This is a genomic window from Pseudomonas sp. 5P_3.1_Bac2, assembly GCF_025465995.1.
Lineage (GTDB): Bacteria > Pseudomonadota > Gammaproteobacteria > Pseudomonadales > Pseudomonadaceae > Aquipseudomonas.
In genome coordinates this window covers 230,687-346,029 of the sequence record NZ_JANLNY010000028.1, presented here as the reverse complement: position 1 = coordinate 346,029, position 115,343 = coordinate 230,687, and the positions used below count along the sequence as shown (strand labels likewise).

At 58.5% G+C, this 115,343-nt stretch carries 101 protein-coding genes, 2 pseudogenes and 1 riboswitch (2 of these 104 running past the window's edge); of the genes and pseudogenes, 28 read left to right on the top strand and 75 right to left on the bottom strand.

Going from position 1 to position 115,343, the window contains the following annotated elements; all coding sequences use genetic code 11:
- On the bottom strand, window positions 1–123 hold the 5' portion of the coding sequence (locus tag NTD81_RS18725) for a calcium-binding protein (RefSeq protein WP_262184249.1). 1,344 nt of this gene lie to the left of the window's left edge; only the first 123 of its 1,467 coding nucleotides appear in the window; it begins with the start codon at window positions 121–123; its stop codon lies off the left edge, out of view.
- Between the two features lie 77 nt (window positions 124–200).
- Entirely contained in the window at window positions 201–512 is a 312-nt protein-coding gene (locus NTD81_RS18720) for a hypothetical protein (RefSeq protein WP_262184248.1), read from the bottom strand.
- A gap of 709 nt (window positions 513–1,221) precedes the next feature.
- Between NTD81_RS18720 and NTD81_RS18715 the strand changes: the two genes are divergently transcribed.
- Entirely contained in the window at window positions 1,222–1,800 is a 579-nt protein-coding gene (locus NTD81_RS18715) for a TIGR00730 family Rossman fold protein (RefSeq protein WP_262184247.1), read from the top strand.
- Between the two features lie 89 nt (window positions 1,801–1,889).
- Here NTD81_RS18715 and NTD81_RS18710 read toward each other — a convergent pair whose 3' ends face one another.
- Window positions 1,890–2,138: a DUF2790 domain-containing protein gene (locus NTD81_RS18710; RefSeq protein WP_262184246.1), complete on the bottom strand. Its 249-nt coding sequence runs from the start codon at window positions 2,136–2,138 to the stop codon at window positions 1,890–1,892.
- Window positions 2,139–2,875: 737 nt separating this feature from the next.
- Here NTD81_RS18710 and NTD81_RS18705 point away from each other — a divergent pair.
- Window positions 2,876–3,949, top strand: a complete 1,074-nt coding sequence (locus tag NTD81_RS18705) for a 3-deoxy-7-phosphoheptulonate synthase (RefSeq protein ID WP_262184245.1) — start codon at window positions 2,876–2,878, stop codon at window positions 3,947–3,949.
- Between the two features lie 67 nt (window positions 3,950–4,016).
- On the opposite strand, the gene NTD81_RS18700 is transcribed toward NTD81_RS18705, so the two are convergent.
- Together NTD81_RS18700 and NTD81_RS18695 are read right to left on the bottom strand one after the other, a co-directional pair.
- A complete protein-coding gene (locus NTD81_RS18700) occupies window positions 4,017–4,784 on the bottom strand; it encodes a YoaK family protein (protein WP_262184244.1) in 768 nt (255 codons plus the stop codon).
- 940 nt (window positions 4,785–5,724) lie between these two features.
- On the bottom strand, window positions 5,725–6,459 hold the full coding sequence (locus tag NTD81_RS18695; RefSeq protein WP_262184243.1) for an SDR family oxidoreductase: 735 nt from the start codon (window positions 6,457–6,459) through the stop codon (window positions 5,725–5,727).
- A gap of 165 nt (window positions 6,460–6,624) precedes the next feature.
- Between NTD81_RS18695 and NTD81_RS18690 the strand changes: the two genes are divergently transcribed.
- The gene (locus tag NTD81_RS18690) at window positions 6,625–7,548 is read left to right on the top strand and encodes an AraC family transcriptional regulator (protein ID WP_262184241.1); all 924 of its coding nucleotides are present in this window, start codon (window positions 6,625–6,627) and stop codon (window positions 7,546–7,548) included.
- 31 nt (window positions 7,549–7,579) lie between these two features.
- Here NTD81_RS18690 and NTD81_RS18685 read toward each other — a convergent pair whose 3' ends face one another.
- From NTD81_RS18685 to NTD81_RS18670, 4 genes are all read right to left on the bottom strand, one after another.
- A complete protein-coding gene (locus tag NTD81_RS18685) occupies window positions 7,580–8,080 on the bottom strand; it encodes a hypothetical protein (RefSeq protein ID WP_262184240.1) in 501 nt (166 codons plus the stop codon).
- 270 nt (window positions 8,081–8,350) lie between these two features.
- Entirely contained in the window at window positions 8,351–8,965 is a 615-nt protein-coding gene (locus NTD81_RS18680) for a nucleotidyltransferase family protein (RefSeq protein ID WP_262184239.1), read from the bottom strand.
- A 73-nt stretch (window positions 8,966–9,038) separates the two neighbouring features.
- Window positions 9,039–9,626, bottom strand: coding sequence for a glutathione S-transferase family protein (locus tag NTD81_RS18675; protein WP_262184238.1), 588 nt, complete (start codon window positions 9,624–9,626; stop codon window positions 9,039–9,041).
- Complete coding sequence (locus tag NTD81_RS18670; RefSeq protein ID WP_262184237.1) at window positions 9,623–10,051, bottom strand: VOC family protein; 429 nt, start codon at window positions 10,049–10,051, stop codon at window positions 9,623–9,625. The genes NTD81_RS18675 and NTD81_RS18670 overlap by 4 nt, the downstream gene beginning before the upstream one ends.
- 115 nt (window positions 10,052–10,166) lie before the next feature.
- Between NTD81_RS18670 and NTD81_RS18665 the strand changes: the two genes are divergently transcribed.
- The gene (locus NTD81_RS18665; protein WP_262184236.1) at window positions 10,167–11,069 is read left to right on the top strand and encodes a LysR family transcriptional regulator; all 903 of its coding nucleotides are present in this window, start codon (window positions 10,167–10,169) and stop codon (window positions 11,067–11,069) included.
- 437 nt (window positions 11,070–11,506) lie between these two features.
- Here NTD81_RS18665 and atzF read toward each other — a convergent pair whose 3' ends face one another.
- The 7 genes from atzF to NTD81_RS18630 all read right to left on the bottom strand — a co-directional run bounded on the left by atzF (window position 11,507) and on the right by NTD81_RS18630 (window position 21,094).
- On the bottom strand, window positions 11,507–13,306 hold the full coding sequence (gene atzF, locus NTD81_RS18660) for an allophanate hydrolase (RefSeq protein ID WP_262184235.1): 1,800 nt from the start codon (window positions 13,304–13,306) through the stop codon (window positions 11,507–11,509).
- Window positions 13,296–16,922 carry an urea carboxylase gene (gene uca / locus NTD81_RS18655; protein ID WP_262184233.1) on the bottom strand — a complete coding sequence of 1,209 codons (3,627 nt, stop codon included), beginning with the start codon at window positions 16,920–16,922 and terminating at the stop codon, window positions 13,296–13,298. Before uca ends, atzF begins: the two co-directional genes overlap by 11 nt.
- Before the next feature lie 106 nt (window positions 16,923–17,028).
- Window positions 17,029–17,664 (bottom strand): urea amidolyase associated protein UAAP2, encoded by a 636-nt coding sequence (locus NTD81_RS18650; RefSeq protein ID WP_262184232.1) that lies wholly within the window; start codon window positions 17,662–17,664, stop codon window positions 17,029–17,031.
- Between the two features lie 11 nt (window positions 17,665–17,675).
- Window positions 17,676–18,404: an urea amidolyase associated protein UAAP1 gene (locus NTD81_RS18645; protein ID WP_262184231.1), complete on the bottom strand. Its 729-nt coding sequence runs from the start codon at window positions 18,402–18,404 to the stop codon at window positions 17,676–17,678.
- Window positions 18,401–19,207, bottom strand: coding sequence for an ABC transporter ATP-binding protein (locus NTD81_RS18640; protein ID WP_262184230.1), 807 nt, complete (start codon window positions 19,205–19,207; stop codon window positions 18,401–18,403). Before NTD81_RS18640 ends, NTD81_RS18645 begins: the two co-directional genes overlap by 4 nt.
- The gene (locus NTD81_RS18635; protein WP_262184229.1) at window positions 19,204–20,019 is read right to left on the bottom strand and encodes an ABC transporter permease; all 816 of its coding nucleotides are present in this window, start codon (window positions 20,017–20,019) and stop codon (window positions 19,204–19,206) included. The genes NTD81_RS18640 and NTD81_RS18635 overlap by 4 nt, the downstream gene beginning before the upstream one ends.
- A gap of 16 nt (window positions 20,020–20,035) precedes the next feature.
- The gene (locus NTD81_RS18630; protein WP_262184228.1) at window positions 20,036–21,094 is read right to left on the bottom strand and encodes a putative urea ABC transporter substrate-binding protein; all 1,059 of its coding nucleotides are present in this window, start codon (window positions 21,092–21,094) and stop codon (window positions 20,036–20,038) included.
- Between the two features lie 61 nt (window positions 21,095–21,155).
- A riboswitch (guanidine-I (ykkC/yxkD leader) is annotated at window positions 21,156–21,257 on the bottom strand.
- 432 nt (window positions 21,258–21,689) lie between these two features.
- Here NTD81_RS18630 and NTD81_RS18625 point away from each other — a divergent pair.
- The 4 genes and pseudogenes from NTD81_RS18625 to NTD81_RS18615 form a co-directional block, all read left to right on the top strand.
- Window positions 21,690–22,835 (top strand): calcium:proton antiporter, encoded by a 1,146-nt coding sequence (locus NTD81_RS18625; protein WP_262184227.1) that lies wholly within the window; start codon window positions 21,690–21,692, stop codon window positions 22,833–22,835.
- 150 nt (window positions 22,836–22,985) lie between these two features.
- Window positions 22,986–23,204, top strand: coding sequence for a transposase (locus tag NTD81_RS18620; protein WP_262184226.1), 219 nt, complete (start codon window positions 22,986–22,988; stop codon window positions 23,202–23,204).
- A gap of 107 nt (window positions 23,205–23,311) precedes the next feature.
- On the top strand, window positions 23,312–23,479 hold the full coding sequence (locus NTD81_RS21515) for a transposase (protein ID WP_410017182.1): 168 nt from the start codon (window positions 23,312–23,314) through the stop codon (window positions 23,477–23,479).
- 222 nt (window positions 23,480–23,701) lie between these two features.
- Window positions 23,702–23,830: pseudogene (locus NTD81_RS18615) on the top strand (transposase domain-containing protein); the annotation flags it as partial.
- Between the two features lie 123 nt (window positions 23,831–23,953).
- Here the strand turns inward: NTD81_RS18615 and NTD81_RS18610 are convergent.
- The 6 genes and pseudogenes from NTD81_RS18610 to NTD81_RS18585 all read right to left on the bottom strand — a co-directional run bounded on the left by NTD81_RS18610 (window position 23,954) and on the right by NTD81_RS18585 (window position 33,497).
- A complete protein-coding gene (locus tag NTD81_RS18610; RefSeq protein ID WP_262184225.1) occupies window positions 23,954–24,856 on the bottom strand; it encodes a glycosyltransferase family 2 protein in 903 nt (300 codons plus the stop codon).
- Window positions 24,857–24,998: 142 nt separating this feature from the next.
- The gene (locus NTD81_RS18605) at window positions 24,999–25,952 is read right to left on the bottom strand and encodes an NAD-dependent epimerase/dehydratase family protein (RefSeq protein ID WP_262184223.1); all 954 of its coding nucleotides are present in this window, start codon (window positions 25,950–25,952) and stop codon (window positions 24,999–25,001) included.
- A gap of 11 nt (window positions 25,953–25,963) precedes the next feature.
- Window positions 25,964–29,950: a glycosyltransferase gene (locus tag NTD81_RS18600; protein WP_262184222.1), complete on the bottom strand. Its 3,987-nt coding sequence runs from the start codon at window positions 29,948–29,950 to the stop codon at window positions 25,964–25,966.
- A gap of 7 nt (window positions 29,951–29,957) precedes the next feature.
- Entirely contained in the window at window positions 29,958–31,361 is a 1,404-nt protein-coding gene (locus NTD81_RS18595) for an ABC transporter ATP-binding protein (protein ID WP_262184220.1), read from the bottom strand.
- On the bottom strand, window positions 31,351–32,172 hold the full coding sequence (locus tag NTD81_RS18590; protein ID WP_262184219.1) for an ABC transporter permease: 822 nt from the start codon (window positions 32,170–32,172) through the stop codon (window positions 31,351–31,353). The genes NTD81_RS18595 and NTD81_RS18590 overlap by 11 nt, the downstream gene beginning before the upstream one ends.
- 283 nt (window positions 32,173–32,455) lie before the next feature.
- A pseudogene (locus NTD81_RS18585) lies at window positions 32,456–33,497 on the bottom strand (IS3 family transposase).
- A 269-nt stretch (window positions 33,498–33,766) separates the two neighbouring features.
- On the opposite strand from NTD81_RS18585, the gene NTD81_RS18580 reads away from it, so the two are divergent.
- Window positions 33,767–35,089 (top strand): OprD family porin, encoded by a 1,323-nt coding sequence (locus tag NTD81_RS18580; protein WP_262184218.1) that lies wholly within the window; start codon window positions 33,767–33,769, stop codon window positions 35,087–35,089.
- 199 nt (window positions 35,090–35,288) lie between these two features.
- On the opposite strand, the gene NTD81_RS18575 is transcribed toward NTD81_RS18580, so the two are convergent.
- From NTD81_RS18575 to rpmH, 23 genes are all read right to left on the bottom strand, one after another.
- On the bottom strand, window positions 35,289–35,654 hold the full coding sequence (locus NTD81_RS18575) for a hypothetical protein (protein ID WP_262184217.1): 366 nt from the start codon (window positions 35,652–35,654) through the stop codon (window positions 35,289–35,291).
- 259 nt (window positions 35,655–35,913) lie between these two features.
- Complete coding sequence (gene glmS, locus NTD81_RS18570; protein ID WP_262184216.1) at window positions 35,914–37,749, bottom strand: glutamine--fructose-6-phosphate transaminase (isomerizing); 1,836 nt, start codon at window positions 37,747–37,749, stop codon at window positions 35,914–35,916.
- A gap of 10 nt (window positions 37,750–37,759) precedes the next feature.
- A complete protein-coding gene (locus NTD81_RS18565; RefSeq protein ID WP_262184215.1) occupies window positions 37,760–38,527 on the bottom strand; it encodes a DeoR/GlpR family DNA-binding transcription regulator in 768 nt (255 codons plus the stop codon).
- Window positions 38,528–38,658: 131 nt separating this feature from the next.
- A complete protein-coding gene (locus NTD81_RS18560) occupies window positions 38,659–39,270 on the bottom strand; it encodes a LysE family transporter (protein WP_262184214.1) in 612 nt (203 codons plus the stop codon).
- 58 nt (window positions 39,271–39,328) lie between these two features.
- Window positions 39,329–40,696, bottom strand: coding sequence for a bifunctional UDP-N-acetylglucosamine diphosphorylase/glucosamine-1-phosphate N-acetyltransferase GlmU (gene glmU / locus NTD81_RS18555; RefSeq protein WP_262184213.1), 1,368 nt, complete (start codon window positions 40,694–40,696; stop codon window positions 39,329–39,331).
- Window positions 40,697–40,918: 222 nt separating this feature from the next.
- Complete coding sequence (locus NTD81_RS18550) at window positions 40,919–41,344, bottom strand: F0F1 ATP synthase subunit epsilon (RefSeq protein ID WP_262184212.1); 426 nt, start codon at window positions 41,342–41,344, stop codon at window positions 40,919–40,921.
- 83 nt (window positions 41,345–41,427) lie between these two features.
- A complete protein-coding gene (gene atpD / locus NTD81_RS18545) occupies window positions 41,428–42,804 on the bottom strand; it encodes a F0F1 ATP synthase subunit beta (RefSeq protein ID WP_262184211.1) in 1,377 nt (458 codons plus the stop codon).
- Between the two features lie 30 nt (window positions 42,805–42,834).
- The gene (gene atpG / locus NTD81_RS18540; RefSeq protein ID WP_262184210.1) at window positions 42,835–43,695 is read right to left on the bottom strand and encodes a F0F1 ATP synthase subunit gamma; all 861 of its coding nucleotides are present in this window, start codon (window positions 43,693–43,695) and stop codon (window positions 42,835–42,837) included.
- 50 nt (window positions 43,696–43,745) lie between these two features.
- Window positions 43,746–45,290, bottom strand: a complete 1,545-nt coding sequence (gene atpA, locus NTD81_RS18535; protein WP_262184209.1) for a F0F1 ATP synthase subunit alpha — start codon at window positions 45,288–45,290, stop codon at window positions 43,746–43,748.
- Window positions 45,291–45,311: 21 nt separating this feature from the next.
- Window positions 45,312–45,848, bottom strand: a complete 537-nt coding sequence (locus NTD81_RS18530; protein WP_262184208.1) for a F0F1 ATP synthase subunit delta — start codon at window positions 45,846–45,848, stop codon at window positions 45,312–45,314.
- 14 nt (window positions 45,849–45,862) lie between these two features.
- On the bottom strand, window positions 45,863–46,333 hold the full coding sequence (locus NTD81_RS18525; protein WP_262184207.1) for a F0F1 ATP synthase subunit B: 471 nt from the start codon (window positions 46,331–46,333) through the stop codon (window positions 45,863–45,865).
- Between the two features lie 55 nt (window positions 46,334–46,388).
- Window positions 46,389–46,646, bottom strand: coding sequence for a F0F1 ATP synthase subunit C (atpE, locus tag NTD81_RS18520; protein WP_003097235.1), 258 nt, complete (start codon window positions 46,644–46,646; stop codon window positions 46,389–46,391).
- Window positions 46,647–46,763: 117 nt separating this feature from the next.
- The gene (gene atpB / locus NTD81_RS18515) at window positions 46,764–47,633 is read right to left on the bottom strand and encodes a F0F1 ATP synthase subunit A (protein WP_262184206.1); all 870 of its coding nucleotides are present in this window, start codon (window positions 47,631–47,633) and stop codon (window positions 46,764–46,766) included.
- A 16-nt stretch (window positions 47,634–47,649) separates the two neighbouring features.
- The gene (locus NTD81_RS18510) at window positions 47,650–48,057 is read right to left on the bottom strand and encodes a F0F1 ATP synthase subunit I (RefSeq protein ID WP_262184205.1); all 408 of its coding nucleotides are present in this window, start codon (window positions 48,055–48,057) and stop codon (window positions 47,650–47,652) included.
- 157 nt (window positions 48,058–48,214) lie between these two features.
- Window positions 48,215–49,087 (bottom strand): ParB/RepB/Spo0J family partition protein, encoded by an 873-nt coding sequence (locus NTD81_RS18505; RefSeq protein ID WP_262184204.1) that lies wholly within the window; start codon window positions 49,085–49,087, stop codon window positions 48,215–48,217.
- 10 nt (window positions 49,088–49,097) lie between these two features.
- The gene (locus tag NTD81_RS18500; protein WP_262184203.1) at window positions 49,098–49,886 is read right to left on the bottom strand and encodes a ParA family protein; all 789 of its coding nucleotides are present in this window, start codon (window positions 49,884–49,886) and stop codon (window positions 49,098–49,100) included.
- Between the two features lie 12 nt (window positions 49,887–49,898).
- The gene (gene rsmG / locus NTD81_RS18495) at window positions 49,899–50,546 is read right to left on the bottom strand and encodes a 16S rRNA (guanine(527)-N(7))-methyltransferase RsmG (protein WP_262184202.1); all 648 of its coding nucleotides are present in this window, start codon (window positions 50,544–50,546) and stop codon (window positions 49,899–49,901) included.
- Window positions 50,546–52,438, bottom strand: coding sequence for a tRNA uridine-5-carboxymethylaminomethyl(34) synthesis enzyme MnmG (mnmG, locus tag NTD81_RS18490; RefSeq protein ID WP_262184201.1), 1,893 nt, complete (start codon window positions 52,436–52,438; stop codon window positions 50,546–50,548). Before mnmG ends, rsmG begins: the two co-directional genes overlap by 1 nt.
- An 898-nt stretch (window positions 52,439–53,336) precedes the next feature.
- The gene (mnmE, locus tag NTD81_RS18485) at window positions 53,337–54,704 is read right to left on the bottom strand and encodes a tRNA uridine-5-carboxymethylaminomethyl(34) synthesis GTPase MnmE (protein WP_262184373.1); all 1,368 of its coding nucleotides are present in this window, start codon (window positions 54,702–54,704) and stop codon (window positions 53,337–53,339) included.
- A gap of 78 nt (window positions 54,705–54,782) precedes the next feature.
- Window positions 54,783–56,543 carry a membrane protein insertase YidC gene (gene yidC / locus NTD81_RS18480; protein WP_262184200.1) on the bottom strand — a complete coding sequence of 587 codons (1,761 nt, stop codon included), beginning with the start codon at window positions 56,541–56,543 and terminating at the stop codon, window positions 54,783–54,785.
- A 2-nt stretch (window positions 56,544–56,545) separates the two neighbouring features.
- Window positions 56,546–56,791, bottom strand: a complete 246-nt coding sequence (gene yidD / locus NTD81_RS18475) for a membrane protein insertion efficiency factor YidD (RefSeq protein WP_262184199.1) — start codon at window positions 56,789–56,791, stop codon at window positions 56,546–56,548.
- Window positions 56,784–57,185, bottom strand: a complete 402-nt coding sequence (rnpA, locus tag NTD81_RS18470) for a ribonuclease P protein component (RefSeq protein WP_262184198.1) — start codon at window positions 57,183–57,185, stop codon at window positions 56,784–56,786. The genes yidD and rnpA overlap by 8 nt, the downstream gene beginning before the upstream one ends.
- Before the next feature lie 15 nt (window positions 57,186–57,200).
- Window positions 57,201–57,335, bottom strand: a complete 135-nt coding sequence (rpmH, locus tag NTD81_RS18465; RefSeq protein WP_002551315.1) for a 50S ribosomal protein L34 — start codon at window positions 57,333–57,335, stop codon at window positions 57,201–57,203.
- 517 nt (window positions 57,336–57,852) lie between these two features.
- Here rpmH and dnaA point away from each other — a divergent pair.
- The 4 genes from dnaA (at window position 57,853) to gyrB (ending at window position 64,152) form a co-directional block, all read left to right on the top strand.
- Complete coding sequence (gene dnaA, locus NTD81_RS18460) at window positions 57,853–59,307, top strand: chromosomal replication initiator protein DnaA (protein ID WP_262184197.1); 1,455 nt, start codon at window positions 57,853–57,855, stop codon at window positions 59,305–59,307.
- Between the two features lie 31 nt (window positions 59,308–59,338).
- On the top strand, window positions 59,339–60,442 hold the full coding sequence (gene dnaN / locus NTD81_RS18455) for a DNA polymerase III subunit beta (RefSeq protein ID WP_262184196.1): 1,104 nt from the start codon (window positions 59,339–59,341) through the stop codon (window positions 60,440–60,442).
- 184 nt (window positions 60,443–60,626) lie between these two features.
- Window positions 60,627–61,730 (top strand): DNA replication/repair protein RecF, encoded by a 1,104-nt coding sequence (gene recF / locus NTD81_RS18450; RefSeq protein ID WP_262184195.1) that lies wholly within the window; start codon window positions 60,627–60,629, stop codon window positions 61,728–61,730.
- A gap of 4 nt (window positions 61,731–61,734) precedes the next feature.
- Entirely contained in the window at window positions 61,735–64,152 is a 2,418-nt protein-coding gene (gene gyrB / locus NTD81_RS18445; protein ID WP_262184194.1) for a DNA topoisomerase (ATP-hydrolyzing) subunit B, read from the top strand.
- 102 nt (window positions 64,153–64,254) lie between these two features.
- Here gyrB and phoA read toward each other — a convergent pair whose 3' ends face one another.
- The 5 genes from phoA to glyQ form a co-directional block, all read right to left on the bottom strand.
- Window positions 64,255–65,700, bottom strand: coding sequence for an alkaline phosphatase (gene phoA, locus NTD81_RS18440; protein WP_262184193.1), 1,446 nt, complete (start codon window positions 65,698–65,700; stop codon window positions 64,255–64,257).
- Between the two features lie 206 nt (window positions 65,701–65,906).
- Window positions 65,907–66,680 carry a lysophospholipid acyltransferase family protein gene (locus tag NTD81_RS18435; protein WP_262184192.1) on the bottom strand — a complete coding sequence of 258 codons (774 nt, stop codon included), beginning with the start codon at window positions 66,678–66,680 and terminating at the stop codon, window positions 65,907–65,909.
- A gap of 32 nt (window positions 66,681–66,712) precedes the next feature.
- Window positions 66,713–67,246, bottom strand: coding sequence for a D-glycero-beta-D-manno-heptose 1,7-bisphosphate 7-phosphatase (gmhB, locus tag NTD81_RS18430; protein WP_262184191.1), 534 nt, complete (start codon window positions 67,244–67,246; stop codon window positions 66,713–66,715).
- Window positions 67,247–67,340: 94 nt separating this feature from the next.
- Window positions 67,341–69,395, bottom strand: a complete 2,055-nt coding sequence (glyS, locus tag NTD81_RS18425; RefSeq protein ID WP_262184190.1) for a glycine--tRNA ligase subunit beta — start codon at window positions 69,393–69,395, stop codon at window positions 67,341–67,343.
- Complete coding sequence (gene glyQ / locus NTD81_RS18420) at window positions 69,392–70,339, bottom strand: glycine--tRNA ligase subunit alpha (protein WP_262184189.1); 948 nt, start codon at window positions 70,337–70,339, stop codon at window positions 69,392–69,394. The genes glyS and glyQ overlap by 4 nt, the downstream gene beginning before the upstream one ends.
- Before the next feature lie 66 nt (window positions 70,340–70,405).
- Here glyQ and NTD81_RS18415 point away from each other — a divergent pair, with 66 nt between their 5' ends.
- The 3 genes from NTD81_RS18415 (at window position 70,406) to NTD81_RS18405 (ending at window position 72,253) form a co-directional block, all read left to right on the top strand.
- A complete protein-coding gene (locus NTD81_RS18415; RefSeq protein WP_262184187.1) occupies window positions 70,406–70,957 on the top strand; it encodes a DNA-3-methyladenine glycosylase I in 552 nt (183 codons plus the stop codon).
- A 59-nt stretch (window positions 70,958–71,016) separates the two neighbouring features.
- A complete protein-coding gene (locus tag NTD81_RS18410; protein ID WP_262184186.1) occupies window positions 71,017–71,904 on the top strand; it encodes a lysophospholipid acyltransferase in 888 nt (295 codons plus the stop codon).
- Between the two features lie 82 nt (window positions 71,905–71,986).
- A complete protein-coding gene (locus NTD81_RS18405) occupies window positions 71,987–72,253 on the top strand; it encodes a PilZ domain-containing protein (protein ID WP_262184185.1) in 267 nt (88 codons plus the stop codon).
- Here the strand turns inward: NTD81_RS18405 and NTD81_RS18400 are convergent.
- From NTD81_RS18400 to def, 5 genes are read right to left on the bottom strand one after another with little or no spacing between them, the layout of a single operon-like run.
- Window positions 72,250–72,576, bottom strand: coding sequence for a tetratricopeptide repeat protein (locus NTD81_RS18400; protein WP_262184184.1), 327 nt, complete (start codon window positions 72,574–72,576; stop codon window positions 72,250–72,252). The genes NTD81_RS18405 and NTD81_RS18400 overlap by 4 nt on opposite strands.
- Window positions 72,577–72,583: 7 nt before the next feature.
- Window positions 72,584–73,957 (bottom strand): Trk system potassium transporter TrkA, encoded by a 1,374-nt coding sequence (trkA, locus tag NTD81_RS18395; RefSeq protein WP_262184183.1) that lies wholly within the window; start codon window positions 73,955–73,957, stop codon window positions 72,584–72,586.
- Between the two features lie 12 nt (window positions 73,958–73,969).
- Window positions 73,970–75,283: a 16S rRNA (cytosine(967)-C(5))-methyltransferase RsmB gene (gene rsmB, locus NTD81_RS18390; protein ID WP_262184182.1), complete on the bottom strand. Its 1,314-nt coding sequence runs from the start codon at window positions 75,281–75,283 to the stop codon at window positions 73,970–73,972.
- Complete coding sequence (gene fmt / locus NTD81_RS18385; RefSeq protein ID WP_262184181.1) at window positions 75,280–76,236, bottom strand: methionyl-tRNA formyltransferase; 957 nt, start codon at window positions 76,234–76,236, stop codon at window positions 75,280–75,282. Before fmt ends, rsmB begins: the two co-directional genes overlap by 4 nt.
- 58 nt (window positions 76,237–76,294) lie before the next feature.
- The gene (gene def, locus NTD81_RS18380; RefSeq protein WP_262184180.1) at window positions 76,295–76,801 is read right to left on the bottom strand and encodes a peptide deformylase; all 507 of its coding nucleotides are present in this window, start codon (window positions 76,799–76,801) and stop codon (window positions 76,295–76,297) included.
- Between the two features lie 152 nt (window positions 76,802–76,953).
- On the opposite strand from def, the gene NTD81_RS18375 reads away from it, so the two are divergent.
- The 3 genes from NTD81_RS18375 (at window position 76,954) to NTD81_RS18365 (ending at window position 79,768) form a co-directional block, all read left to right on the top strand.
- The gene (locus NTD81_RS18375; RefSeq protein ID WP_262184179.1) at window positions 76,954–77,979 is read left to right on the top strand and encodes a LysM peptidoglycan-binding domain-containing protein; all 1,026 of its coding nucleotides are present in this window, start codon (window positions 76,954–76,956) and stop codon (window positions 77,977–77,979) included.
- A gap of 95 nt (window positions 77,980–78,074) precedes the next feature.
- The gene (gene dprA / locus NTD81_RS18370; protein ID WP_262184177.1) at window positions 78,075–79,169 is read left to right on the top strand and encodes a DNA-processing protein DprA; all 1,095 of its coding nucleotides are present in this window, start codon (window positions 78,075–78,077) and stop codon (window positions 79,167–79,169) included.
- Window positions 79,170–79,210: 41 nt separating this feature from the next.
- On the top strand, window positions 79,211–79,768 hold the full coding sequence (locus NTD81_RS18365) for an L-threonylcarbamoyladenylate synthase (RefSeq protein ID WP_262184176.1): 558 nt from the start codon (window positions 79,211–79,213) through the stop codon (window positions 79,766–79,768).
- Between the two features lie 54 nt (window positions 79,769–79,822).
- Here the strand turns inward: NTD81_RS18365 and NTD81_RS18360 are convergent, their stop codons facing one another.
- Window positions 79,823–80,800, bottom strand: coding sequence for an NADPH:quinone reductase (locus NTD81_RS18360; RefSeq protein ID WP_262184175.1), 978 nt, complete (start codon window positions 80,798–80,800; stop codon window positions 79,823–79,825).
- A 182-nt stretch (window positions 80,801–80,982) separates the two neighbouring features.
- On the opposite strand from NTD81_RS18360, the gene hemF reads away from it, so the two are divergent.
- The 6 genes from hemF (at window position 80,983) to NTD81_RS18330 (ending at window position 86,667) form a co-directional block, all read left to right on the top strand.
- On the top strand, window positions 80,983–81,900 hold the full coding sequence (gene hemF, locus NTD81_RS18355) for an oxygen-dependent coproporphyrinogen oxidase (protein ID WP_262184174.1): 918 nt from the start codon (window positions 80,983–80,985) through the stop codon (window positions 81,898–81,900).
- Between the two features lie 198 nt (window positions 81,901–82,098).
- Window positions 82,099–82,923, top strand: a complete 825-nt coding sequence (gene aroE, locus NTD81_RS18350) for a shikimate dehydrogenase (protein WP_262184172.1) — start codon at window positions 82,099–82,101, stop codon at window positions 82,921–82,923.
- 155 nt (window positions 82,924–83,078) lie between these two features.
- Window positions 83,079–83,837 (top strand): molybdate ABC transporter substrate-binding protein, encoded by a 759-nt coding sequence (modA, locus tag NTD81_RS18345; protein ID WP_262184171.1) that lies wholly within the window; start codon window positions 83,079–83,081, stop codon window positions 83,835–83,837.
- Window positions 83,838–83,932: 95 nt separating this feature from the next.
- The gene (gene modB / locus NTD81_RS18340) at window positions 83,933–84,613 is read left to right on the top strand and encodes a molybdate ABC transporter permease subunit (RefSeq protein ID WP_262184170.1); all 681 of its coding nucleotides are present in this window, start codon (window positions 83,933–83,935) and stop codon (window positions 84,611–84,613) included.
- Complete coding sequence (gene modC / locus NTD81_RS18335) at window positions 84,610–85,749, top strand: molybdenum ABC transporter ATP-binding protein (RefSeq protein WP_262184169.1); 1,140 nt, start codon at window positions 84,610–84,612, stop codon at window positions 85,747–85,749. The genes modB and modC overlap by 4 nt, the downstream gene beginning before the upstream one ends.
- A gap of 171 nt (window positions 85,750–85,920) precedes the next feature.
- Window positions 85,921–86,667 (top strand): hypothetical protein, encoded by a 747-nt coding sequence (locus NTD81_RS18330; RefSeq protein WP_262184168.1) that lies wholly within the window; start codon window positions 85,921–85,923, stop codon window positions 86,665–86,667.
- A 94-nt stretch (window positions 86,668–86,761) separates the two neighbouring features.
- Here NTD81_RS18330 and NTD81_RS18325 read toward each other — a convergent pair whose 3' ends face one another.
- The 4 genes from NTD81_RS18325 to NTD81_RS18310 form a co-directional block, all read right to left on the bottom strand.
- Window positions 86,762–87,163: a protease inhibitor Inh/omp19 family protein gene (locus NTD81_RS18325; RefSeq protein WP_262184166.1), complete on the bottom strand. Its 402-nt coding sequence runs from the start codon at window positions 87,161–87,163 to the stop codon at window positions 86,762–86,764.
- 67 nt (window positions 87,164–87,230) lie between these two features.
- Window positions 87,231–88,640, bottom strand: coding sequence for a serralysin family metalloprotease (locus tag NTD81_RS18320; RefSeq protein ID WP_262184165.1), 1,410 nt, complete (start codon window positions 88,638–88,640; stop codon window positions 87,231–87,233).
- Window positions 88,641–89,401: 761 nt separating this feature from the next.
- Complete coding sequence (locus NTD81_RS18315; protein ID WP_262184164.1) at window positions 89,402–90,808, bottom strand: serralysin family metalloprotease; 1,407 nt, start codon at window positions 90,806–90,808, stop codon at window positions 89,402–89,404.
- 790 nt (window positions 90,809–91,598) lie between these two features.
- Window positions 91,599–92,123 carry a DUF962 domain-containing protein gene (locus NTD81_RS18310; protein ID WP_262184163.1) on the bottom strand — a complete coding sequence of 175 codons (525 nt, stop codon included), beginning with the start codon at window positions 92,121–92,123 and terminating at the stop codon, window positions 91,599–91,601.
- Between the two features lie 89 nt (window positions 92,124–92,212).
- On the opposite strand from NTD81_RS18310, the gene NTD81_RS18305 reads away from it, so the two are divergent.
- Both NTD81_RS18305 and NTD81_RS18300 read left to right on the top strand, forming a co-directional pair.
- A complete protein-coding gene (locus NTD81_RS18305) occupies window positions 92,213–92,896 on the top strand; it encodes a Crp/Fnr family transcriptional regulator (protein WP_262184162.1) in 684 nt (227 codons plus the stop codon).
- A 62-nt stretch (window positions 92,897–92,958) separates the two neighbouring features.
- Window positions 92,959–94,923 (top strand): alkaline phosphatase D family protein, encoded by a 1,965-nt coding sequence (locus tag NTD81_RS18300; RefSeq protein ID WP_262184161.1) that lies wholly within the window; start codon window positions 92,959–92,961, stop codon window positions 94,921–94,923.
- A 7-nt stretch (window positions 94,924–94,930) separates the two neighbouring features.
- On the opposite strand, the gene NTD81_RS18295 is transcribed toward NTD81_RS18300, so the two are convergent.
- From NTD81_RS18295 to NTD81_RS18240, 12 genes are all read right to left on the bottom strand, one after another.
- Window positions 94,931–96,244 carry an NAD(P)/FAD-dependent oxidoreductase gene (locus tag NTD81_RS18295; protein ID WP_262184160.1) on the bottom strand — a complete coding sequence of 438 codons (1,314 nt, stop codon included), beginning with the start codon at window positions 96,242–96,244 and terminating at the stop codon, window positions 94,931–94,933.
- Between the two features lie 499 nt (window positions 96,245–96,743).
- Window positions 96,744–98,312, bottom strand: coding sequence for a methyl-accepting chemotaxis protein (locus NTD81_RS18290; protein ID WP_262184159.1), 1,569 nt, complete (start codon window positions 98,310–98,312; stop codon window positions 96,744–96,746).
- Window positions 98,313–98,644: 332 nt separating this feature from the next.
- Window positions 98,645–100,243 carry a 5-guanidino-2-oxopentanoate decarboxylase gene (locus NTD81_RS18285; protein WP_262184372.1) on the bottom strand — a complete coding sequence of 533 codons (1,599 nt, stop codon included), beginning with the start codon at window positions 100,241–100,243 and terminating at the stop codon, window positions 98,645–98,647.
- 5 nt (window positions 100,244–100,248) lie between these two features.
- On the bottom strand, window positions 100,249–100,821 hold the full coding sequence (locus tag NTD81_RS18280) for an HD domain-containing protein (protein WP_262184158.1): 573 nt from the start codon (window positions 100,819–100,821) through the stop codon (window positions 100,249–100,251).
- Window positions 100,822–100,926: 105 nt separating this feature from the next.
- Window positions 100,927–102,312: a sodium:solute symporter gene (locus NTD81_RS18275; protein WP_262184157.1), complete on the bottom strand. Its 1,386-nt coding sequence runs from the start codon at window positions 102,310–102,312 to the stop codon at window positions 100,927–100,929.
- A gap of 71 nt (window positions 102,313–102,383) precedes the next feature.
- Complete coding sequence (locus NTD81_RS18270; protein ID WP_262184156.1) at window positions 102,384–103,898, bottom strand: purine-cytosine permease family protein; 1,515 nt, start codon at window positions 103,896–103,898, stop codon at window positions 102,384–102,386.
- A 79-nt stretch (window positions 103,899–103,977) separates the two neighbouring features.
- Window positions 103,978–104,937 (bottom strand): agmatinase, encoded by a 960-nt coding sequence (speB, locus tag NTD81_RS18265; protein ID WP_262184155.1) that lies wholly within the window; start codon window positions 104,935–104,937, stop codon window positions 103,978–103,980.
- A gap of 146 nt (window positions 104,938–105,083) precedes the next feature.
- A complete protein-coding gene (locus NTD81_RS18260; RefSeq protein WP_262184154.1) occupies window positions 105,084–105,797 on the bottom strand; it encodes a class II aldolase/adducin family protein in 714 nt (237 codons plus the stop codon).
- Window positions 105,794–107,308 carry an amino acid ABC transporter permease/ATP-binding protein gene (locus NTD81_RS18255; RefSeq protein WP_262184153.1) on the bottom strand — a complete coding sequence of 505 codons (1,515 nt, stop codon included), beginning with the start codon at window positions 107,306–107,308 and terminating at the stop codon, window positions 105,794–105,796. Before NTD81_RS18255 ends, NTD81_RS18260 begins: the two co-directional genes overlap by 4 nt.
- Before the next feature lie 57 nt (window positions 107,309–107,365).
- Window positions 107,366–108,166 carry an ABC transporter substrate-binding protein gene (locus NTD81_RS18250; RefSeq protein WP_262184152.1) on the bottom strand — a complete coding sequence of 267 codons (801 nt, stop codon included), beginning with the start codon at window positions 108,164–108,166 and terminating at the stop codon, window positions 107,366–107,368.
- A 25-nt stretch (window positions 108,167–108,191) separates the two neighbouring features.
- Window positions 108,192–109,229 carry an isopenicillin N synthase family dioxygenase gene (locus NTD81_RS18245; protein ID WP_262184151.1) on the bottom strand — a complete coding sequence of 346 codons (1,038 nt, stop codon included), beginning with the start codon at window positions 109,227–109,229 and terminating at the stop codon, window positions 108,192–108,194.
- Between the two features lie 8 nt (window positions 109,230–109,237).
- On the bottom strand, window positions 109,238–110,080 hold the full coding sequence (locus NTD81_RS18240) for a sugar phosphate isomerase/epimerase family protein (RefSeq protein WP_262184150.1): 843 nt from the start codon (window positions 110,078–110,080) through the stop codon (window positions 109,238–109,240).
- A gap of 246 nt (window positions 110,081–110,326) precedes the next feature.
- Here NTD81_RS18240 and NTD81_RS18235 point away from each other — a divergent pair, with 246 nt between their 5' ends.
- A complete protein-coding gene (locus NTD81_RS18235) occupies window positions 110,327–111,217 on the top strand; it encodes a LysR family transcriptional regulator (protein WP_262184149.1) in 891 nt (296 codons plus the stop codon).
- Between the two features lie 121 nt (window positions 111,218–111,338).
- On the opposite strand, the gene NTD81_RS18230 is transcribed toward NTD81_RS18235, so the two are convergent.
- The 3 genes from NTD81_RS18230 to gabD all read right to left on the bottom strand — a co-directional run.
- Entirely contained in the window at window positions 111,339–112,562 is a 1,224-nt protein-coding gene (locus NTD81_RS18230; protein WP_262184148.1) for an HDOD domain-containing protein, read from the bottom strand.
- Between the two features lie 175 nt (window positions 112,563–112,737).
- Window positions 112,738–114,018 (bottom strand): 4-aminobutyrate--2-oxoglutarate transaminase, encoded by a 1,281-nt coding sequence (gene gabT / locus NTD81_RS18225; RefSeq protein WP_262184147.1) that lies wholly within the window; start codon window positions 114,016–114,018, stop codon window positions 112,738–112,740.
- 227 nt (window positions 114,019–114,245) lie between these two features.
- On the bottom strand, window positions 114,246–115,343 hold the 3' portion of the coding sequence (gene gabD / locus NTD81_RS18220) for an NADP-dependent succinate-semialdehyde dehydrogenase (protein ID WP_262184146.1). The gene runs 351 nt beyond the window's last position; the window shows 1,098 of its 1,449 coding nt (coding positions 352–1,449); its start codon lies beyond the right edge, outside the window; the stop codon is at window positions 114,246–114,248.

The window sequence follows — 115,343 nt, the reverse complement described above, 5'->3', positions numbered from 1 at the left end:
ATGCACGATATCGCGGATGTAACGATAACCATCGGCATATTGCTCGGTCTCGCTCAGGTGGAGCAGATGGGCTTTCTGCTCCTCGGTGAAACTTACCAGCACATTTCCATTACTAAATGCCATTGGCCATCTCCCTATAAGCTCAACTAACCAGCACTGTTACGCTTAAGCGCGTAACAGTGCTATGGAGTTAGTGCAAATTAAGCACTTTTCCACTCTTGCTCGTAGTGGCCAGGATTGACCGCATTGTAAGTACCGCCCAAAGCATCGCCAACACCTTTAGCCACGCCTTGCAGGTCAGCAATAAGTTTATCGCCAGCTTGGTGAACGATCGCATAACCCGGCACAGTGTTGTTTAGCGCTTGGCCCAACGGCGCGACGCTATTAAGTAAGCCATTGCTGATATCAACCGCGCCCTGCAAGGCACTACCCAGCAAACTACCAAACAAGCCGGCACCACTTACGGCGTCGATTTCATCCAGCGTCAGTTCAGCTACCAAGTTATCTTGCATGATCTTTCCCTCTATTAAGCTATGTATGCAGGCTAACTTTTAATTAGCCTGCAGCGTATTAGCCACACTCATTGCAGGCCTATACCACGGGGGTTTGGCCCATTCACACAGACTTTATCGACATCCCTACAAACAGACTGTGCGCGCAAATGATTACGAGAAAATAAAGACACAGGCAAGCGCGCCGAATAAAATTAGTTGCTCTAACTATATAATTAGCACCTTAGTCCGCCCTATGTACTACATAGAGTACAAGAGTGTCAGTCCAAGGCTTTTAAAATCGCTAATCTGTCGTCATTTAACAAGTTTAAATGTACCAAATAAGTGCAGCCAGTTTGTTGGCGCCAGATCATCTCAGTCTTTAATAAGTGCGTACCATTAAATCTATCAAAAGATTAACCATACTCAGTCGATAGCAGCCAATGGCCACCGCTTAGTTGTTAACAAAAAAACACAAAGCAAGCCAGCTCGGAGCTATTGGCCGGCACTCCTTATTTCAAAATAACGCTTATCTCACGCTAAATAATTGAACTAAAGTTCCGCTGCAATACAGGCAAGCCTCTGGGCAAACTCAAGAATCAGAATGATCCGGTATACTGCGCAACTTAATTGCTTATCGCTAATTAGCTCATTGCCCAATCCTTATGTGGTGGAACCTCCACCGCTATTGCGGCTCTGATCTAACTTGGTCTGCTTGGGAGAAAGTGCCGTGCGTCTTTGTGTGTTTTGTGGCTCCAACGCGGGCCGCCAACCGGCCTATGTCGAAACCGCCAGCGCGCTGGGCCAGGCTTTGGCGCAGGCCCATATCGGCGTGGTTTACGGTGGCGCGTCAGTCGGTTTGATGGGCGCGGTGGCCAATGCCGCGCTGGCCGCCGACGGCGAGGTGATTGGCGTAATCCCCCATGCCCTATGGGAAAAAGAAGTCGGCCATAAGGGCCTTAAAGACCTGCGCGTGGTCGACTCCATGCACCAACGCAAAGCCCTGATGGCCGAGCTGGCCGACGGTTTTATCGCCATGCCCGGCGGCGCCGGTACCTTAGAAGAGCTGTTCGAGGTGTGGACCTGGGCGCAATTGGGTCACCATCAAAAGCCCTGCGCGCTGCTCAATATCAACGGCTATTACGATCACCTGATCGAGTTTCTCGACCACGTCGCCGGCGAAGCTTTTATGCAGCCGCAACACCGCGACATGCTGATCGTGGCCGACACCATCGACGACCTGCTGGCTGCCATTGCCAACTATCAAGCGCCCCAGGTAAGCAAGTGGATCGCTCCAGTAAAGGGCTGACCACGCGCTTTACTGCCGGCAAAAAAAACGCCCCTCTCGAGGGGCGTTTCAACTGATCCTGCAAGCGGCAGGACTCGTTGCAACTCGTCTTAGTTGTCAGGGCAACCGTTACCCATGATCAGGTATTCCATGGTGTGCTGCTGACCTTGGTGGTCTAGGTAAGTCATGTGTACCGGCACTACGCCGCAGACATCTGGGACCGGATCGCGATGCAAAACCTTGGCGATGTCGAGGTGAGAGCCGTAATGGTATTGCTCAACTACAGCGTCATCAGCCAGGGCCATTTGGCTGCCCATCAGTACCAGCGAAGAAGCGATTAAGGCGTTAAACAGTTTCATTTCAAAGTGTCCCAACAGTGCAAACGGTTAAGTTCGTCTTCAGTCGGAATGTTGAGGGGCTGAAGGCTCAACGAAACGGGGCGGGTTGTTTGCGAAGACCCGATGATTTCCGCGCTTCGTGGCTTTGTTTGGAAGCTGGGCACAGTTTATCGCCCGACAATTTTTGATAAATCCGTGTTCTGGCAAAGCATCGTTAGGGCAAAAGTAATAATGCCCGCCTCGCCGCAAAGCCCCTGGCTCAAGGCCTGCAGGGCCAGCGCCAACAATCTAGATCAGGCTGCGGGTTGAATCCGCGGCGCGCTTGGATTACCTTCAGGCCCATCCACCGGAGTTAGTTATGTCGCTTGTCCTGTCTATCCCCCGTCTTGCTATGCACAGTGCCTCAGGCGCTGAGCTTGCCCGTGGGCCACAGGCAGCGCTGGCGTATCGCTTTTATGGGTATTGGTTTAGCCGCTGGCGCGCCTGATACCCCACAGGCGCCCTAGCAAAACAGGGTCGCCACCAGACAGTTTCTCGAAACCCCCGGTCGGCCTCCCGACCGGGGGTTTTGTTTTTTACCGCGTAAACCGCGCACCACTTGAGGATCACCACATGAACAGCACTGCCAACTACCGCTCTTATTACCGCTACGACTGGCGATTTAGCGCTGGCAGCCACGCCTGCCGAGCCATACGAACACCCCATCAGCCCAGTTAGTCAGCCGCGCGCAAACCTGCGCCCGGCTAAGGAAATCCAGCATGTCCGTAGCCCTGTCTGTACCTAGCCACACCCCTGCTCTGCATCTGATCAACGCCCCTGCGCGGCGCCAGACCAGCAGCCTGCCCAGCGCCAGCCAACTGCGTGAACAACTGCCCCTGAGTGCCGCCCTGGCCCTGCAAGTGGCACAGCAAAGACGCGCCATCCGCGCCATTCTCGACGGTGAAGATTCCCGTCTGCTGGTCGTCGTCGGCCCCTGCTCCCTGCACGATCCCGTCGCCGTCCTCGAATACGGCCAACGTCTCGCCGCATTAAGCCAACAGGTGAACGATAAGCTGTTGCTGGTGATGCGCGCCTACGTGGAAAAACCGCGCACCACCGTCGGCTGGAAAGGCCTGGTGTACGACCCCGATTTAGATGGCACAGGCAATATGGCCGCCGGGCTGCACGGCTCGCGCCAGCTGATGCTGAATCTGCTTGAGCTGGGCCTGCCATTGGCCAACGAGATTTTGCAGCCATTGGTGGCCAGCTACTTCGACGATCTCCTAGGCTGGGCCGCCATCGGCGCGCGCACCAGTGAGTCGCAAGTACACCGCGAACTGGTCAGCGGCTTAGATCTGCCAGTGGGCTTCAAGAATGGCACCGACGGCAGCCTCGGCATCGCCATCGACGCCATGCGCAGCGCCGCCCACGCCCACCAGCATTTCGGCGTGGATCAGCACGGTCATCCGGCGCTGGTGCAAACCCAGGGCAATCCGGATAGCCATCTGGTGCTGCGCGGCGGTCATGCCGGCCCTAACTACGACTCGGCCAGCGTCGCCCAGGCGCGCGCCGAGCTGGCCAAGCAAGGCATCGAGGCGAAGATCATGGTCGATTGCAGCCACGCCAACAGCGGCAAAAATCCGCTGCGCCAACCGGCCGTGCTGGACAGCGTGATCGAACAACGCTTAGCCGGTGATCACGCCCTGCGTGCGGTGATGATCGAAAGCCACCTGTTCGACGGTGCGCAGAGCCTCGGCGGCGAGCTGCGTTACGGGGTGTCGATCACCGACGCGTGCTTGGGTTGGGAAGGCACCGCACAGATGCTCCTGCAAGCGGCCCGGCGCCTACGCTGATGGCCTTGCCCTGACCCGGCGCCGCCTGAACCGGGTCAGCAGTGCCGATGGGCAGTCAGTGCCTGACCTAGTCGCTCTTATTCAACAGCCGCCGCAGCAATGCCAGGGCCTCGTCGATCACCGGCACGCTGCTCAGTAGCACCAGCACAATGGCCAGTGGCACGGTGGCGATATAGCCCAGGTGGGTAAAGCCGAAGGCACCGGCCACGCCGCCGCAGAAGAAGGCCAGGGCCAGCCATAGCATCAGCCACAGCTTGTCGCGGTCAGCCGTGACCCGGGGCACGTCATCGTTGCGATAGCGGTTCCAGTAGAGCATGCGCCCCAGCTCAATCCCGAAGTCGGTGACGATACCGGTGATATGGGTGGTGCGGATTTCGGCCCGCGATACCTTGGTAATCAAGGCGTTTTGCAGGCCCATCAAAAAGCACAGCCACAGCACCGTCAGCGGTACCAGCAGTCCGGTGATTTGCGCCAGGCTGCCGCCCAGCAAGCCAAAACACAGCAACAGCAGCGCCTCCAATAACAGCGGCCAGGCAAATTCGCTGTGCAGGCCTCGGCGATGGCCGTAGCTGATGATCATCGATGAACAGGCCGCGCCCAACACAAAGGCCAACACCGCCGCGCCGCCCACCCACAGCAAGTGGTACTGAGCCTGCACCAGATGCTCGGCCATGCTCGAAACAATCCCGGTGACGTGGGACGTGTATTGCTGCACCGCGACAAAACCGCCGGCGTTAATCGCTCCGGCGACAAAGCACAGGGCAATGCCCAACTGGCGGTTGGCCGCCGCGCTGCGCTGATGACCAGTAAGGGCACGGGCAAAACGAATGGGCATGACAGACCTTATCTGCAAAAGCGCCAGCCATGGCTCACCGCCGGCGCAACCAAGCAAGGATCAACCACGCAGACGCACAAATACGGGCTGGCTAACGGGGCTCTGTGGGCAACCGCCGTGCTAACACACGCTGACCTTGCCGGCGCATTAACGACAACCGACAAGCCTGATACAGCGCGGGCTGACCTGACTTCAGTGAGGCCGTGGACGCTTTTTATACAGAGCCTAGGTCGTGGGAGAAGCCTGCGCGCGCAGGTCAGAGCGGCACCGCGCCGGACTGTTTATTGCGGCTCAATAAACCCTTGGCAGCGCTGCTGAATCAAACTTGGCCAAACGCCAACTAAGCCCACAACAGCTAGGATTTGCCCCACGCGGCAAGCCGCCACAGCACAAAGCCGGCTCTACCATAGCGGATTTGCGCCGTGCGGACAGAGAGCCAATTGGCTAAATAGCGCAGCGCGCCAGCAAGCGCTGGGGACAACGCTGCGCTGATGCCGTCTCCCAGAAGTCAATTGCTCGACAATCGATCACTAGCAACATGTGTACTACATGCTGAGGTCACAGACTCCGCCAGCCACTCGAATAAGTTAGCAGTGCCTCGTCTGACTGAGCCAGCACCGCTGTAAAGGCTTAGGTAGAGCGTTCCACGTGGAACACTTAACGCGTTTACGGCATTTTGATCGCCAATAGCCCTGAACCTAAGTCTGACGATCGGCTCGACAACACGGGCTCACTTCCCCTGCTCAGCCCGGCCTGTAATGACAATGAGGTTGAACTGACGCTGGGGCGCAACGCCTGCGCTAAAGCGCAGGTGGAGGTGCCGTGGCACTTCTGCGTTTGCCGCCCGCAGCCACTGCACGCTAACGCTTGGGGTTATGCACCGGGACTAGCGCCCCAGTTTGTATTGCCCAGCGGCTTTGCTCAATGGCACCCGGCGCCGTTAAAAGCCGCCGGTAGGGCGCACGACGATTTCGCTGCTGTCGACCTGCTCCGGTTGGTTGATCACATGGGCGATGGCCTGGGCAATCGCCTCAGGCGGCAAGGCGTTTTGCCGAAACTGGCGCATGGCCTCGGCCGCACCGGGATCGCTGATGCTGTCGGCCAACTCCGACTCCACCACCCCCGGATATACGCACGTCACCCGCAGGTAAGGATGCTCCTGGCGCAAGCCATCGGAGATCGCCCGTACGGCGAACTTAGTCGCGCAATACACCGCTGCCGTTGGCACCACGGTCAAACCACCAATCGACGAGATATTGATCACCTGGCCGCTGCCCTGGCGCTGCAAGGTCGGCAACACTGCCGCGATGCCATGCAGCACGCCGCTTACATTCACATCGAGCATGCGCTGCCACTCATCCAGTTTAAGCGCGGCCAGCGGCGACAAGGGCATGATCCCGGCGTTGTTGATCATCACGTCGATGCGACCGTACAGCTGCAACGCTCGCTGGGCAAAGGCCTGCACTTGCTGCGCCTGTGTCACATCCAGCGTGCAGTAATGCACCTCGCCGCCGCTGGCGCGCAGCGACTCGGCCAACGCCTGCAAGCGTTCGGTGCGCCGCGCACCAATTAACAAACGATGGCCCTGGGCACATAACAGGCGCACCGTGGCCGCACCAATGCCACTGCTGGCGCCGGTGAGCAAAATAACTTTGGCGGTGGGTTGTAGGGTCATGGCAGCACTTCCTTAGCAGAACTGAGTAGCGCTTCATGCTAGGCAGATGCGCTGCCCGGGCTAAGTGGTATTGCTCTGCAAAGCTTGCCTAAAACTATTGGCCACGCCCTAACACCCGGGCATCGCTGCTATATTTTTGCCTATTCATCAGCCTGAGCCACGTCCATGGATCACCGCCCTGCTCCCAGCCCGCCGCAACAACGCATGTTGGAGCTGATGCTGCAACTGGCCCCCAATGAAGGCTACAGCGCCACCTTGGTGGAGGGTGTGACGTTGATGCGCGCTAACCAGGCGATGGCCAGCACCCCGGCGCTGTATGAGCCGAGCATCGTGATTGTGCTGCAAGGCAGTAAGCGCGGTGTCCATGGCGGCAAGCTGTACGTCTACGACGCCGAGCATTATCTGGTGCTGTCAGTGCCGCTACCGTTCAGCATCGAAACCCAGGCCAGTGCCGAGCAGCCCATGCTCGGCCTGGCCCTGCGCATCGATCCCAGTCTCACGGCCGAGCTGGCCTTAGATGTCCCTGAGCCGGCCCACAGCGAGCCGCTGCCGCTGTATGCCAGCCCTATCGACAGCGCCTTGCAAGACGCCACGTTGCGCCTGCTGCAAGCCTTAAGCTGCGCCACGGACGCACGGATACTCGGCCCGGCGCTGGTGCGTGAGATCACCTACCGCGTGCTCACGGGCGCACAAGGCGCCAGCCTGCGCGCGGCGCTGCAAACCAACAGCCATTTCGGTCGTATCGCCAAGGTGCTGCGGCTTATCCACAGCCAGTTCCACACGCCCTTGGATGTGCCCACCTTGGCCCGCCAGGCGCACCTCAGCGTGGCGGCCTTCCATGTGCACTTCAAGGCCGTCACGGCCACCTCGCCGTTGCAGTACATCAAAGCCATGCGCCTGCATCAGGCGCGCTTGCTGATGATCCGCCAGGGCTTGAACGCCGCCAGCGCCGCCGCCGAGGTCGGCTATCAAAGCCCGACCCAGTTCAGTCGCGAATTTCGCCGTCTGTTTGGCCGCAGCCCCAGCGCCGAGGCACGTCATCTGCAAAACCTGCTGGCCTTGGCGCCAGCGCCGTTAAGCGCGGCATAGCGCGCTACGGCGCGACAGCTGGGGATAGCGCTTAGCGCTTGGACTGCTTCGCCGCACCACGGGGCAGACGATTGCGCCCCGGCAGCTGCTGCAAACGCGCCAGCCACTCGGCACGGGCGGATTGACGGGGTATTGGCGCCGTGGCGTTATCACTCGGCGCTGCCACCACAGCGGGTGCCTCGCTGGGCACGCTGCTCGGCGCAGGTGCAGGCTTCGCCACGGGGACCGCGGTCGCGACGGCAAGCGCCGGGCCCGGCGCAACGCTCAACGCAGTCGGCGCAGCAAGCGGCGCTTCGTCAGGCGCTTGGCTCGCGGCTCGCGCAGGCTGCTCTGCAGCCGCCTTGGCGGCTTTAGCGGCGGCGCGTAAATCGGCCAGGCTTGGGGTTTTACGCACCGGTGCTGCGGCGAGTTTGGCCACCGCCTGCTGGCAGCGCTTGCAGCTCACCTGCGCCTGATCCTGGGTGCTATTAAGGCTTAATCCCTTGCGCCCGCATGCTGTGTTCTCGGGCGTTGCGCCGTAATGAATAACCAAACTGATCTCTCCTGTTTCTCGGGCGCGGGATTTTACACGCTGAGCCAGCTTGGCCGAACAATTAAGCCGCAAAGCATGGCCAAACAGTCGACACCACGGCTGTGCTTAAGCCGCGCTCGCGGGCTGGCGAACGCTTTGCGCCATGACGCGCATGGCGTCGATGACCGTTAGGTTTAAGCAGCGGCCTGGATCTTGGCCTCTTTAGCAAAAAATGCCGCGAACCAAATCCGTCTGTTTAAAAGGATTTCTGCCAAGCGCCTGATCCTTGGCTTAGTCCTTACTCGCATAAGGATTGACTGGCGCCTCGCCCTGCCCCCGCTCAGCCCGAGCCGCCTCAACACAGCGCAGCTTAGGCCAGGTCGCCGGCCAGTTTTTCGTGCGCAGGCGCTCGGCATAAATCGTCTGTTTATCGTCGGCGAAGCGGGGCGTTGGCCGTACCAGCAACTGAAACAGATCGTCCAGGCCAAACGGTGCGGCGATCTCAAGCTGGTCAGCAGGATTAAGTCTGGCGCCCACAGCGGTGGCGGTTTCGCACCAGTAGCGCATGGCGTCGGTGGTGGAGGCATAGGGTAAGTCCGCGTTACGCAGATGCATGCGCGCCTGGTTTTTTACCGACCAATTATGCCGGTTGTCCGCCCGCCTCAAGGCCTGCTCAAGGCGGGCGTCCGCCTCGGCGCTGGCCTGCGCCGGGTCAAACCAGAGCACGTCGATATCGGCCAAGGGCGTGGGCGCGCTAAAGCCATGCAGGTGATCCCACACGGCATTGCGCACAAAGCCGGCAGCCACCCAGCAGTCGGGCAGGTTGAGGTCGCGCACCTGGCGCAATACCTCCAGGCGCAGCGGCTCAGCCGTGAGGATGGCGCAAAGCTTAGCGTGCAAGGACATGACTAAAGGCTCGCGGTGGCGAAGGCCGCCAGCCTAGCAAAACCCTTAACACGCCGGGGCGCTGGTGATCTGTTCAGGGCTTGGGCAGATAGCCCGGCAAGGTTTCGATGCGGTTTATCCACTGCCCGATATGGCTGTACGGGGTGATATCCACACCACCTTCATGGGCCAGGGCCACGTACGGGTACACCGCGCAATCGGCAATGCTCGGGCGGCCAATGGCGAGCCAGTCGTGGGTTTTAAGATGCTGATCGAGAATCGCCAATACGCGTGCGGATTTGTCCACCGCAGCGGCTTGATCCAGGGCATAGCCAAACTTCTGCACCAACCGTGCGGCACTCAGGCTGTGTTGCACCTCGTTGGCGGCAAACGACAGCCACTGCACGATCTGCGCCTGGCCTTGCACCTGCGCCGGCCACCAAGCCAAGCCGCCGTAGGCACCAGCCAGGTACACCAGAATGGCCTGAGCGTCGTACAGCACTTGCTTACCATCGAGCAGAATCGGCAATTCGCCCCGTGGGTTGAGGTCCAGCAGCGGCGCGCGTTTGTGTTCGCCAGCCAGGAAGTCCACCGGCACGATTTCCAGCTGGATATTGGCCAAGGCGGCAAACAGACGGACTTTGTAGCAGTTACCGGAAGGGTCTAGGTCATACAGCTTCATGGGGCTTCTCCGTGGATAAGTTGGTTAAATTCCAGAACGTTTCCGTCCGGGTCGCGGATAAACAGGGCGATGCGTCTGGGGCCAATGGCGTGCGGCCCTTCGGTAATGGCGATGCCCTGCGCGCCCAGCCACTGCTGCAAGGCTTGCAGGTCATCGACGATAAAGGCCGGATGGGTCATGCCCGGCAGCTTGACCGGGGCGTCGAGTAAGGCATTGTGAGCGTCCGGCTGGCGCGCGCCGTTGAAGATCAGGTTGATCCGCACGCCATCGGCCGTGAGCATCTCGTTGGCCTCGTACAATGGGAAATCGGCACTCTGAACAAAGCCCAAAGCCTGATAAAAAGCCATGGCCCTGGGCTTGTCGCTGACGCGAATGCCGATATGGTCGTAGGCACTAATTCTTGCGGGGTTTACTGGAGTGTTCATCACTGTGCTCTGTGCTGCCTAACAGTGCTTGCAGTGTCAGGTCTCCCGCGCCTTTCACCTATACCGCCAAGCTGACAACAGCTATGCACCCTTCGCACTAATCCGGAAGTTGACAATGGACAGGCTCAAAGCAATCGCCAATTTCGTACGCATCGTCGACAGCGGCAGCCTCAGCGCGGCCGCCACTGTCACCGGGCAGTCGCTGGCCTCGTTGGTGCGCTCCTTGGCGGCGCTGGAAAAACACCTGGGCGTGCGCCTGCTTAACCGCAGCACCCGGAGCATGGCCCTGACCAGTGAGGGCGCCGAATACCTGGCCTGGAGCCGACGCATGCTGGCCGAGTTCGATGAGATGGAGCAGCGCCTGGACGGCCGCGATGGGGTGATGCGCGGCCAGTTACGCATCACCGCGCCGGTGGAGTTCGGCTCGCGTTATGTCGCCCCGCTGGTGAATGCCTTTTTGCAGGCGCACCCGGCGATGCGGATCGAGCTGAACCTGAGCGATCAGGTGGTGCCGCTGCTGGATGAGCGCCTCGATCTGGCTTTGCGCATTGGCCCGCTGCCTGACTCGGGGCTGCTGGCCCGCCCGGTCAGCAGCACGCGCCTGATCACCTGCGCCAGCCCCGAGTACCTGAGCAGCGCGGCGCCCATCGAGCAGCCTCATACCTTGCACGAGCACGCCTGCATCAGCACCAGCGCCCAGGGTCGGCATTGGTATTTTCGCAGTGGCGACAAACAGTGGGCGCAACAGGTCAATCCGCGCCTGCTCTGCTCCTCGGTGCGCGCGGCCAGCCTGGCCTGCGTGCAGGGCCTGGGGATTGCCCGGCTGATGCACTATCAAGTGGCGCAGGAGTTGGCTGACGGGCGCTTGCTGCGAATCTTGAGCGCTTTCGAGCCGGAGGATTTACCGATTCAGCTGGTCTATCCCCACTCGTTGCAGCTGTCGCCACGGGTCAAAGCCTTTGTCGACTGGGCCGGCCCGCAACTGCAGCAGCTGACCCCCGATGCGCGCCTGCTGTAGACCGCCAACAGCTCGCCGTTATCGAGATGGGCCTGAGCCATATAGGCGTGATCTGGCCAAACGATGGGATAGCCGCCGCTAAGGGCTGCCCTGGCGCTGCAGTTATCCACAGGCCTGGCGCATTTCAGCCCTAAGCCAAAGATGGGCAATGGCGAAGAAGCCAGGCCGGTATCTCGGAGATCAAAACTTGGCCCGTTCCCATGACTTTTCGCCTGTGCAGACAAGGGTTGCGAATGACAGCCACAGCATCAGCAAAGTGCTTAGGGTGATGCCGGAAACTCTGTCGAGAGGGCTTAATTCTGGTGTGACACGAAGGCCGGAAGATCCATACCGACCCAGCCATTTTCGCCGTGGTGCTTAGGCATCCCAACGCCGCGGAGCAAGACATCAGTGCGTACTGTCTGTTTAGCCCGCGCGGTAAGCTCACACCCCCCCGGTCAATGCGCTAGATAAGCGCGCCAGCCGCCGAAGTGGCTGATATCTTGCGCACAGGCCAGAGCATGGCTCTCGCAGATAAAACTGGTCAGCCAACTGCCATCGGCCAGCTCCACCTTGCCCAAGCCCAGAGGTGCTGGAATGCCGGTGAGGAACGAGCCCAGTTCGGCGCTGGGCAAGTCCCAGACTTCGACTTCAATCGCCACCCCAGCGTGGGTGACGCGATGTAAACCAGGGCGCTGCGGCGGGCCGCCAGGCAAGGCGTACAGACGATAATTGGGCGCGGTGCTGGTTTGCCGCAGCAAACGGCCGCCGCGATTACGCAATTGCCAGTTCAGCGCCAGGCCATCCAAATGCGCACCGCAAACCACCAACTGCGCCCGGTCATTGCGCGCCAGATTGACCGGCGCCGCTGCGCTGAGCGCCCGCTCACCCACCAACGGCAGAGCATGCAAACGTTGCAGTGCATCGGCCAACCCCAGCAGCCACTGATCGGTAAAGGCCCGCCCGAACAGGGTCACGCCCCAGGGCAGGCCGTTGCTCATGACCGCGCCAGGCACGGCCACGGCGGCGTAGTCGAGCAGGTTCATAAAGTTGGTGTACCAACCCAGCTCAGCGTTGCGCTGGACGGGCTCAGCGGCCAGCTCCGCCAGCGTCACCGGGCGCGGGTAGGCTGGGGTTAGCACGCAGTCCAACTCAGCCATCAGACGGTCACACTGGGCTTTCAGCTCCTGCAACTGGTACTGGGCGCGGAAGGCCTCCACGGCTGTGAGCTTCGGCGCTTTGCGCAGCACGTCGTGAATCACCGGCAACACGGCATCAGGCTGCTGCTCGATCAGATCGCCGGCCACGCTGTAACGCTCGGCCACCCATGGGCCTTCATAGAGCAAGCGCGCCGCTTGCAGAAACGGCGCAAAGTCGATTTCCACCGCCTCCCCCCCCAACTCGCGCAACTGCTCCACAGCCTGAGCAAACAGTGCCGGGCTTTGCGAGCAGCCGAGAAACTCCAACTGCCGAGGTACGCCAAAGCGAAAACCGGGCTGCGGCCGGCCAAAGGCGCTGGCGTCGTTCCACTGCGGGTTGCTGCGGCTATAGGCATCCCGTGGATCGAGTCGCGCCGTCAGACCCAGCAAACAGCTGGCCTCAGCGGCACTGGCGGTAAAGAACGTGGTGCAGTCGAGGGTACGACAGGCCGGCACCACGCCGGCGGTGGACAGCAGCCCCTTGGTCGCCTTCAACCCGACCAGATTATTCAGCGCCGCCGGCACCCGGCCACTGCCGGCGGTGTCGGTGCCGAGGGCAAAGCTGACCACGCCCAGCGCCACGGCCAGAGCAGAGCCGGCACTGGAACCACCGGACGGATAGTCCGGGTGCACACCGTTGCGGCAAGCGCCATAAGGCGAGCGCGTGCCGTTAAGGCCAGTGGCGAACTGATCCAGATTGGTCTTGCCGATGGGCACCGCACCCAGCGCGATTAACTGCTCGACCAGGGTCGCGCTTTGCTTCGGCACATAGGCGAACTCCGGGCAGGCGGCCGTGGTGGCAATGCCCGCCAGATCGATGTTGTCCTTAATCGCAAAGGGCACGCCGTACAGCGGCAAATCTGCGGGGTTGAGCCTGTCCAACGCGGCCAGATAAGGCTCCAGCTCGGCCTCGCTCAGCACATTGATAAACAGGTGATACTGCGGGTTTAGCGCCAGCGCTTGGTCACGCAATTGCCTAATCAGCTGGCGCGGGCGTAACTCGCCGGAGGCGTAGCTCGCCGCTAAGGCCTCCAAACGCAGATCAAATTTAAGTGGCATGTTCACTCTCCTTAATAGCCTTAGCCTCAATCACCACCACACACTGCCCCGCGCGCACCGCCGAGCCAGGCTGCACGCGGACCTCACGGACGATCCCGGCGCAGGGTGCGTCCAGGGCAATTTCCATCTTCATTGACTCAAGAATCACCAGCACTTCGCCGGCGCTGACCTGCTGCCCCACTTGCACCTGAACCTGCCAGAGGTTGCCGGCGATATGACTTTCGATGGCGCGCTGGCCGGCCGTCAGCGGCGCCTCGGCGGTCAGTTCGGCAGGCACTTCTGCGCTGTCGAAATGGGCTTGGCCGCTGGCGATCCAGCGCTGACGCTCAGCATCAAAGGCGGCCCGTTGCTGGCTGCGAAAGGCCTCGATGCCAGCGCTCTCGCGGCTGAGAAAGGCCTGGTACTCAGCCAGATTCAGGCGGCTGTCTTCGATGTGCAGCGGATAACGCCCCAAGGGGAAATCACGGCGGATCTGCAGCAGCTCTTCGGCGCTGACCGGGTAAAAGCGGATCTGGTCGAAAAAGCGCAACAGCCATGGCTTGCCGGCAAAGGCGGCAACCTCGCGGTAGCGGTTCCACATTTGCAGGGTGCGCCCAACAAACTGGTAACCACCCGGCCCTTCCATGCCGTACACGCACAGATAAGCGCCGCCGATGCCCACCGAGTTTTCTGCGGTCCAGGTGCGCGCCGGGTTGTATTTGGTGGTCACCAGGCGGTGGCGCGGATCGAGCGGCGTGGCCACCGGCGCGCCTAAGTAAACATCGCCTAAGCCCATCACCAGATAACTGGCCTCGAACACCGTGCGCTGCACCGCGTCGAGGTCAGTCAGAGCATTGATGCGGCGGATAAACTCCAGGTTGCTCGGGCACCAGGGCGCGTCTTTGCGCACCGTGGTCATGTATTTTTCGATGGCCAACTGGCAGGCCGGATCGTCCCAAGACAACGGCAAATGGACGATGCGCGACGGCACCGTTAAATCCGCTGCGTTGCATACGCCCTCCCACAATTCAGCGATGGCGCCCAACAACGTTTCCAGCGCCAGCACCTGCGGCTGGTAATGCACTTGCAGGGAGCGGATGCCCGGCGTCAGGTCGATCACCCCGGCAAGCGTCTTAGCCTCCAGCGCCTGCATCAGGGCATGGGCGCGAAAGCGCAGGACCAGGTCCAGCTCTGGCGCGCCGATCTCCAGCAGCAGATGGGTATCACCGGATAAACGTGCGAGCAAACGGCAATCGTCCTGGCCAAGCGTCAGCACGATCGGCGAGCTCAGCGCCGCCGGTTGCCAGTCCACAGCCACCGCATTCAGGCTATGCACTTCTGCCAACCGCGCCGCCGCCAAGCGCCGCGCGGTGGAGATATCCACAGGAACAAAGCGCAGCTTGTCGCCGGCCTTAAGCTGCCCCAGCTGCCACAGATCAGCCTCGATCACCGTCACCGGACAGACAAAACCACCGAGGCTGGGCCCGTCCGGGCCGAGGATCACCGGCATATCGCCGGTAAAGTCCACCGCGCCAATGGCGTAGGGATTGTCGTGAATGTTGGACGGATGCAAACCCGCCTCGCCGCCGCTGTCGCGCACCCACTCAGGCTTGGGCCCAATCAAACGCACACCGGTGCGGCTGGAGTTGAAGTGCACTTCCCAGTCGGTGTTGAAGAAGGTGTCGATATAGGCCGGGCTAAAGTATTCCGGCGCGCCATGGGGGCCGTAGATCACCCGCAGTTGCCGCACAGCCGGCAGATCGCTGTGCAACGCGGTTGGCAACGCCGCGCCAGCCACTGGGCTCTCCAGCGCCAGCAGGTGCAGCACATCGCCGGCGCGCAGGGCGCGGCCAGCGTGACCGCCAAACTGGCCGAGGGTGAAGGTGCTCTTGCTGCCCAGATAATCCGGCACCTGCACACCGCCACGGATAGCCAGATAGCTGCGCGCGCCTGCGGCGGCCATAGTGCCCAGCGCCAAGATGCTGCCAGCGGGGACAAACAGCGCGGTATTCAGCGCTTGTTCCACGTTGTTTAACCACAATGGGATAGGCGCACCGGTCACCGCCACCACGGCATCGCAGTTAAAGCGCAGGGCCGGCCCGCTCATGGTGATTTCCAACCCCGCCGCACTTGCCACATTGCCCAGCAAGCGGTTGCCCAAGCGTAAGGCGCGGTCGTCCATCGGCCCGGAGGGTGGCACGCCGACGGCCCAGTAACCGAGCCGGCCCGGTACGTCCTGCACGGTGGTTTGGGTGCCGGCGCTGATCACCTCAAAGGTTGTAACGCGGTACTCCAATGCCTCCAGACAACGGGTCCACGGCTCGCCGCTGGCAAACGGCGTGTCGGCGAGGATCTGGCGTAAATACCCGCGATTGGTTTCCACTCCATACAGCAGGCTGTCTCCAAGCGCCGCGTCCAAGCCCAAACGCGCTTGCTCGCGACTCGGCGCCCAAGCGATCAGCTTGGCGATCATCGGGTCGAAGTACGGCGGGATTTCACAGCCGGCCTCAACCCAGGTGTCGATACGCAGCTTGTGCCCGTCTGCGGCGGGGAACGCCAGCGCCGTCAGCAAGCCGGGACTGGGTTGGAAATCGCGCCCCGGATCTTCGGCATACAGCCGCGCCTGAATCGCATGGCCGCTTGGCTGCAAGCCCGTCGCCAGCTCGCTTAACGGCGCCAGAGTGCCGGCGGCCAGCTCGACCATCCAGCGCACCAAGTCCACGCCCCAGACCTGCTCGGTGACGCCGTGCTCAACCTGCAAGCGGGTGTTGACTTCAAGAAAGTAAAAGCGCTCAGCCTGCGCGTCATAGACAAACTCGACGGTGCCGGCGCTGCGATAATTCACCGCCCGGGCCAGTTTCAGCGCCGCCGCACACAGCGCCTCCGATATGCCGACTGGCAGGTTGGGCGCCGGGGTTTCTTCGAGCACCTTCTGGTTGCGCCGCTGCACCGAGCAGTCGCGCACGCCAAGGGCCAGCACCTCGCCACGACCGTCACCAAACACCTGCACTTCCAGGTGGCGGGCACGCTCGATGTACTTCTCGATAAACACCCCGGCGTCGCTGAAGTTGTTCTGCCCTAAGCGCCGCACCGTGTCGAAGGCTTCGCTCAGCTCCTCGGCCGAACGGCATACGCGCATGCCGATACCGCCACCGCCGGCGGTGCTTTTCAGCATCAGTGGATAACCCAGCTGCTCGCCGGCAGCCAGCGCGGCGGCGAGGTCTTCGAGCAACCCGGTGCCTTCGAGCAGCGGTACGCCTTGCTGTTTGGCCAAGGCGCGGGCGCTGTGCTTGAGGCCGAACACCCGCAGTTGCTCCGGCGTGGGGCCGACAAAGGCAATCCCGGCGGCCTCGCAGGCTTCGGCGAAGGCGGCGTTTTCTGAGAGAAAGCCATAGCCGGGGTGAATCGCCTGAGCGCCGCTTATGCGGGCGGCGGCAAGAATCTTATCCACAGCCAGATAGGTTGACCCGGCGCCGCCGTCCCCCAGGCTGATGGCCTGATCGGCCTGTTGCACATGCAGACTGGCCACATCGGCCTCGGCGTAGACACTCACGCCGCGAATTTTTAGGGCACGCAGGGTGCGCAACACGCGGCAAGCAATCGCGCCACGGTTGGCAATCAGAAGAGTGTCGATCATCTCGGTATTCCCGGGATGCGGGCCGTCCCGCAAGGTGGAAGCACACCGTGGTCGTCCACGGGGCAGCGCTACGCAGCGCCAAATCAAGAGCAGCAACCTGGCCCGGTCAGTCCCACACCAGCACTTGCGCCGGGGTCGGGTTCCAGCCGTTACAGGGGTTGTTCAGTTGCGGGCAGTTGGAGATCAGCACGATCACGTCTTTATGCGCCTTCAGCTCCACGTACTTACCGGCGGCGGAGATGCCGTCTTCAAAGGTCAGGCCGCCTTCAGGGGTGACCGGCACGTTCATGAAGAAGTTGATGTTGGCGCCGATGTCGCGCTTGTTCAGGCGCCCGTCATGCAGGCAGGCGCACAGGAAGTTGTCGCGGCAGCTGTGCATGTAGCGCTTGTCGTGGGCGTAGCGCACCGTGTTGCTCTCCTGGGCGCAGGCGCCGCCTAAGGTGTCGTGGCGGCCACAGGTGTCGGCGACGATGCTCAGCAGCGCCTGGCCGAGGTTGGAATACAGCACGCTGCCGGTGGTGAGATAAGCGTTGTTCTGCCGCCGCAGGGTGCGCTGCGGGTCGTAGCGTTCACGGGGATTGGCCGCGCTGTAGAACAGCGTGTCGATGGCTTGGTTACCTTGCAGATCAAGCAAGCGCAGGGTCTGCCCGGCTTTGACTTCAAACAGGTAAGGCTCGCCGGCCGGGATGGTGTGGCTGAAGCGCGCGCTATCAGCGCTGAGGGCACTGCTGGTCAGGCTCATGGGGCAGCTCCTTAAAGGTAAAAGCGTTCGGTGTTGTGCAAGGCCCGGCCGTTTTCCGGGCGCAGGGCGCGGCTGAGGGCCAAGTCGGCATCTGGCTCAACGCGTACCGCCAGTTGCACCGGACGCGGCGCGTACACGGGATTCGGGTCCATGGGGTGCTGCAAGGCGGTGAGAATCACCAGGCTGTCCATCGCCGCGTACAGCTCAAGGTAATCACCGGGCTTGGAGTTGCCCGCGACAAAGGCAAAGCCGCCTTGCTCGTCCACGGTGACCTTGCTGAACAGGTTGATCACCATCAGCAGGTCCTGCAGGTCGAGGTTCCACTTGCCCATCTCCACCAACAGGTTGTCCGTGCCATTGCGGAAGAAGCCGTTACGCAGCTCCTGATAGCGGCCCTGACCGTATTTCTCGCGCACTTCCTCGGCGTTGAGCACGCCGCCGAAGCTGTCGTGCCAGCCGCAGGTGTCGGCGGTGATCGCCGCCAGCACCCGGCCCATGTCCGAATACAGACAGTGGCCGCTGCTCAGGCGGGCGGTGTGCTGGCCCTTAAGGGTGTCAGGCAGGTTAAGGCGTTCGCTGAGCTGAGTGGCGTTGAGCAGCAGCAGGCTGACGTTGGCCGCGCCTTCGAGATCAGTGATGCGCAGGGTCTGCCCGCGCTTGAGGATAAATGAGGTATGGCCGCCGCCCGGGACGGTTTCTTCATACAACGCAGGAGTGGGCGTCACAGCAGCAGGGGTCATAGGATTAGCTCCGCAGAGGATGGCTGGATGGCTTGGCGAACCGGCACCGGCAGGGCAGCAACTTGTGCCCGGGCCTGTACGCGGTCGTGGTTCAAGGCAATGTCGTAGGTGATGCGGGCGCCGTAGGCTTGGGGCGCCTGCGGGTCGAGGCGAACCTTGTCGAACACCAGCAGACGGGTGCCCAGGTGAAAGCCTTCATAGAGGTCATGGGTGACCATAAATACGGTCAGGCCGCTGTCGCGCCACAGCTCCAGCAGCAGCGCGTGCATGTCCTTGCGGATGCCCGGATCGAGCGCGCCAAACGGCTCATCCAGCAGCAGGACCCGGGGCCGGGAAATCAATGCCTGAGCAATCGCCAGACGCTGTTGCATGCCGCCAGAAAGCTGGCTGGGGTAGCGCTGCAAAAACTGGCCGAGGCCGACCTTATCCAACAGCTGCGCCGCTTCCTCGCGGGCACGGCGTTTGGCCCCGCCCCACAGCCGTCCGCTCAAGGACGAGCGCGGCAGCTCTAGGCCAATGGCGACGTTATCCAGCACGCTCAGGTGCGGGAATACCGAATAGCGCTGGAACACCACACCGCGGCTAGCGTCCGGCTCAGCGGGGAATGGCTGCCCTTGCAGCAACAGCTGGCCTTTGCTCGGCCGCTCCTGCCCCAGCAACAGGCGCAGGAAGGTCGACTTGCCGCAGCCCGAAGCGCCGACCAAGGTGCAGAACTGACCCTCCTCCACCTTGAGATTGAGGCGCTCCAGCACCACCTGCTCGCCATAGCTCTGCCAGACATTGCGGATCTCGATAAAGCTCATGGGCGTGCTCCTTCCGACCAGGGGAATAAGCGCCGATGCAGCAAGCGCAGGCCCCAGTCCATCAGCCAGGCCAGCAAAGTTATCCACAGCACGTACGGCAGGATCACATCCATGGCCATATAGCGGCGCACGAGGAAAATCCGATAACCCAGGCCTTCGGTTGCGGAGATCGCCTCGGCCGAGATCAAAAACAACCAGGCCGAGCCCAGCATCAGGCGCAGCGAGACCAGCAAGCGCGCGAGCAATTGCGGCAAGACCACCCGTAGCACCAGGGTCCAGCTGTTAGCGCCCAAGGTTTGCGCCTTGATCAACAGCTCCGCTGGGATCTCCCTGGCGCGCTGCTCCAGATCCCGTGCCAGGCAGGGCGTGATGCCAATGACGATGAGCATCACCTTGGACAGCTCGGCCAGGCCGAAGACGATAAACAGGATCGGCAGAATGGCCAGCGGCGGCACCATCGACAGCACCGCCAGCAGCGGCGATAACGGCGCACGCAGCAGCGGAAACACCCCCGCGGCAATGCCCAGCACTAGACTCGCCGCAGCGGCGATGGCTAAGCCCAAGCCCAAACGCAGGAGGCTTGCGCCAGTGTCGCGCCACAGCAGGTATTCGCCGCTGCGCGGGTCCTCGGTAAAGCCCAGACGCCCCACCGCCTCGCCCATTTGTGCCAGGCTCGGCAGCAAGCGGTCAGCGGGGTTGTCGGCCAGGCGCAGGGTTGAAGTCGTGCCATACACCAGCACCAGCAGCAGTAACGGCAACAGCGCCAGCAGCACACGGCCGCCCCGCCCGGGATAACGGTTGAGAAAACGCATAGGGGCTCTCCCGGGATTAGAGCTGGCCGCTCACGGCCTGGTGCAGGAAGCTCGCATCGAAACGCAGCTTGGTGTTCTGCGCATCGCCATTAACCGCGCCATCGGCCAACTCCACGCCAACGGCATCGGCACTGCGCGCGCCCTCGCCGAGCAACCCCTTATCGAAGGAGAACTCGGCCACGCGCTGCATGGTCTGCCCCAGCTGCGGGCTGCTGACAAAGGCCAAGGCCTCTGCCGGGGTGTACATCAGCGCGGTGGTTTGCAGTTGCGCTTGGTAGTCGGCCAGACTGGTGCCGGCGGCTTGGGCCATGGCTTCGAGTGCGTTGGCGTCGTGTGCCTGCATCAGCGCCATCACTTCAAACCAGGCACCGGTCAGCGCCTTGCCCAACTCCGGGTTAGCCTTGAGCTTGGCGGTGTTGACCACCAGCAGGTCGATGATTTCGCCTGGCACTTGGCTGGAATCAAACACTCGGCTGGCGCCCGCTGTGGCGGCGATGGTCGCCAGTTGCGGGTTCCACGCCACGGCAGCCTGCACCTCAGGCGCGGCAAAGGCGCCAACGATATCGGCATCGGAAGTGTTCACCACTTTGATGTCGCGCTCACGCAGGCCGACGCTGTCCAGACCACGGGCAAGCAAGTAGTGGGAGACGGAAAACTGCACCAGATGCACGTCCTGGCCTTTGATGTCGGCCAGGCGCTTACCCTCACCCTTGAGCACGATGCCGTCGTTGCCGTTGGAATAGCTTCCGGTGATCAGCGCCGTGCTGTCGATACCACCGGCGGCGGGCACGGTCAGGGCATCCATGTTGGTCATGGTGCAACCATCGAACTGCCCTGCCGTGTACTGGTTGATTGACTCGATGTAGTCGTTGAGCTGGGTGACTTTGATTTCGATGCCGTACTTAGCGGCCCACTTATCCACAATCCCTTGGGTCTGGGCAAAGCCCCACGGCATCCAGCCGGCATAGATGGTCCAGCAGATATCGAAGCGTTTCGGAGCAGCAGCATGGGCCGGGATGGCGACCAGGCTGGCAAGGCAAAGGGCAAGCGTTGCTACTATGCGGCGAGTGCTCATGCGAACCTCCAGTCAGGTTGGATAAAAGCGGGAGCAGCGCGACACCAATGAGGGTGCAGCTGTCTCCCGGGCTTTTATCCCGCCGTGTAACCTCGACTAGAGGTCGCCAGCTCTCGGACCAGTCATCCACCTGCGGTGGACCGGAACCCTAGCCAGCTATTTTTAAGTACGCAGCACGATGACCATGCTGCTCCGCTTGGACAGCGATTCAGCAAACCCCGTGCCAAGCTATTTCTGCAAGAAAACCCCATAAATAACAATATTTTAGGCAATTTCATGGAAGATCGTGCAATAAGCATGAAGGGCCGCGCTGGTGCAATACTGAACAGACAGCACCGAAACAGTGCTGAAAATCGGGCGAAAACAGCCGGGGGTGATAAACTTACCCACCATATGAATGAGCCATTCATGGCAGGCCGGGGACGACCCCAGCCATGCGATCAATTAGAGGGACGACCCTGTAAACGGAATTAACTCAAATGGTCGATCTCTGCAGCATCACGCCATCCCCCACTGCCGCTCTTAACGTCCTACATCCCCGTGCTGTGCCCAGCCTGCTAACTGCAACCAGCCTGACGCAGGGGAGGGTCAGCCAATGAGCCACCCAACAAACCGCCTTATCACCCCGTTTACTTGGCTCAGACTGCTCGGCGCCTGGCTGGTGGTTGCCGTGTTTATGTTTTACGGCAACAGCATCATGGCCAGCCCGCTCAGCGCCAGCACCGCCATCGGGGTGTTTGCCCTGCTGTTTATCACCATCCTCGCCGCGTCTTTTGGTGTGGTGCATGAGGCCGATCATCTCGCCGAACAGCTGGGCGAGCCCTACGGCACGCTGATCCTGACCTTATCCATCGTCGCCATCGAGGTGATCCTGATCGCCGCCGTGCTGCTCGGCCCAGCCGAGACGCCGAGCATTGCCCGCGACTCCATCTTCGCCGTGATGATGATCATCATGAACCTGGTCATGGGCCTGTGTTTGATCGCTGGCGCCCTGCGCCAAGGTGAGCAGGAATACAACGCGCAAGGCACCAGCAGCTACCTGGCGATGATTGCCCTGCTCACCAGCGTGAGCCTGTTACTGCCTAACTTCAGCGCCAGCCCCGGAGAGTTTTCCAGGCCGCAGGCCATCGGTGTAACCCTGTTGACCCTGCTGCTGTACGGCACATTCTTATGGCAGCAGATGACAGGCCAACGCCGCTTGTTCCTGCAACCACCAGCTGGCGCCATGCGCATTGCCGCCGCGGCGAAGAACACAGAGCAGCCCGCCCACCACACGCCCGTGGATTGGCCCAGCTTACTGGTGCGCAGCGCCGTGTTGCTGGCGCTGATCCTGCCCATCGTATTGCTGGCCCATCACCTGGCGCTGGTGACCGACTACGGCATTGCCGCCGCCGGCCTGCCGGCCTCGGTGGGGGGCGTGCTGATCGCCATCATCGTCTTCACCCCGGAGTCGATCACCGCGGTAAAGGCCGCGCGGCACAACGAAATGCAACGGGCGATCAACCTCTGCCTCGGCGCCTTCGTCTCCACCGTCGGCCTTACTGTGCCGGTGGTCTTGATCATCGGCCTACTCACCGGCAAACAGGTACTGCTCGGCATCTCCCACAGCGAAACACTGCTGTTCGCCGTGAGCCTGCTGCTCAGCCTGCTGACCTTTAACGGCCAACGCACCACGGCGCTACAAGGCGCGATGCACCTGTGCCTGTTTGCGGTGTTCGCCCTGCTGCTGTTCTATCCCTAGCTAAAAACACCTTGGGGATAACTCCAGCGGATTATCCCCAAGACCAACCCCGCCTAAGCCGAAAAGTTACTGACGTTTTCCCAAAAAACCATCACAGGTCAAAACTGGAGTAGTGTTCCTTAGCGCGCCCTTACCCAGAGGAGCAAACGCATGAAAACATCACGCTATTCAGAGTTCCACCTCAGTTACGCATTACGTCTGGCAGAAACCGGTACACCCGTTTCCGATGTACACCTAGGACTGGGTATTTCTAAAGCCAGCTTTTACAACTGGCGTAAGAAATATGGCCACCGAGGCGCAAGCGAGGTGTGCAGACTACGCCAGATTGAGGAAGAAAACGCACGTCTCAGCGTGTGGTGGCGGACTTGACGCTGGAAAAACATTGTTGTGGCTCAATGATTCTGGACACCCCGATATGGCGTTAAGCTTCGCCCAGCAATGAGGTATTTACCTAACCAGAAGATCATTCAGTAAAGATCTCAAATCTTGAATCAGCCGGCCTGGTTCTGGATCAAGGCTACTCCATTATCGAAACCTGTAAATCGATGGGCGCAGGCCCAACGGCGTTACTTCGGTGGGTGAAGCAGTTCCACAGTGAGCGTGGCGGCACAACACCCACACGCATTAAGGCCATGACTGCCTAGCAAAAGCACATACAGGACAGTTGCGGCGCTTGGAGCGGGAGAAAGAAATCCTAAAAAGGCTACCGCTCTCTTAATTTCGTACTCCTTCACTTGGCAGCTATAAATGTGTAGTTCATGGAGCGGTTACTTTACGATCAGCTACGAAGGCAAGCTACCGCAGCAGTAACCCCAACCCCGGCTGCACACCTCTTGAACTTGGAGTTTATGGAGCTCTACGGTTGAGACGGCCAAGAGCCTTATGCGTGGCTGCGCCACGCAATTGAACGTCTGCCAAAGGCGGCTTCGGTAGACCATGACGAAGCCTTGCTGCGGTGGAACTGCTCGCTGGTCTCACCGAGACCCGACTTTTGATCGGGTGGTGTTTATGGAGCGCTTAGACAGTTTGGGGGGGGGGGAGTTTATCGCTGAAAGAATTAGCGGCGGTGAGGGTGAAACATACCTGCTATACACAGAGTAGGTGACTATTTACGCACTTCAATGCCATGGGCCAAGGCGATTTCTGAAACCGTGCCATATTCCCCTGCTCATCATAACAACGGAACTGGCCTTATCAGAGTCAATGATGATGTTGGCAAAGAAACGTAGTACTAGGCCTTTCAAAAGACGCCTTTTCCAAACGATAGGTGTCGTGGGCTTAAATAAGATAGCCACTGTATTTCGAAAATAAAAGTATCGGCGTACTGATGTATAGCGAAAGAAAGTCAAGCCACAGATTTTTATCGGTGCAGCATCTGACAATGCATGGCCCATTTTAATTTTTGTACTCCCATAGAGCGTGTGTCCCTCCTTTCGTACTCGGAAGCACCATTCGGTATCTGTAAAGTCCACGAAAAGCGATTCGTCGTATTTTGCTCCCGCCAACCAGGCTGACATCAATACACACATTCCTGAGGTAATCAGTACATCGGCCTGGATTAGTCCAGTGTCATTATCAGACTTGAAGGTAGGTATGATTTTCCCGGCAACTGTCCTATAAAAAGGAAAAAAGGTTTCGGTTCCTGCCCTGATATCGAAGAATGTCGGACTAATCGCTATGCAGTTCATGTCATACTCTAATGCCAAGCGCATTGAAGCAACCAGATCGCTTATCAAAGTTGAGGATGCGTGACTGTCCTGATCGAATGTGACGACATACTCGACATTGTCCACCGCCGCTCGGCTAAAGCCGGCGTTTAAGGCAGCTCCAAGACCTGCGTTTCGCCCCATACAGATGTACTCGATTCGCTCTTTATAAGGAAAACTCGAAAATGTAGTGTAAGTTTCCCCGTTGTCTACAAGTACGAGAACATCAACCTGATTAATAAGAGATGACAGAAGCGTTGTGAGAATGTCTATGTCTGGTCTGTAACCGACCACTATTGCTGCAGTTTTACCCATACGAGGCTCGTGTTAAGAGTAAGAAAGTATGTGCCGGTATATAGCTCCCAGATCATACCATCAGCATAGCATCTAGAGAATTGATGCTCCTCTTGAAAAGGTGTGGGACCATTCTTATTTGCTGAGCGGTCCCGCGGTCCTGTCACGTATCTATGACTTTTTTCAATTGCTTGGCATTTTGCCAGGCGATCGTTTTTCTAATTCCGTCCTTTAAGGAAGTGTTAATCTTGAAGCCAAGCAGATTTTGTGCTTTTGAGATATCCAAAACGTTGTAATGTATATCGAATTGTCTGGCTGGAAGAAATACTACATCGCTCACAGGTTTAATACTGAGTGAAATTTCCTGAATTAATTCCAGTAGCGTTTTTCCTTCGCCCGAGCCTAGATTAAATATTTTCTCAGGGCCTTGATATTCCATCAGGGCCATGATGCCGTGTATGACGTCTTCGATATATATGTAATCTCGAACGGTAGACCCATCCCCCCATATTTCTATAGGAAGATTATTCCGAACTCTTTCTATGAAAACGGAAATTGCTCCTTGGGCCTTATTTACGTCCTGGCCGGGACCATATGGGTTGGCGAGCCTAATTATCTTGTAAGGGAGACCATGTAGTCGCTCAAAGAGTGCAAGATATTTTTCAATTGCCAACTTCGTTACGCCGTAAGAACAATAGGGCTCCAATGGATGATTTTCTGGAATGGGAAGTGTTTGTGCTTCGCCATAGATCGTTCCCCCGGACGAGATAAAGAAGACTTTTTTTATGCCCGCCGCAACGGCTTCTTCCATAACGTGTAACGAATTACAAATGTTGGTGCTGACATCCCAGGATGGATCTTTATTGGAGTTGCTAGGTAGAGAAGATGAAATTAAATGGAAGCATATTTCTTTTCCTTCCAGTAACTTTTTGACATCTTCTCTATTTTGATAGTCTCCGATCTGCCAGCTTGTTTTGCGCATGGCCGCACTAGACAGAATGTTATTCTGAGGCGGTGTATGGCGGGTTAGCGATGTCACCTCGTGCCCTAACTCTGTCAGGGCATTAACCAGGTGACTTCCAATGAAACCTGTACCGCCGAGCACAACACACTTCACAGGTATGCTCCTCAATTGAAGTTCATTTGGGACAGAAGCTTCTGCGAAAACCTGTCCTCAGAGAAATGTTGATTGAAGACCGCTTTACCTGCTTGACCAACGGCAACCCAAGTCAACGATGCCTTTATAACGTCTGCTAGCTCATAGGTCATATCCGACGGGTTATTGCTGTAAAAGATAAAGCCGGACTGATTTTCATCGATATAGTCTGATGTGCCTGTGGTAGCTGTGCACATCAGAGCTTTGCCTGCGCTCAAAGCGTGGAGTGACACCAAGGGAAGTGTGTCGTCACGAGAAGGCACCACGACCAGATCTGTCGAGAAGATGAGGTCCGCGTACTCATCGTAATCTACATCTCCGAGCAGCTTGATGTGCGGAATATCTTTGGCCAATTCGCTGACGCCATCGAAGAATCCTTGGTCGAGTATCCTTCCGTAAAACTCAAATTCGCACTGCGAAGCCAGTGACTCTGGCAGCCCTTTGATTGCGAGGGTCAGTAAATCTTGCCCTTTCCTCAGCTCATACGATCCGAATGTCCTGACGATCAGCTTCTCGCTGTGGATCTGGTTACTGACATTACTAGATACCCGTGCCAGAGCCGGAAAGCCATATTCTAAAACCTTCGTGCGCGGGTTGTACGACTTGATCGGAGCAGCGGCAAGCTTGCTGCCAGCCCATATCTGCTTAGGCATCGTCAATGCTTGTACAAAGTCACTGTTGGAACCAACCATGTGCGTAAACAAACTGGTTTCGTGGATGTACCAATACGTATCCACCGTCTTCGACAGTTGGATGACAATGGGATAGGTCAATACAGTATTGCAAATCAGTACATCGAAGTTCCGAGCGAAATCATAAACCGAGGCATGCTGCGTCAACAGAAGCTCATCAACAATTACGATGACACCGAGTGCCTCAAGAGCCTTTCGGATAGGTCCGTCGGATGGTGAAGCCACCACCACAAAGTTACCTGCCTTTGTCAGTATTTTGGCTAGTTCAAAAACGACCCTCGGCGCACCACTTTCGGTCAAATCATGTGAGTACAGCAGTACATCTTTCCCACCATTAACAACTGTAGGGCTCTTTGCGAATACTTCGAAGTGTTGAGGCGAGTCATGAAAAAGTTGCTCACGCATAGACTTTGTGTAAAACGGGTCACGAGCCAGAAAGCCAGCCCAGCGACGCAATATGAAAATATCGGCCTTGTCTTTCTTTTTGGGAGCGTAGATTTTCTCTTTCGCGTCAACCGTGGCCAGCGACATGTGGCCAATGTGCGTAAGCGTCGAGTGGGGCGTGTAAACACAAGAGTACCCAAGCTCTCTGACTTTGAAGCACAGGTCTACATCTGAGTGATTAATAGGCGTATTGAAGATGTCGAACCCGCCAATCTGCTCGAACACGTCCTTTCTAATGCCGAGACATGCCCCGCATATAAGAGAAACTTCACGCACAGATTGCGCGAAATTATAATGAGCACCTGTGTCTTCTGGCAGACAATGGAAAGCAGTTCCCAGCAAACGTCGGACACCCGTCACCATGCCGGCATGCTGAATGGTATTGCTCTCATATACTAATTTGGGGCCAACAATCCCTACTTTGGGTAACTGTAGGAATTCTATTATTGACTCGACCCAATCAGCTGATTGAACACGGACATCATCGTTAAAAAATATGATGTACTCACCTTCAGCGGCCTCTGCCCCTTTGTTGCATTTATCCGAAAAACTGTACGGTAAGTCATAGCGAACAAACTTTACGACACTATCCGAGTAGTCCGAACTTAGAGCGTCAACGATCCCAGAGTTGGTGACTACCAAAATCTCATAATTTACCCATGAAGTTTTTGAACAAACAGACTCAATACTATCGATTATATTTTGAGCGTTGTCCGAAGGAATGACTATCGATACCTTCGAACTTGATTTTTCAAGATCAAATTTGAATCGGTTAGCAGTGGGCAATGCTATAGCGGTTCCCTTCCATCCGCGACGGTCGCCAGCTGCCTGTAGAGCGCGAATATTTGAGTTACGTGCATAAGGCTTTCCACCTGCAGCGCCTGAGGATTCAATCGCTCGCCAGCCGTATAGCACCCGTTCTATATGATAAATATTTTCGGTTTTTTCGGACACACGAAGCGCCAGATCGTAATCCTGGGAGAAGTCAAACTCTGATCTTAAGCCCCCAAGCTCATCGACTAGTGATCTACGGTACGCAGACAGATGTCCGGTATACATGCAGTTCAGTAAAAGGCTTGGACTCCAGTCCGGCTTGTTGAATATTTCCAGAACCGAGCCTGCTTCATCCACTTTGCATTCATCTGAATAAATCCAGTCAAGCGCCCCGTTTTTTTGAACGGCATCCGCTATCCAGTGAAGCGCGTCATTGGTGAGCACATCGTCATTGTCTAATAGCGCTATGTATTCACCCGTTGCCAACTTCAACGCATGGTTGGTTGCATTGGCGATCCCGACGTTTTGTTGCAAGGTCTCAAATTTAATTCGACTGTCTTGCTTTACATACTGAGTTAAAAGAGCTGTCAGCTCAGCGGACTCAGAGCAGTCATCAGCGATACACAACTCCCAGTTTGTATAAGACTGACGCATCACTGACTCAATAGCCAATGAGAGGAGGTGCACAGGCACTTTGTATACGGGCATGATTAGGGAAATTTTAATTCCTTGAGCATGCGTATCGGTGTGCACAGGCGGCTGAGTAAGACGCTGCTCAATTTCTGCGAACGCTAATTGAGCACGTTCCTTTAAAACGTCTTTCGGCTGCATGTTAACTGGTGCTATTCCACGCATGTAGGCCAGCACTTCAGCTTTCAGTGACTTAACGCCGCCAGTCCTCAACGTTCTAATCACTCGGGCATATAGCTTCCCCCAGCCGCCTACTTGTTCTTTCGCAATAAGAACTTTACGGGCCGCCGCCCGCACTTTTCGAGCGCGTCCGGCCTGTCGGTGGATAACTGCTGCAACTCTCCAGCTACGGGAGTTCAAAATGCTGTGTATTTCGTTTTTACGCAGAACGAGTTCGTGATCGAGTTGTACAATTTTGTCCCGCAGGTCTTGGTTGAACTTCGACTCGCTTTCGGCAATCGCCTGCTCGCGCAGGGAAAGCTTGTCCTGCAATTCGGTGATCACGTTATCCTTTGCCAAGGACTCGGCTTCAGCGAAGTTGGTCAAATCCATTTGCACTGTATAACTGTCTTGAAGGTTTTTCAGTTCGGACGTGATCCTCGCCAATTGCTCCTGTGCGTCTGCTACCGCTGCATTTTGAACTTGCAGCGCATCAGCCAATCGACGTTCGTTGGTGATAGCTAACCCAAGCGCAGAGTAAAATTCCTTTATACGAAGCGCGTCACTGTCAGACAGTTCAAAAAGAAATTTTATGTCTTCTGGTATATTCTTGCCAATCGCAGCAATCCCTAGGCCATGGGAGTGATCAAACCGGAAGGTAGGGTATTCTTGGGAGATCTCTTCAAAGAGCTTCCAGACACCAAAGTCCCTCTCGTGAACATTGATATCGTGAAATATAACTACAGCTCGATCACTTAGAAGCGGCAGCCATGTTATAAAATCATGTTTTACGGCCTCGTAAGTATGGAGTCCGTCAATATGCAGGAGATCCACACTTTTAGGCGAGAAATAAGTAGCAGCTTCGTCGAAGGTTTCACGTAACAATCGGGAGAATCCCGAGTAAGGCACATCGTGTCTGGAGCGAACAAGATTGAGAACATCTTCGCCGTAGAAGCCTGCGTGCTCGTCACCTTCCCAAGTGTCCACCGCATAAGCACGACAATTGACGCCGGCTTTCTGAATGGCTTGGCAGAAAGCCAGATAGGAGTCACCGTAATGAGTACCCAGCTCTACAAATATACCGGGTTTCAATTTCTCAATAAGAGTGAACGCGAGCGGAATAAGTTCGGCCCAAGCACTCATCCCTGATAGGTAAATGGGTCGTTCAAAACATAGGTTGCCAATATCAGTTACTCGCATGCTCTTCTCAATTATTATCAAATTCAGGGATATTAGCCAATGCCATATTAATCTCCTGCATTGGAATGCCAATTAATCCAGTACTCGCACTGGTTGACTCCGACTTAAAGAAGAGTGCGTCATGTATCCAGTGCATCTGCACATGTTCTTCTTGGGTTCCTTCTGCCAGTGCAACGCAGATGGAGTAGTCGCCTTTAGGCAAAATAGGCATATAGAAAGTAAAGTCGCATCTAACCGCGCATTCTTCATCGACTTCGACGGGCTGATCTATATAAGACAGATAGGAGTTATCTCCGAATAATGTCTGACCGAGACGATCTTTGATGTAAAATCCAACAATCGGAGATTTCAGCACTTGGTGAGATACTGCCAATACAGAAACGGTCACCAACTCGCCGCCCACTAGCCATATCAGCTTTTCACCGTCGGCAGCAGTAAATGATACGTCTACAATTTGAGCGGTGCCCAAGCCGAATGAACTGGAGTCATGATTGAATTCAAAAATCTGTAGATCGTTTCTATGCTGGGTTGTATTGATGAAATCCAGGCGCTGATCTTTCGTCGCGACCTTGCGCTCGATCCGTAGCTTGGGTTTCATCTTGGTGGTCGTACCTTTTCCCTGCTGTGCCTCATAGAACGCTTCCAAGTAAAACTCGCTGACGACCTTTGGAAGTCCTTCCTGGATTACGCTGCCTTTTTCAAGCCATATTGCATATGAGCAGAGGTTTCTAACGGAGCCAGTATCGTGACTCACGAAAAGGATAGTGCCGGTCTTCATGAACTCTCTTAGGAACCGCATGCATTTCTGGGTGAAAAACGCGTCCCCTACAGCCAGCGCCTCATCGACTACCAAGACATCGGCATCTACGTGCGCAATCACGGCAAATGCCAATCGAACCATCATCCCGCTCGAGTAGGTCTTCGTTGGTTGCTCAATGAAATCGCCAATGTCTGCGAAGCCGACAATTTTTTCAAAGCGCTCGTCGATCTGCTTCAGTGTAAGTCCGTAAAGCTGTCCATTAAGATAGACATTTTCACGGCCAGTGTAATCTGGGTTGAAACCAGAGCCTAACTCCAGTAGAGCCGCGACTCGTCCATTGATATAGGCTTCACCGTGTGTAGGATTCAAGGTTCCGCAAATAATTTGCAGCAACGTGCTCTTGCCTGAGCCGTTCCGGCCGATAATGCCGACTGTTTGACCTTTCTTGACTTCAAATGAAATTTCGTCAAGGGCTTTAAATTTCTTGGAGCACTGGTTCGCTTTTTTCAAGAAGTACGCTTTCAGTGGCCGAATAATCACAGCCTTGGATAATGTACGTAAGATAAATTGCTGCAATCTTTTTTGCGGTTTTTCGTAGGTTTCAAATACCTTACTGACGTTAGATACCTTGATTGCAATATCAGAGGACATCTGCGAACCCCGTTCTCAATTTTTGAAACCAGGCATAGCCCAGCGCACAAAATACTGTGGAGTATCCCAAATACAATATCCATACAGGCCAATCGATGCCATTGCCAAATACCAATAAATCTCTAGTCTGCTCGATAGGATAAGTAAGGGGGTTGTAATAAGCTAAAAACTGCCAGTTTTCTGGAAAAGATGATGCTGGGAAGAAAATTGGTGAAATAAACATCATCCCGGTGGTGAAGATACCAATCGTTTGTCCAATATCTCTTACGAATACCCCGGTCGCCGATAACCAGTACATAAACCCGAGTAGGAAAATAATATATGGCAATAGACCTACAGGCAGCAGAAGCGCAGTCCAGGAGACGCTTCCGGCCTCAATAAAGATATACACGAGGAGAATTGCGAAACTAATGCAAGCCTGAAAAAGTGCAGAAAGCAGTGATACAATTGGCAGTATTTCCAACGGGAATACGATCTTTTTAACAAAATTCTGATTACTTATGATAATAGTAGGTGCCTTACCAAAGCACTCGCTGAACAAATTGAAAATGATCAGACCGGCAAACAATATCACGGAATAAGAAATAGGGCCTGTGTCTATAGCTACTCCCCATCTAGATTTAAAAATATTTGTGAAGACAAAGGTGAATATTACCAGCATCAGAAGAGGACTTAAAATCGACCACAATGAACCGAATAAGGACTCTTTGTACTTACCCAAAGTTTCACGTCGGGCCAAGTTGAATAATAAATTTCTGTGTGCTCTTACAGAAGATCCGAGCTTTAGCAAAGATATACTGTTAATTTCCATTTATATTTATTTGCCCGTTAAGCTCAAATTAAAAATTACGTAGCGTAATCATAAATATCTGCGTGCCAATTTAATTAACACTTAACTGTCTTGACACTAGTGATTACTCACGCCATGCAGAGCATCCGATAATAATGCAAAGCCTGCTATTTGTCAGTTTCAAATCCGAGCAACGGCCACCCCCCACGGTAATCCCCCAATTTCTACACCACTCAAAACTAGAATTCCATTAGCGTCCTTGATTTCGGTTGTTGGACGATAGTCCACATTTTTTATGTCTTCCTCAGTCGCAGAAGTAGAGGTCACTCCACGAGTGCTGACTTTTGATTGGGGTGATGACTCCTAGGGCCATATTCGGCCGTTCGTGATTGTATGTCCAAATCCAGTGTGTGGCGTGCTCTTGCACCTCTGAAACGGACTCGAACAAGTAATGCCCTAGCCGGTCGTAACGCACCGTGCGGTTGTAGCGTTCTGCTGGGGATTGCCGGGCTGGAGTCGAATATCTTGCTTACGTGCCCTGTTCGCGAGTTTGCTACTGATGTGCTCCGGGCCGTTGTCGCTGCGAATAACCTGGGGTTTACCGCGCCATTCGATCACTTGGTCCAGCGCACGCACCACCTGCTCTGCTGGTAGTGACAGGCCGCTATCCATCGCTAGGGCTTCACGGTTGAAGTCATCGATCACATTAAATAAACGGAAGCTACGGCCGTCCGCCAGTTGATCGTGCATAACGTCCATCGACCAGCAGTGATTAATTGCCTTCGGCACGGCCTAGTGGCTCGACCTTCTCCCGCACAATGCGTTTACGCGGCTTGATCCGCAGGTTCAGATCCAGTTCCCGATAGATCCGGTATACCCGCTTGTGATTCCATCGATAGCCTTTCACGTTGTGCAGGTACAGAAAGCACAGGCCCCCCCCCAGTTGCGCTGATTGTGCGTGAGCCGAATTAGGTGATCGGCATTCTCGGTGGACAGCCGTGGCTGATAGCGATAACAGGTGATGCTGAGCGTGAAAACCTGACACGCCAGCTTGATACTCGCCCACCCTTGAACCACCTGCTGCACCATCTCTCGTCGCCGAGATGGCTTCACCACTTTTGACCATAGCCTCTTGGATGTTCTCGGCCTTAAGGCGCTCCTCGAAATACACCTTTTTTAAACGGTGGTTTTCGTTCTCCAGTTCGCCGCATATCGGAGCCATCAGAGACGCATCCATGCCGCAGAGCTAATGCCATGCTCACGATACAGCTCAGAAACGGATCTTCCTGCCTCGGCTGCTTGAGGATGACGATGTTTTGGCTGTCTGAAGAATCCAAAGTTTTCACGCAAAATTTCCTTGATCTAATCAGGAGGAAATTCTGCTTCTGAGAACTACGGATTTCAGAGGTGATTCCCACTCCAACTAATGCGCTGTGGATAAGTTAGCCCTAGCCCCACTGCATAGACCGCCCGCGAATAGCCCAACCTTGCAGATTTGTAATTAGCCCGTAATCGCGCCGTTAGCTTCAGCCCGTGAGGATAACGCCGGCCGTCATTCGCCCAACCGCTTGCGGCCAGCCACCCAACAAGAACGAGCGGAGCAACCGGAGCGACTATGCGCACAACAACAAAACTTTCGCTGAGTCTGTGCTGCACCCTGTGGGGACTCACCCTGCCGGCTGGCGCTGAGGAACAGGCTGAAGGCTTTATCGAAGGCAGCAGCCTCAACCTCCTCAACCGCAGCTTTTATTACAACCGCGATTACCGTAATGGCGCCTCGGCCCCAGGCGGCGCTGGCTATGCCGAGACCTTGGCGCACGCCATCATGGCGAACTTCAACTCCGGTTATACCCAAGGCACGGTGGGCCTAGGCGTAGATTCCTTCGCCATGATTGGCCTCAAGCTGGACACCGGCGATGGCCGCAATGGCGGGCGCAGTACCTTCGATATATTGCCGGTTAACAGCGACGGCGAAGCCCGCGACGAATACACCAAGGTCGGCGGCGCGCTTAAGGTCCGGGCGTTCGACAGTGAACTGAAGATCGGCGACGTATTCCCCACCACCCCAGTGGTGCATTACGGTGATTCCCGCCTGCTGCCCGAATCCTTCCGCGGCGTGACCCTGGCCAATACCAGCGTGCTGGGCCTGAATCTGCAAGGCGGGCGCTTGCACGCCATGAGTCAGCCGACGCAAAGCGGTATGCGCGAAAACTTCGTCACCTTCTATGCCGGCCCGGTGGACTCACCCTGGCTCGGTTACTTTGGCGGTGACTACGCTATCAACGAGCAAGTTAGCGTCAGTGCTTACAGCTCGCGGCTTAAGGATGCCTGGGATCAATATTACTTCGGCACCTCAGTGACCCACCCGATCAGCCAAGATGTTGACCTGATCGGCGGATTTAACTACTACAACGTCCAGGACGAAGGTAAGCAACGCCTTGGTGAGCTGAATAACAATATCTGGAGCGCCAAGCTCGGCGTACGTGTGGGCGCCCATACCCTGGCGCTGTCCCATCAACGCAACAACGGCGATAACGACTTCGACTACCTGCGCCAATCCGACTCGATCTTTCTCGATAACTCGATTCAGTACACCGACTTCAACTCGCCGAAAGAACGCTCATGGATGCTGCGCTACGACCTCGATATGCGCAGCTATGGCATCCCCGGCTTGAGCTTTATGACGCGCTACGGCAAAGGCACCGATGCCGACTATTCCAACGCCAACTCGGTGTATATGCGCCGCGACGACGAAGGCAACCCGCTGACGGATCAAAAGCGCTGGGAGCGCGACATCGAGGTGAAGTATGTGGTGCAGAACGGCTCGTTCAAGGACATGTCCTTGCGTATCCGCCAAGCCAATACCCGAGCCACCCAATATGAATCGGATCTGGACGAATTTCGCCTAATCGTCGAATACCCGCTGAGCCTGCTGTGAATAACTGCAGCTAAGCCCTGCCAGCGCTGGCTTTACCGAGCCCACGGCATTCACCTTTGCAGCGCCCATACTCCTTAGCAAAGGTGAATTTTCAGCGCCCACTCCGGGCGCTTTTTTATGCAGGGTTATCCACAGGCCGGTGCTGTGAATTAACTAGAAAGCTAAAAGACTTACTGAACCCGATTTCGTCCAGCAAAACTTATGCACTGAGCTCAACATAATGGGACTCACCGCCACCGCTTGCTCCAGCGAGCCAGCCCCAGACAAAACTCAGAGTACTGTGCCCGGTTTCATCAACGCCTAGGGTGCCCCGCGACCAGCCGGCCAGCAGCTGCCCGTCGGTGGTTACGCAGTGGTAGAGCAACTCAATGCTATCTGGCCCGGTGACCCGCCCTATTAGCTGGCCCAAAGCAATACTGCCGCCTTGGTAAGTGCCAGAAATAGCCTCACCGTCGACTCGATAATGAAACACCGTATCGGCTGTGGATAAGCCATGGGCATTACTGCTCAGGACGAAGCGGCGATTATGCAAACGCTCACTGATAAGCGTGCCGGGCTTAACCATGGGGGCAGACCTTAGTTGATAGAGGCGTTACTCCCGTGTTGCCGAACATAACGCTGTGGATAAAGAGTAAATCTATCTATTGCTGCTGATAGCAACGCTGTGGTGACGTGCTTTGCACGATCTAACAGCTAAACATGACGCCATTAGCCGCTCAAACAGTCTGCCGACGCAGAGTAGCGCCGGCAGTGCTCTGGGTAATAACGCTGAAGTTATCCACATGAGCCTTAAGGTGTATCCCACACCTTAGCTCACAGACGCCTTACTCCACCGTCACACTCTTAGCCAAGTTGCGTGGCTGATCTACATCGGTGCCTTTGAGCACGGCGACGTAGTACGACAGCAGTTGCAGCGGGATGGTGTAGAGGATCGGCGCCAGCACGTCGTGGATATGCGGCATGTTCACCACGTGGGTGCCCTCACCGTTGCTCATGGCCGCCTGTTCGTCGGCGAAGACGATCAGTTGGCCACCCCGGGCGCGGACTTCCTGCAGGTTGGATTTGAGCTTCTCCAACAGGTCGTTGTTGGGGGCCACGGTAACCACCGGCATATCGTTATCCACAAGGGCCAGCGGGCCGTGTTTCAGTTCGCCGGCCGGGTAAGCCTCGGCGTGGATATAGGAGATCTCTTTGAGCTTCAGCGCCCCTTCCATCGCCACCGGATACTGCGCGCCACGGCCTAAGAACAGGCTGTGGTTCTTGTCGCTGAACAGCTCGGAGATTTTCTCCACCACGGCGTCCATGGCCAGGGCTTCACCCAGGCGGATTGGCAGGCGACGCAGTTCATCCACCAGCTCGGCTTCCACTTGCTTGCTCAAGCTGCCACGCACTTGACCCAAAGACAGGGTCAGCAGCAGCAGGCCAACCAGTTGCGTGGTGAAGGCTTTGGTCGAAGCCACGCCGATTTCGCGGCCGGCTTGGGTCAAGAGGGTCAGGTCGGATTCGCGCACCAGCGAGCTGATGCCGACGTTGCAGATCGCCAAGGTAGCCAAATAACCCAGCTCCTTAGCGTTACGCAGGGCGGCCAGGGTGTCGGCGGTTTCGCCGGACTGGGAGATAGTCACAAACAGCGTGTCGGCCTGCACCACTACCTTGCGATAGCGGAACTCACTGGCCACCTCGACTTGGCAGGGAATCCCGGCCAGCTCTTCAAGCCAGTAACGGGCGACCATACCGGCGTGGTAGCTGGTGCCACAGGCGACGATCTGCACATTGCGCACCCGCGCAAACAGCTCGGCGGCTTGCGGGCCGAAGGCCTGTACCAACACCTGATCACTGCTCAGGCGGCCTTCCAGGGTACGTTGCACCACGCTCGGTTGCTCGTGGATTTCCTTGAGCATGTAGTGGCGATACTCGCCTTTTTCTGCGGCTTCGGCGCTGTCGTGGTATTGCACGGTTTCGCGCACCACAGCTTGACCATCTTTCGCCCAGATCTGCACTTGATCGCGGCGGATCTCTGCAATATCGCCTTCTTCCAGGTACATAAAGCGATCAGTAACCTGACGCAGGGCCAACTGGTCGGAAGCGAGGAAGTTCTCCCCCAGCCCCAAGCCGATCACCAGTGGGCTGCCACTGCGCGCCGCGAGCAGGCGGTCCGGCTGCTTCGCGCTGATGACTGCTAAGCCGTATGCACCGTGCAGCTGCTTGACCACGGCTTTGAGTGCCTCCGTCAGATCTGCGGTGGTTTTCAGCTGATGATGGAGCAGATGGACGATCACCTCGGTATCGGTGGCCGAACTGAACACATAGCCCAAGGCTTTGAGCTCGCCGCGCAGCTCTTCGTGGTTTTCGATAATGCCGTTGTGCACCACCGCCAGCTCAGTGCCGGAGAAGTGTGGGTGGGCGTTGACCTCCGTGGGCGCGCCGTGGGTGGCCCAGCGGGTGTGGGCGATACCGAGGCGGCCAGCCAACGGCTGCTCCGTCAGGGCTTTATCCAGCTCACTGACTTTACCCACACGGCGACGGCGCTCTAGGCTGCCCGCATCGGTCAACAGCGCTACACCGGCGCTGTCATAACCGCGGTATTCAAGGCGTTTAAGGCCTTCGAGCAAAATCGGGGTGATGTTACGTTCAGCCACTGCGCCAACAATGCCACACATAGTCTTCTCCTTAAGCGTCCAGCGCCGCGCAGATCAGCTTGATTCCACGCGCGCTCAATTGTTCACGAGCCGTGCTGCTTAAGCGCTCGTCGGTAATCAGGGTATGGATACTGCTCCAGGGCAGCTCCAGGTTAGGAATCTTGCGGCCGATCTTGTCGCTCTCGACCATCACCACCACTTCGCGGGCCACTTCGGCCATCACCCGGCTTAGGCCGAGCAGTTCGTTGAAGGTGGTGGTACCGCGCATGAGGTCGATGCCATCGGCGCCGATAAATAGCTGGTCGAAGTCGTAGGAGCGCAGCACCTGTTCGGCGACTTGGCCCTGGAACGACTCCGAGTGCGGGTCCCAGGTGCCGCCAGTCATCAGCAACACCGGCTCGTGCTCCAACTCGCTGATGGCGCGGGCCACGTTCAGCGAATTGGTCATCACCACCAGACCCGGCTTGTGCCCTAGCTGCGGAATCATCGCCGCCGTGGTGGTGCCGCTGTCGATGATGATCCGCGCATGTTCGCGGATCAGCGCAACGCCGGCGCGGGCAATGGCTTGCTTGGCTTGCGAGACCGGTTGGCTGTCGTTGATCAGCTCCTGCGGCATCGGTACCGCGCCGCCATAACGGCGCAGCAGCAGGCCGTTCTTCTCCAGTGCCGCCAAATCTTTGCGGATGGTCACTTCGGAAGTAGCAAAGGCTTTGGACAGTTCATCCACACTCACCTCGCCCTGCTCTGCCAGCAAGGCGAGAATGGTGTGGCGACGTTGTGGAGTGTTGCGCTTCGACATCTTAAGTTTCGATCCGAAAGTTAATATTTCGAATGAAAGCCGAATCGTTGCGCGACGTCAACAGGAAAAACGACGATTGGTCAGTAAAACCACCATCAATAGGCGGCTTACTGCTTTATCCACAGGCAAAGCTATTGCAGGGTAAGTTTCACACCGAAACCAATCAGACAGACTCCGGCCAAGCGCTCCATCCAACGCGCCACCTTGGGGTTAGCGCGCAGGCGTTCGGCGAGGAAGTAAGTCAGCAGCACCACGATCAGGCCGTAGATAAAGGTCAGCACGATGATGGTCAGGGCCATAAAGCCGAAGGTGAGCATGCCCTGATGGGTTTGCGGATCAATAAACAGCGGAAAAAAGGCCATGTAGAAGATGATCGCCTTGGGATTAAACAGGGTGATCAACAGGGTCTGCCACAAGTAACGGCGCGCCTCGATATTGATACTCGGGCCCTGCCCCGGCTTGGCGAAGAACATCCTCAAGCCCAGATACACCAAATACGCCGCACCGACCCACTGCACCAAGTGAAACGCCGCCGGATTGGCTTTTAGCAAGGCCGCTACACCCGCCACCGCCAGCCACATCAATACCTGATCACCGAAGATGATGCCGAAGGTGGAAGCGATACCGCCGCGAATGCCGCCCTTGCCTGTGGATAAGATCAGCGCCAGGTTGCCCGGCCCAGGAATCATCAGCAACACGATAAAGGCCACCACAAAGGCGCCGTAATCAGTGACTCCGAACATGCTCTGGCTCCTACTGCTGTTAAGGTCTGTTATCCACAGGTGGATAGCTAAGGGCAGCTTAGTCGCGCTTAATCTTCAGCGGACGCTTCCAGCCGTCGATATTGCGTTGCTTGGCACGGCCCACGGCCAAGGTGTTAGCCGGCACGTCGCTGGTGACCACCGAACCAGCACCCGTGGTGGCGCCATCGCCTAGGGTAACCGGAGCCACCAGTGCGCTGTTGGAGCCAATAAACACGTCCTCGCCCATTACCGTGCGGAATTTATTGGCGCCATCGTAATTGCAGGTGATGGTACCGGCGCCGATGTTCGTGCGCGCACCGATCTCGGCATCGCCCAGATAGCTCAGGTGACCGGCTTTGGCGCCAGCCCCGAGCACAGCATTCTTCAACTCCACGAAGTTACCCACATGGGCCTTGGCGCCCAACACTGAACCAGGGCGCAGACGGGCAAACGGCCCACAATCAGCACCCTCACCCACTTCAGCACCTTCCAGGTGGCTGTTGGCCTTAACGATAGCGCCGGCACGCAACATCGAGTCTTTGATCACGCAGTTAGCGCCGATTTGCACGCCGTCCTCAATCAGCACCTGGCCTTCGAGGATCACATTCACGTCGATGGTCACATCACGGCCCACGCTCACTTCACCGCGCAGGTCAAAGCGCGCCGGGTCGAGCAGGGTCACGCCCTGCACCATCAGGCGCCGCGCCGCGCGGTATTGATAATGCCGCTCCAGCTGGCTGAGTTGGATGCGGTCGTTGGCGCCAAGCACTTCCAGTTCATCCTGAGCCTGCTCGGTGGCCACCACCAAACCGTCGGCCACCGCCATGGCGATCACGTCAGTCAGGTAGTACTCGCCCTGGGCGTTGCTGTTGGACAAACGCCCCAACCAGTCCGCCAGACGCTTGCCCGGCACCGCAAGAATACCGGTGTTGCCTTCGCGAATAAGGCGCTGCGCCTCGCTGGCGTCCTTATGCTCGACGATGGCCTGCACCGTGCCCTGGGCGTCGCGGACGATACGGCCATAGCCGGTTGGGTCTTGCAGGTTAACGGTGAGCAGGCCCAGTTGCTGGTCATTGACCTGTTCCAGCAAGCGCTCAAGGGTCGCGGCCTCAATCAACGGCACGTCGCCGTAGAGAATCAGCACGCGCTCAGCGCTCAACGCCGGCAAGGCCTGAGCCACAGCATGACCAGTGCCCAGTTGCTCAGCTTGCAGGACAAAGTTCAGGTCGTCAGCGGCCAACTGCTCACGGACTTTCTCTGCACCATGGCCGATGACGACATGGATACCTTGAGGTTTAAGTTGCCGCGCGGTATCGATCACATGGCCCAACATGGGCTTGCCAGCCACCGGATGCAGAACTTTGGGCAAGGCCGAACGCATACGAGTGCCTTGGCCGGCGGCGAGAATGACGATATCGAGCGACATGGGTTAACGATCCTGTTGAGTAAACGGCGCACAGCTTATGTGGTGGACGAAAAGTACCTGCACTTGAGGATGCTGGCTTAAAAAACTGCGGAATGCTTATTGAGCACTCGGAGACTTTTCGTACATAACCTAGACAACGCGTAGGGCAAATTTACGAATTGCAGACAAAGAAAAAGGGTAGCCAAGGCTACCCTTTTAATCGTTTGCGATGAAGCCGGGGGATTAACCGCCGAACTTCTTGCGCAGCTGCTGGATGGTCCGCAGCTGAGCTGCAACCTCAGCCAGGTGAGCGGCAGCGGAACCGTAGTCGAATTCCGAGCCTTTCTCATTCAGGGCTTTCTCAGCAGCCTTGAGGGCTTCCTGAGCAGCAGCTTCATCGATATCGGCAGCACGCTGCACGGTATCGGCGAGAACTTTCACCATACTCGGCTGAACTTCGAGGAAGCCACCGGAGATGTAGAACACCTCGGCTTCGCCACCCTGCTTGATCAGACGAATCGGCCCCGGTTTGAGGTCGGTGATCAACGGCGCGTGGCCAGGGGAAATCCCCAGGTCACCCAGGTTACCGTGGGCAATCACCATCTCGACCAGACCGGAGAAGATCTCGCCTTCTGCGCTGACGATGTCGCAATGGACTGTCATAGCCATGTCTAACCTCACGTATCGGTCTGCTCACCCAGCCGTAGCTGGGCAGGCGGACCGTAAGCACCCGTTGCCGGGTGCACGGGTGATTACAGTTTCTTCGCTTTTTCGACAGCTTCTTCGATGCTGCCAACCATGTAGAACGCCTGCTCTGGCAGGTGATCGTAGTCACCTTTCAGAATGCCGCTGAAGCCGGCAATGGTGTCCTTCAGGGAAACGTACTTACCTGGCGAGCCGGTGAAGACTTCGGCCACGAAGAACGGCTGGGACAGGAAGCGCTGGATCTTACGAGCACGGGATACCAGTTGCTTGTCTGCTTCGGACAATTCGTCCATACCCAGAATCGCAATGATGTCTTTCAGCTCTTTGTAACGCTGCAGAACGTACTGCACGCCACGAGCGGTGTCGTAGTGCTCTTGACCGATAACCATCGGGTCGAGCTGACGCGAAGTCGAGTCCAGTGGATCTACCGCTGGGTAGATACCCAGGGAAGCGATGTCACGGCTCAGTACGACGGTGGCGTCCAAGTGGGCGAAGGTGGTCGCCGGGCTTGGGTCAGTCAGGTCGTCCGCTGGTACGTATACCGCTTGGATCGAGGTGATCGAGCCAGTTTTGGTCGAAGTAATACGCTCTTGCAGAACGCCCATTTCTTCGGCCAGAGTTGGCTGGTAACCCACCGCGGAAGGCATACGGCCCAGCAGTGCGGATACTTCAGTACCGGCCAGGGTGTAACGGTAGATGTTGTCCACGAAGAACAGAACATCACGGCCTTCATCACGGAATTTCTCAGCCATGGTCAGACCGGTCAGCGCTACGCGCAGACGGTTACCTGGTGGCTCGTTCATCTGACCGTAGACCAGAGCTACTTTGTCGAGAACGTTGGAGTCCTTCATCTCGTGGTAGAAGTCGTTACCCTCACGAGTACGCTCACCCACACCGGCGAACACGGAATAACCGCTGTGCTCGATGGCGATGTTACGGATCAGTTCCATCATGTTTACGGTTTTGCCTACACCGGCACCACCGAACAGACCGACTTTACCGCCCTTGGCAAACGGGCAAACCAGGTCGATAACCTTGATGCCAGTTTCCAGCAGTTCGTTGGAGCCAGCTTGCTCAGCGTAGGTCGGTGCGGCACGGTGAATGCCCCAACGCTCTTCTTCGCCAATCGGGCCAGCTTCGTCGATTGGGTTGCCCAGCACGTCCATGATCCGGCCCAGGGTTTTCACCCCAACCGGTACTTGGATACCTGCGCCAGTGCTGCCGACGTCCAGGCCACGTTTCAGGCCTTCGGTCGAACCCATCGCAATGGTACGAACCACGCCGTCGCCCAGCTGCTGCTGAACTTCCAGGGTAGTTTCGGCGCCGACTACTTTCAGCGCTTCATAAACACTCGGCACTTGATCACGCGGGAATTCCACGTCGATAACGGCGCCGATGATTTGAACGATACGTCCGCTACTCATCTTTGGTTCCTCTGAATATTTGAACCGTGCTTAAACCGCGGCAGCGCCGCCGACGATTTCCGAAATTTCCTGGGTAATCGCTGCCTGACGTGCTTTGTTGTAAACCAACTGCAAGTCTTTGATCAGATCGCCAGCGTTGTCGGTGGCGTTCTTCATCGCGATCATCCGGGCCGCTTGTTCAGCGGCGTTGTTCTCAACCACCGCTTGGTAAACCTGCGACTCCACATAACGCACCATCAAGCCGTCCAGCAGCTCTTTGGCGTCAGGTTCGTACAGGTAATCCCAATGATGCTTAAGATCCTGATCCGGATCGGCTTCCAGCGGAATTAACTGCTCCACTGTCGGCTTTTGCGTCATGGTATTGACGAACTTGTTCGAGACCACGGACAGACGATCGATGCGACCTTCGAGGTAGGCATCGAGCATAACCTTGACGCTACCAATCAGATCATTGATCGATGGTTCTTCGCCCAGGTGGCTGATCGCAGCAACGATGTTGCCACCAAAGTTGCGGAAAAACGCCGCGCCTTTGCTGCCAACTACGCAGAGATCAATCTCTACGCCTTGCTCGCGATTGCTCGCCATGTCCTTGACCAAAGCCTTGAACAGGTTGGTGTTCAGACCACCACACAGACCACGGTCCGAGCTCACCACAACATAACCCACACGCTTAACTTCGCGCTCGATCATGAAAGGGTGGCGGTACTCCGGGTTGGCGTTGGCCAGATGACCAATAACCTGGCGGATACGCTCCGCGTAGGGACGGCTAGCTGCCATGCGCTGTTGTGCTTTGCGCATTTTGCTGACCGCCACCTTCTCCATGGCGCTGGTGATCTTCTGCGTGCTTTTGATGCTCGCAATCTTGCTGCGAATCTCTTTTGCGCCTGCCATTTGACACCTATCGGGTTAGCAAGCGGGGGCCTCGCGGCCCCCACTGCGGCTTACCAGGTTTGGGTGGCTTTGAACTTCTCGATACCGGCTTTGAGGCCAGCGTCGATTTCGTCGTTAAAGTCACCCTTCTCGTTGATCTTCGCCAGCAGAGCGGCGTGATCCCGGTTGAAGTAAGCGATCAGGGCCTGTTCGAAGGCGCCAATTTTGGCTACTTCGATGTCCTGCAGGAAACCACGCTCGGCGGCATACAGCGACAGCGACATGTCAGCGATCGACATTGGCGCATATTGCTTCTGCTTCATCAGCTCGGTAACGCGCTGACCGTGCTCAAGTTGCTTACGGGTGGCTTCGTCCAGGTCAGAAGCGAACTGGGCGAATGCCGCCAGTTCACGGTACTGAGCCAGAGCGGTACGGATACCACCGGAGAGCTTCTTAACGATCTTGGTTTGTGCAGCACCACCCACGCGGGATACCGAAATACCGGCGTTGACCGCAGGACGGATACCCGAGTTGAACATCGCCGATTCCAGGAAGATCTGACCGTCGGTGATCGAGATCACGTTGGTCGGAACGAACGCGGAAACGTCGCCAGCCTGGGTTTCGATGATTGGCAGAGCGGTCAAGGAACCGGTTTTGCCAGTCACAGCGCCATTGGTGAACTTCTCGACGTACTCTTCGGAAACGCGCGAAGCACGCTCCAGCAGACGGCTGTGGAGATAGAACACGTCGCCTGGGTAAGCTTCACGGCCTGGTGGACGGCGCAGCAGCAGGGAAATCTGGCGGTAAGCCACTGCTTGCTTGGACAGATCGTCATAAACGATCAGCGCGTCTTCACCGCGGTCGCGGAAGTATTCGCCCATGGTGCAACCGGCGTACGGTGCAATGAACTGCAGTGCAGCGGATTCGGAAGCGGAAGCCGCGACCACGATGGTGTTAGCCAACGCGCCATTTTCTTCCAGCTTGCGCACCACGTTAGCGATGGTCGATTGCTTCTGACCGATCGCTACGTAAACGCACTTAATGCCGCTGTTCTTTTGGTTGATGATGGCGTCGATGGCCAGAGCGGTTTTACCGATCTGACGGTCACCGATGATCAGCTCACGCTGGCCACGGCCAACCGGGATCATGGCGTCAACCGACTTGTAACCAGTCTGTACTGGTTGGTCGACCGACTTACGCCAGATCACGCCCGGCGCAACCTTTTCCACAGCGTCGGTAGCGACGTTGTTGATCGGGCCTTTGCCGTCAATTGGGTTACCCAGTGCGTCAACGACGCGGCCCAGCAGTTCCGGACCAACCGGGACTTCCAGGATGCGACCGGTGCACTTGGCGCTCATGCCTTCGGCCAGGGTGGTGTACGCACCCAGAACTACGGCACCGACGGAGTCTTGCTCCAGGTTCAGCGCCATACCGTAGACACTGCCCGGGAACTCGATCATTTCGCCGTACATCACATCGGCGAGACCGTGAATGCGCACGATACCGTCGGAGACGGACACGATAGTGCCTTCGTTACGGGCTTGGGAGGCGACGTCGAGTTTCTCGATGCGCCCCTTGATGATTTCACTAATTTCGGAAGGATTGAGTTGCTGCATAGCTCTGCTGCCCCTTCAAACTCAAGATTTCAATGCTTCGGCTAGTTTCGCGATTTTGCCGCGAACTGAGCCATCGATTACCAGGTCGCCGGCGCGGATTACGACACCACCAATCAGGCTGGCATCCTCCACAGCGTGCAGACGCACTTCTCGGCTGAGCCGTGCACTGAGAACCTTGGCGAGTTTGTCTTGCTGTTCATCGCTCAATGCGAAGGCACTGGTGACATCCACGTCGATCGACTTCTCTTGTTCGGCTTTGTACAGCTCGAACAGCTCAACGATCTGTGGCAACAGGGCCAGACGATCGTTTTCAGCGACGACGTGAATGAAATTGCGTACCTGGGCGTCGAACTTGTCACCACACACCTCAACGAAGGTGGTGGCCTTGTCTGTTCTCGTCAAACGCGGAGCTTTGAGCATGCTCTGCACGGTGTCGTCTTGCGACACCTGCGCAGCCAGGCCGAGCATGGCTGACCATTCGGCCAGCTGCTGGTGAGCCTGGGCATACTCGAAAGCAGCCTTAGCGTAAGGTCGGGCCAGCGTGGTCAGTTCTGCCATGATCGCGCCCTCGCTTAAATTTCGGCGGCTAGTTTGTTAACCAGCTCCGCATGCGCGTTTTGGTCGATAGAAGCGCCCAGAATCTTCTCGGCACCGCTTACGGCCAGGCTACCCACTTGGGCGCGCAGCGCGTCTTTGACGCCATTGAGTTCCTGTTCGATCTCGGCCAGAGCTTGCGCTTTAACGCGGTCAGCTTCGCTACGAGCCTGTTCACGGGCTTCGTCGACGATCTGGGTACCGCGTTTTTTCGCTTGCTCGATGATCTCGGCCGCTTGCCCTTTAGCTTCGCGCAGTTGTTGACCCACTTTCTCTTGGGCCAACTCCAGGTCACGAGCTGCACGGCTAGCAGCGTCCAGGCCGTCTGCGATCTTCTTTTGACGCTCTTGCAGAGCCGCAATGACCGGAGGCCATACGAACTTCATGCAGAACAGCACGAAAAGGAAGAAGGCAACGGACTGGCCAATCAGGGTTGCATTAATGTTCACGCCAACACCTCGCTCGTTCGTTGTCCATCACACCAATACACTCGAAACCGAGTGATTAGCCTGCGATCTGACCAACGAAGGGGTTCGCGAAGGTGAAGAACAGTGCGATACCAACACCGATCATGGTTACGGCGTCGAGCAGACCAGCAACGATGAACATTTTAACTTGCAGCATTGGAACCATTTCCGGCTGACGCGCAGCGCCTTCCAGGAACTTACCGCCCAGCAGGCCGAAACCAATGGCAGTACCCAGGGCACCCAGGCCAATCAACAGTGCAACAGCGATCGCGGTCAGACCAACTACAGTTTCCATCTTTCCTCCCGACTTTTTACGTCGTATTGGTTAAGGTTTTTCAAAGGGTAAAACAGTCAAACTAAATCGTTACAACAGGTGCCCTCGCGGGCGTCCACTGCCTGCGCCGAAGCGCTCTTAGTGGTTGTCTTCGTGCGCCATCGACAGGTAGACGATGGTCAGCATCATGAAGATGAACGCCTGCAGGGTGATGATCAGGATGTGGAATACCGCCCACGCCCACTGCAGTACGACGCCCAGGCCGCTAAGCCAGAGCAGACCGCTGCCAAACATCACAGCAATCAGGATGAATACCAGCTCACCAGCGTACATGTTGCCGAACAGACGCAGAGCCAGAGAAATCGGTTTTGCGATCAGGGTGACGAATTCCAGCAGGAAGTTCACCGGGATCAGCAGCGCTTGGACGAACAGGTTCTTGCTACCAAACGGATGCAGAGTCAGTTCACCGATGAAGCCGCCGATGCCTTTTACCTTGATGCTGTAGAAGATGATCAGAGCGAACACCGAGAAGGCCATACCCAGAGTGGCGTTCGGGTCGGTAGTCGACACGGCGCGGAATGGGATATGCGGATCACCGGAAAGCAGCATGGCGACCTGTGGAATCCAGTCCACCGGGATCAAGTCGATGGCGTTCATCAGGAACACCCAGACGAAGATGGTCAGCGCCAGCGGTGCAATCACCGCGCTCTTACCGTGGAAGCTGTCTTTGACACTGCCGTCGACAAACTCGACCAGCACTTCAACGAAGTTCTGCAGCGCACCAGGTTGACCCGCCGTAGCCTTTTTTGCGGCCATACGGAACAACAAGACAAATAGCAGACCTAAGGCAACGGACCAGCCGAGAGTATCGACATGGAATGCCCAAAAGCCCATTGCTTTGGCTTCTGCTGCAGTGTGTGCAAAGCCCCAACCGCCGTCAGGTAGCTGGCCGAAGGTAAGGTTCTGCAAGTGGTGCTGGATATAGCCCGAAGCGGTTGTTTCTGCCATGGTTGCCTCAAACGCCCTAAGGTCTCGAAAGTCTTTTTTTCATCAGCAAAGGTGAAAACCAATTGACCAGTTGGGCCAGTACGAACACGCCGAATACAGCCAGCGCATCCAGAGGTTTCACCCCTGCAAAGGTCAGTGCAAACAGCACTGCCGTTAAAACTAATTTGCCCGCCTCACCGGCATAAAATGACCGGACGATGGCTTGAGCTGCCCGCGCTCCGCTAAAACGGAACGCTTTAAAGGCGAAGTACACATTGGGTAGCCAGGCAATAAGCCCACCGCATAACCCTGAATAACCGGCTACAGCACCTTGCCAGTGCCATAACACCAGTGCCGCAACCAGCACGAGCAACAGTTGCACCAGCAGCACCGGGAATACAGCTAGGCGATGGAAGGGCAGGCGATTCGGCGTGCGAACATCCATCTGTTTTTCCTAAAAGCTGAACTCGGGCGTCGGCACCTTTAAATCAATAACTTGGCATACTTTGTGCCGACGAAATGCGCGCAGAGTATAGGTGTGCTTCCCCCCCCGTTCAACTGCCCGGTAGTGTTTTCTGACTAGTGCTACACGGGCAATTGTTTCAACGGATGTGGGCTAGAACCCCTTGCAGCTCATCCAACGAGCTGTAGGAGATGACCAACTGCCCCTTACCCTTGTTGCCGTGCTTAATTTGCACGGGAGAGCCCAAGCGCTCGGCCAGACGCTGTTCTAGGCGGCTGATGTCCGGGTCCGCTTTGCTCACTGGGGCCGGCTTGTCTTTAGCATTGAGCCACTGCCGCACTAGGGCTTCAGTCTGGCGTACGGTGAGGCCTCGTGCGACAACGTGTCGCGCGCCTTCGGTTTGCCGTTCTGCCGGTAAACCGAGCAAGGCACGGGCGTGACCCATTTCCAGATCACCATGGGCCAACAAGGTTTTGATTTCCTCGGGCAGGCCAATCAGACGCAGCAGGTTGCTGATGGTCACGCGGGACTTACCCACAGCGTCGGCCACCTGTTGCTGAGTCAATTGGAATTCCTGCTGCAAGCGCTGCAAGGCGGTGGCTTCTTCGATCGGGCTCAGATCTTCGCGCTGGATGTTCTCGATGAGCGCCATGGCGATGGCCGCTTCATCCGGCAGATCCCGAGCCAGCGCCGGGATGGTGTCCATCCCCGCTTGCTGACTGGCGCGCCAGCGCCGTTCACCAGCGATGATCTCGTAACGGCCTTCACCAATCGGTCGCACCACGATGGGCTGCATGACGCCGTGGACTTTGATCGACTGCGCCAGTTCTTCCAGCGCGGTCGGATCCATATCGCGCCGGGGCTGGTATTTACCGCGCTGAATCAGATCCAGCGGCAGATGCTGCAACTCATGGCTTGGCGCTTGCGCGGCTTGCTCCTCAAGCGCAGTGGTCGTGGTGCCGCCCAGTAGGACATCGAGACCGCGACCCAGTCCTCGTTTTTTCACCGCCATAGAATTTTCCTTATGCAGTTGCAGTGCGGGCATTGGTGCGCTGACGACGAACTAACTCACCGGCCAAGGCCAGGTAGGCAATGGCGCCACGGGAGTTTTTGTCGTAGACCAGTGCCGGCATGCCGAAGCTCGGAGCCTCGGCCAGACGCACGTTACGCGGAATCACCGCGTCGTAAAGTTTGTCGCCGAAGTGCTGCTTGAGCTGCGCAGATACGTCGTTGGTCAGGCTGATGCGCGGGTCATACATGGTCCGCAGCAGGCCTTCGATCTTCAGTTTCGGGTTGAGCAACGCGCCGATGCGCTGGATGCTGTTGACCAGATCGGACAAACCTTCCAGTGCGAAATACTCACACTGCATGGGAATGATCACCCCATCCGCCGCCACCAAGGCGTTGATGGTCAGCATCGACAAGGCCGGTGGGCAGTCGATGAGGATGTAATCGTAGTTTTCGCGGATCGGCGCCAGCGCGTTGAGCAGGCGACTTTCCTTCATGTTCATTTCCAGCAACGAAACTTCCGCTGCGGTCAGATCGCGGTTAGCCGGCAGCAGTTGATAACCGCCGTGCTCGGAGTACTGCATGGCCTCGACCAGGCTGCATTCGCCGATCAAGACGTCGTAAATCGAGTGCTCCAGGCTGTGCTTATCCACACCACTGCCCATGGTCGCGTTGCCCTGGGGATCGAGATCGATCAGCAGCACACGGCGCTTGGTCGCTACCAAGGAGGCAGCCAGGTTGATGCAGGTGGTGGTTTTACCTACGCCACCCTTCTGGTTAGCGATTGCGAATACCTTTGCCATATCCCCTTCCCCCTAAGCCAAGCGACGCAGTATCAGCAGATGGCGTTGCCCTTGGCAACCCGGAACCTTCAGCACCTGCGTGGCGGCAAGACTAAAGTCCGCCGGCAGGGCTTGCAGTTCGTCATCCGGATGCACGCCCTTCATGGCCAGCCATTGGGTGTGCTGATCACCTAAGTGGCGGGTCCAGTTGCTGAAATCTTCCAGCGAACTGAACGCCCGCGAGCAAATCCCGGCAAACGGCTGCTCTGGAGTGAACTCTTCCACCCGGCTGTGGATAACTTGCAGGTTGGCCAGTTTCAACTCGAGCTTAACCTGGGTCAGGAAGCGGGTCTTCTTGCCATTGCTGTCGAGCAGGGTGAACTGCCGCTCAGGAAACATGATTGCCAGTGGAATCCCCGGCATGCCGCCGCCACTGCCAACATCCAGCCAGTTATCCCCAGTGGCTGCCACATAGGGCACCACCGAGAGGCTGTCGAGCAGATGGCGCGACACCATTTCGTCGGGGTCGCGCACTGCTGTAAGGTTGTAGGCCTTGTTCCATTTGATCAACAGGGCCAGATACGCCAGCAGTTGTTCCTGTTGCCCGCTGCTCAGGGCCACGCCCAGTTCGTCAGCCCCCTGACGTAATTCTTCGGCATGACGTGTAGTAACCAACGACATCAGGCGCTGTGCTCCAACTGCTGACCGGCAGTGCGTTTTTTCAGGTGAATCAGCAGCAAAGAAATCGCTGCCGGGGTAACGCCGGGAATCCGCGAGGCCTGGCCTAAGGTTTCGGGCCGGCTGTTGCCTAGTTTGTGCTGGATCTCCTTGGACAGTCCGGAGATCGCCGCGTAGTCGATATCCACAGGCAGCTGGATGTTTTCACTGGCGCGCAGCCGGGCGATTTCATCCTGTTGCCGATCGATATAACCCGCGTATTTGGTTTTGATCTCGACCTGCTCGGCCACCTGTGGGTCCTGCGCCCCGCCGCCGGTGAGAGCCGCCAGGTTGGCGTAGTCGATCTCTGGGCGTGCCAGCAAGTTAAGCAAGTTGTATTCGTGGGTCAGCGGCGTGCCGAATTTCTCGGCAATCGCATCGCCTTGCGGCGTGCCTGGGCGCACCCAGGTGCTTTTCAGTCGTTGTTCTTCCCGCGCGATACTTTCGCGCTTGGTCTCGAAGGCCTGCCAGCGCACGTCATCAACTAAACCGAGCTCGCGACCTTTTTCGGTCAAACGCAGGTCGGCGTTGTCCTCACGCAGGATCAAGCGGTATTCGGCCCGCGAAGTGAACATGCGGTACGGCTCTTGGGTGCCAAGGGTAATCAGGTCGTCGACCAACACGCCGATGTACGCCTCATCGCGGCGTGGGCACCAGCTGTCTCTGCCTTGGGCGCGCAGCGCAGCGTTGCAACCCGCAAGCAGACCTTGGGCGCCGGCCTCTTCGTAACCGGTGGTGCCGTTGATTTGCCCAGCGAAGAACAACCCGCCAATCACTTTGGTTTCCAAGCTGTACTTGAGATCACGCGGGTCGAAGTAGTCGTATTCGATGGCATAGCCCGGGCGCACGATATGGGCGTTTTCCATCCCGCGAATCGACTGCACGATCTGCAATTGCACATCGAATGGCAATGAGGTCGAGATGCCGTTGGGGTACAGCTCGTGGGTGGTCAAACCTTCCGGTTCGATAAACACCTGGTGGCTGTCCTTGTCGGCAAAGCGATGGATCTTGTCTTCGATCGACGGGCAGTAACGCGGGCCAACCCCTTCGATCACGCCGGAATACATCGGCGAGCGATCCAAGTTAGCGGCAATGATTTCGTGGGTGCGCGCATTGGTGTGAGTGATGTAGCAACTGATCTGCCGCGGTTGCTGCTCCGGGCGACCGAGGAACGACATCAGCGGCAGCGGCGTATCGCCTGGCTGCTCAGTCATCACCGAGAAATCCACCGAGCGTGCGTCAATCCGTGGCGGCGTACCGGTTTTCAGGCGGCCGACGCGCAGCGGCAACTCACGTAAACGCTGGGCCAAGGCGATTGAAGGTGGATCGCCTGCACGGCCACCGGAGTAGTTCTGCAACCCAATGTGGATAAGTCCGCCGAGGAAGGTGCCAGTCGTCAGTACCACCGAGTCGGCCATAAAGCGCAGGCCCATCTGGGTCACTACGCCTTTGACTTCGCCCTGTTCAACGATGAGGTCATCAGCGGCTTGCTGAAATATCCACAGGTTGGGTTGGTTCTCAATAATTTCGCGAATCGCGGCTTTGTACAGCACGCGGTCTGCCTGTGCCCGCGTGGCGCGTACTGCTGGGCCTTTGCGGCTGTTAAGCACACGGAACTGAATACCACCGCGATCAGTAGCCATCGCCATCGCGCCACCTAAGGCATCGATTTCTTTAACTAAATGGCTTTTACCGATGCCGCCAATAGCTGGGTTGCAGCTCATTTGGCCGAGGGTTTCCACGTTATGGGTCAGCAGCAGGGTTTTCACACCCATGCGTGCAGCCGCAAGTGCGGCTTCGGTACCGGCATGACCGCCGCCGATGACGATCACTTGAAAACGGGAAGGGAAATCCACCACGCACCTCGTGCCTGTTGAAAATTTAAGGGGGGCTTTTGGATTGAAAAGCTGGATAGCCGGCAAGTATAGGGACTTAGCCCTTCTTAAAGAAGACGTGTGAACAAAAAATAGCCAATCGGTGTTTTCCCCTTAGGGTTCGAAAGGCCTGTGGAAAAAGTCGGTTAATAAAAAATAAAAGAATGAATTTTTATAAAGGCTTGTTTATATGTTTACTACTTAGTCAGCACTTTTCTGTGGATAGATTGCTATAAGCCAATATCTGCGTGCTGTACAGCGTTTCAAAAGGTTGTGCTGATCCTGCCTGCTGCTTGTTCAGTTGCCGTACGCAAGCTGTGTATGAAATGCACTGTTATCCACAGGTGGATTTGTGCGCAGGTTTATCACCGGGTTATGGACTGACCTCAAGGGCACTTTTCCACAGGGCTTAATCCACAGTTTTAGGACGCAGCTAACCGTTACAGGCAGGATTTATTTTTCAGGCAAGCGGTTTTTGCAGAAGAAAATCCGCAGGTTGGCCTGCTGATTCGCTGGGAAAAGTCCAAGCTAGAGCGTTTTACGCCCTCAAGGCAGCTTGATAATGGGCTGGCACCCTGGATTGATCAGGGCTTTGCTGAGGTGTGTACAGATGTCACTGCTGTGGATAAACCAGCCAGATTTGCGGCTGCAGTCAGCACAGATAAATGCAGCAGGTGGGGATCACTGCGCCATGCTTTCTGTTCACAGCCAAGAGGCCGCAGTGGATAACCAATAGTATTTATAACCTATTGATTTTAATCACTAGTTTAAGATTTTTAGACTGGCTTTAAGCGTTGTGCAGGCAGGCCATTACGGCCTAAAAGATGGGGGGCGGCCGCATACTGTGGATAAGCACGCGGCCATACCTAGGGGGAAAGGACTATTTGCCGATACAGAAACTGGAGAAGATGCGCCCCAGCAGATCGTCAGAGCTAAAGGCCCCGGTAATCTCACCCAAGGCTTGTTGGGCCATGCGCAGGTCTTCGGCTAGCAGCTCACCCGCGCCGGCCAAGGTCAGTTGGTCATGGCCGTGTTCGAGGTAGGTGGAGGCTTGCAGCAGCGCTTCCAGGTGGCGACGGCGGGCGCTGAAGCTGCTTTCGGAAGTCTGTTGATAACCCATGCAAGCCTTTAGGTGTTCGCGCAGCAAGTCGAGGCCATCGTTGGACTTGGCCGACAGGCTCAGGGTGACGTGACCGTCGGCGCTGGTGGCGATAGTGACTGCCTCGCCGCTGAGGTCGGCCTTGTTGCGAATCAGCGTGACCCTGCTGGGGTCAGGACGTTGCTCCAAGAACTCAGGCCACAGGGCAAAGGGATCTGCCGCCTCAGGTGCGGTGGCATCGACCACCAGCAGAATCCGATCCGCCTCGCCAATGGCCTTCAGCGCTCGTTCCACCCCTATTCGTTCGACTTGGTCCTGGGTGTCTCGCAGGCCGGCAGTGTCGACTACATGCACAGGCATGCCGTCAATGTGGATATGTTCGCGCAGCACGTCGCGGGTGGTGCCAGCGATATCCGTGACAATCGCCGCCTCACGCCCGGCTAAGGCGTTGAGCAGGCTGGATTTTCCGGCATTGGGCCGACCGGCAATAACCACGGTCATGCCATCGCGTAACAGTGCGCCCTGCCCGGCTTCAGCGATGACTGTGGATAAGTCACTGCGCACGGCGTTAAGCATGCTCAGCACATGGCCATCGGCGAGGAAGTCGATCTCCTCCTCCGGGAAGTCGATGGCAGCTTCTACGTAGATACGCAGGTTGATCAGCCGTTCGGTGAGGCCATGCACGCGGCGTGAGAACTCGCCTTGCAGCGAGCGCAGGGCATTGCGGGCGGCCTGCTCGGAGCTGGCCTCGATCAGGTCAGCAATGGCCTCAGCCTGGGCCAGATCGAGCTTGTCGTTAAGAAATGCGCGCTCGCTAAATTCGCCCGGACGGGCCAGGCGAGCGCCCAGTTGTACACAGCGGCGCAGCAGCAGATCGAGCACCACTGGGCCGCCATGACCTTGCAGCTCCAGCACATCTTCGCCGGTAAAGGAGTTGGGCCCGGGGAAGTACAGCGCCAGGCCCTCATCGAGCACCAGGTTGTCGTCACCATGGAATGGCCCGTAGTGGGCGTAGCGCGGCTTAAGCGGGCGCTGGCAGATGTCCACCGCCATTTGCGCGGCCAAGGGTCCAGATACCCGGACAATCCCTACACCGCCTCGGCCTTGGGCTGTGGCGACGGCGGCAATGGTTTCTGTAGCGGTGGACAACATCGCATTCTCCTGCACATGACATAGCAAAACGCCCCTAAAAAGGGGCGTTTGTTAGCGCTTAGACCTTAGCACTGATCAAGCATTGCTGGCCTTTGCTGCGGCTTCAATCTTACGGGTGATGTACCACTGCTGGGCGATCGACAAGCAGTTGTTCACAACCCAGTACAGCACCAGACCGGCAGGGAACCACAGGAAGAAGAAGGTGAAGATGATCGGCATCAGCTTCATCACCTTGGCCTGCATCGGATCCGGCGGAGTCGGGTTCAGACGCTGTTGGATAAACATGGTAGCGCCCATGATGATCGGCAGAATAAAGAACGGATCTTTAATCGACAGGTCAGTTATCCACAGCAGCCAAGGGGCTTGGCGCATTTCTACGCTTTCCAGCAGCACCCAGTACAGCGCCAGGAACACCGGCATTTGCACCAGAATCGGCAAGCAACCACCGAGCGGGTTGATCTTCTCTTTCTTGTACAGCTCCATCATCGCCTGGGACATCTTCTGGCGATCATCACCGAACTGCTCTTTAAGCTGAGCCAGTTTCGGCGCTACGGCGCGCATACGCGCCATCGATTTGTAGCTGGCGGCCGACAGCGGGAAGAAGATCAACTTGATGACGATAGTCAGAGCAATGATCGACCAACCCCAGTTCCCCAGCAGGTTGTGGATAACTCCCAGCAGCCAGAAGATGGGTTGAGCGAGAAACCACAGGATGCCGTAGTCGACAGTCAGTTCCAGACCTGGCGACAGGGTTTTCAGGTGACCCTGTAGCTTCGGGCCGGCATACAGAATTGCACTGGTTTCAGCCTGAGCGCCGGCAGCAACCGAAATGGCCGGGCCGGTAAAACCAAGGATGTAGTTGCCTTGGCCGTCTTTGCGGGTCTGAATTTGGTTGGTGTTGTCTTTGCTTGGGATCCAGGCAGTGACGAAGTAATGCTGTAACCAGGCAACCCAGCCCCCTTGGACGGTTTCTTTAAAGGCTTGCTTGTCGATGTCTTTCATCGACACTTTTTGGTAGGACTTTTCAGTTGTCCACAGGGCGCCGCCCAAGTAAGTCGCGGTGCCAGTGGCGGTAGTGGACGACGGATCATCACTACCATCGCGCTTAAGCTGAGCAAACATGTTGCCGCTCCAAGCTTCAGCGCTCTGGTTGTCGATCAAATAGCTCACTGTCAGTTGATAAGCCGCTGGATTTACACAGCCGGTTTTCTTCTGCTGCTGCTCTTTGCTGGAACATTCGGCGTTCAAACCACGAATAAAGCTGAAACGCTTGGTGTAATTGATGCCACCTTCGCTCAACTTCAGATCAACGGTCAGTTGATTCTGGCCATCGGCGAGTTCGTAGTTAGTTTTTTCGCTGCTCCACAGGGCACGGCCGCTGGCTTTGTCCGGAGCATTGGCCGAATTGCTGCTGATCAGGCCACTTTGTGCCAGATAAGTCCGCTCGTTACCGTTATCAAACAGCTGGAAGGGTACGTCCGGACGGTCTTGTCGACGTGGGTACTGGAGCAAACGCAGTTGCACCACATCACCACCGCGTGGATCGATGGCCAGATCCAGTACATCGGTCTTAACGCGGATCAGTTGCTCACTGACTGCAGCAGGTGCAGCACTGATGGCGCTAGGTTCAGCGGCATTGGTGACACTCGGAATATCATCGCTGCCCGCAGTTGGGGTGGTTGCGCCTGAAGTATCCGGCAAGCCGGGCACTGTGCTGTTGGTCGCGGCAATTTCAGTCGGCAGCGCGGCTTGACCGTAGTCCTGGTTCCATTGGAGAACCATCATATAGGACACGATTGCCAGGGCGACGATCAGGATCGAGCGTTGAATATCCATGATTATTCGGCCATCGAAGAGGATCGGGAGGTTTGCGCAGAGGGCACCGGGTCGTAACCACCGGGATTCCACGGGTGACAGCGGCCAAGGCGCTTCGCGCTCAGCCAGCCACCGCGCCAGATGCCATGTTGTTCAATGGCTTCGAGCGCGTAGCAAGAACAGCTAGGGTAGAAACGACAATGATTGGCCATCAAGGGGCTGATGGCGTAGCGGTAAAACTGGATAGGTAGCAAGACCAGTTTACGCATGGGGATTGTCGTTGACCCCTAAGGTTGCGGCGGTTTCCGGACTTGGTTTGCTGCGTTCAAGACGCTTCCAGAGTTTGCCGAACTGGCGCGCCAGCTCGACATTCTCCAAATCGCCTAATCCTTTACGCGCGACAATCACGATATCCCACCCAACCAAGTTGTCTTGATTTAGGCGGAATGATTCGCGGATCTGGCGTTTCAGACGGTTGCGCTCAACAGAGAGCTTCACGCTCTTTTTGCCGATCACTAATCCCAGGCGGGGATGATCCAGCTGATTGTCGCGCGCCAGCAATAGGACATTTTTGCCCGGAGCTTTGCCGCTAGGGGAGTCGAAGACTGCCTTGAATTGTCGGGGAGTAAGCAGACGCTTTTCCCGACTGAAGTCTCGACTCACCACAAGACCGAAAAATTATACGGCCAGACGCTTACGGCCCTTGGCGCGACGACGCGACAGGACAGCACGGCCGTTCTTGGTGGCCATACGAGCACGGAAACCGTGGGTGCGAGCGCGCTTGATAGTGCTTGGTTGGAAAGTACGTTTCATGATGCGTTTACCTGGGTGATCGACTACGGGCCGGAATGGCCCCCGTTTTAAGAGACCGGCAATTCTAGAGAAAGGCAGGGGGCAGGTCAATTTCTCACTCAGCTTTTCCTGCAGAAAGAAATATAGAGAAGAGAAAATTTAAAGATTTTTTAATGATGTAAATGCTTTTAAGCAGCCAGTCTTCTGTGGATAACTGTCTGTAGGCCTTTATTGTCAGGACTTTCAGTGGCGAGTAAGTCTGTCAGAAAGAGGTGCTGCAACTGTGTGGAAGCCGCCTACAAGCTGAGGATGGAATGGTTTTTTATCCACAGGGGGATTGATCACCAGTTTTTCCCTCGAGTTACCCCAAGGGCTGTGGATTTGTTATCCACAGTGTTTATTTGCACATGGGTGAAAACTTTTTTGTTCGATTAACACCTTGATTTTCCTTATAGATAAGCCCGCTTACGTGTGGATAACTTTGCCGTTGGCCGGTACAATGGGGTTTGTTTTTCGCCTTTCGATTTAGGGGATGTCCGTGTCTGTGGAACTTTGGCAGCAGTGCGTCGAGCTTCTACGCGATGAGCTGCCTGCTCAGCAATTCAACACCTGGATCCGTCCACTGCAGGTCGAAGCTGAAGGCGACGAGCTTCGTGTCTACGCGCCCAACCGTTTTGTGCTGGACTGGGTCAATGAAAAGTATCTTGGTCGCCTGCTGGAGCTGCTCAATGAGCGCAGTGAAGGCATGGCCCCTGCTCTTTCTTTATTAATAGGCAGCAAGCGCAGCTCAGCTGCGCGGACGGCGCCGACTGCTCCAGCTGCTGCCCCAGCACCTGTGCCAGCGCCGCCAGCTGCTGCGGTGACGCCAAGCGAACCGTCGCGCGATAGCTTCGACTCCATGGCTGGTGCGGCCAGCCAACCTGCTCCTGTACGTGCTGAGCGCGAAGTGCAGGTTGAAGGTGGCCTTAAGCACACCAGCTATCTGAACCGCACCTTTACCTTTGATAACTTCGTTGAGGGCAAGTCCAACCAACTGGCCCGGGCTGCGGCCTGGCAGGTGGCGGACAACCCCAAGCATGGTTACAACCCGCTGTTCCTGTATGGCGGCGTGGGCTTGGGTAAAACGCACTTGATGCACGCTGTGGGTAACCACCTGCTGCAAAAGAATCCGAATGCCAAGGTGGTTTACCTGCATTCCGAACGCTTTGTGGCGGACATGGTTAAAGCGCTGCAACTCAACGCCATCAATGAGTTCAAGCGTTTCTACCGCTCGGTGGACGCCCTGCTGATCGACGACATCCAATTCTTTGCCAAGAAAGAGCGTTCCCAGGAGGAGTTTTTCCACACCTTCAACGCCCTGCTTGAAGGCGGCCAACAGGTGATTCTCACCAGCGACCGCTATCCGAAAGAAATTGAAGGCTTGGAAGAGCGTCTGAAATCGCGCTTCGGTTGGGGCCTGACGGTGGCGGTTGAGCCGCCCGAGTTGGAAACCCGCGTGGCGATTCTGATGAAGAAGGCCGACCAAGCCAGGGTTGAGTTGCCCCACGATGCAGCGTTCTTTATCGCCCAGCGCATCCGCTCTAACGTGCGTGAACTCGAAGGTGCTCTGAAGCGGGTGATTGCCCACTCGCACTTTATGGGGCGTGACATTACCATCGAGCTGATTCGTGAATCGCTGAAGGACTTGCTCGCCCTGCAGGACAAGCTGGTCAGCATCGATAACATCCAGCGCACCGTGGCTGAGTACTACAAGATCAAGATTTCTGATCTGCTGTCCAAGCGCCGCTCGCGTTCTGTAGCGCGCCCACGGCAAGTGGCGATGGCTTTGTCGAAAGAGCTGACCAACCACAGCCTGCCGGAGATCGGCGATGCATTCGGCGGCCGTGATCACACAACTGTATTGCATGCATGTCGTAAGATTGCTGAACTTAAAGAATCCGACGCGGATATCCGCGAGGACTACAAGAATTTGCTGCGTACACTGACTACTTAATACGCAATTCCACTAGGCAAGGGACTAGACCATGCATTTCACCATTCAACGCGAAGCCTTGTTGAAACCTCTGCAGCTGGTCGCCGGCGTCGTGGAACGCCGCCAGACTCTGCCGGTTTTGTCGAACGTGCTGTTGGTCGTCGAAGGCCAACAACTGTCGCTGACTGGTACCGACTTGGAAGTCGAACTGGTCGGCCGCGTAACGTTGGAAGAACCCGCTGAGCCCGGTGAGATCACCGTGCCGGCGCGCAAGCTGATGGACATCTGCAAAAGCTTGCCAGCCGATGTGCTGATTGATATCCGCATCGACGAACAAAAGCTGCTGGTTAAAGCTGGCCGTAGCCGCTTCAGCCTGTCGACGCTGCCAGCCAATGACTTCCCGACGGTGGAAGAAGGCCCAGGCTCGCTGACCTTCAACCTGGAGCAAGGCAAGGTTCGCCGTTTGATCGAGCGCACCAGCTTCGCCATGGCCCAGCAGGACGTGCGTTACTACCTCAACGGCATGCTGCTGGAAGTGCAAACTGGCGTGCTGCGCGCTGTCGCCACCGACGGTCACCGTCTGGCTATGTGCTCCATGCAGGCGGCGATTGAGCAGGTTGAGCGCCATCAAGTGATTGTGCCGCGTAAAGGTATTCTGGAATTGGCCCGTCTGCTGACTGACCAAGACGGCAGCGTCGGCATCGTTCTCGGCCAACACCACATCCGCGCGACTACCGGCGAGTTCACCTTCACCTCGAAGCTGGTGGACGGCAAGTTCCCTGACTACGAGCGCGTACTGCCGCGTGGTGGTGACAAATTGGTGCTGGCGGATCGTCAGGGCCTGCGTGAAGCCTTTAGCCGTACAGCGATTCTTTCTAACGAAAAGTACCGCGGTATTCGCCTGCAACTGGAATCTGGCCTGCTGAAAATTCAAGCCAACAACCCAGAGCAGGAAGAAGCCGAGGAAGAAATCGCCGTGGACTACAACGGCAGCGCCTTGGAAATTGGCTTCAACGTGAGCTACCTGCTGGATGTGCTGAGCGTGATGACCACGGATCAAGTGCGCTTGATTCTGTCCGATGCCAACAGCAGTGCTCTGGTCCATGAAGCCGGTAACGACGATTCTTCCTATGTCGTCATGCCGATGCGTCTGTAATCCCGTTGAACCACCTTCGCCCTCGGCCACTGTCTGTGGTGGTCGCTCTGGCGAACGTCATTAAGCGTGCAAACTTAATGACGTTCGCAGGCCGAGTAGAACGCCAAAGCGCATTGCGGCTGCGGCTTTTTACTCAAGCGCCGCCGCTTGATCTGACCTTCGTTACGCCACGGTCTTCGCGTTAATGTCTCTGACTCGTTTCACCATCACTGCTGTGCGTAACTTGCAGACGGTCAGCCTCACGCCCTCCCCGCGTATCAACATCCTTTCTGGCGACAACGGCAGCGGCAAAACCAGTGTGCTGGAAGCCATTCACTTGCTCGGTTTGGCCCGTTCGTTTCGCAGTACCCGTCTGCTGCCGGTCATTCAGTACGAACAGGCTGCCTGCACCATTCACGGCCAAGTGCAGTTGGCTGATGGGCGCATGAGTAACCTGGGGGTTTCGCGTGATCGTCAGGGCGAGTTCATTATTCGTATTGACGGGCAGAATGCGCGCAGCGCAGCACAGTTGGCTGAGACCTTACCGCTGCAATTGATCAATCCAGACAGTTTTCGTTTGTTAGAAGGTGCACCGAAGATTCGCCGACAGTTCCTCGACTGGGGAGTGTTCCACGTGGAACCTGGTTTTCTGCCGGCCTGGCAGCGCCTGCAGAAGGCGCTCCGTCAGCGGAACTCGTGGCTGCGGCATGGTACACTTGACCGCGCTTCGCAGGCGGCCTGGGACCGTGAGTTGTGCCTGGCCAGCGAGGAAATCGATAGTTATCGCCGTGCCTATATCAAGGCACTCAAGCCGATTTTCGAGCGTACCCTGAATGAGCTGGTAGAGCTGGAAGGTTTGACCCTAAGTTACTACCGCGGCTGGGATAAGGAACGCGAGCTAAATACAGTGCTCGCCAATAGCCTTAGCCGCGATCAACAACTCGGTCACACCCAAGCTGGCCCCCAACGTGCAGACTTAAGGTTACGTTTGGGCGCCCACAATGCCGCGGAGATTCTTTCCCGCGGGCAACAAAAGTTGGTTGTCTGTGCCCTGCGTATTGCACAAGGGCATTTGGTCAACCAGGCCAAGCAAGGTCAATGCATCTATCTAGTGGATGACTTACCGTCAGAACTGGATGAACAGCACCGCCGCGCTTTGTGCCGATTGTTAGAAGATTTGCACTGCCAGGTGTTTATCACCTGCGTAGACCATGAATTGTTGAGGGAAGGCTGGCGCACGGATACGCCAGTAGCCATGTTCCACGTGGAACATGGCGGTATCACCCAGACCCACGACCACCAGGAGTGAAGGCATGAGCGACAACCAAACGTACGACTCCAATAACATTAAGGTCCTTAAAGGCCTGGATGCCGTACGCAAACGGCCTGGTATGTATATCGGTGATACCGACGATGGCAGCGGTCTGCACCACATGGTGTTCGAGGTGGTCGACAACTCCATCGACGAGGCCTTGGCCGGTTACTGCAGTGAGATCACCATTACTATCCACCCGGATGAGTCGATCACTGTGCGCGACAACGGGCGCGGCATTCCGGTGGATATCCACAAGGACGAAGGCGTCTCGGCTGCTGAAGTGATCATGACCGTCCTGCACGCAGGCGGTAAGTTCGACGACAATAGCTATAAGGTCTCTGGTGGGCTGCACGGCGTGGGTGTGTCCGTGGTGAACGCCCTGTCCAAAGAACTGGTTATGACCATCCGCCGTGGCGGCAAGATCTGGGAACAGACTTACCACCATGGTGTACCTCAGGCGCCGATTGCGCCGGTGGGCGACAGCGAAACCACAGGTACGCAGATTCACTTCAAAGCTTCCGAAGATACCTTCGCCAATATCCATTTCAGCTGGGATATTTTGGCCAAGCGCCTGCGCGAACTGTCCTTCCTTAACTCCGGTGTCGGCATCATGTTGCGCGACGAGCGTAGCGGGAAGGAAGAGCTGTTCAAGTACGAAGGTGGTCTGCGTGCGTTCGTTGAGTACCTCAACCAGAACAAAACCCCGGTTAACCAGGTGTTCCATTTCACCGTGCAACGTGACGACGGTGTTGGTGTGGAAGTCGCTCTGCAGTGGAACGACAGCTTCAACGAAAACCTGCTGTGCTTCACCAACAATATTCCGCAGCGTGACGGTGGTACTCACCTCGCCGGTTTCCGCTCGGCCCTGACCCGTAACCTCAACACTTATATTGAGCAGGAAGGTCTGGCCAAGAAGCACAAAATCGCCACCACCGGTGACGACGCCCGTGAAGGTCTGACCGCGATTATCTCGGTGAAAGTACCGGACCCGAAATTCAGCTCGCAAACCAAAGACAAGCTGGTCTCCTCCGAGGTTAAAACCGCAGTGGAACAGGAGATGGGCAAGTACTTCTCCGACTTCCTGCTGGAAAACCCCAACGAAGCCAAGGCCGTGGTCGGCAAGATGATTGACGCCGCCCGTGCCCGCGAAGCAGCACGTAAAGCGCGGGAAATGACCCGTCGTAAAGGTGCACTGGATATCGCCGGTCTGCCAGGCAAACTGGCTGACTGCCAAGAGAAAGACCCTGCCCTGTCCGAACTCTACATCGTGGAAGGGGACTCCGCGGGCGGCTCTGCTAAGCAAGGCCGTAACCGCAAGACCCAAGCGATCCTGCCGCTCAAAGGTAAGATCCTTAACGTGGAAAAAGCCCGCTTCGACAAGATGATCTCGTCGCAAGAAGTCGGCACCCTGATCACCGCGCTGGGCTGTGGTATTGGCCGCGATGAATACAACATCGACAAGCTGCGTTATCACAACATCATCATCATGACCGACGCCGACGTCGACGGTTCGCACATCCGCACCCTGCTGCTGACCTTCTTCTTCCGTCAGTTGCCGGAGCTGGTTGAGCGCGGCTACATCTACATCGCCCAGCCGCCGCTGTACAAGGTCAAGAAAGGCAAGCAAGAGCAGTACATCAAAGACGATGAGGCCATGGAGGAATACATGACCCAATCGGCTCTGGAAGATGCCAGCCTGCACGTTAACGAAAGCGCCCCAGGCCTCTCTGGCGAGTCGCTGGAGCGTCTGGTCAACGACTATCGCATGGTCATGAAGACCCTCAAGCGTCTGTCCCGTCTGTATCCCGAAGAGCTCACCGAGCACTTCGTCTACATCCCACGGGTTGAGCCTGAGCAGTTGGCTGATCAAGCGCACATGCAGCAGTGGCTCGCCCAGCTCGACACGCGCCTGAAGACCATGGAGAAATCCGGCCTGGTCTATAAAACCAGTCTGCGCGAAGACCAAGAGCGTCACCTGTGGCTGCCTGAGGTCGAACTGATCTCCCACGGCGTTTCCAGCTACGTGACCTTCAACCGCGACTTCTTCGCCAGTAACGACTACCGCACCGTGACCACCCTCGGTGAGCAGCTCAACAGCCTGTTGGAAGAAGGCGCCTTTGTGCAGCGTGGCGAGCGTAAGAAGCACGTCAGCACGTTCAAAGACGCCCTCGCCTGGCTGATGGCCGAAAGCACCAAGCGTCACAGCATTCAGCGCTATAAAGGTCTGGGCGAAATGAACCCGGATCAACTCTGGGAAACCACCATGGACCCAGACGTGCGCCGCATGCTCAAGGTGCGTATCGAAGACGCCATCGCCGCCGACCAAATCTTCAACACCCTGATGGGCGACGCCGTAGAACCACGCCGCGACTTTATCGAAACCAACGCGTTGGCGGTGTCTAACCTGGACTTCTAACAGGCCCACACGGCTGTTAACCCGCCCAATAAAAACCCCAGCCTAAGTGCTGGGGTTTTTGTTTTGAGGCTGATTAAGTACGCGGGGCTATTGCCCAGAATGTTATTTCTTCAACCCCAGGGCGTTGCGGATGGTGAAGTGCAGGTCGGTTTGGTCGGTCAGGCCGGTGACGTTGGCGGCGTGGGGGCCGTAGGCGGCGATGCGCAGTTGGCTGCCGGTGTGTTCCATGGAGCTGCCTTCGGAGTTGCCGTAGCTCACCGCGATGATCGAGCCGTCTTTGGTGTTCAGTGCTTGGGTCAGGCCCGGGGCGGAGGTTTCTGGCGGGATAATTTGGCTGGAGTGGGCGTGGTCGGCGGTGACGATCACCAGGGTGTTGCCGTCGGCTTTGGCATAGGCCAGGGCCACTTGTACGGCTTCGTCGAGGTCGACGGTTTCACCGATCTGTCCGCAAGGGTTGGCGGCGTGGTCTTCTTTATCGATGGAGGCGCCCTCCACTTGCAGGAAGAAACCTTTGCGGTTGTCTTGCAGCAGTTCGATGGCTTTGCCGGTCATCTGCGCCAGAGTGGGGATATTGGCCGTGCGTTTTTGGTTGACCGTGCAGGTCACCGGCGCTTGGCTGATATTGCCGTGGTAGGTGGCTTTAGGGCCTTGCCAGCGGGTGGGCATATTGCCAGGGCTGAACAGGCCAATCAGCGGTTGCTTCTGGTTGGCTTTGCGAATCTTGCCGAGCGACGCGGCGTCTTCGACCAGCACATAGCCGCGCTCCAGCGCTTGGGCGCGCAGAGTTTTGCCCGACCATTTGCCAGCCTTGGCCACTTCACTGAACGTGCTGGCACCGCCGCCTAAGGTCACATCTGCACGGGTATCGAGTAACTGCTCGGTGATCGAGCCCTTACCGCCATTCTCTAACGCATTGCTCGCACATTGGCTGCTGGTGACCACCGGGCCATAGCATCTACGCGCAGTAACGTGGGCGAATTGCGCCGCTGGGGTGGCGTCTTGCAGTTCGGCGGTGGACACGTTGCCGGTGGCCAGGCCATTGCGTTTGGCCAGCTCGAGCAGGGTTTGATGTGGACGTTCGTGAATATCCACGCCGAGGGCGCCGTTGTAGGTTTTCACCCCACTGCTCCACGCCGTGGCGGAGGCGGCGGAGTCGGTCACGTAGTCGGGTTTGCCGCTGTCTTTGTGCAAGGCGTAATGGGTGTATTGACCGGTCAGTGGCAGTGCATCGATGCCCTTGAAGTAGCCGCCCGCCCCTTCTGCATAGTTACGCGCCAGGGTGATTTCCGAGTCGCCCATGCCATCGCCAATCAACAGGATGACGTTCTTGGCCTTGCGCTCGGATAACGAGGCTTTGATCGCGCTGGTAAGGTCGCGATCGACCCGGCGTGCGCCGCCTTGTTCGGTAATGTCGCCACGGGCTTCACGGTTGAACAGGTCTTGGTTGCGCTTGCCCTGAGCATGAGGCTCGGCAGCCACGCTCAGGGCACTAGCCGACAGTACAGCACCAATGGCTAAGGTCAGGGCGAGGGGTTTGGCGGTCAACATGCTGGATCTCCTTATACTGGGCGGGAAAGGCTTAAGCGGTTCTCGCTACGACGGCAGCAGGAGGCCAGCGAGGAAAGAGTCTCGCCGAGGGTAGTAAGGGCTTGTGACGAAGGGGTTACTGGCAGATGACAATACGTTTGCTGGATGCTCCAACAAAAAAGCCTTGGCGGTTAGGCCAAGGCTTTCAGGTGTTACTGACTAGCCGCTTAAGCGTCTTGCTTAGGCTCTGTCTGTGCGGCTTGCGGGTCCAGTGAGCCGATGGCCGCTTGGGTTTGTTTGACCCATTCGTAGGCGCGGTCGTTGAGCTCGGCGATGGCCCGTGGACCAGTGCCTTCGGCGTGCATCACTGGACCGATCACCACTTGGATGGTGCCGGGCTTTTTCCCCCAGCCGTCTTTGGGCCAGTACTGCCCAGCGTTATGGGCGATGGGCAGAATCGGCAGGTTGGCGTTAACGGCCAAGGCCGTACCACCACGGCTGAACTTGCCCATTTCGCCGGCAGGAATCCGTGTGCCTTCCGGGAAGACCAGCACCCAGCAGCCCTGCTCTAAGCATTCCTGGCCTTGCTTGGCCAATTGCTTGAGAGCGGCTTTGGGATTGCTGCGGTCGATGGCGATAGGTTTGAGCATGGCCATGGCCCAGCCGAAGAACGGCACATAGAGCAGCTCACGTTTGATCACTTGGCTCAGTGGCTCAAACAGCGCCGAGAGGTAGAAGGTCTCCCAGGTGCTTTGGTGTTTGGCCAGAATCACGCAGGGCTGTTTGGGGATGTTTTCCAAACCAGTGACTTGGTAATCGATACCGGCCACCACTTTGGTCAGCCACACGGCCACGCGGCACCAGGTTTGGTTAACGAAGCGGTAGCGCGTGCGAAACGGCATAAAGGCCGCGACAAAGAAGCTCAGGCTGCACCACACCAGCGACCAGCTGGACAGCAGGAGGTAAAACAAAACGGTTCGTAGGGTCTGCACGATCGACATGTGAGCATTTACCGTCACAGGCAGGGCCTGGGTTAAAGAGAGATAAGCTGGCTGGCCACTGCCGCCAGATCATCGAATACCAACGTGCCTTGCGGCAAGGGCTTGGCCAGCGTGCGCAAACCTTTGCCGGTTTTCACCAGTACCGGCTGACAGCCTACCGCTAAGGCCGTGTTCAGATCGCTGCTGCTGTCACCCACAAACCATACGCCGGTGAGATTCACGTCATAGTACTCGGCAATTTGTTCGAGCATGCCGGGTTTCGGTTTACGGCAAGCACAACCGTCATCCGGGCCGTGGGGGCAGTAAACAATCAAGCCCAGCTCGCCGCCCTGCTCCGCCACCAAATCCCGCAGGCGTTGGTGCATGGCGTGCAGAGTGCTTAGAGGATAGTAGCCGCGGGCGATTCCGGATTGATTAGTGGCGATGGCGATGGTCCAACCGGCTTGGCTCAGCTGCGCTAAGGCGCGAATGGCGCCAGGCAGTGGAATCCACTCCTCGAGGCTTTTGATGTAATCGTCAGAGTCGTAATTGATGACGCCGTCGCGATCGAGAATCAGCAGTTTCATGGGCCAATCCATAACCGGCACGCGGTAGCCGCGCACCGCTGTAATGAGGCAGTGGGCGCTGCGCAAACAGCGCCCACTGGTGGGACTACGGGGCTTAGCTCAATACCGAAATATCAGCCACGCCAAGGAACAGGCCACGCAGTTTAGCCAGCAGCGCGTAGCGGTTAGCGCGCACGTCTGGGTTCTCGGCGTTGACCATCACACCTTCGAAGAAGGCATCCACTGGCTCGCGCAGGCTGGCCAGTTGCGCCAGAGCCAGGCTGTACTGACGAGCCTCGGCCAGCGGCTTCACATTGCTTTCGGCCTGCTGGATGGCCGCATTCAAGGCGAACTCGGTCGGGCTGTCGAAGTAATGCGCGCGCACCGTGTTCGGTACTTGGCCTTCGAGTTTGCCCAGCAGGTTGGATACGCGCTTGTTCGCTGCGGCGAGCGAGGCAGCTTGCGGCAGGGCACGGAACGACTGCACGGCTTGTACGCGCTGGTCGAAGTCCAGCGGCGAGGTTGGGTTAACCGCACGCACCGCTTGGTAGACGCTGATGTCGATGCCTTCGTCTTCGTAACGCGCGCGCAGGCGGTCGAAGATAAAGTCCTGCACCTGAGTGGCCAGGGCTGCGCCCTTCACTTGGCTGCCGAACTGCTGGATGGCGAAGGCGATGGCTTTGGCCAGATCCAGGTCCAGATCTTTTTCGATCAGGATACGCAGCACGCCCAGCGCCGCACGGCGCAGCGCATAGGGGTCTTTGCTGCCGGTGGGGAGCATGCCGATGCCGAAGATGCCGACCAGGGTGTCCAGCTTGTCAGCCAGAGCCACCGCCGCACCGGTGAGGGTGCTGGGCAGTTCAGCGCCCGCACCGCGCGGCATGTACTGTTCGTTCAGCGCCAGGGCCACGTCATCCGGCTCGCCGTCGTGCTTGGCGTAGTAGTAACCGGCGATGCCTTGCATCTCCGGGAACTCGCCGACCATTTCACTGGCCAGGTCGCACTTACTCAGAATACCAGCGCGGGCTGCGCGGCCGGCGTCGCTGCCGATTTGCTGGGCGATAAAACCAGCCAGGGTGCTGACCCGCTTGGCCTTGTCGTAGACCGAACCCAGTTGGGCCTGGAACACCACGTTGGCCAGACGCTGGTTGAAGCTTTCCAGCGGCTGCTTTTTGTCCTGATTGAAGAAGAACTCAGCGTCGGTCAGGCGCGGACGCACCACCTTCTCGTTGCCTTCGATGATCTGCTTAGGATCTTTGCTCTCGACGTTGGCCACGGTGATAAAGCGCGGCAGCAACTTGCCGTTCGCGTCCAGCAGGCAGAAGTACTTCTGGTTGTCCTGCATGGTGGTGATCAGCGCTTCTTGCGGCACGTCGAGGAAGCGTTCCTCGAAGGAGCACACCAGCGGCACGGGCCATTCAACCAAGGCGGCTACTTCATCGAGCAGCGCCGGGGGCACGATGGCACTGCCCTGCTGCTCGGCGGCGAGTTGTTCGATGCGCTTGCTGATGAGCTCGCGACGCTCAGCGAAGTCGGCAATCACATAGGCGGCGCTCAGGTCTTCGGCGTAGTTACGCGGCGCGCTGATGCGCACTTCGTGGTTGGCATGGAAACGGTGGCCACGGGACTCACGACCGGACAGTTGGGCGAGGATTTCGCAGTCGATCACTTCGTCGCCAAACAGCATGATCAGCCATTGGCTTGGCCGCACGAATTCAGTTTTGCGCGCGCCCCAGCGCATGCGCTTAGGGATCGGCAGATCGTTGAGGGAGTCTTCGACGATAGTTGGCAGCAGGCTGCTGGCTGGCTTACCGGCGATGTTTTGGCTGAATTTCAGCTTCGGCCCGCTCTGGTCGATTTCGCTCAGCTCAACGCCGCATTTTTTGGCGAAGCCCAGAGCCGCTTGGGTCGGATTGCCGTCGGCATCAAAGGCGGCTTGTACGGGCGGGCCATCGAGGTTGAGGCTGCGATCCGGCTGTTGGGTCGCAAGCTGCTCGACCAGTACGGCCAAACGGCGTGGCGCGGCGTAGTAACGAGCGCTGCTGTAGCTCAGGCCAGAGGCTTTCAGGCCCTTCTCGATGCCGGCGAGGAAGGCTTCGCCGAGGCTCTTCAGGGCTTTGGGTGGCAGCTCTTCGGTGCCCAGCTCTACCAGAAAATCTTGCGCACTCATTCTGCTGCCTCCAGCTTGGCCAATACTTCATCACGCAGATCCGCCGCGGCGAGGGGGAAGCCCAGCTTGCGCCGCGCTTGCAGGTAGCTCTGCGCCACCGAGCGGGCCAAGGCGCGCACGCGCAGGATGTATTGCTGGCGTGCAGTAACCGAGATCGCCCGGCGCGCGTCCAGCAAGTTAAAGGTGTGGGATGCCTTGAGCACCATCTCGTAAGTGGGCAGTGGCAGTTCCAGTTCGATCAGACGGTTGGCTTCGGACTCATAGAAGTCGAACAGCTCGAACAGTTTCTCGACGTTGGCGTGCTCGAAGTTGTAGGTCGACTGCTCCACTTCGTTCTGGTGGAACACGTCGCCATAGGTGACCTTACCGAACTGGCCATCAGCCCAGACCAAGTCATACACCGAGTCGACGCCTTGCAGGTACATGGCCAGACGCTCAAGACCGTAAGTGATCTCGCCAGTGACCGGATAGCACTCGATGCCGCCAACTTGCTGGAAGTAGGTGAACTGGGTGACTTCCATGCCGTTGAGCCAGATTTCCCAACCCAGACCCCAGGCGCCCAGGGTCGGCGATTCCCAGTTGTCTTCAACGAAACGGATATCGTGAACCAGCGGATCAATACCGATGGCCTTCAGCGAGCCAAGGTACAGCTCCTGGAAGTTTTCCGGGTTGGGTTTGAGCACCACTTGGAACTGGTAGTAATGCTGCAGGCGGTTCGGGTTCTCGCCATAGCGGCCATCAGCCGGGCGGCGCGAAGGCTGCACATAGGCAGCGTTCCAGGTTTCCGGACCAATGGCACGTAGGAAGGTCGCGGTGTGGAAGGTGCCGGCGCCCACTTCCATGTCGTAGGGCTGTAATACCACGCAACCCTGCTCGGCCCAGTATTGTTGCAGGGCGAGGATCAAATCTTGGAAGGTGCGCACGGCAGGCGTAGTCTGGCTCACAAATTTCACCCGTACTTTGGCGGCTTGAGAAAGTCGGCCAGTATACCCAAGCTCAGGGACGCCCGCATGCCACGCTGTTTTTGGTGTAACGCTGAACCGCTGTACATCGCCTACCACGACCATGAATGGGGCGTGCCGCAGCGCAATGCCCAGGCGCTGTTCGAGCTGTTGGTGTTGGAAGGCTTTCAGGCCGGTTTGTCGTGGATCACGGTGCTGAAAAAGCGCGAGCGTTATCGCCAGGTGTTGTTTGGCTTTGATCCCGTGCAGTTGGCCGCCATGGACGACGCTTATATCGAGCAACTGCTGCAAGACCCGGGGATCATCCGCAATCGCCTCAAGCTCAACGCCGCCCGGCAAAACGCTCAGGCCTGGCTGCGCTTGGAAGATCCGGTGGCACTGCTGTGGTCCTTTGTCGGCGGTGTGCCGAAGATCAACCACTTCAGCGGCCGCGCCGAAGTGCCGGCGATTACCCCTGAGGCCGAGGCCATGAGCAAAGCCCTGCGCAAACTGGGTTTTACCTTCGTTGGGCCGACCATCTGCTACGCCTATATGCAGGCCACTGGCATGGTCATGGACCATACCACTGACTGTGATCGCTACCCGGCGCTGAGTCGTTAACTGCCCCCTGCCCGGCCAGGCGGTTACAATGGCGACTTTAGATTTGCCTGGAGTGGCCTGTGGAAAAGTTTAAAGGCGCCCTCGTGGTGGGCTTTTTGCGCTTGTTTGCCTTACTGCCCTGGCGTGCCGTGCAAGGCGTCGGCGGTGGCATCGGCTGGTTGATGTGGAAGCTGCCTAATCGCTCTCGCGAAGTGGCGCTGATCAATATCCAGCGCTGCTTTCCCGAGTTGGATCAGGCCGCGCTGAGTGGCCTGCACAAGCGCGCCATGATGGATATTGGCCGTACCCTGACGGAAAGCGCCTGCGCCTGGATCTGGCCGCCGAAGAAATCGCTCAAGTTCATCCGTGAAGTGGAAGGCATGGAGGTGCTCGAAGAGGCCCTGGCCTCGGGCGACGGTCTGGTCGGCATCACCAGCCACTTGGGTAACTGGGAAGTGCTCAACCACTTCTATTGCTCCTACGCCAAGCCGATTATCTTCTATCGCCCACCGAAGCTAAAAGCGGTGGATGAGCTGCTGAAGAAGCAGCGTGTGCAGATGGGCAACCGCGTGGCGCCCTCCACCCCGGAAGGCATCATGAGCGTGATCAAAGAGGTTAAACGCGGCGGCTGCGTCGGCATTCCTTGCGATCCGGAACCGGCCTTGGGTGCGGGCTTGTTTGTGCCTTACTTAGGCACCACGGCGCTGACCAGTAAGTTCGTGCCGCAGTTGTTGTCCCGTGGCAAAGCCCGTGGCGTGTTCTTCCATGCGGTGCGTCTGGACGATGGCAGCGGCTACAAAGTGATACTCGAAGCCGCGCCTGCGGATATGTACGACAAGGACTTGGAGGTGTCGGTCGCCGCCCTGAGTCGTGAACTGGGTCGCTATGTGCGCAATTACCCCAGCCAGTACATGTGGACCATGAAGCGCTTTAAGAAGCGCCCTGAAGGCGAGGCGCGCTGGTACTAGCGCGCTGTCACACCTTGGTGGCGGGTTGCAGGTGCTACCCGCTGTCGTCTAGGCTGAGCCACCTGATCTAGCCGGACTGGCCATGGACAATCATCGCGGTAGTGTGCGCACCACCCTGAAGATGCGCTTGCGCATCGAGCATCCTATTCATGGTGAACTGATGGTCACCACCCGCGATGTTTCTGAAGGCGGCGTGTTTGTTCTGATCGATCAAACCCAGGGTGAACTGCGCATTGGTGAGCGCGTACAAGGGCAGGTGCAAGGCCTGCCCGTAGAAGCGCCGGTGCTGACCATGGAAGTGATCCGCGTCGAGCCCATGGGGGTGGGCCTGCGTTTCGTGACCAGTTAACCCGGCTGCTGAGCGGCTTTATCCAGGCGCTTGAGAAACACCGTCATTTCCTTTTCAGCTTGCTTATCGCCCTTTTGCTGCGCGGCTTGTATGCCTTGCTGCCAGGCTTGGCGTGCCTGCTCGACTAAAGCTTGTTTGTGCAGCGCCTGGCCCAACAGCTTCCAGGCTGCGCTGTAGTTAGGATCAAACGCCACGCAGCGCTGCAAATGCTCGGCAGCTTGGGCCCACTGGCTGTTGTCCAAATAGCCCTTGCCGAGGCCGAAGCGCAGCAAGGCGTTGTCCATACCCTTGGCCAGCATGTTTTCCAGTGCTTGGGTGCTCATGGCTGCCTCAGAAGAATGACAAGCCGACCTGGAACAGGCGCTCGGCGTCGCGGATGTATTTTTTATCGACAAGGAACAGGATCACGTGGTCGCCACTTTCGATCACGGTGTCATCGTGGGCGATCAGCACTTCATCGTTGCGGATAATCGCACCGATGGTGGTGCCTGGCGGCAGGCTGATGTCTTCGATGGCACGGCCCACCACCTTGCTCGATTTGGCGTCGCCATGGGCCACCGCCTCGATGGCCTCAGCCGCACCGCGGCGCAGCGAGTGCACGCTCTCGATATCGCCACGGCGTACGTGGGCGAGCAAGGTGCCGATGGTGGCCAGCTGCGGACTGATGGCGATATCGATCTCGCCGCCCTGGACCAGATCCACATAGGCCGGGTTATTGATCAGGGTCATCACCTTGCGCGCGCCCAAACGCTTGGCCAGCAGCGAGGACATGATGTTGGCCTCGTCGTCGTTGGTCAGGGCGAGGAACAGGTCGGCGTCGCTGATGTTCTCTTCCACCAGCAAATCGCGGTCGCTGGCGCTGCCCTGCAAGACGATGGTGCTGTCGAGGGTTTCTGAGAGGTAGCGGCAACGCGCCGGGCTCATCTCGATGATTTTCACTTGGTAGCGGCTTTCGATGGCCTCGGCCAGGCGCTCGCCGATATGCCCGCCGCCGGCGATGACGACCTTTTTGTAGCTGTCTTCCATGCGCCGCATCTCACTCATCACCGCGCGGATGTGAGCTTTGGCGGCGATAAAGAACACTTCGTCATCGGCTTCGATAATGGTGTCGCCCTGCGGCATGATCGCCCGGTTACGGCGGAAAATCGCTGCGACGCGGGTGTCCACATTGGGCATGTGCTCGCGCAGTTGACGCAGTTGCTGACCCACCAGCGGGCCGCCGTAATAGGCACGCACCGCAACCAGCTGGGCTTTGCCTTCGCTGAAGTCGATCACCTGCAAGGCGCCGGGGTATTCGATCAGACGCTTGATGTAGTTGGTCACCACCTGCTCGGGGCTGATCAGCACGTCCACCGGAATCGCTTCGTTATCGAACAAGCCGCTGCGGGTCAGGTAGGCCGCTTCACGCACCCGGGCGATCTTGGTGGGGGTGCGAAACAAGGTGTAGGCCACCTGGCAGGCGACCATGTTCACTTCGTCGCTGTTGGTGACGGCCACCAGCATGTCGGCGTCGTCCGCACCGGCCTGGCGCAGCACTGTGGGGAACGAGGCGCGGCCTTGTACGGTGCGGATATCGAGGCGGTCACCCAAGTCGCGCAAGCGATCGGCGTCGGTGTCCACCACCGTGATGTCGTTGGCCTCACTGGCCAGGTGTTCCGCCAAGGTGCCGCCGACTTGGCCGGCACCGAGAATAATGATCTTCATCCTGTCTGATCCTTAGCCCCGAGGAGTGGCCGCAATTTTCATCAGCTTGGCATAGTAGAAGCCATCGTGGCCGTCTACTTGTGGCAAAAGCTGGCGCCCATGGGCGCTGTCGATGCCGAAGGTGCCGCTAATCGCCAGTTCGCGCGCACCTGGGGTGCGGGCGAGGAAGGCTGCGATGTTATCGCTGTTTTCTGCGGGCATCACCGAGCAGGTGGCATAAACGAGAATGCCGCCCACTTCTAGGGTTGGCCACAGCGCGTCGAGCAGCTCACCCTGTAGCTGTGCCAGCGCTGGGATGTCTTGCGGCTGGCGCGTCAGTTTGATATCCGGATGGCGACGAATCACCCCGGTGGCCGAGCACGGCGCGTCGAGCAGGATGCGTGCGAAGGGCTGGCCGTCCCACCAGTTATCCACAGCGCGGCCATCGGCGGCGATCAGCTTGGCCTTGAGTTGCAGGCGGTCGAGGTTGTCCTGCACACGCATCAGGCGCTTGGCTTCCAGATCCAGGCCGATGACTTCGCTTAAGCTCGGTTGGCTTTCGAGGATATGGCAGGTTTTGCCCCCCGGCGCGCAGCATGCGTCCAACACCCGTTGTCCTGGCGCCAGCTCCAACAAGCCGGCAGCCAGTTGCGCGGCCTCGTCCTGGACGCTGAGCCGCCCTTCGGCGAAGCCCGGCAAGGTGGTCACGTCACAGGCTTGCAGCAAACGGATGCCATCGCCGCTGAAGGTGCATGGCTCGGCCTCAAAGCCGACGTGGCGCAGCTCGGCCAGGTAATCATCACGGCTGTTGTGGCGCTGGTTGACCCGCAGTATCAACGGCGGATGGGCGTTATTCGCGGCGCAGATGGCTTGCCAATGCTCGGGCCACTGCGCCTTGAGGGCCTTTTGCAGCCAGCGCGGATGGGCCGTGTGCAGCACCGGGTCGCGGTCCAGGCTGTGGATAATTTCCTCTCCATCGCGCTGGGCATTGCGCAGCACGGCGTTGAGTAAACCTTTGAGCGACGGCTTCTTTAATTTATCCACACAGGCCACGGTTTCGCCGATGGCGGCATGGGCCGGAATGCGGGTGTGGAACAGTTGATACAGGCCGATCAGCAGCAGCGCTTCGACGTCACGGTCGGCGGCCTTAAACGGCTTTTGTAGGAGTTTCTCTGCGATCAAAGCCAGGCGTGGCTGCCAGCGTGCGGTGCCAAAGGCCAGGTCCTGGGTCAGGCCGCGATCCCGTGGCTCGACTTTATCCAGCAGCGGCGGCAGGCTGCTGCCGAGCGAGGCTTTACCATTGAGCACCACGGCCAAAGCGCGGGCCGCTGCGACACGTGGGTTCATGCGCCGAGCACCGAGCCGACGGTGAACTGCTCGCGGCGGCTGTTAAACAGGTCGCTGAAGTTCAGCGCTTTGCCACCGGGCAACTGCAAGCGGGTCAGGCGCAGCACGCCCTGGCCGCAGGCCACTGCCAAGCCGCTTTTATCCACAGCCACTACGGTGCCCGGGGCTGCGCCTTGGGCATTAAGCTGCGGCGCCAGCTGTGCGGCATGCACTTTTAAGGCTTCGCCGTGCAGGGTGCTGTGGCAGATCGGCCAGGGGTTAAAGGCGCGCACCAAAGGTTCCAGCTCCTCGGCTGGGCGGCTCCAGTCCAGTCGCGCTTCGTCTTTATTGAGCTTGTGCGCATAGGTGGCCAGGCTGTCGTCCTGCACTTCGCCCTTCAGGTTGCCGGCGGCTAAACCGGCGATGGCTTCGATCACCGCTTGCGGGCCAAGGCTGGCGAGGCGGTCATGCAGGCTGCCACCGGTATCGTCAGCGCTGATTGGCGTGGTCACTTTCAACAGCATCGGGCCGGTATCCAGGCCGGCTTCCATCTGCATCACGGTGACGCCTGACTCGTTGTCGCCGGCTTCGATGGCGCGCTGAATCGGCGCCGCGCCGCGCCAGCGAGGCAGCAGCGAAGCGTGACTGTTGATGCAGCCCAAGCGCGGGGTGTCGAGCACCACTTGCGGCAGGATCAGACCGTAGGCCACCACCACCAGCAAGTCCGGCTTAAGTGCTGCCAGCTCGGCTTGGGCGGCGGGGTCGCGCAGGGTTTGCGGCTGATACACCGGGATGTCGTGGCTCACGGCCAGTTGCTTGACCGGGCTCGGGGTGAGCTTCTGGCCACGGCCAGCCGGGCGATCCGGCTGGCTGTACACGGCGATGATCTGGTGCTGCGTGCTCAGCAGGGCCTTGAGGTGTGCGGCGGCAAACTCGGGGGTGCCGGCAAAGACAATGCGCAGTGGCTCGGTCATGAAGGGCGTCTCTTAAAAAGAAAAAGGCTTGCCGGGGCAAGCCTTTGCTTAAGCGGTATCAAGCGTTCTGGCGGTGCTGCTTTTCCAGTTTCTTCTTGATCCGATCGCGTTTGAGCGTGGACAGATAATCAACAAACAGCTTGCCGTTGAGGTGGTCGCATTCGTGTTGAATGCACACCGCCAGCAGGCCTTCGGCGATGATCTCGTAGGGCTGGCCATCGCGGTCCAGCGCCTTGATTTTGACCTTCTGCGGACGGTCGACGTTTTCATAGAAACCCGGCACCGACAGACAGCCTTCTTGGTACTGATCCATCTCGTCGGTGAGGGACTCGAACTCGGGATTAATAAACACCCGTGGTTCGGTTTTGTCTTCGGACAGATCCATCACCACCACGCGCTTGTGCACGTTGACTTGGGTGGCGGCCAGGCCGATACCAGGAGCGTCGTACATGGTTTCAAACATGTCGTCGATCAACTGGCGCAAAGCGTCATCGACCACGTCCACCGGCTTGGCGATGGTGCGCAGGCGCGGATCGGGAAATTCGAGGATATTCAGAATCGCCATATGGGTTTGTGATGCACTTGTGGAATAAAGTCAAAATGCGCTGCTAAGATGATGAGCAGCATCGAAAAACGGCTTCACGCCGCAGTATTACTGGGTTTCAACGCGGCGCTAGGGCGCTACACGTGAAGACATATAATAAAGGGATTCACCGCATGAGGAAATCACTACTGGCCTTGCTGCTTTGTGCTGCAAGTAGCCTCGCTTGGGCTGGGGTGCAACTCAAGGACGGTCACCCGGACCGCTACACAGTGGTCAAAGGCGATACTTTATGGGATATCTCAGGGAAATTTCTCAGCAAACCTTGGCAGTGGCCACAAATTTGGCACGCCAACCCTCAAGTACAAAACCCTAATCTCATTTATCCTGGCGATCAGCTGAGTCTGGTTTATGTTGATGGTCAGCCACGCATTATGCTGAACCGTGGCGAGAGCCGCGGCACCATCAAGCTGTCGCCACAGATTCGCAGCACGCCGATGGCTGAGGCCATTGCGCCGATTCCATTGGAAGCGATCAACAGCTTCTTGCTGGTGAACCGCATCGTCGATGACCAAGCCCAGTTCGATAGCGCGCCCTATGTCGTGGCCGGTAATGCCGAGCGCGTTGTCAGCGGCGCCGGGGATCGGGTCTATGCCCGTGGCCAATTCGCTAACGCGGCGCCGGGCTATGGCATCTTCCGCCAAGGCAAACGTTATACAGATCCGGTGACCAATGAATTCCTCGGCATCAACGCTGACGACATTGGCTCCGGTGAGATCGTCGCCGAAGAGAACGGCGTTGGCACCCTCAACCTGACGCGTTCGACTCAGGAAGTGCGCTTGGGTGATCGTCTGTTCCCCACCGAAGAGCGGGCCATCAATTCGACCTTTATGCCCAGCGAGCCGGCCGGCCCAATCGACGGTTTGATCCTCGACGTGCCCCGTGGCGTGACCCAGGTGGGTCAGTTCGATGTGGTCACTATCAACAAGGGTAAACGCGACGGTGTCAGCGAAGGCAACGTGCTGGCCATCTACAAAACTGGCGAGACCGTGCGTGATCGGGTGACCGGCGAGATGGTCAAGATTCCCGATGAGCGTTCCGGCTTGCTGATGGTGTTCCGCGCTTACGACAAACTCAGTTATGCCCTGGTGCTCAACGCCACACGCTCACTAGAGTTGCTGGATAAAGTGCGCAACCCGTAACACTGCAAACCCCGCTTCGGCGGGGTTTTTTCTGCCTGTGTATCACGCTTTCAACCCAGCCGCTTAGGCGGCGCGACCGATCAAGGATGATCAGTATGTCGCCTACTCCCCGCTTGTCCCCGGCCGAAGTGCAAGCGCGTTTGCGCCTGCATGCCCTGCCCCAGCTCGGCCCCCGCCGCTTCCATAAATTGATCAGCGCCTTTGGTAGCGCCAGCGCCACCTTAAGTGCACCCGCCAGTGCCTGGCAGGCTTTGGGTTTGCCGGCTGTGGCCAGCGAAGCCCGCCGCAGCCCGGCAGTGCGCGAGCGAGTGACGGCCAGCTTGGCCTGGCTGGAACACACCGAGCAGCATCTGCTGATGTGGGATGACCCGCACTACCCGGCGCTGTTGGCTGAGATCAGCGATGCGCCGCCGTTGTTGTTTGTCCACGGCGCGGTGGATTTATTAGAGCGGCCGCAACTGGCCATGGTCGGCAGTCGTCATGCGTCGCGGCCTGGTTTGGATACGGCGCAGAGTTTCGCCCGCAGCCTGGCGCGCGGCGGCTTTGTGATTACCAGCGGCTTGGCTTTAGGCATCGACGGGGCGGCCCATCAGGGGGCGTTGGATGTGCAGGGTAAGACCATCGCCGTGCTCGGTACGGGGCTCGAATGCATCTACCCGGCGCGGCATAAACGTCTGGCCGCTGCCATCGTCGCCGAAGGCGGCGCGCTGGTCTCTGAATTGCCGCTGGACTGTCCTCCGCAGGCGAGTAATTTCCCCAGGCGCAACCGCATCATCAGTGGTTTGTCGTTGGGCGTGTTGGTGGTTGAGGCCAGCACCTCCAGCGGCTCGTTGATCACTGCCAAGCTGGCGGCCGAACAGGGGCGCGAGGTGTACGCCATCCCCGGCTCGATCCACCATCCCGGGGCCCGGGGTTGTCATCAGCTGATCCGTGAAGGAGCGACTTTGGTGGAAAGCGTCGAGGACGTGCTGCAAGGCCTGCGCGGCTGGCAGCAGGTTGCTGCGCCAACGTCGGCAAAACCGCCCGAGCATCCCCTGCTCGCTTTGCTGTATGCCGCGCCGCATAGCAGTGAAGAACTGGCCGCCGCCAGTGGTTGGCCGTTAGCCGAAGTGCTGGGGCAATTGACCGAGTTGGAGTTGCAAGGCTTGGTGGTGGCTGAGGGAGGCCGTTGGCTGGGCCGTAAGGCTTAGCTTGGATACACTGTTGGGCAAGTTTTAGCGGAGATTGACCCATGGCCAGCAATTGGCAGATTCAACAGGCGGCGCTGTGCGTACGCCATGGCGGTGTGCTGGCGTATCCGACCGAAGCCGTGTGGGGCTTGGGCTGCGACCCGTGGGACGAGGATGCGGTGCTGCAATTGCTGGAGCTGAAGCAGCGGCCCATGCACAAAGGGCTGATTGTGGTGGCGGCGGCTATCGAGCAGTTCGACTTCCTCCTCGAGGACCTGCCTGATGTTTGGCAGGAGCGCCTGGCCGGCAGTTGGCCTGGCCCCAACACGTGGTTGGTGCCCCATCAGGACCGCCTGCCGCCGTGGATCACCGGCGAGCACAACAGCGTGGCCCTGCGCGTCAGCGATCACCCCTTAGTGCAGGCGTTGTGTGAGCAGACCGGGCCACTGGTGTCCACTTCGGCCAACCCGGCCGGACGCCCTGCTGCGCGCACGCGCTTACGGGTGGAGCAGTACTTTGGCGGCGAGCTGGATGGGGTCTTGGGCGGCGCCTTGGGCGGGCGCAAGAACCCCAGCCTGATTCGCGACTTGATCAGCGGCGATGTGATTCGCCCCTCCTGACCCGCCTGTGCTGATCCTGCCTGGATAGCCGGCGGGGCCGGGCCTCTGCGCCGCTTAGGGCAGCAGAATGGTCGAGCCGGTGGTTTGCCGGCTGCTCAGGGCTTGCTGGGCAATACCGGCATCCTTGAGCGCATATTGGCTGCTGATATCTACCTGCAACTGGCCGTTGCTGATCATGCCGAACAGCTCGGCGGCCATGGCCCGTAACCGCTCAGGGCTGTCGGCGTAGCCGGCCAGGTTGGGGCGGGTGACAAACAGCGAGCCTTTTTGCGCGAGGATGCCTAAGTTGACCCCGGTGACTGCGCCCGAAGCATTCCCGAAGCTGACCAGCAGGCCGCGCTTGGCCACGCTGTCCAGCGAGGCTTCCCAGGTGTCGTGGCCAACGCCGTCATACACCACCGGGCACTTCTTGCCGTCAGTCAGCTCCAGCACGCGCTGGGCGATATTCTCGTGGCTGTAATCGATGGTCGCCCAAGCGCCGTTGGCGATGGCGTGCTCGGCTTTGGCCGCGCTGCTGACCGTGCCGATCAGCTTGACCCCTAGGGCCTTGGCCCACTGGCAGGCGAGGGAACCTACACCGCCGGCAGCGGCGTGGAACAGTATGGTTTCGCCGGCCTTGAGCTCGTAGCACTGACGCAGCAGATACTGCACGGTGAGGCCCTTGAGCATCACCGCCGCGGCTTGCTCGAAGCTGACGCTATCGGGCAGCTTGACCAGGTTATCCGCAGGCAACACATGCAGTTCGCTGTAGCTGCCTTGCGGGCCGGTGGCATAGGCGACCCGGTCGCCGACTTGGAACTCGCTCACCGCGCTGCCGAGCGCCTCGACAATCCCCGCCCCTTCACTGCCCAAAGGCGCAGGGAGCGTCGGGCTGGGATACAGGCCGCTGCGGTAATACACATCGATAAAATTCAGGCCCACGGCCTGGTTCTTCACCCGTACTTCCCGGGGGCCGGGCTGTGCAGGTTGGAAGTCGAGGTACTCGAGCACCTCGGGGCCGCCGTAGCGGCTGAACTGAATACGCTTGGCCATGCTCACGTGCTCCGCTCTAAATAGGGGGTGGGCCAGCATGAGCTGGCGTTTACCCGGTTGCAATCCCCTTGATTGACCGACGTCAACTGCGGCTGGGGGGTAGCCAATGTTATGCTTGCCGGCGTTTGTGCCGCTCAGCTGGCTATGCTGCTGAGGCCTTTACCCGTTTCTAAGGTGCCACCGTGAGTAATCGTACTGAGGCTGTTAAAGCCTATCTGCTCGACCTGCAAGATCGAATCTGCAACGCCCTGCAAGCCGAAGATGGCGCTGCCGAGTTTTTTCAGGATGCCTGGCAGCGTCCAGCGGGCGGCGGTGGTCGTACCCGAGTGATTGAAAATGGCGCGCTGATCGAAAAAGGCGGGGTGAATTTCTCCCACGTGTTTGGCGACAGCCTGCCGCCATCGGCCAGCGCCCATCGCCCTGAATTGGCCGGGCGTGGCTTTGAAGCCCTCGGCGTGTCGCTGGTGATCCATCCGGAAAACCCTTACGTGCCCACCTCCCACGCCAACGTGCGCTTCTTCAGTGCCGATAAAGAAGGCGAAGAGTCGGTGTGGTGGTTCGGTGGCGGCTTTGATCTGACGCCCTACTACGCCAACGAAGAAGACTGCGTGCACTGGCACCAGGTGGCCTTCGATGCCTGCGCGCCGTTTGGCGCTGAGGTGTATCCGAAATTCAAAGCCTGGTGCGACCGTTACTTCCACCTTAAGCACCGTGGCGAGCCGCGCGGCATTGGCGGGTTGTTCTTCGATGATCTGAACCAGTGGGACTTCGACACTAGCTTCGCCTTCATGCGCGCCATCGGTGATGCCTACCTGGCCGCTTACCTGCCCATCGTGCAGCGCCGTAAAGCCACCCCGTTTGGCGAGCATGAGCGCGAGTTCCAGGCCTTCCGCCGCGGTCGCTATGTGGAGTTCAACCTGGTGTTCGACCGGGGAACGCTGTTTGGCCTGCAATCCGGTGGCCGCACCGAGTCGATCCTGATGTCGCTGCCGCCCCATGTGCGTTGGGGATATGACTGGAAGGCTGAGCCCGGCAGTGTTGAGGCCGAGCTGACCGACTATTACCTGCAAGATCGCGACTGGCTCAAGCTACAGGGCTAGCGTCTGCTTGAGGGGCTGCGCTCAGTGACGCAGCTCTCCTCACTCTTGCATGGAGGTGGCGCCGCTTGCGCAGGCGCGGCTAAAAATCCCTTCGCGGTACTGCCGGTGCGCCCGTAAACTCGCGGCACCCTGTTCAGCCACTATGGCCCCGACTGATCTGCGCTCAGGCCCAGTGCCGGCCGAGCTTAAGGATTATTTATGGATCGCTACGCCGTTTTTGGTAACCCCATTGGCCACAGCAAATCGCCGCTGATTCACCGCCTGTTTGCTGAGCAAACCGCCCAGCAACTGAGCTACGAGGCGTTGCTGGCGCCGTTGGATGACTTCACCGGCTTTGCCCGCGAGTTCTTTCGCGAAGGCCGTGGCGCTAACGTCACCGTGCCGTTTAAAGAGCAAGCTTTCGCCATGGTCGATAGCCTGAGCGCACGGGCACAGCGCGCTGGCGCGGTGAACACGCTGGTCAAGCAGGACGACGGCCGCCTGCTGGGTGATAACACCGATGGCGCCGGCTTGGTGCGCGATTTGACGGTGAATGCCGGGCTCAGCCTGCAAAGCAAGCGGCTGCTCTTGCTCGGTGCCGGTGGCGCCGTGCGTGGTGTGCTGGAACCGCTGCTGGCCGAGCAGCCGGCCTGTGTAGTGATTGCTAACCGCACGGTGGCCAAGGCCGAGCAACTGGCCCAGGCATTCGCCGATTTAGGCCCGGTGGTGGCCAGCGGTTTTGATTGGATCGATGCGCCGGTGGATATCATCATCAATGGCACCTCTGCCAGCCTCGCCGGTGAGCTGCCGCCGATTGCGCCGAGCCTGATTCAGGCCGGACATACGCTGTGCTACGACATGATGTACGGCAAAGAGCCCACCGCCTTTAACCGCTGGGCCAGTGCACATGGCGCGGCGCGTACCTTGGACGGCCTGGGTATGCTGGTTGAGCAAGCCGCCGAAGCGTTTTTCGTCTGGCGTGGCGTGCGGCCCTCCAGCCAAGGGGTTTTGGCTGAGCTGCGGCGTTTGTTAGCGGCCAGCTAAAGCCTGTCTAGGCGGGCAGGTGGCGCTCTGCCCGCGTTTATTTATCCATCTAGTGACAGGTCTTGCTTGCAGCTGGAGTGGGCTTTCCGTTATATCCTTCGGTATATAACGCTAAGTGGTCACCGGTGGCCTACCTACTTCTCTGGAGCGATACGATGAAGCCGTTGTTTGCCTTTAGCCTGTTCAGCCTTAGCACTGTCATGACGGCCCTGTCGGCGCAGGCTGCCGAGGTCCAGGTGGCGGTAGCCGCCAACTTCACCGCGCCGTTACAGGAGATTGCCGCACAATTTGCCAAGGACACGGGCCACCATGTGGTGCCGGCTTTTGGCGCGACCGGGCAGCTGTATGCACAGATCAGCCATGGTGCGCCGTTTGAGTTGCTGCTCAGCGCCGACAGCAGCACGCCGAGCAAATTGGCCAGCGAAGGCTTGGCAGCCAAAGACGGTCAATACACCTATGCCATCGGCAAGCTGGTGCTGTGGTCGGCGGACCCTAAGCTGTTAGATGGCACTGATGCGGTGCTCAAAGCCAACCAGTTCCTGCACCTCGCGGTAGCCAACGCCAAAGCCGCGCCCTATGGTCTGGCGGCGATTCAGGTGTTGCAGAAGCTCGGCTTGAGCAACGCGGTGCAGCCTAAGTTGGTCGAAGGTCAGAGCATCAGCCAGACCTTGCAGTTTGTCTCCAGCGGCAGCGCCGAGCTGGGTTTTGTCGCGTTGTCGCAGGTTTATAAGGGCGGCAAGTTGACTGAAGGCTCGGCTTGGGAGGTGCCGCAGGCGCTGCATGAGCCGATCAAACAGGATGTGCTGCTGCTGAAAAAGGCTGAAGGCAATCCGGCCGCGCAAGCCTTCTTTGCCTATTTGCGTGGCCCGCAAGCGCAGCAGATTATCAGCGCCTATGGCTACCAACTGCCTTAAGTCGCCCCTGTGCGGCGCCATGCTTGGAGACTGTGGCCTGCGTTTGCAGCCTGTACCCAGAGTGTTCAATCCACCCCCAGCTAGAGAGCGCAGGGATGCCCCTTAGCAGTGCCGATATTGCCGCAATAGTCCTGAGCCTTAAGCTCGCCACCGTCACCACTGTGCTGTTGCTGCTGATCGGCACGCCCATCGCCTGGTGGCTTAGCCAGTCGCAGTCACGCTGGCGCGTGCTGATTGGCGCGGTGGTGGCGCTGCCGTTGGTGTTGCCGCCGACGGTGATTGGCTTTTACCTGCTGCTGAGTTTTAGCCCCCAGGGTTGGCTCGGCCAACTTATCCACAGCCTGGGCCTGGCGCCTTTAACCTTTAGCTTTGCCGGCTTGGTGTTGGGCTCGGTGGTTTATTCCCTGCCCTTTGTCGTGCAGCCCCTGCACAACGCCTTTAGCGCCATCGGCCACGCCCCTTTGGAGGCTGCCGCCACTCTGCGTGCGGGGCCTGTGGATAGTTTTTTCACGGTGGTTGTGCCGCTGGCCAAGCCCGGCTTTATCACCGCGAGCATCCTGGGCTTTGCCCATACCTTGGGTGAGTTTGGCGTGGTGCTGATGCTCGGCGGCAATATCCCCGGCAAGACTCAGGTCGCCTCACTGCAGATCTACAACCATGTCGAGGCCATGGAATATGCCCAGGCCCATTGGCTGGCGGCTGGCATGTTGCTGTTCTCGTTACTGATTCTGCTGGCGCTCTACGCCAGCCGTGGACGTCAGCAGGTGTGGCGATGATCTGGCCATTGCCGCGCCGGCCTGTGCGGGTCGAGAACGGGCCTGTCAGTACCATCGAGGCGCGCTTTAAGTTGCGTCAGGGCGAGTTCAATTTGGATGTCGACCTGCAACTGCCGGGGCGTGGCGTCAGTGCGCTGTTCGGCGATTCCGGCGCCGGCAAAACCAGCTGCCTGCGCTGCCTGGCTGGGCTGGATAAGCCGCAGCAAGGTTATCTGCGGGTCAATGGCGAGCTGTGGCAAGACAGTGCGCAAGGCTTGTTCGTCCCGGCGCACCGCCGCGCTGTGGGTTATGTGTTTCAGGACGCCAACCTGTTTGCCCATTTAAGCGTGCGCGGCAATCTCGAGTTTGCGCTTAAGCGCATCGCCCCGGCGCAGCGCCAGATCGCTTGGCAGCAGGCTGTGGAGTTGCTCGGTATCGAGCATTTGCTTGCCCGCCTGCCGGCCAAGCTCTCCGGCGGTGAGCGTCAGCGTGTCGCCATCGCCCGGGCGCTGCTAAGCAGTCCACGACTGTTGCTGCTGGATGAACCGCTGGCGGCGCTGGATCTTAAGCGCAAGCAGGAGCTGCTGCCCTATCTGGAGCGTTTGCACCGGGAGCTGGAGATACCGCTGGTGTACGTCAGCCACTCGCCAGATGAGGTGGCGCGCCTGGCCGATCATCTGGTGCTGCTGCAAGATGGCCGCGCTGTTGCCAGCGGCCCGCTGAAACAAACCCTGTTGCGCGCGGACTTGCCCTTTATTCAGCAAGACGACGCTGAAGCGGTGATTGATGGCCTGGTCTGTGGCTACGACGCGGAGTTCGCCTTGCTGCGCATCCAGCTGCCGGACAGTGCTGATGTGCTGTTGTTGCCCCATGCGCCGCTGCCCAGCGGCAAGGGGGTGCGGGTGAAGATCAAAGCCCGCGATGTCAGCCTGAGTCTGCAACCGGCGCAGCACAGCAGCGTGCTTAACGTGCTGGCGGCGCAGGTGCTGACGGCGTCTGGCGATCAGCAGCAGGCCCATGTGCTGCTGCGCTTGCAGGTCGGTGGCGAGCAGTTGCTGGCGCGCATCACCCGTTACTCTTATGTGCGCTTGGGGATTCAGCCTGGGCAACAGCTATGGGCCCAGGTTAAGGCCGTGTCACTGTTAACCACGGCTTAGGGCCTTTGCCTGCCCGAGGTTTGTCAAACTTTCCGACAAAAAGCAGCATCTGCAAGGGAAAATCACTCTTTGGGCTGCTTTAACTGGCTGCTTCAAGCAGTACTCTAGTACCGTATAGGCCGGCTAAGATTAGGCCGAGTAGCTCAAAACAATAATAAGGAGCGCGTCCCCATGCGAACTACAGTGAAGTTGCGCAGCCCTCTGCTGGCTGTTTTTACCCTAATCCTCAGCCTGTTGCCGTTCGCTGCAGCCCACGCCATCACGCCGGCGGAACTGGTCCAGGTGCAAGCCAGCCGGGTCACCAGCAGTCTGATGTTGTTGCGCGGCGAAGGCTTTCAGAGCAAGCATCTGGAGACCTTAGAGGCCGATCTGCAGAGCCTCTCTGCCGCCATCAGCGCCCTGCCCCAGCCCAGCGCGGAACTGAACAAAGCCCACCAAGACCTCGTGAGCAAAATTCGTCAGGGCGTCGCGTTTGGCCCGAAAGAAGAAGACATGCCGTGGCGCTATCCCGAGGAGCTGAGCCGCGCCCTGTTAGAGGTGCTAAATGCCGCACGCAAGCTTGGTGAGAGTGACGACCAGGAGTCTGTGGCCAAGCTGGAATACCTGTCCACGCAGTATTTGAGCCGTGCTTATTTCGGTAACTTCGAGATTGCCCGCGAAGAGCCCGATGCCTATGTCGGCCAAGATGAGCGCGAAATCGTGCCAGCGATTGATGCCTACATGGCGCAGCTGGATGGCAAAAACAATCCACAGGTGGGCAAGCTGAAAACCCGCTGGGATTACCTCAAGGCCGCGCTGGTTGACCTCAACAGCCAGAGCAACACCCTGCAGAGCGCCTCCGGCCGGCCCTTTGCACCGACCACTGTGCAGCGCCACACGCGCGCCCTGAGTAATCAGTGGATGCAGTTGGATATCTAAGGCGTATCTAACAGGTAAAGCGGCCCGGCTACAGGGGCCGCTTGGTTAACTGCTGCCAACTCGCCTAAACGGCTGGTGGATTGAGCCGCTTGGCTTAGTGTGTTGCGCTGCTGCGGCGCAGCACTAACTTGGCTCCACCCTGCTTGTGCCCCTGATACTCGCCGCTGCTTTGGCGGCCGAGTAGCACCAGGGTTAAACCGTCGGCCTTGAGTAAAGCGATGCCGGCCGGGGTGGGTCGCCAGGCCTTAAGTTCATCGGCCAACCATTGATTAACGCAAGTGGTATCGCCCTTTAGGGCGTAGCCATCGGCTGCTTCGACTGTGTCGGCAAGCAGCTGTAATTGACAGCTTTCGGCGGCTGCGTCTTGTTGCAGAGTCCACGACCCGGCGAGATCGGCAGCGCTTTGAAGAACCAAACTACTGGCCATACTGTTACCTGTGCTGAGTAGTGCGCTGAGCAAGAAGAGCATCCGGCAACGCTTCGCGTTTGCTGACATCGACAGATTCCCTTGGATGATGACGGACTGAAGCACCCTAAGCCAATGGCTTAGGGTGCCCTTGAGCTTAAGCGATAATGTCGGCCTGAGTGGCTTGGCCGATCAAATTGATGGCGAAGTCAGCCTGCGAGTTACCGCTGAAGTCGATCGACAACTTGCCGGCATTGCTGGCCGCGTCGTAAGCCAAGATGGCTTGGCCTGCGGTGCCACTGAAGGCGTCGACGTAGCTCAACTGCAAACCACCGTTGACGAAGGCATCGATACCGGTCAGGTCAATTTTGTCCTGGCCACTGGTGAAGTCGAGAATTCGATCGGCTGCACTGGCTTTCGAGTCGTTGATGGAGCCATACACGAATGTGTCACGGCCGCTGCCACCACTTAACTGATCGGCGCCCAGACCTCCATAGATGATGTCGTTACCGGCACCGCCGCGCAACAGGTTGGCCAGGTCGTTACCAATAATCAGGTCATTGCCTGAGCCGCCAATGGCATTCTCAATGTTGGCGCCCTTGGCTATGGAGACGTTGCCAATCAAGCCGCCGACATCGGAGAAGCCGCCTTGGTGCAGGTCGATCTTTTGCGCCTGGCTGAAGCCGGAGAAGTCCAAGGTGTCGTTACCGCCGCCGTCCCACACGGCAAACACCAGTTTGCTGTTGGCTGAGGTGGCTGTGTAGAAGTCGCGCTCGGTGTTGGAGTTAAAGCCATACACCGTGTCGCCAGCGCGGGTGCTGGTGTTGGCGCCGTAGAGCAGTTGCACCGCAGCGATATCGTCTACCAACGGCGCCGACGCAAAGGCGCCTTTGAAGTCCTGGCTGGTGTAGGTCTCTTCCCAGTAACTCATCAGCGAATAACCGCGGGTATCTTGGGCGTAGCTGGCATCGTTATAGGTCGGCACACCTTGACCGGCGTTGTAATCACCGGGGTGACTTAAGCCTAAGGCATGACCCGTTTCATGGGTGATGGTCTGGCGGCCGTAGTTGCCGGTATCGGGCGAGACGTTGGCGGAGTAGTCGCGGATCCAGATTTCCGACTTGGCAATATCGCCATTGGAATACGTAGAAGTCGCAGCGAAGGCGCCAGTGCCGTCATTCTTACTGTAAACGCCGTAGGTGATGTCAGCCGTGCGCGCCGATGAGGCCTGGGTAAAGTGGACATTTGCCACATCTTCCCATGACTGCAAAGACAGCAGGGTTTGTGCTTTTTGCTGAGTATTTAGTGCTGTAAACCTGCCCAAGTCCTCGCTATTGAAGAGCTGGGTCGGCGCGGTGAGGAAGTAGTAGCTGATGTTGGCGACCCCGGATGAGTCGGATGTCCAGGATATGTGACTGCGGGTGATCTGCTGCGCAGCGGCGTCGATATCGTAGGAAGGTTTGCCATTGATCAGTGACTGGCTGTCACGGGCATAGAGATCAAGAAAGTTGGTGACTTGTTTATAGGCATCGCTCGAATCTTTAAGTGCAAGAGCGTTAGTAGGCATATCCATATCCTCATTACGCGAGTACTAAGTTCAATACAGTTGCTTCGTGAGCAACTGAGATTTTGACCTGATTAGGCCAGTGGCAAAGTTGCCATGGTTTGCTTGGCAATGTCCATGCCCTACAAAATTATCAACTAACAATTAATGAATATGAACGGAGTAACAGCCTATAAGGAAGTTATGTAATTATTCTGCTGTCTATTCCAAAACCCTCACTCTAATAGTTATTCTTGTTATAAGGCGTTGATTTTTTGCGGCCTTAAAAATCTCTAAAAGGTGCGTGATAGAGGCTTTAGTGGCTGTGGAGAAGTTTTTAATTTGTCAGCACATAAAAACCAATTGATCAGCTTTGTTGACCCTTTAGCAGTTATAAATGTTTGTTTTTAATTGTATTCATCTGCTTGCGTAACAGTTTGCATAGCTACACTATTTCCGATTTGGCCGTGGTTGGATATTCATATGGCTAATAATTTATCTTTAAAATTTATGGCTTGGATGAATATTGGCGACATAGTTCCAAGTCAATAAGCGCTTGTGTGAAAGGGTACTTAAGTTCAAAAAAGCGATTTCGGATTTTATACAAAGCATCATTAGGCCGGTAACGGCTTATGGTCTGGGCTGCCTTGCCAACGGCAAACGGGTAACTGAAGGCAGAGCACCGCCTTGACTAGCCGGTGCAGCACAGCACGTGGCGCCCTTGGGGCTTTAGGCATACGGTGTATGAGTGGCAACCCAAGGCCTAAGCCTCGGGTTGCCACAGGTTAAGCCAAGATATCGGCCTGGGTGGCCTGGCCAATCAGATTGATGACGAAGTCGGGCTGAGACTTGCCGCTGAAGTCGATGGTGAGGCGGCCGGTATTGCTGGGCGCGTCGTAACCGAGGATGGCTTGGCCGACTACGCCGCTAAACGCGCTGACGTACTGCAGAGTGAGGCCGTTGACGAAAGCGGCGATGCCGGTAAGGTCGATTTTGTCCTGGCCGCTGGTGAAGTCGAGGATGCGGTCCGCGGCGGTGGCCCGAGATTCGGCGATATCGGCGTAGACAAAAATGTCTCGCCCGCCGCCGCCACTTAACTGATCGGCTCCTAAGCCGCCGTAGAGAATGTCGTTACCGCCACCGCCGCGTAGCAGATTCGCCGCGCTGTTACCGATCAGCAGGTCATCACCGGCGCCGCCAAATGCGTTTTCTACACTCACGCCATGGGCGATAGAGACGTTGCCGAGCAGGCCGCCGACATCAGAGAAACTGCCGGCACTGAGGTTGATCTTTTGCCCTTGGCTGTAGCCTGAAAAATCCAGGGTGTCGTTGCCGCCGCCGTCCCAAACGGCAAACACCAGTTTGCTGCTGGCCGAGGTGGCGCTGTAGAAGTCGCGTCCGCTGTTGGAGTTAAAGCCGTACACCGTGTCCCCGGTGCGGGTGGCGGTGTTGGCGCCATACAGGCTTTGCAGCGCAGTAATGTCGTCGAGAAGCGGTGCAGCCGCATAGGCGCCTTTGAAGTCGTGGCCGGTGTACTGCTCGCCCCAATAACTCATCGAGGAAAAGCCGCGAGTGTCCTCGCCATAGGTGGCGTTGCTATAGGTGGGCGCACCTTGCCCCGCGTTGTAGTTGCCGGGGTGGCTTAGACCCAAGGCGTGACCGATTTCGTGGGTGATGGTCAGGCGACCATAGCCGCCCAGGGTCGGGTAGTTGTTCGAGGCTTCATTCAGCAGCCAGATCTCTGAATGTTCGATCACGCCTTGGCGGTTCGGGAAGTTATCGGCAAAGGCCGCGCCGCCGATGGAATTGCTGTAGACCCCGAAGGTGATGCCTGCGGTACGGGGCGATGCAGCCTGGACGAAGTCAATATTGGCGATGTCTTCCCACGATTGCAGGGACAGCAGCGTTTGCGCTTTTTGCTGCTCGTTGAAGCGGCTGAAGGTGCCTAGGTTGTAGCTGTTGAAATAGCTGTTGGGGGCATCAAGGAAGGCGTAGCTGATGGTCGCCACACCTTTGCCGTCGATGGGCCAGGCAGTGTGGCTGCGGGTAATCTGGGCGGCAGCAGCGTCGCTGTCGTAGGAGGGTTTACCGTTGAGCGTTAAGCCGTTACCACGGGTATGTAGGTTGAAGAAATTGAGCACTTGTTGGTAGGCATCACTGCTGGGTTTTAATGCAAGAGCGTTAGTAGGCATATCCCTATCCTCATGACGCAAATACTTATTGTTGATGTCATTACCTTGTGGGTAATAACAAAGTTAGACCCGGTTAGGTCAGGAATTAAGCTGCCATGGAATAGTTACATTTGTCTATTTTTACGGCGCGCTTTAATAAAATATAAGTGAATATAAAAGTTTAGGATTTAATATATAGTCGGTTAAGTGTTTTATTGCGCTGTTGTTGGTTTGTTAAGCTACTTTTTACGGATTTTTAATAGCTAGCTAAGTTTAATCTGTGCAGCAATTTTGGCCATTTATAGTGGTCTTAGGACACCTAGCCTCCTAGCTCTGCGCCATAGGGCCAAGTGGCTTGCTAAGATGCGCTGTGATGTAAGCCACTAACAGGCAGCCGGTAAGCGCTTAGGGGATATTCTAGGATTTGATCAATTTAGATTTTTTAATTTATTTGCGAATTTCAATGTTCTTGAAATGCGTACTGGTATTGTTTGCTTGGTAAATGTCTAGTGGTTGAAATATTACTTTGTATGTTGTGTAGATATTTTTGTGGGGGCTTCTGGCGTGAGTTTTTAGAAGGGGGCTGTTTAGGTGGCAGGTTGTAGGGTTTTATGTTTGTAGGCGTATTTAATTAATTGCAGTTACGTTACAAGTATTTATCCCACGCTGTGTGGCTGTGGCTGTGGCTGTGGCTGTGGCTGTGGCTGTGCGTAATGGCTGGTCGAGCGTTCTTTTAGACCTGTGCAGCGCCCTGCAAGGAACTGCGCTTGGTCAGACCCAGAAGCCTGGGCCTGACCACTGCATAGAGGGCTTAGGCGGCCGCTTTGTGGGGGTTTAGGCACACCGGACCGGCGCGTTTGACCACGGCGTGTTCCACCTCTTTGCGCAGGCCGAGCAGAAACACTGCTTCGGCCACCACAAACAGTGGGCCGATGGCCAAGCCAATCAGGTCATCAACAAAGGCAGGTTTGCGCCCTTCGTAGTAATGACCGATAAACTGAATAATCCAGCCGACGACAAACAGACCGATGCCACTAGCCAGCCATAGGCTTTGGCTAGAGGCTGCCAGCACCGCGCCGGGCCACAAGCACAGGCTCAGCAGCAGGCTCATGAGCAAGCCAAAGCGCATATCCAGACACAGATAGAACGCGCTAGTGGCTATCACCAGCAAGGTCGCTGGTGATAGCCACAGGCCGGCTAAACTCAGGCCTGGGCGCGATAGTAAAACGGCCACGGCGACCACAATCAGCGGGATGCCGATAAAGTGGCTGAGGATATTGCGTTGATCGCGGTGGTAAGTGGCGTAGTTACTCAGATGATCGACCAGAGTTTGCATAATTATTATCTCAGGCGGGACGGGTGATTGAGCATGGCCGGGGTTGCTTGCCAGGTTCTGTCGCCTAGCCGACAAACTGGAGTGAGCGAATGAACAGCGCGTTAGGCTTCCACAGCCTGCTGGCCCAGGGTAATTGGTTTGCTGGCCTGTCCGCGGACTTACAACAGGCTTTATTGGAGGCGGCGCAGGTGCAGCTGCTTAGCGCTGGTCAGGTGTTGTTTCGCCGTGGCGATAAAGCCTTGGGGGTGTACGCCGTGGTGGAGGGCGGTGTGCGTGTCGGCGCGGTGACGGCTGCGGGCAAAGAGTCGCTGCTGGCGCGGGTGGAGGCGCCGCAGTGGTTTGGTGAGATCGCCCTGTTTGACGGCCTGCCGCGCACCCATGATGTGTTTGCCGATAGTCCCAGTACCTTGCTGTTGGTCAGCGAAAGCCGCTTGCATGCTCTGCTCACTGAGCAGCCCCAGTATTGGCGCGATTTCGCCCTGCTGATGAGTCACAAACTCAGGCAGAGCTTTGCTTATCTGGAGGATTTAAGCCTGCTGCCAGCGGCGCCGCGCTTGGCCCGAAGGCTGCTGGCCATTGCTGATCAGTATGGTGAAGGCGCGTCGCGTTCGCTCTTGCAATTGCCCCAAGAGCAACTGGCGTTGATGTTGGCCCTGTCGCGGCAGACCACTAACCAAATCCTCAAAGAGCTGGAGAGCCTTGGCATCCTGCGGTTGAATTACGGCGAAATTGAGATTCTTGATTTTGCCCGCCTGCAACACGCGGCCGACTGACTGAACCCACACCCCTGACTGACGTTCTACTGCCAGTGCCAACTTTAGAGACTGATGCGCCGATGTCCACTCCTGCTTGCTCCGCTTTACCCTTAGTGTTGGTTGGCCCGCTGCTGCGCTTAATCCAGCCGCAGCGCTTGGTGATTTGGCTGGTGGGCAGTCAACGGTTAACCCTCAATCTGCATCTGGCCGTGGCCGCTCAGGAGCAGCAGTACCCTTTGCTGGGCGAGCGTTGCCAAGTGCTGCAGATCGGTGAGCGGGCCTTTATCCACCTGATCGATGTGGCCCTCGATGAGCCCCTGCCCTATGACGTGCAGATCGATTACGACCTGCTGCTTGAGCAGCCTGGCCAGGCTGCACAGGGGATTAAACAGTGGGGCCCCCATCTGCTGTATGGCGATGCGCAGAGGGCCAATTTTGTCCTGCGTGAGCGCTTGGATCACCTGCTCCATGGCTCGTGCCGCAAGCCACACTACAGTGCGCCCGATGGCATGTTGTGCGCCGATCAACTGTTGGCGGAGCCTCATCGCCCTGAACAGCGTCCGGCCTTGCTGATGCTCAGTGGCGATCAGGTGTATGCCGACGATGTGGCCGGGCCGATGTTGCGCGCCATTCACCAGTTAATCGAGCGCCTGGGGCTGTTTGGCGAGTACCTGCAAGGCAGCATTGTGGACGACAGCACGGAGCTGTATCAGCACCCGGCCAGCTACTACCAGCGCACCGAACTGTTGCCCGAAACGCCGAGCAACCAAGGGGTGCATAAACGGTTTTTTGCTGGGGTAAAGAAGCCGATTTTTACCAGCAACAGTGCCGACAACCACTTGGTGACCTGCGCCGAGATGTTGGCCATGTACCTGTTGGTGTGGTCGCCCACACCCTGGACCCTATTGGATGACAGCTTGCCTGAGCTGCCGCCGGATGAGCTGACGCGTTATCAGCAGGAGCTGGGGCCGGTTACCGACTTTCGTGCAGGCCTGGCACAGGTGGCTCGGGCGCTGGCGCATCTGCCGACGTTGATGATTTTTGACGACCATGATGTCACTGACGACTGGAACCTCAGCGCACAGTGGGAGCTCACCGCCTACGGCCATCCGTTTTCCAAGCGCATCATTGGCAACGCGCTGCTTGCCTACATGCTGTGCCAAGGCTGGGGTAACCAGCCGCAGTTATTCACCGAGCTGGTGGCGCAGGTCGGCAACATGCTCGATGCCCGTGATAGCACCAACCATTTGCCCTGCGCCCAGCAAGACGAGCTGATCAACCGACTGTTCAGCTTTCACCACTGGCACTACGTGCTGCCCACCCAGCCGGCACTGGTGGTGCTGGATACCCGCACGCGCCGTTGGCGCAGCGAGCACAAGCTGCGTGAGCCCTCAGGTTTGATGGATTGGGAGGCTTTGTGTGAGTTTCAGCAAGCGCTGCTCGATCACCCCTCGGCAATCATTGTGTCGCCGGCGCCGATGTTTGGCGTGAAGTTGATTGAGACGGTGCAGCGGATCTTCACCTGGGCCGGCCAACCGCTGATGGTCGATGCGGAAAACTGGATGGCACACCGTGGCGCGGCGCAGGTGATGCTGAATATCTTCCGCCATTCACGCACGCCGGGGCACTACGTGATCCTCTCCGGCGACGTGCATTACTCGTTTGTGTATGAGGTGCTGATCCGTCAGCGCAAACACGGCCCGCATATTTGGCAGATCACCAGCAGTGGGGTGAAAAACCAATTCCCCAAGCGCCTGCTGGATTGGTTCGACCGCCTCAACCGTTGGCTGTATGCGCCCTGGTCGCCGCTCAACTGGCTAACCCGCCGCCGCGCCATGCAGGTCACGCCCTTGGTGCCGTCGCGCAGCCAGTCTGGCGAACGGCTGTGGAACAGTGCGGGGTTGGGCCAGGTGTACTTCGATGAGCAGGGCCTGCCGCGGGCGATCTATCAGCTCAATGCCGACGGCTCGCCACGGGTCAGTTTTGGCCTTGAGCGGGAGGCCAGCGCCGAGGCTGAGCTAGTCCAGCCAAACCCTGGCGCATAAGCCAGGCTTAGCGCAGCTTTTCCAGCATCTGGTAGTACCACATGCCGGCCGCCAGCATCGGGTTGCCGAACACATCACCCAGCGGCACCTTCACATGCTTACAGCGGGCGAAGGTGTCGAATTTCTCTAGGTCGCCAGTCAGCGCCGTGGCCATGATTTCCCCCATGATGTGGCTGGTGGCGACGCCATGGCCCGAGTAGCCCTGGCAGTACCAGACGTTATCCGACAGCTTGCCCAGCTGCGGGATGCGGTTCATCACGATGCCCATGGCGCAGCTCCACTGGTAGTCGATCGGCACGCCCTTGAGTGCCGGGAAGGTGCGTTCGATGCAGGGCCGCAGCTCGCCGGCGATATCCCGCGAATCGCGCCCGGAGTAGTTGGCGCCGCCACCGAACAGCAGGCGGCCATCGCCGGTCATGCGGTAGTAGTCGAGCACAAAGCGGCAGTCATACACGGCCAAGTCTTGCGGGTTGATCTGCTGGGCTAGCTCGCCCAGTGGCGCGGTGGTGACGATGCCGCCCATGGCCGGGAAGATCATGCCCTTGAGCTGTTTGCGTTCGAGCTTGTGATACACGTCGCCCGCGAGCAGGATCTGCTTGGCATTGACCCGGCCCTGGGCGGTGACCACGGCTGGCTGGGCGCCGTGGATGATGTCGAGCACTTCGGAGTGCTCGAAGATCAGCCCGCCCAGGCTGGTCAGCGCCTGGGCTTCACCCAAGCACAGGTTGAGCGGGTGCAGGTGCATGTTGCGCAGGTTTTTGATCGCCCCACAGTACAGGTCGCTCTGCAGGTGCTCGCGCACGCCGGCGGCATCGAGCAGGCTGACTTCATCAGCCATGCCACGCGCTAGGGCTTCGTCATAGGACGCGCGCAGTTCGTCCATATGGGACGGCTTCATGGCGGCGTGCAGGTGACCGAATTTGAGGTCGCACTGGATGCCGTATTTGGCTACACGTTGCTTGATGATCTCGTGGCCGCGAAAGCGCAGGTTCCAGATGAAATCATCCACGTCGCTGCCCAGCCACTGCTGCATTTGCTTGCGCATGGCGCCGTCACCGGAGAGGCTGCCGGTGACCTGGCCGCCGTTACGGCCACTGGCGCCCCAGCCGACTTTATGGGTTTCCACCAGCGCCACTTTGTAGCCGCGCTCAGCCAGTTCCACCGCGCTGGCAATGCCGGTAAACCCGCCACCGATCACGGCGATATCCACCTCAACCGTGCCTTGCAGCGTTGGGTAGGCGGTTTCGTAGTTAAGGCTGGAGCTGTAGTACGACGGGCTGCGCTCGGCAGCGGGCGTCACGGGTTTTATCGCGGCGTTCATAGGCGGTTCCTGATCGCAGAATTTTATTGTGGGTGTGGCAGCAGCTTAAGCAGCGGCGCAAGCGTCTGGAGGGCGGGCGTGGCGGCAATGCCAGAGGGACCAAAAGGCCAGGATGCTGCGCCGCAGCACATTGCCGTTTAACCCGGCACAGCGCAGTCGCTCACGGGGACGTGAGGCGCTTGGCGGGGTGGGCAACAGCGGCACAGGAGTACGCATGTTGGGCAGATTCACACAGGCTTAGTGCGGCATAAATTGTATTTTTCGCATGCTTGGTTAAGCGCTGACTAAACAATTGATCGACAGTTTTAGCTGAGCCTTAACCCGCAAGACGGTGCAAAGTTATCCACCGGGCGGTGTGGTGAGCTGCTCTAGCGCCGGGCTTTGCGCTGTGTGGAGGCGCTGGTTTGACCGTCAATCTGTCCACCGTGCGAAGGGGGCCAGACTGCGCATAGCCCCCGTCCGGAACTATGCACAGGAGTACGAAATTCCCCGTGAGGACTTAGGGCTCTGGCTTGTAGCCCAAGCGCAGGCCACCCCAGTGCCGGCCTTGGACAAAGATCGGCACCGACAGGTCGTGCATCAGCTCGCCGGTATCGCGCATATAGGTTTGCAACAGCAGCGCCTGCTGGTGGCTGCCACAGCGCAGGCCGGTGCGATCATTAAACAGGCGCTTACTGCGGCTGCGCGCGGTGTCCACGGTGCGGTCGCCGGTAGGCGGATGGTTAAACGCGTTGTTATGGGTTGGCACATAGCCTTCGGCGGTGGTGGCAATGGCGAATACCAGGCCTTCGTGCTGACTCAGTAGCGGCTCTTGCAGGCTGGGCAGAACCTGATCGGCATAAGCATCGAAACGGGTTTTGTACTTCGCCGGGAAGCTATTGGCGATGGGCTGAAAGTTGCGGTCGAACAGGTCATTCAAGCTGATGCGGCCACTGCTGATGTCGTTGGCAAACTTATCCCCAATCGCCGCCGCGCCTTGTCGGGCCAGGTCATAAATGCGCTGGTGATAATCGTCTAAACCGACTGTGGATAACTGCTCGCTGACACTTTCCGCCAGGCCCACCAATCGTTCGGCGGCTTGGCTCAGTTGGCGGGTCTGCGCTTCGCTGTCGCTGACATCGCCACGCAGTTGCCCCACCGCTACCGACAGCTCGGCCAGACGCTCGTGGTTGTAGCGGGTGCCGCTGTCGATCTGGCCGACCTGCTCGGCCACATCCTCGGCCAGGCTGGCGATGCCGTGCAGTTGTTCGCCGGTGTACTCGACCTGGGCAGCCGCTTGGGTCAGTTGCTCGGCCTGCTGCTGCATATGCACCACCACGGCACTGCTCTGCTGGCGGATATCGGTGACGATCTGGCCGACTTCCTCGGTGGCGCTGCTGGTGCGTCCGGCGAGGTTACGCACCTCGTCGGCCACCACCGCAAAGCCACGGCCCAGATCACCGGCGCGGGCGGCCTCAATGGCGGCATTGAGCGCCAGCAGGTTGGTTTGGCTGGCGATGGATTGGATCACCTGGGTGACTTTCTCGATCTGCTCGGTGCGGCTGCTTAAGCCATCGATCAGCTCGCGGCTGGTGGCGGTCTGGGCGCTGAGCTGCTGCATGGCCTGGATGGCTTCGCGCAGCTGCTGCTGCCCGCTGCGGCTATTGGCGCGCACGCTGTGGGCCGCCTGCAGGGTCTGGGTGGCGCGCTGGGCGTTGTCTTGCTCGGTGTGGGTGATGGCCTCGGCGGCCTGGTTGATTTGCTCGGTAGCGCTGAGCTGCGAATGCAGGCGCCCGCTTAACTGCCCGGCGGCGTGGGCCACTTGGGCGGCAGCCAGGGCGTTTTGCGTGGTATGACGCGACAGGGTTTGGCTCAGCTGACTAAACGACTGATCCGCAGCGGTTGGCGCCACTGTCTCGTGTTCGGGCCGTTGCCACGGCCCCAGCCACGGCCATAGGCCCAGCAGCAACAGCGAACTGACGCTGATATACCAAGGCACCTGCACCTGTTGGTAGAGCACCAGCAAACCGATCAGGCCGGCCGTGTGCAGCAAACAGGCGATGGGTGATGACACAAAAGCAGAGCGCATCACGAACCTCATTATTGTTGTTTTACCCGATTGACCAGCGGTACGCCCCATACCTGAGTGAGGTAATGACGAAGCGTGACTGCCGGTAACTGGCGAGCGTGCGGAATCGATTGCCTGGCTAGGCAATCGGCCGCGTTCGGAGATTCTATAGACCATAGCGGGTGATGCTCTCTGCGGCCAACCTGGAATGGAGGCTGAATTCGAGCACCCCACGGCACCGGGGGGCTATGGCACTTTGGTCGGGGGGCCTTAGTACCTAAGTGTTTTGCCGTGGCCGTGGCGCCCCCGGCTGCGCCGCGCTGGAGTTAGGACGCCGCCATGGGCCGCGAGGTTTAAGGATGAAAGGGCGCGGCTTCGCACACTTCAATCAGTAGCGGCCGGTCATGCGGGGCGCTGGCCAACAGCTGCGCCAAATGCGCGTGATCGCGGGCGCGCTCGGCCACGCAGCCAAAGCCACGGGCGATGGCGAGCAGATCCGGGGTATAGATATCCACGCCGATGGGGGTGATGTCGCGGCGCTGCATATAGCGCTTGATTTCGCCGTAGCCGCTGTTGTTCCACAGCAGCACGATGATGCCCACCCCCGCCTCCACCGCGCTGGCCAGCTCGGGCAAGGTGAACTGCAAGCCGCCGTCGCCCATCAGGCTGATCACCGGGCGACTCGGCTCGGCCAGTTTGGCGCCAATGGCGGCCGGCAAGCCGTAACCCAAGGTGCCGTAGCCGGTGGAGGAGTTAAACCAGCGGCGCTCGCCGTCCAGCTCAACCAAGTGGTTGCCGCTGTACACGGTTTGCGTGGAGTCGCCGACAAAGCGCGCCTCGGGCAGCGCTGTAAGGATGCACTCGAACAGCTGGCGGTAGTGGCCCCAACCGCTAAAGCCTTCGGCCAGTTGCCTTTGTACGGCGGCGCAGCGCTGGGCGCCGGGGCTGCTGGCGCTGGCTTCACCCGGGTTAAGCTCGGCCAACAACATGCGCATGGCCAGGCGCGCATCACCCTGAATGGCCAGGTGCGGGATAAAGTTGCGCTGCAATTGCTGGCTGTCGATATCGATGCGAATCAGCCGCCCCGGCAGCTTGAAGTTGCCATCAAACACCACGTCGTAATCGGTCTCGCCCAGCTCGGTGCCGATGGCCAGCACCACGTCGGCCTCCAGGGCCATGGCGCGCACCGGTTCGAGCGACTGGTTACTGCCCAGCAGCAACGGATGGCCCGCTGGCAACAGGCCCTTGGCGTTGATGGTCAGTGCGGTGGGCGTGTCCAAGGCCGCGGCCAAACTGCGGGCTTCGGCCTGGGCGCCGACACAGCCGCCGCCGAGCAGCAACAGCGGTCCCTCGGCGCTGCGCAGCAGGCCCAGGGCTTCACGGATCAGGGTGCGATTGGGCGCCGGGCGCAGCACCTGAGGTTTGTTCACCAGCTGCATATGGCTGGCGTCGGCGGTGATAATGTCCAGTGGCAGTTCGATATGCACCGGCCGTGGCCGCTCGCTATCGAACACGGCATAGGCGCGGGCCAGCACACTGGGCAGCTCCTCGACGCTCATCAGGGTGTGGCTGAAGGCGCTGACGCCGGCGACCATTGCGCGTTGGTTGGGCAGCTCATGCAGGTAGCCCTTGCCCAAGCCCAGACGCTCACGCTCGTTAACGCTGGAGATCACCAGCATGGGGATCGAGTCGGCGTAGGCCTGGCCCATGGCGGTGAGGATATTGGTCATGCCCGGGCCGGTGATGATAAAGCACACCCCCGGCTTGCCCGAGACGCGCGCGTAACCGTCGGCCATAAAGCCGGCGCCCTGCTCGTGGCGCGGGGTGATATGGCGAATACGGCTGGCTGGCAAACCGCGATACAGCTCCACGGTATGCACGCCGGGGATACCGAACACGGTGTCGGTGCCCCAGGCTTCGAGTTGTTTCACCAGAAATTCACCGCAGGTCATTGTGCTCATGGGGCGGGTGTCTCCTGAAGACTAAAAGGCGGGCGGGCGAAGATGCGCCGCAGCATCGGCGCGAAGTGTTCTAAGGCGGGGCTTGAGTACGCCGGGTCGAAAGACGGACAGTCCCAGTCGCGGCAAAAAGCCTCACAGGCGTCGAACCAGGGGTGGCCGCGAAACTGCTCGCGGGCATCGGTGTCTAGGCCTAGGTGTTGCCAGTAGTAATGGCCCTGGAAGATATCGTGATGCTGTACGATCCAATGGGTGCGGGGTGTGACAAACGGCTTGAGGATGGCCGCGGCAAACTGGGCGTGATCAAACAGCGCCAGCTCATCGCCGACATCGTGCAGCAGCGCGGCGACGATCATCTCCTCATCGGCGCCGGCCTGTTCGGCGCGGCTGGCGCTTTGCAGGCAATGTTCCAGGCGCGTGACCTGATACGGCTGCTCGCCCTCGCCCATTTTTGCCAGCGCGCGCAGCAGGTGTTCGGGCAGCTCGCGCAGGTATTGCTGGTCATGGGCCATGATCAGTTGCCAGTCTTCGGCCGTGCTGTGGTCGATGCGGGTAAAGCCAGCTTTGCTCATGTGTGTCTCCCTGATACAGGTATGACCTGGGTGCCTTTAGCGGTGGTTTCGCGTAAGGCAAAACCGCCGCTAAAGGCACCGTCATTAAGACGGTGCCTGTCACTGTTACTGCGCTTGTACCACTTGCACGCTACGGCCGCTGCACAGGCTGATCAGCACAAAGCTGACGGCGGCTACCGCCAGGCTGTAGTAGATCGGCGTGTTGGCATCCAGACCGTCCTTAAGCATAAAGATCACCGCCGTCAGGCTGCCCAGCAGCATGCTGCTGATGGCGCCGGCTGTGCTGGCGCGCTTCCAGTAGATGGCGCCCAGCAGAGGGATGAGCATGCCGCCGACCAATAAGTTATAGGCCATAGTCAGGGCGCTGATCACATCGCTGACCAACAGGGCGATCAGCAGCACCAGGGCGCCGAGGAGGAAGGTGAACAGACGGTTAACGTGGGCGTCGCTGTTGCTGCCGGATTGGCCTTTGAACAGCGGCCAAATGTCCTGCGCGGCCGTGGTCGAGGCGGCCAAGAGGCCTGCGCTGGCGGTGGACATCAGGGCGGCCAGTGCGGCGGCGATCACCAGACCGCGGATACCGTCCGGCAGCGTGGTTTGCACGATGCTGGCGAAGGCGTTGTTGACGTTATCCAGCTCCGGCAGCAGCACCTTGGCGGTCATACCGATCACGGCCATGGCCAGACCATAGAGCACGCAGTAGATGCCCGCCGCCGAGCCGGCGACGCGGGCGACGCCGCTGCTGCGGGCAGTGAACACGCGCTGCCAGATGTCTTGGCCGATAAAGATGCCGAAGAAGTAGATCAGGAAGTAGGTGATGATGGTGTCCCAGCCAATGGCGGTGACATCGAAATAACTGGCGGGTAGCTTGGCCACCAGCGCATCCCAGCCGCCGGCATCGCTGAGCGACATGGGCATCAGCACGAAGACCAGGCCGATGGTCATGATCAAGAACTGCACGATGTCGGTCAGGGTCAGCGACCACATGCCGCCGATGGTCGAGTAGGCCACGACAATGCCGCCGCCAATCAGTACTGCGACCCAGAATGGCATGCCGAACAGCACCTGCATCACGGTGCCGATACCGATCACCGAAGTGGCGGCCAGCATCAGGCCGTAGACCAGCATGATCAGGGCGCTGGAGTGGCGAGTCGTCGCGTTATAACGGCGCTCCAAAACCTGGGTGACAGTGAAGATTTTCAGCTTCAGCAGCGGTTTGGCGAGGCACAGACTGATGCCGATAATGCCCACGCCCAGCGCCGCGCACAGCCAGAATCCGGAGATGCCGTGGACATAGCCCAAGCGCACGCTGCCGATGGTCGAGGCGCCGCCCAAGACGGTGGCGGCCATGGTGCCCAAGTAGAAACCTGGGCCTAAGTTACGCCCGGCCACCAAGTAGTCTTCCTGGGTTTTCGCCCGCCGAAAACTGTACACACCAATGAGTAGCATCGCCGCTACGTAAATCAGCACTACAAGCAGATCAAGAGTCATACCAGTACACCTTTTATAGTTGTTGTAACACCCGTGCTGGAGTGCGCTGAAGGCACTCCAACACGCTTACCTCAGGCAGTCTTACCGACTGTTTTCACGCTCGCTGGCGCCGCCGGGCTGGACCACAGCGCACCCTTCGGCCCGAAGACGGCGGCGGGTTCCGGGAACAGACGCAGCAGCGCCAGATACAGCAGACAGGCCAGACCCAAGGTCAGCGGCAGGCTGATATCGATACCACCGGCCAGCTCACCGAAGGTGCCGACAAACTGGCCCGGCAGATTGACGAAGCACAGACCCACCGCCGCACTGGGAATCCAGGCGCTCATCGCGCGCCAGTTCCAGCCATGGCTGAACCAGTAAATGCCGCCGCGCTCACCCCGGCTGAAGGCTTGCAGATCGTGGCCGCTGTAATGACCACGACGGTCGAGCAGGCCAATGATCATGATCATGATCCACGGCGTGGTGCAGGTGACGATCAGCACGGCGAAGGTCGACACGCTCTGCACCAAATCCGCCACGAAGCGGCCGATAAAGATAAAGGCGATGGCGGCAATGCCGATCAGCACGGTGGCCTGCACGCGGCTGAGCAAGCGCGGGAACATGCTCGACATATCGAGGCCCGTGCCATACAGCGCGGTGGTGCCGGTGGACATGCCGCCGATCACCGCGAGCAAGCACACCGGCAGGAAGTACCAGCTCGGGGCGATGCTCAGCAGACCGCCGACATAGTTGTTCTGCTCGATGTACTGCGGCGCTTGCACGGCGACGATGGTGGCGGTGGCCAGGCCGAAGATAAACGGAATCAGCGTCGCCACTTGCGCGGCGAACACCGCGGTCATGATGCGCAGCTTGGAGGTTTGCTTAGGGATATAGCGCGACCAGTCGCCCAAGAACGCGCCGAACGACACCGGGTTGCTCATGGCGATCAGCGCGGCGCCCAAGAAGCTCGCCCAGAAGCCGGCGTCGTCCATCCCGAGGCTGCCGGCATAGGCGAAGTCGAATGGCCCTACGAAGGCGGCAATACCCAGCAAAAACAGGGCGCTGGCGCAGATCACGGCGATCTTGTTGACCCACAACATAAAGCGGAAGCCATAGATGCACACCACCAGCACCAGGGCGGCGAACAGGCCGTAGGCCAGGCCCAGACTCAGGTTGTTTTCATCCAGGCCAATCAGCCGGTGCGCGCCGCCCACCAAGGCATCACCGGAGCTCCACACCGACAGCGAGAAGAATGCCACGGCGGTGAGCAGCGACAGGAACGAGCCAACGATGCGCCCGTGCACACCGAAGTGGGCGCTGGAGCTGACCGCGTTGTTGGTGCCGTTAAGCGCACCGAAGATGCCCATGGGCGCGAGGATTAATGCCCCGACGAAAACGCCGAGCAAAATCGCCGCTAAACCGGCCTGAAACGACAGGCCGAACAGTACCGGGAAACTACCCAGTACGGCGGTGGAAAAGGTATTGGCGCCGCCGAAAATCAGGCGGAATAGATCAAGGGGTTTTGCGTGCCGTTCCTGGGCCGGGATCTCCTCAACGCCGAAGCTTTCAATCAAGCTCTGCGCCGGATTTTTATCATTCTCACGCATTCTGCTCACTCCCTAACCGTCCGCCCTAATGGCTGAGCAGGGCGGACGATTTATTATTTTTATTGAGGATTGTTCTGACTTAACGCTTCTGCACCCCAGGCAGCACGCAGAGCATTTCAAACAGCAAGTTGGCGCCCAACAGCGAGGTGTTGCCCGTGGTGTCGTAGGGCGGCGAGACTTCCACCAAGTCGCCGCCGATCAAATCCAGGCCCGCGCAACCACGGATGATTTCCATGGCCTGGATGGTGGTCAGGCCGCCGATTTCCGGGGTACCGGTACCGGGTGCCCAAGCGGGGTCGATGCCGTCGATATCAAACGACAGGTACACCGGGCCGCCTTGCACGCGCTCGCGCACTTCGGCCATCAGGGCATCGAGGGATTTGTGCCAGCATTCTTCGGCCTGCACCACGCGGAAGCCTTGCTTGCGGCTCCAGTTGAAGTCTTCGGCGGTGTAGCCCTGGGCGCGCAGGCCAATCTGCACCACGCGGTCGCAGTCCAGCAGGTCTTCTTCGACGGCGCGGCGGAAGGTGGTGCCGTGGGCGATTTTCTCGCCAAACATATGGTCGTTCACATCGGCGTGGGCATCGATATGGACCAGGCCAACCTTGCCATACTTCTTCTTCATCGCCCGCAGAATCGGCAGGGTCACCGTGTGGTCGCCGCCTAAGGTCAGGGGGGTGATGCCGAAGTCTAGGATCTCGTCGTAGGCCTCTTCGATGATGCGCACGGCGTCGAGCAGGTTGAAGGTGTTGATCGCCACGTCACCGATATCGGCCACGTTCAGCGAGTCGAAGGGCGCCGCGCCGGTGGCCATGTTGTACGGGCGGATCATGACCGACTGGGCGCGAATCTCGCGCGGGCCGAAACGCGTGCCGGAGCGCAGCGAGGTGCCGATATCCAGGGGAATGCCGACAAAGCCGACATCGAGCTTGCGTTTCTCTTCGGGGCTTTGGATGTGCGGTAAACGCAGCATGGTGGCGATACCGCCAAAGCGGGGCATTTCATTGCCACCCAGGGGTTGGTGCAGGATCTTGTCCATGGGAAGGGCTCACGGTCGTTATGGTTGTAAAGGGAGATCTTGGTCAGCCGCGCCGGCAGATAGAATCTGCCGGGGCAAATACTTACTTCATGTTTTTCTAAACTTAGGGCGAAAGCCGCGATTTAAGCGGCTTGCGCCCGCTGTCATCAGTCGCGGTAGCTGGGGTCCAAGCGGTCTAATTTGCGTAGCCAGGCCTGCCATAACAGCTGGCGTTGGCCTTCGGCGCCTTGTAATTGCTCGCAGGCGTGCTGACTTAAATGGCCTGGAATCTGGCTGGTTTTAAGGGCGCTGGCGGCGAGTTGAATCTCACAGGCGCGGTTGAGGTAGTACATCACGTAGAAGGCATCGGCGACGCTAGCGCCGACGCTGAGCAAGCCATGGTGGCGCAGGATCAGGGCGATGTTGTTGGCTAACGATTGCTGGATGCGCTGGCGCTCTTGCAAGTCCAGCGCCACGCCCTCGTAAGGGTGATAGCCGACGCGCTGATAGAACTCGGTGCTGATCTGATTCAGTTGCAGCAGGCCCTCATCCTGCGCCGCCACCGCCATTCCGGCGAGGGTATGGGTGTGGATCACGCAGTGGGCATCGTCACGGGCCATGTGCACGGCACTGTGGATGGTAAAGCCGGCGACGTTGTAGTCGGCGTTGCCCTCCAGCACCTTGCCGTGCATGTCCACCACGATCAAATCGCTGGCGCGCACTTCCTCGAAAAACAAGCCGAAGGGGTTGATCAGAAAACGCGGCTCGTCCCCCGGTAAACGCACCGAGAAGTGGGTGTAGAGGGTGTCGTCCCAGCCGAACAAGGCGGCCAGGCGATAGGCCGCGGCAAGGTCGCGGCGCAGCTCTTTGAGCTCACTCATGCGGGGTTCTCCAGACCGATAAAGCGGCGCACGCGCTCATGTTCACCGTCACGAATTTGGGCCGGTGAGGCGTCGAGTTGGACGTGACCGTTTTCCATAAACACCACGCGGTCAGAGATCGACATGGCGAAGTCCATTTCGTGGGTGACGATCAGCATGGTCATGCCTTCGCGGGCCAGATCGCGGATCACATTGAGCACGTCGCCGACCAGCTCCGGGTCGAGTGCCGAGGTTGGTTCATCGAAGAGCATGATGTCCGGCTGCATGGCCAGCGCCCGGGCAATCGCCACGCGCTGTTGCTGGCCGCCGGAGAGTTGGTGCGGGTACTTGTCGGCATGTGCCAGCAAGCCGACCTTATCCAGCAGCGCCAGGGCTTGCTGGCGCAGGCTGTGGCGGTCGCTCAAGCCGTGGTACTGCGGGGCCAAGATAATGTTGTCGGCGATGGTGCGATGGGGGAACAGGTTGAAGTTCTGAAACACCATGCCAATGCGCAGGATGCCGGCGCGCTGGCGGCGGTTATCCGGGCGGTCGCCGGCTTGGATAAAGTCCTCGCCAAACAGCACGATCTCGCCCTTATCAATAGTCTCCAGCCCATTGATGGTGCGGATCAGCGAAGTTTTGCCGGAACCCGACGGGCCAATGATCGACAGCACTTCACCGCGGCGTACACGCAGGTCGATGCCCTTGAGCACGTGGTGGTTGCCGTAGCTTTTTTCCACGCCAAACAAACGCAGGGCATCCGGGGCTCCGGCTTGTTCGGTGTGCGGGTGACGGCGCACGGCGGGCAGGCTTTTACGTAGAGCGCCGAGCAGGCTTTCATCTAAGGTCTGGGCGTTGCGCCGGCTGATATCCAGGTAGCGCTCCAGGTACTGCAAGCCCCAGCCAAACAGGCTGACGATCAGCACGTAATAGATGGCCACGGCGCCCAGGGTTTCCAGGACCAGGAAGTTTTGTGCATACAGGCGCTGGCCGACCATCAACAGTTCGGTGAGGGCAATCACCGACACCAGCGAGGTCAGTTTGACGATGGTCACGTATTCGTTGGTTAAGGTCGGCAAGGCAATGCGCAGCGCTTGTGGCACCACGATCAGCCGTTGCATGCCCAGGGTGCGAATACCCAAGGCGCGGGCCGCCTCACGTTGGCCCTTGGCCACGGCGAGCAAGCCGCCACGATGAATCTCAGCCATATAGGCCGCTTCGGTCAGCACCAAGGCGAGCAGACCGGCATAAAACGGGTTGGATAACAGCGCCCCGCTGGCAGGCAGCAGTTGCGGCAGGTTGTAGACAAAGATCAGCAGCACCAACAGCGGTACGCTGCGGAAAAACCACACATAGACCGAGGCCGGCGCACGGTACCAGCGGCTGCTGGCTTGTTTGGCATTGGCCAGGGCAAAGCCCAGAACCATGCCGATCAGCCAGGCCAGGCTGCTGAGCTTGATCACTGTCCAGCTGGCGGCCCAAAACGCCGGCATGCTGAACAGGGAAAAGAAATAGCTCCATTCGAATTGCATACGCGTCACCTCATTAACCACTGAGGCGACCTTCCATGGTCGCCATTACCGGCCTGTTTAGGCTTCTTCCAGGTTGTATTTCTTCAACAGCTCGGTGTATTCGCCGCTGGCTTTGAACTCATCCAAGGCCTTTTGCAGGGCGTCGAGCAGTTGCTGGTTGCCCTTCTTCACATAGATGCCCAGCACTTGCGGGTAGATCGAACCCTTGGAGCTGATCTCAATACGGCCACGGGATTTTTCGACGATCAGCTTGGACGCCGCGTCGATTTCCAGATGCGCCTGGATATGCCCGGAGAGCATGGCTTGCGAGGCTTCGGAGGTGGTCGGGTACTCGTTGACGGTGACCGGCTGTTTGCCGTTGGCGGCGCAGTAATCCGCGGACAGATCATTGAGTTTCTTGATCCACGACGTGCCCTGTTGCAGGCCCACGGCGAGGCCGCACAGTTCTTCCGCCGTGCTCGGTTTTACGCTGGCATCGCTGCGCACCATGATCGCTGCACCGGTGGCGGCGTAAGGGATGGCATCGCTCTGCTCAAGGCGCTCGGGGAGGATGTACATGCCCGAGATAATGGTGTCGAAGCGGTTGGCGTTCAGGCCCAGGATCAGGTTGGGGAAGCGCGTGTCGAGCACACTCATGCTCAGGCCCAAACGCTTGGCCAAGGCAGTGGAAACCTCAGGGTCGAAGCCGACGACTTTATCGCCCTCGTAGTACTCGAACGGTGGATAGGACACTTCCATGCCGACCTTCAGCTCACCGCTGTTGATGGTTTTCACTTCAGCCGCGTTGGCCAGTTGCAACAGGCCGGCCAAGGCGCAAGCGGCCAAGGCAGTCACACGCATCACGGGTTTAACTTTCATTGTTGTTATCTCCTAAGACTGTGAATTACAGCGCGCTGGGTTGATGTTTCAGGTGACCAAAACTGGATGGCTTACGCGCCTGCTCGGGCAGTTGCAGTTGGCCTGCGGCGACGCGATCTTTGAGGTATTGGTAGGTCTGTAGCGCCTGGCTCCACATGTGCTCGCCAATGCTGATGGCCGCGTATTCCTGGCCACTCTCAGCGAACTGCGGCAGCGGGCGGATTTGCGTGTGGTAGTCGCAGGCGTAGAAGTACGGAAACGAATAACGCTCTTGGCCGACCTTGCGCACCCGGTGCGAGGTGGCGACGAACGTACCGCCGCTCATGACCTCCAGCATGTCGCCGATATTCACCACAAAGGCGCCTTCCACCGGCGGCGCGTCGATCCACTGGCCGAGGTCGTTCATCACCTCCAGGCCCGGCTGATCAGCCAGCAAAATGGTGAAGCACTCGTAGTCGGTATGGGCGCCAATGCCCGGTGCATCGTGGGCGTCGCCATCGTAGGGGTAGTGGATCAGGCGCAGCTTGGACGGCGGGAACTGAGCCATGTCATCGAAGGTGTGTTCTTCCACCCCCAAGGCCAGGGCAAAGCCCTGGAACAGGCGTTGGCCGAGTTGATAGACCCGCGCGTAGTAGGCTTGCACCGCCTCTTTGAAGCCCGGCAGCGCGGGCCAGTTGTTCGGCCCCAACAGTGGCGTGCCGGCCACAAACAGCGGGTTGTCGCGCGGCACTTCAAAGCCGATATCGAAGGCTTCTTTGCGATCCGGCTTGCCCTTGGCGTAGCGCTCCTCGCCTTCCGGCACGTAGCCTTTGTGGCTCTCCGAGGCGCCGATGTAATGGGCCATTTTCGCGTCCATATCCTGGGCGAAATAATTCTCGGCGGCCTGATGCAGACCCTCGATCAGGCTCTGCTCGATGCCGTGGCCGCTGATATACAAAAAGCCCACTTCGCGGGCGGCCTTGCCCAGCTCGGCCGCCACGGCCTGGCGCTCCGCCAGCTGGCTGCTAAACAAGCCGCTGATATCCACCACGGGGATTTTGGTAAAGGTTTTCGAGTTGTTCATAGACATTCTCAACGACTGCTAAAACGATGGAAGTGCTGGCGCTCACAGGTCGCCATCCACTTGTTCAGGCCCCACAAATCGGCGACTGGCACATCGGTGTAAGGCAGGTGATGCAAATATCCGTCCGGACCGAACTCTGGCGTCATGCTGGTCACGGCAAAGCCGCGGCGCTCTTGGCTGGCCCAGATTTTTTCCCAGTGTTGTTGGTGAAATTGCAGGGCTTCGGCGTATTCCGGTGCACCGGGATGGGGCACTTGCGGGCCTTGGTCGTAACCGACGCGGGCCTGGATATGGTCCACCCGCTCGATAAAGGCCGAGAGGTCGTCGGCGGGATCGTTCAGCAGGCGCTCGCAGGTCACCACCCAGTGGCTGATATCACTGGTCAGGCGCAGCTCGGCCACTTGGCGCAGCACATCGAGGGTCACCCAAGGGCTGTACAGCGAACGGCCGCGGTGAATTTCAAAGCAGCAGGTCTGGCCGCTGGCCTTGGCGATTTCCACGGCGCGGGCGAAGAAATCGACTTGCTCGCTTAAGCCCCAGCGATCATTGCCGGCGAGGATGTTGATTTTTTGCGGCGCCAGTTGCGCAGCCCAATCCAGCTTGCGCACCAGATCGTCGAGGTGCATCTGCGGCGTGTCGGTCTGCCTGGGCAAAACCGGGGTGGAGGTAAAAACGGTGGCGATATAATTCACGCCTTGCTCGCGTAACAGGCGGGCATTGGCGCTGCGTTGGGCGGATGTTTCCGGGACACGTGCTTCCAGGCCGTCAAAACCTGCAGCCAGCAGTTCATCCACTGCTTGTTGCCAGGTTGCGCGGTAGCCCCAGAGAGTACGAAAGAGTTCCAGTCGCATGGCCATCTCCTTTACAGGTCGAAGGTCTGCGGCAGATTGCAAAGGAGTGATGCGTGACCACTCAGATGACGCTCGTTAACAGCCGGCGTCTCGTTTTAATGTGAACGAATTTTTAGAGTTCCCTGGGCTGGCGGTAAATGGTCTGGAGCAAATACTTAGTTCAGAAAAATCTGAACTAAGCGCTACAGCCTGATGCTTACGTGCTTCGGCGCGGGTAAACTGGTGCGCCTATTGCGGGTTTTAGCTATGTCTTTTGCTTTTCCAGATCTGAAATTACTGCGCATCTTCGTTGCTGTGGTCCGCCACCAGGGCTTTGCGGCTGCGCAGCAAGAGCTGAATCTGTCCACTTCAGCGATCAGCACTTACATGAGCCAGTTGGAAAACCAGCTGGGTATCGTCCTCTGTCATCGTGGCCGTGGCGGCTTTAGCCTGACCAGCAAGGGTGAGCTGTTTTATCAGGAGACCCTGCGTTTAGTTGGCGAAATGGAAAGCTTTGAGCGCTACTCGGCGGCGCTTAAAGGCGAGTTACGCGGCACCCTCAACTTGGGCGTGCTCGACTCGGTGGTGAGCGACCCGGCCCTGCCCCTGGCCGAGGTGATCGGTGCATACAGCGAAGAGTATCCGGCGGTGCATATGCACCTCTCAGTGCTAAGCCCTTACGAGCTGCAACTGGCGGTGTTGGATAACCGCCTGGACGTGGCCATCGGCGCCTTCTCCACGCGCATGAACGGCTTGGTTTATCAGCCGCTGTACCGCGAGCAGCATTGGCTGTATTGCAGTGAGCGCCATTCGCTGTACAGCGCGCGGCGTATCCCGGCGGAGGTCATCACCCAGCAGCGCATGGTCGGCCGTGGTTACTGGAGCCAGGCGGAGCTGGCCCGCCATGGTTTTAAACACAGCGCGGCGACGGTGGACTCCATGGAGGCGCAGCTGATTCTGGTGCTGTCCGGTGCCTATATCGGCTACCTGCCCGAGCACTACGCCCAGCCTTGGGTCGATCAGCAGCGCCTGCGCGTACTGCTGCCAGCGACCTTCGGTTATCAGGCGCCGTTCTCCCTGATTCTGCGCCGGGGCCGTGCCCGTGAGCCGCTGATTCAGGCGTTTCGCGACCTGTTAAAAATCCAGCTGAATAACTAGCGGCACTGGGCTGGGACGAGGGCGCAAGGCCGTCGATTAGCCAGGCGGGTCTGTGGTTGAGGGTGGCTTCCCTTAGGGGCTATCGGCTAACGTCAGCCTCTGGCGAGCGCCCGGCGCCTGCTTACTGCGCTGCGGCGGATTCCCGAGCTGGTCTGGGAATCTCTTCCAGCAGGTTGCCAGGCAGGCGCAGCAAGCGCACGCAGCGCTCGTCTTGCAACTGCCTGAGCGGCTTGTCAGCGGGCAGGCGTAGTACGCAGCCAGTCAAGTTAAGCACCAGCGCCTCACGGGAAAACACCCCGCTGCCCAATTGATAAAACCCGGCAATCGGTTCGCGCAGGCCCAGCGGCAGACGCCAATGGATGCGCAGCGCCGAGCCGAACGACGCGGCCGATTGGACAAAGTGTTGTTGCAAGCGCTCATCGTTGAGAACGCCGCCGGCGTCTTGCCAGCTTTGCAAACTGCGCAGCAACGCCAGCTCGCCAATGTTGTGCAGCAGGCCGGCGGTGTAGCACAGCTCGGCATCCACGCGCAGGCGCAGGCCCAGCCAATGGGCCAGCTCGGCGGCTTGTTGCGCGGCCTGCCAGGTGTGTTGCGCCAGCTCGGCCAGACGCGGATCGCTGAGTTGGGTATTGCGCTGTACCGCTAAACCGAGCACCAGGTTCAGGGCACGGCCGTGTCCCAGGCGTGGCAAAGCCTGAGCCAGGGTTTGGCAAGGCGTGCCTTGGTGATGGGCGGCGCTGTTCGCGGCGGCGATCAGGCAGGCGGTGATCTGCGGGTCGCGCCCGTAGCTTTGCGCCAGCTCACGCAGGTCGGGTTTCTCGCTGTGCATGCATTGCTGCACGGCGTCGCGCACGGCATCCAGCAGCGGCGCGCCCAGGCCGTCATGGCGCGCAGTCAGCAGATGGTCGTCCAAGCTGCGCAGGTTGCTCGCCGGCACCTGCCTGCGCGTCTGCTCGGCTTGGCTGAGGATGTCGGCCAGGCGTTTACGCAGAGGGCCGTTTTGGATCGGTTTAGCCAGGTAAGCACTGGGTTTCAGCGCAACGGCGGCGCGCACGCTGGCAGCGTCCAGGCGGTTGCTGAGCAGCACATAGGCTTGCTCAGCGGTGCTCGGCAGACGGCGTAACTGGCGCAGTAATTCGAGGCCATCGAGGCCGGGCAAATCGCTGTCGGCGATGATCAGGGTTAACTCTTGTTGCTGGCACAGACGCAGGGCCGAGTCGCCATCACTGCGGCGATGAACCTGGGCCTCAGGGCGGATCTCAAGCACGAGCTGGCTAAGCAAATCGGCAGTGTTGGGGTCAGCGTCGGCGATCAGAATCTCCGCAGCCATAGCCGTGACAGTCATCAAAACCTCAGGTTGCAGCGTTGCGCCTCCGTGCGCGAAAAAATAGGACAGCTGAATATTCTAACGGACAGCGGCGGCTGGCGGGCTTGATGTTAGACAATCCTTTCGGTTTTTCCTGTCGATAACAAAAGACCCGCCGCAGCGGGTCCTTTGCCTAGCCTTGAAGCCCTAAGGCTTAAGCCAGTTCGTCGAAGCACTCGGCGACGATGGCGATGCCTTTTTCCAGTTGTGCGTCTGGAATGGTGACTGGCATCAGGAAGCGGATCACGTTGTAGTAGGTGCCGCACGACAGCAGGATCAGGCCCTTCTCGCGAGCGCGCGTGACGATCTTGCCAACCAGCTCGGCGGCTGGCTTGTGCACGTCGCCGCCTTCGAACAGCTCGATGGCAATCATCGAACCCAGACCACGTACTTCACCAATCGTTTTGTGCTTGGCGGCGATGGCGTTGAGGCCGGCTTTGAGCTTGGCGCCCACTTCGTTGGAGCGTGCCAGCAGGTTTTCTTCATCGAACACTTTCAGCACGGCCAGGGCCGCGGCGCAAGCGAGTGGGCTACCGGCATAGGTGCCGCCCAGGCCGCCTGGAGCGATGGCGTCCATCAGCTCAGCTTTACCGCTGACGCCGGAGATCGGGAAGCCGCCGCCCACGGATTTGGCGAAGGTGGTCAGGTCCGGAACGATGCCCAGTTGTTCGGTGGCGAAGAAGGTACCGGTACGGCCCGCACCTGTTTGCACTTCGTCAGCGATCAGCAGGATGCCGTGTTGGTCGCACAGGGCGCGCAGACGCTGCATAAAGGCTGGCGAGTTGACGTAGAAGCCACCTTCGCCCTGCACCGGCTCGATGATGATGGCAGCGATGTCGCTTGGCTGCGCGTCGTTTTTGAAGATGCGCTCGATGCTGGCGATGGACTCGTCTTCACTCACGCCGTGCAGCGGGCACGGTGCTTGGGCGCGGTATACACCGGCTGGCATCAGGCCCATGCCAGCGGAGTACGGCACCACTTTGCCGGTCAGCGACAGGGTCATCATGGTGCGGCCGTGGTACGCGCCGGTGAAAGCGATCACGCCGGCACGGCCAGTGGCGGCACGGGCGATTTTTACCGCGTTTTCCACCGCTTCCGAGCCGGAGGTGACCAGCAGGGTTTTCTTGGCGAAGTTGCCCGGTACGCGCTTAGCGATTTCTTCGCACAGCTCGATGTAAGGCTCATAGGCCAGAACCTGGAAGCAGGTGTGGCTCAGCTTGGTCAGTTGCTCTTGCACCGCGGCAACTACTTTGGGGTGCAGGTGACCGGTGTTGAGTACGGCGATACCGCCGGCGAAGTCGATGTACTCGCGGCCTTCAACGTCCCACACGGTGGAGTTCTCGGCGCGCTCAGCGACCACCGGGTGGATCTGGCCTACACCGCGTGGTACAGCAGCTTGGCGACGTTGCAGCAACGATTCGTTGGTCTTGCTCATAGCTTCCTCATTCGCCGGGATCGCCGGCGTCGATTAAGGATGTGGTGCCAGTCAGGCCTTGGCGGTATGCGATGATCGGCCGCCGCGGCCTGCTGGCACCCAAGGTTCGGGTTGGGGTGTTGCCTGCCCAGATGCTCCGGCTCGTTGGTCACGTCTGGGGTGTTGCGAATACGTGGGTAGCGCTGGCGTAAATCGACTGAGCCAGGCTCAGTCGATCCTTGGCAGGCTTAGATGCCCATGCACAGGTATTTGATTTCCAGGTAGTCGTCGATACCGTACTTGGAGCCTTCACGGCCCAGACCCGAAGCTTTAACGCCGCCGAATGGCGCCACTTCGTTGGAGATCAACCCGGTGTTGATGCCGACCATACCGTACTCCAGCGCTTCTGCCACGCGGAACACACGGCCCAGATCGCGGGCATAGAAGTACGAAGCCAGACCGAACTCGGTGTCGTTGGACATGGCGATCACATCGGCCTCGTCCTTAAAGCGGAACAGCGGCGCCAGCGGGCCGAAGGTTTCCTCTTTGGCCACGGCGGCGGTTTTCGGCACGTCGACCAGAATGGTTGGCTCGAAGAAGCTGCCACCCAAGCTGTGTGGCTTACCACCAGCGAGCAGGCGGGCGCCTTTGCTCAGGGCATCGGCAATGTGCTCCTGGACTTTGGCCACGGCTTTGTCGTCGATCAGCGGGCCAGTGGTGGTGCCGTCTTCCAGACCGTTACCGATTTTCAGCTTGGCGACCGCAGCGGCCAGCTTCTCGGCGAAGGCATCGTAGACGCCGTCTTGCACGTACAGACGGTTGGCGCAGACGCAGGTCTGGCCGTTGTTGCGGTACTTGGAGATCAGCGCGCCTTCGACGGCTTTATCCAGATCGGCGTCGTCAAACACGATAAACGGCGCGTTACCGCCCAGCTCCAGGGAGACTTTCTTGATGTCCTTGGCGCACTCGGCCATCAGCTGGCGGCCGATTTCGGTCGAGCCGGTGAAGCTCAGCTTGCGCACGATCGGGTTGCTGGTCAGCTCGCCGCCCACTTCGCCGGCGCTGCCGGTGACGACGCTGAACACGCCTTTAGGGATGCCCGCGCGCTCAGCCAGCTCAGCCAGAGCCAGAGCGGAGAACGGGGTTTGCGAAGCTGGTTTGAGCACCATGGTGCAGCCTGCGGCCAGGGCCGGGCCCGCTTTACGGGTGATCATCGCCGAGGGGAAGTTCCACGGGGTGATGGCGGCCGTCACACCAATCGGCTGCTTCATCACGATCAGGCGTTTGTCCGGCTGGTGACCAGGAATCACATCGCCATACACGCGCTTGGCTTCTTCGGCGAACCA

Bases quoted from the DNA above. Each gene is read 5' to 3' on its own strand.
- NTD81_RS18360 (WP_262184175.1), bottom strand. From the start codon at position 80,800: ATGGCCAAGCGTATTCAGTTCAGCCGCTACGGCGGCCCCGAGGTGCTC.
- phoA (WP_262184193.1), bottom strand. From the start codon at position 65,700: ATGTTGACCGCCAAACCCCTCGCCCTGACCTTAGCCATTGGTGCTGTA.
- modB (WP_262184170.1), top strand. From the start codon at position 83,933: ATGCCCCTTAGCAGTGCCGATATTGCCGCAATAGTCCTGAGCCTTAAG.
- atpD (WP_262184211.1), bottom strand. From the start codon at position 42,804: ATGAGTAGCGGACGTATCGTTCAAATCATCGGCGCCGTTATCGACGTG.
- NTD81_RS18610 (WP_262184225.1), bottom strand. From the start codon at position 24,856: ATGGGTAAAACTGCAGCAATAGTGGTCGGTTACAGACCAGACATAGAC.
- NTD81_RS18305 (WP_262184162.1), top strand. From the start codon at position 92,213: ATGAACAGCGCGTTAGGCTTCCACAGCCTGCTGGCCCAGGGTAATTGG.
- rsmG (WP_262184202.1), bottom strand. From the start codon at position 50,546: ATGTCGTTGGTTACTACACGTCATGCCGAAGAATTACGTCAGGGGGCT.
- gabT (WP_262184147.1), bottom strand. From the start codon at position 114,018: ATGAGCAAGACCAACGAATCGTTGCTGCAACGTCGCCAAGCTGCTGTA.
- NTD81_RS18560 (WP_262184214.1), bottom strand. From the start codon at position 39,270: ATGTTCGGAGTCACTGATTACGGCGCCTTTGTGGTGGCCTTTATCGTG.
- NTD81_RS18500 (WP_262184203.1), bottom strand. From the start codon at position 49,886: ATGGCAAAGGTATTCGCAATCGCTAACCAGAAGGGTGGCGTAGGTAAA.
- recF (WP_262184195.1), top strand. From the start codon at position 60,627: ATGTCTCTGACTCGTTTCACCATCACTGCTGTGCGTAACTTGCAGACG.
- NTD81_RS18415 (WP_262184187.1), top strand. From the start codon at position 70,406: ATGCCACGCTGTTTTTGGTGTAACGCTGAACCGCTGTACATCGCCTAC.
- NTD81_RS18635 (WP_262184229.1), bottom strand. From the start codon at position 20,019: ATGCGTTTTCTCAACCGTTATCCCGGGCGGGGCGGCCGTGTGCTGCTG.
- NTD81_RS18600 (WP_262184222.1), bottom strand. From the start codon at position 29,950: ATGCGAGTAACTGATATTGGCAACCTATGTTTTGAACGACCCATTTAC.
- NTD81_RS18680 (WP_262184239.1), bottom strand. From the start codon at position 8,965: ATGTCCTTGCACGCTAAGCTTTGCGCCATCCTCACGGCTGAGCCGCTG.
- NTD81_RS18295 (WP_262184160.1), bottom strand. From the start codon at position 96,244: ATGAACGCCGCGATAAAACCCGTGACGCCCGCTGCCGAGCGCAGCCCG.
- NTD81_RS18375 (WP_262184179.1), top strand. From the start codon at position 76,954: ATGAGGAAATCACTACTGGCCTTGCTGCTTTGTGCTGCAAGTAGCCTC.
- atpE (WP_003097235.1), bottom strand. From the start codon at position 46,646: ATGGAAACTGTAGTTGGTCTGACCGCGATCGCTGTTGCACTGTTGATT.
- NTD81_RS18720 (WP_262184248.1), bottom strand. From the start codon at position 512: ATGCAAGATAACTTGGTAGCTGAACTGACGCTGGATGAAATCGACGCC.
- atpB (WP_262184206.1), bottom strand. From the start codon at position 47,633: ATGGCAGAAACAACCGCTTCGGGCTATATCCAGCACCACTTGCAGAAC.
- NTD81_RS18435 (WP_262184192.1), bottom strand. From the start codon at position 66,680: ATGTCGATCGTGCAGACCCTACGAACCGTTTTGTTTTACCTCCTGCTG.
- NTD81_RS18240 (WP_262184150.1), bottom strand. From the start codon at position 110,080: ATGCGACTGGAACTCTTTCGTACTCTCTGGGGCTACCGCGCAACCTGG.
- NTD81_RS18280 (WP_262184158.1), bottom strand. From the start codon at position 100,821: ATGAGCAAAGCTGGCTTTACCCGCATCGACCACAGCACGGCCGAAGAC.
- NTD81_RS18700 (WP_262184244.1), bottom strand. From the start codon at position 4,784: ATGCCCATTCGTTTTGCCCGTGCCCTTACTGGTCATCAGCGCAGCGCG.
- NTD81_RS18620 (WP_262184226.1), top strand. From the start codon at position 22,986: ATGAAAACATCACGCTATTCAGAGTTCCACCTCAGTTACGCATTACGT.
- NTD81_RS18510 (WP_262184205.1), bottom strand. From the start codon at position 48,057: ATGGATGTTCGCACGCCGAATCGCCTGCCCTTCCATCGCCTAGCTGTA.
- NTD81_RS18330 (WP_262184168.1), top strand. From the start codon at position 85,921: ATGCGAACTACAGTGAAGTTGCGCAGCCCTCTGCTGGCTGTTTTTACC.
- NTD81_RS18315 (WP_262184164.1), bottom strand. From the start codon at position 90,808: ATGCCTACTAACGCTCTTGCATTAAAACCCAGCAGTGATGCCTACCAA.
- modA (WP_262184171.1), top strand. From the start codon at position 83,079: ATGAAGCCGTTGTTTGCCTTTAGCCTGTTCAGCCTTAGCACTGTCATG.
- NTD81_RS18530 (WP_262184208.1), bottom strand. From the start codon at position 45,848: ATGGCAGAACTGACCACGCTGGCCCGACCTTACGCTAAGGCTGCTTTC.
- atpG (WP_262184210.1), bottom strand. From the start codon at position 43,695: ATGGCAGGCGCAAAAGAGATTCGCAGCAAGATTGCGAGCATCAAAAGC.
- NTD81_RS18325 (WP_262184166.1), bottom strand. From the start codon at position 87,163: ATGTCAGCAAACGCGAAGCGTTGCCGGATGCTCTTCTTGCTCAGCGCA.
- rpmH (WP_002551315.1), bottom strand. From the start codon at position 57,335: ATGAAACGTACTTTCCAACCAAGCACTATCAAGCGCGCTCGCACCCAC.
- NTD81_RS18675 (WP_262184238.1), bottom strand. From the start codon at position 9,626: ATGAAGCTGTATGACCTAGACCCTTCCGGTAACTGCTACAAAGTCCGT.
- NTD81_RS18645 (WP_262184231.1), bottom strand. From the start codon at position 18,404: ATGACCCCTGCTGCTGTGACGCCCACTCCTGCGTTGTATGAAGAAACC.
- atpA (WP_262184209.1), bottom strand. From the start codon at position 45,290: ATGCAGCAACTCAATCCTTCCGAAATTAGTGAAATCATCAAGGGGCGC.
- speB (WP_262184155.1), bottom strand. From the start codon at position 104,937: ATGGACAAGATCCTGCACCAACCCCTGGGTGGCAATGAAATGCCCCGC.
- NTD81_RS18235 (WP_262184149.1), top strand. From the start codon at position 110,327: ATGTCTTTTGCTTTTCCAGATCTGAAATTACTGCGCATCTTCGTTGCT.
- NTD81_RS18400 (WP_262184184.1), bottom strand. From the start codon at position 72,576: ATGAGCACCCAAGCACTGGAAAACATGCTGGCCAAGGGTATGGACAAC.
- NTD81_RS18405 (WP_262184185.1), top strand. From the start codon at position 71,987: ATGGACAATCATCGCGGTAGTGTGCGCACCACCCTGAAGATGCGCTTG.
- NTD81_RS18625 (WP_262184227.1), top strand. From the start codon at position 21,690: ATGAGCCACCCAACAAACCGCCTTATCACCCCGTTTACTTGGCTCAGA.
- NTD81_RS18230 (WP_262184148.1), bottom strand. From the start codon at position 112,562: ATGACTGTCACGGCTATGGCTGCGGAGATTCTGATCGCCGACGCTGAC.
- NTD81_RS18550 (WP_262184212.1), bottom strand. From the start codon at position 41,344: ATGGCTATGACAGTCCATTGCGACATCGTCAGCGCAGAAGGCGAGATC.
- fmt (WP_262184181.1), bottom strand. From the start codon at position 76,236: ATGACCGAGCCACTGCGCATTGTCTTTGCCGGCACCCCCGAGTTTGCC.
- NTD81_RS18290 (WP_262184159.1), bottom strand. From the start codon at position 98,312: ATGCGCTCTGCTTTTGTGTCATCACCCATCGCCTGTTTGCTGCACACG.
- rsmB (WP_262184182.1), bottom strand. From the start codon at position 75,283: ATGAACCCACGTGTCGCAGCGGCCCGCGCTTTGGCCGTGGTGCTCAAT.
- NTD81_RS18565 (WP_262184215.1), bottom strand. From the start codon at position 38,527: ATGTCGAAGCGCAACACTCCACAACGTCGCCACACCATTCTCGCCTTG.
- yidD (WP_262184199.1), bottom strand. From the start codon at position 56,791: ATGCGTAAACTGGTCTTGCTACCTATCCAGTTTTACCGCTACGCCATC.
- glmS (WP_262184216.1), bottom strand. From the start codon at position 37,749: ATGTGTGGCATTGTTGGCGCAGTGGCTGAACGTAACATCACCCCGATT.
- NTD81_RS18640 (WP_262184230.1), bottom strand. From the start codon at position 19,207: ATGAGCTTTATCGAGATCCGCAATGTCTGGCAGAGCTATGGCGAGCAG.
- NTD81_RS18575 (WP_262184217.1), bottom strand. From the start codon at position 35,654: ATGGTTAAGCCCGGCACGCTTATCAGTGAGCGTTTGCATAATCGCCGC.
- NTD81_RS18595 (WP_262184220.1), bottom strand. From the start codon at position 31,361: ATGTCCTCTGATATTGCAATCAAGGTATCTAACGTCAGTAAGGTATTT.
- NTD81_RS18695 (WP_262184243.1), bottom strand. From the start codon at position 6,459: ATGACCCTACAACCCACCGCCAAAGTTATTTTGCTCACCGGCGCCAGC.
- NTD81_RS18580 (WP_262184218.1), top strand. From the start codon at position 33,767: ATGCGCACAACAACAAAACTTTCGCTGAGTCTGTGCTGCACCCTGTGG.
- aroE (WP_262184172.1), top strand. From the start codon at position 82,099: ATGGATCGCTACGCCGTTTTTGGTAACCCCATTGGCCACAGCAAATCG.
- NTD81_RS18630 (WP_262184228.1), bottom strand. From the start codon at position 21,094: ATGAGCACTCGCCGCATAGTAGCAACGCTTGCCCTTTGCCTTGCCAGC.
- NTD81_RS18255 (WP_262184153.1), bottom strand. From the start codon at position 107,308: ATGCAATTCGAATGGAGCTATTTCTTTTCCCTGTTCAGCATGCCGGCG.
- dnaN (WP_262184196.1), top strand. From the start codon at position 59,339: ATGCATTTCACCATTCAACGCGAAGCCTTGTTGAAACCTCTGCAGCTG.
- NTD81_RS18285 (WP_262184372.1), bottom strand. From the start codon at position 100,243: ATGACCTGCGGTGAATTTCTGGTGAAACAACTCGAAGCCTGGGGCACC.
- yidC (WP_262184200.1), bottom strand. From the start codon at position 56,543: ATGGATATTCAACGCTCGATCCTGATCGTCGCCCTGGCAATCGTGTCC.
- glyS (WP_262184190.1), bottom strand. From the start codon at position 69,395: ATGAGTGCGCAAGATTTTCTGGTAGAGCTGGGCACCGAAGAGCTGCCA.
- NTD81_RS18710 (WP_262184246.1), bottom strand. From the start codon at position 2,138: ATGAAACTGTTTAACGCCTTAATCGCTTCTTCGCTGGTACTGATGGGC.
- NTD81_RS18650 (WP_262184232.1), bottom strand. From the start codon at position 17,664: ATGAGCCTGACCAGCAGTGCCCTCAGCGCTGATAGCGCGCGCTTCAGC.
- NTD81_RS18250 (WP_262184152.1), bottom strand. From the start codon at position 108,166: ATGAAAGTTAAACCCGTGATGCGTGTGACTGCCTTGGCCGCTTGCGCC.
- NTD81_RS18365 (WP_262184176.1), top strand. From the start codon at position 79,211: ATGGCCAGCAATTGGCAGATTCAACAGGCGGCGCTGTGCGTACGCCAT.
- gyrB (WP_262184194.1), top strand. From the start codon at position 61,735: ATGAGCGACAACCAAACGTACGACTCCAATAACATTAAGGTCCTTAAA.
- trkA (WP_262184183.1), bottom strand. From the start codon at position 73,957: ATGAAGATCATTATTCTCGGTGCCGGCCAAGTCGGCGGCACCTTGGCG.
- NTD81_RS18665 (WP_262184236.1), top strand. From the start codon at position 10,167: ATGGACAGGCTCAAAGCAATCGCCAATTTCGTACGCATCGTCGACAGC.
- NTD81_RS18590 (WP_262184219.1), bottom strand. From the start codon at position 32,172: ATGGAAATTAACAGTATATCTTTGCTAAAGCTCGGATCTTCTGTAAGA.
- NTD81_RS18320 (WP_262184165.1), bottom strand. From the start codon at position 88,640: ATGCCTACTAACGCTCTTGCACTTAAAGATTCGAGCGATGCCTATAAA.
- NTD81_RS18260 (WP_262184154.1), bottom strand. From the start codon at position 105,797: ATGAGTGAGCTCAAAGAGCTGCGCCGCGACCTTGCCGCGGCCTATCGC.
- NTD81_RS18275 (WP_262184157.1), bottom strand. From the start codon at position 102,312: ATGACTCTTGATCTGCTTGTAGTGCTGATTTACGTAGCGGCGATGCTA.
- modC (WP_262184169.1), top strand. From the start codon at position 84,610: ATGATCTGGCCATTGCCGCGCCGGCCTGTGCGGGTCGAGAACGGGCCT.
- glmU (WP_262184213.1), bottom strand. From the start codon at position 40,696: ATGTCGCTCGATATCGTCATTCTCGCCGCCGGCCAAGGCACTCGTATG.
- NTD81_RS18670 (WP_262184237.1), bottom strand. From the start codon at position 10,051: ATGAACACTCCAGTAAACCCCGCAAGAATTAGTGCCTACGACCATATC.
- NTD81_RS18310 (WP_262184163.1), bottom strand. From the start codon at position 92,123: ATGCAAACTCTGGTCGATCATCTGAGTAACTACGCCACTTACCACCGC.
- uca (WP_262184233.1), bottom strand. From the start codon at position 16,922: ATGATCGACACTCTTCTGATTGCCAACCGTGGCGCGATTGCTTGCCGC.
- gmhB (WP_262184191.1), bottom strand. From the start codon at position 67,246: ATGAAACTGCTGATTCTCGATCGCGACGGCGTCATCAATTACGACTCT.
- NTD81_RS18705 (WP_262184245.1), top strand. From the start codon at position 2,876: ATGTCCGTAGCCCTGTCTGTACCTAGCCACACCCCTGCTCTGCATCTG.
- NTD81_RS18245 (WP_262184151.1), bottom strand. From the start codon at position 109,229: ATGAACAACTCGAAAACCTTTACCAAAATCCCCGTGGTGGATATCAGC.
- NTD81_RS18690 (WP_262184241.1), top strand. From the start codon at position 6,625: ATGGATCACCGCCCTGCTCCCAGCCCGCCGCAACAACGCATGTTGGAG.
- NTD81_RS18505 (WP_262184204.1), bottom strand. From the start codon at position 49,087: ATGGCGGTGAAAAAACGAGGACTGGGTCGCGGTCTCGATGTCCTACTG.
- atzF (WP_262184235.1), bottom strand. From the start codon at position 13,306: ATGCCACTTAAATTTGATCTGCGTTTGGAGGCCTTAGCGGCGAGCTAC.
- def (WP_262184180.1), bottom strand. From the start codon at position 76,801: ATGGCGATTCTGAATATCCTCGAATTTCCCGATCCGCGCCTGCGCACC.
- NTD81_RS18270 (WP_262184156.1), bottom strand. From the start codon at position 103,898: ATGCGTGAGAATGATAAAAATCCGGCGCAGAGCTTGATTGAAAGCTTC.
- NTD81_RS18300 (WP_262184161.1), top strand. From the start codon at position 92,959: ATGTCCACTCCTGCTTGCTCCGCTTTACCCTTAGTGTTGGTTGGCCCG.
- dprA (WP_262184177.1), top strand. From the start codon at position 78,075: ATGTCGCCTACTCCCCGCTTGTCCCCGGCCGAAGTGCAAGCGCGTTTG.